This window comes from Planktothricoides raciborskii GIHE-MW2 (assembly GCF_040564635.1).
Classification (GTDB): Bacteria; Cyanobacteriota; Cyanobacteriia; order Cyanobacteriales; family Laspinemataceae; genus Planktothricoides; species Planktothricoides raciborskii.
On sequence record NZ_CP159837.1, the window covers coordinates 3,924,652 to 4,039,994 of the forward strand.

Below are 115,343 nucleotides of genomic sequence, written 5' to 3' on the forward strand. Positions count from 1 at the left end.
TTTCGCCAGGAATTTAAGTTATAAGTTGTTATTGGTTGGTTGTTGTTGGTTGTTGGTTGTTTGTTGTTTGTTGTTGGTTATTAGAGGGAACGGGCATCAGGGTGTAGGGTAAGAGGTGTAGCCCTTCGGCAGGCTCAGGGTAAGAGGTGTGGGGAAGAGTGAATAGTGAAGAGTGAATAGTGAATAGTGAATAGTGAATAGTGAATAGTGAATAGTGATATTTTTTTGTACGGGTGTCCTTGCGAAGCATAATCCGTCAGGCCTTATGGCCATTCGCCCCTACGACTTTTCAATGCATCACTTTTCACTTTCCCCCCGATGGCGGCCGATGGCGGCCGATGGCAGCCCCACACCCTTTCTTTCCCCCGCACCATCCGCTCCCCCGCACCATCCGCTCCCCCGCTCCCCACACCCCAACCAACAACCATCAATCATTTTCCCGCCACCCAGACAGGGGACAAACCCAATCACTTGGTAAAGTAGAAGGCCAACCTTGGGCTAAGGCTTCGGGACAAATAACGTGCAGAGTCATCTGACAATCCAGCATCTCGTATTTAGAAGCTTGTGCTTGCTTGCGACAAATTTTTAATACCGCTTCATTGGTAAACTCAACGGTTTTATAGCATTGAACACAGACTAGATGGTGATGATGTTGCGGGGCAGGGGGGTTGATTTCATAGTGTTTATGTCCTTCGGCCAGTTCCAGTTCTCGCAAAATTCCCATCCGAGCCATTAACTTCAGGGTGCGGTAAATTGTGGCGAGGCTAATTTTCTCTTGTTTGAGTTCCAGTAATTTTTGTAGTTCTTCCGCACTGAGATGTTTACCCTGGGGAAGAGTTTGAAAAATGTTGAGAATTGTCTGTCGCTGTGGCGTCAGTCTAAATCCCTGCTGTTTGAGTTCAGCTTTGAGTGAGTCGTTTGTGTAAAATGCCATTTGCTGTCATGTCACCAAATAATCATATTAGTTATTAGTTATTGGTTATGGGTTATTTGGTAAAAGCGATGCCATGATTCAAATAACCCATAACCAATAACCTGTGCCGCAAGAAATGTCTCAAACTAATCTAATCTTATTGATAAGACTTGTCAATACGTGCCAGGAATATTTAATCAGAAACCGGGCTGCCTGAAGACATAAACCCGGTTTCTTGAAGAAACCGGGTTTTTATTTCCCCCAGTCGCTCCACCCGAATATCTGGGGTAAATATTTGCCAAATATTGATAAATATAGGTTTTAGCCGTTATTTAGCTCAACGCAGATCCCTGAACCAACGGCGCCACACGGCGACACAATTTTGGTAAACCGGCTAGAGAAATCTAGAGAAATTTACATTATTTCTCAATAATTTCTGAGGATTTGCGGGGAAAAGACAAACCACCCCAGAGGCGATCGCCGATCGCTTCTGGGGTGGTGGTTGTGTTCTCATCAAAAGGAAAAACAGCGGCGGATTAGTCCGCTGTCTATACAGACTTATTCGATACTAGCGTATTCAGTAATCTTTGTGGCGGTTAATTCCCCTTTCTCATTAAATCAGGCTTATTGCATCCGAGATTACCATGATTTTTTGATGAACGATAATAGCTGGGCAACCTCAGAGTAGATTATTAGCGCATCAACGGGGAATACCGCTTAAAAAGCAGATTTTTGCTCGGTTAACCCAGAATTTGCTTAAATATGCCACAAAACCCAGTTGAGCCAATTCTAAAAAAAAATTTTTGGCAATAATCTTGAGAATTCTTCGCACTTAGGGTATGCTCAAACACAGGGGAAAAGTTCCGGTTATTCCGCCGGGAAGCTTAAATTTCCCTCAAGCATGATTAAGAATTACTTGCAATACAGGAGCCTGATGAATCCATCAGAACTAGAATCAGAAGTCAGCCATATCCTACATATCCCAAATAGTCCAACGGAAGCATTACAGATTCATCGTGTCTTGCAGCAATTAAAAGCATCTCGTCCAGACTTGGTGCAATGGTTGAGTCATTGCTGGCATACGGAATAATCATTCATCGGTCAATTTCTTTAAGACAATATTCGCTTCACATCTACCAGCTTCTTACAAAAAATACTGAAAAATTGCAATAAATTAATCTAATCCCAATGAGCAAATCACACAAAATCGTCTCCGAGTTTAATCTAGCCGGTCAGTTCTTCGGTTTTATCCTCAAAGATGGTTATCAACCGAAAATGCTGCGACTGAATACCAACAGTGGGGAATATTGGATTAAAGTTCCGAAAGAATTACGCGGGGATCTGGTGCGGGCTGAACTTTATAATCAGTTAAAACCAGGCGATCGCATCCAAGTGAATGGGCAAAGTATTCGATCGATGAAAAACGGCACTATTAAGTTGGTGGCCGATCGCGTGCAATTGCCGACAAATCATTTTTCTCCCATTTATCCCACCAGTCAGCCCAGCGCACCCCCGACTATGCCTTGCACCGTTGCGGCAACCTGTAACCAACAGAGTCCCCAACAGAAAAAATGCAGTATTTTAGTGTGTGGTAAGTCCGATTGCCGCAAACGTGGGGGGGAAGAAATTGCGATCGCTCTTGAGGAACAATTGCAAGAACTGGGACTGGGCGATCGAGTCCAAATTAAAAAAACCGGCTGTATGAGTCGCTGCAAACAAGCGCCCAATGTGGTGGTGATGCCGGATAAAACTCGCTACAGCGGCCTTGATGTGGCAGAAATTCCCGAATTAATTGAAAAACATTTTCCCGTCACGGCGATGACTTAAATAGTAGGGTGGGCAAAATTTGCCCACCCTACGGGAAACCCTTGTATCACAAGAACTTTGCCGCAAAAATCATTCCTTTGGCTGTGTCAGTAAAAATTTTTAATGAGAATTATTGACAATAAGCCAGAAAACCCCTATAGTCATAAGGCTGTAAATTTTTATTGCAAATATTTATCAAGAAGTATTGGCAGCGATCGCCCACCAGGGAAATAACCCCTAACAACCAATTCTTTCACGCGATCGCTTCTGCGAAAATCCTGCTTCTTCTGTTTGATTTCCCATCACGGAAATGAGCCACCACAGAAACAAACTTGGCATTCTATCAACAACCAATAAAAGAGCAACCAATAAAGGAGCCAATTATGAAAATTAATCGCACATATATCGCCCTCGGTGTTTTAGCATTAGCCGCAAGTATTGGCGTGGCTAAACTGGTCTTTGCCCAACCAAAAACCCTGACCATTTATTCGGGGCGAAATGAACGATTAATCGGGCCTTTAGTAGAAAAGGCTAAACAAGATTTAGGGATCAATATCGAGGTTCGCTATGGGGATACTTCCGAATTGGCGATCGCTATTTTAGAAGAAGGAAACAATAGCCCTGCGGATGTCTATTTTGGTCAAGATGCGGGGGCATTAGGGGCATTAGCGAAAGCGGGCAGAACGGAAGCAATTCCCTCTAACTTATTGGAAAAAGTAGATGGAAAATTTCGCGATCAAAATGGACAATGGGTAGGGATTTCTGGACGGGCTCGTGTCCTAGATTACAACACTAATGAAGTTTCCAGCAATGAATTACCCCGTTCAGTTTGGGAACTAACTCAACCGAAATGGCAGGGAAAAGTTGGCTGGGCTCCTACTAACGGTTCCTTTCAATCATTTGTCACCGCCATGCGTCTGACTGCTGGGAATGAAAAAACCTTAGAATGGCTTAAGGCAATGAAAGCCAATGGCACTAAAGTTTATCCCAAAAATACGGCAATTGTTGAAGCTTTAGGCCGGGGTGAAATTCATTTAGGCTTAGTCAATAACTACTATCTCTATCAGTTTAATGCAGATAATCCTAATTTCCCCGTCAAGCATCACTATATGCCGGGAGATGTAGGCTCAATGGTTAACGTTGCTGGGGTTGCTATTGTGAATACCACTGACCAAAAAGCTGATGCCCAAAAATTCGTTGACTATTTGCTGAAGAATGAGTCCCAAAATTACTTTGCCCAAGAAACTAAGGAATATCCTTTAGTTTCGGGAATTGCCGCACCGAAAGGACAAATCTCGATCGCTCAGATTAACCCGCCCAACATTGATTTAAGCAATTTATCGGATTTGGAAGGGACTTTGGAACTTTTGCAACAAGCGGGATTATTGTAAGTTGATAGTTATTGGTTATTAGTTATTTGTTGTTCGGTCTTCTGACCAATATAGCGGTTATTGTCGTTCGGGAAGTACAGAGGTTTTCTGGATTCCCGCCTGCGCGGGAATGACAAATTTTTTTGTACTTCATAACTATGACAGACAATCGCTATAACAAATAACTAACAACCAATAACGAATAACGAATAACAATATCGATGAAAATCCCCAAGACAGTTCTTAGCCCATTTGCCGGTAGTCTTTCCTTTGTCAGTGGAGCCCGTCCACCGTGGTTTCTGGTGGTGGCTGCCGGAATTACCGCGATCGCCATTTCCTGCCCCCTGATTTATCTATTTGTTCGCGCTGGGGGCGCTGGATTGGATCAAGTGTGGCTGATGCTTTCCCGTCCGCGAACTTTGGCAGTCTTACGAGACAGTGCAGGGTTGGCAGGGGTGGTGACGCTATTTTCTGCATTGATTTCCCTGCCTTTAGCCTTTTTAACGGAAAGAACGGATTTACCAGGCCGAAAATTTTGGGCGATCGCCACCACTTTACCCCTAGCGGTTCCCAGTTATGTGGGCAGTTTTGCCATCATTGCCTCTTTTGGCACTAAAGGCAGTTGGTTGCAACTGCTGCTAGAACCGTTTGGGGTGCAAGAGTTGCCCTCAATTTACGGTTGGCCCGGGGCGATTTTGTCCCTGACCTTATTTACTTATCCTTATTTACTAATTAGCATTCGGTCTGGGTTACAAGGCATTGACCCTTCCTTAGAAGAAGCCTCGCGAAATCTGGGACAGAATAGCTGGTCAACGTTTTGGCGGGTTACATTTCCCCAACTGCGCCCTTCCCTGGTGGCTGGGGGCTTGTTAGTGGCTTTATATTCTTTGCGAGATTTTGGCACCCCAAGCTTGATGCAGTTTGACTCGTTCACCCGCGTCATTTTCATTCAATATAAAAGCAGTTTTAACCGCAACTCTGCCGCTGTCTTGGCTTTAGTCTTGGTGGCTTTGGTGTGGTTAATTTTATGGTTGGAATATCGGGCCAGAACTGGGGCGGCTTATTACAGTAGCCACTCAGGGGTGGGTCGTCCCCAGGGTCAATTCCAGCAAGTGTCTTTGGGTCTGTGGAAATGGCCAGCGATCGCCTTTTGTAGCCTAATTACCTTCCTGGGGTTAGTGCTACCCATTGCCATATCTGGGCTCTGGCTGTGGCGCGGACTCAATGCTGGGAATATGCCTCCCAATTTTTTCCCGGCGGCGGGAAACTCTTTGCTGGCGGCAAGTTTGGCGGCGATCGCTGCCACCTTATTTGCCCTACCCGTAGCTATTTTATCGGTACGGTTTCCAGGGGCTTTGGCAACTTTAATTGAACGTTGTACCTATATTGGCTTTGGCTTACCGGGCATCGTCGTCGCCTTATCCCTAGTCTTTCTCGGTGCCAAATATCTACCGGGTTTATATCAAACTTTGCCTATGTTAATCTTTGCTTACTTAATTTTATTTTTACCGCAATCCGTAGGGACGATTCGCAGCAGCTTATTACAAATTAACCCTGGACTCGAAGAGTCAGCCCGGATTTTGGGGCGCAGTCCTTGGCAGACCATTCAAGAAATTACCATTCCCTTGGTCAGTCCGGGAGTTGTCGGGGGTGGGTTATTAGTTTTTCTCACCGCCATTAAAGAACTGCCCGCCACTATGTTATTAGCGCCGATTGGTTTTCGCACCTTAGCCACGGAAATTTGGAATGCCACCGAGGATGTTGCCTTTGCGGATGCTGCCGCCGCATCCTTAAGTTTGCTGATGGTTTCCACTGTTTCTACTTTGGTACTTTTAAAACAGAAAAAATAAATTTGTTGGTTGTTGGTTGTTGTATTAACTATTAAAAAAATGACTGAATCTACGATTCTTTGCCTAAACGGGATTAAGAAACAATTTCCTAACTCAAATACGGCAGCAGTTGCCGATATTTCCCTGGAGGTAAAACGGGGAGAAATTATCTCTTTACTCGGCCCGTCCGGTTGTGGCAAAACTACCCTATTACGACTGATTGCCGGGTTTGAACGTCCCGATGCCGGAGCGATCGCCATTGCGGGGCAAACTGTTGCCAGTGAAGGGGTCTGGGTCAACCCAGAAAATCGTCATTTAGGCATGGTGTTCCAAGAATATGCTTTATTTCCTCATTTAACTGTGGCGGATAATATTGCCTTTGGATTACAGAAGCGTCGGGGGGAAAAATTCTCTCTTAAAGTTTGGCAAAAATCTGTCCCCGATGCCAAAGCTATTCGATCGCGCGTCAAAGAATTACTGGAATTAGTCGGATTACAAGGACTCGATCGCCGTTATCCCCACGAGTTATCGGGAGGACAACGGCAACGGGTGGCTTTAGCGAGGGCATTAGCCCCCAGTCCCGAAATTGTCCTGTTGGATGAACCGTTGAGTAATTTAGATTTGCAAGTGCGTTTATACTTGCGCGAAGAAGTGCGTAAAATTCTGAAAAATACTGGGACGACGGCGATTTTTGTCACCCACGATCGCGAGGAAGCTTTGGTTATTTCTGACCGAGTGGCGGTGCTGCGGTCTGGGGCGATCGAACAAATCGGCACCCCAGAAGAAATTTATCAAGCACCGACTTCTCGGTTTGTGGCTGGATTTGTCACCGAAGCCAATTTTTTAACCGCCCGACGGATTGGTCAAAAGTGGGAAACTGAAGTGGGTTGTTTTGAGATTTTAGACTCAGGTTTAGACTCGGCGATAAATTCACAATTACTCCAAGATGGGGATATGGCTGAGTTGATGATTCGGGAAGAAGATATTATGTTGCACCCGAATGAAAAAGCGCCAGTGGTGATTTGCGATCGGCAATTTTTAGGCAGAGAACACCGCTACTGCTTAATCACCCCTTCCGGTAAAGAAATTCATGCCCGGACAACGGTCAATTCCTTATTGCCCGTCGGTACGCGAGTCTCTGTCGGCGCCGTCACGGAAGCCTTACGGATTTATCCTACGCAAAGATAATCGTAACCAATCAGCAATCACTGTCAAGTTATCAAGGGTGAAAATTACACCGCCATCACAAGCGCTATCCATATCGTGGCGATCGCGATGGCGGTGATTGTTATGTGGTGACTTTTTTTGTCTCATCCCTGAGCTAGTTTATACTTAATGGAGAATGCTTTCCGCCGCCATTGTTGGCTTTTTCCCTATACCAGGGACATGATGGAGCGATCGATCTAATCGGATACCACCAAATCTAAGTTAAATTAGATGGCTCAAGCAACTAGGTAAACAAGTACACAGATTCACGTTAATCAGTAAATTATGATCACCTCCTTGGAATATCCTACGGGTCTGGTTGCGATCAAGTAGCCATTTTATGTTCCTCGTCCACCCGTGGAAGAGCAAGCTTATCAAGAAATTACTAAACCGGGCTGCTTAATTAGAATTAAAGCCCCAAAAGAAATGGGAAAATCTTCCTTAATGTTGCGGATTAACCACAATGCCAAAAGCTTGGGCTACTACCCCGCTACGGTAGACTTGCAAAAAATTGATACCGCTGATTTCCAGAATATAGATCGATTTCTGCGAGTGTTTTGCACGCAAATTAGCTATGCCTTAAATCTTAAACCTAATTTAGATGATTATTGGGATGAAGACCTGGGGAGTAAAGTCAATTGCACTCTTTATTTTCAGTGGTACTTGCTGGAAGCAATTCACCGTCCTTTGGTTTTATGTATTAATGAGTTATCGCTGATTTTTGAATATCCCCAATTAGCTCAAGAGTTTTTGCCTTTGTTGCGATCGCGAAGCGTTGCGGATGCAACATCGTGGTTTGAAGAAGCGAAACAGGTGCAGCCTTGGAGTAAACTGCGCTTATTGGTGGTTTACTCGACAGAAGTGTATGTGCCACTGAGAATTAATCAATCTCCTTTTAATATTGGCTTACCCCTGACTTTACCCGAATTTACCCGTGGACAAGTGCAGCAGTTAGCCCGATTACATGACCTCCCTTGGGACGAGAGAAAAACGGATAAATTAATGGCAATGGTGGGGGGACATCCGCTGTTAATTCGGTTGGCATTGTATAATTTATGTCATAATTCAGAATTTAGTTTAGAGCAACTTTTAGCAACAGCGGCAAGGGATACGGGAATTTATCGGGAACATTTGCGGCGTCATTTAGCAACTTTACAAGCTGATGAGCAAATTGCCACGGTTTTTCTGCAAATTATCACTGGAAATTACTCAGGCAATCACTCAGCCAATCACTCATAAAATGTTAATACGATTCTGATTTATAAATTATAAAGTTTAGGCTTGATCAAATTTGTTCAGGGTGAACTAAGAGTTCGCTGTGATTTATACAGAATCTATTTGGGCAGATTTTTAAATAATAGCAATTTCGTCGATATTTCCACGCAAAATAAAATTTTGTGCGATCGCCTCTTGTAATTAGAAAAAGCCAAACAAGAATTGGAAAAACTCTCCCATATCGATCCTCTAACCCAGGTAGCAAATAGGCGATATTTTCAAGAATACTTAGACCAACAATGGCAAAAAATAGCCGCCACGGGAAAGCCATTGTCGATTATTTTCTGTGACTTAGATAATTTCAAATTATATAATGATTTCTCAGGAAATCAATTGGGAGACAATTGCTTAAAGCAAATTGCTAATATTTTAGTAATATTGCCAAAAAAGATCATTTAGTCGCTCGCTATGGAGGAGATGAGTTTGTCATAATTTTACCGGATACTGACGCCAAAGAAGCAGTAAAAATTGCCAAGATTATCAGAAATAATGTGGAAAAATTAAAAATAATCATTTGGCAAACTACCCCAGCAGAAAATATCCCGCGAACTCAAGTAACCGTCAGTTTAGGGGTAGCCACTACCATTCCTGATGCCAGTAAGTTTGCCGAAATTTTAATTGCCGCAGCGGATCAAGCCCTGTATGACTGTAAGAAGGCTGGACGCAATGGGGTTTCCCTCAGTAAAATTCTCAATTTTGGGGCAGAAATGAATGGGGATATTTATAATGAATAGCCCCATTCATTAATGATTCGTTAATTAATCGTCACTAATCGTCACTAAGAATCTTGGGCACTTTGAAAAAGTCCCCATCTACTTCAGGGGCGATCGCTAGAATTGACTCTCGCTCAGAAAAGGGCTGCAATTCATCCAAACGAGTGACATTTGTCACCTCGATCGCCCTGGTGGTGGGTTTGACTTTACTGGTGTCCAGTTCACTCAATTGTTCAAAATAATCTAAGATACTGCCAAGTTGAGTGGTAAACTCGACCTCTTCCTGTTCTGTGAGTTCTAACCGAGCTAAATGAGCTACTTTATGAACTTGTTCGCGGGAAATCATCGTTTCAAGTTAATCTTGGTTTTAGGTTAATCGTTAATTGTTAACGGGAAATTGTCAGCCGTGGATTTGGGCAAAATAGACAAGGATAAATTTCCGGTGATGTCACTCACCCTAAAAAAAGATATCCATCTTAGAACGTCCGGTAATCTTCAGCCAGTTTTGCGCTTCGATGTAGTTATTGGGAGCCATACGAATCGCTTGTTTCCAGTATTCTGCCGCCTTATCATACATGGCTTCGGATTCTTCTTCGTTTCCCGCAGCTTTCGCTTTTTCTCCTTTGTAGTGATAAATCACCGCAATGTTATTTAAGGCTTGGGGCATCCGAGGATTTAGGTCAATCGCTTTTTGATAGTTTTCCAACGCCAGATCGTGTTCCCCATTGCTGGTGTGAATCAAGGCTATATTGTAAAGAATATAGCTGCGATCGTTATCATCCGGTTCCAGCTTGAGGGCTTCATAGTAATTTTCTAAGGCTTCCGCGTATTCGCCATCTGCTTGGGCGGACATTCCGTCGCGGTAATAGGCGAAAGCTTCTTTAGACTCTCTATTGGTCGGCAGAATCTTTAAAATGATATCCGCCATGACCGTGAAGCTTTTATCGATGAAGTTATCGTTGCGTTGAGTTCTTGGCATTTTATGGCTCTTGGAGTTATGACTAACCGGGGCAAAGGTTATTTTAATCTTTTATTGTAGACCTAGATGCGATCGCCTGAATCAAATATTTGTTATTTGTGGTTTGTTATTTGTGGTTTGTTATTTGTGGTTTGTTATTTGTGGTTTGTTGTTGGTTATTTGTTCACTGTTGAAGTTTCACGGTTCATCCACACCTGAGAAAGCGGGGGCAGGCTGCGGACAAACAACAACCACCAACCAACAGAGCGTCTTGTGCGGGGGAGCGGAGGGGCAGAGGATAGAGAGGCATAGAATTTTCCTCTTTCCTATGCATCCTCTTTCCTATGCATCCTCTTTCCCCCAACCAGCAACAAATAACAAAGAACCAAGAACCAAGAACAAATAACAAATAACAACTCTGTATGTGATAATTTCCTTGTAAGATTATTTTGTGTCTTGGATCACAATTAAGCAAACAAACCATCGCTGGGAGGCAGAGTTGATGCAGCAATTGCTGGCGGCGCATCAAATCCCTAGTCGAATTCTGGATTTGGGAATTGCACCCTGTTTGGGGAGTGGTTCTCCAGCCGCTTTACAAGTGCGGTCAGTGGATCGTTGGACGGCATTGCTTTTACTCAGTCCGTTAGAGGACGAGTTGACTGAATCATCGGAGTAACTGAGTCGGGCAGATGTTTTATTGAGGTGGAAATTTCACTATATCTAACAAGATTCGGGAAAATTGATCTAATCAGGGGCGTGAAGCTTGCGCCCCAAAGCGCTACTCGAATCCCTCCTGAATGAATCACCCCGTTAATCATGGCGACATGGCGGAAATGTAGGCCAACACGGAAAGGGTAAAAGAAAAAAGGATTTATTGTTTTTATGTCTTTATTTGACTGGTTTGCGAATCGAAAAAAAACTGGGTCAATGGCCCAAGAACGCCAAGAACGGGATATTGCCGAAGGACTCTGGACAAAATGTCCAGAGTGTGGGGTTTTAACTTATACCAAAGACCTTCTCAGCAACCAACTGGTATGCATCGAATGCGGACATCATATGCGGGTGGATAGTGATGAACGGATCCGTCAACTGATTGATGCCAAAACTTGGATGCCAATGGATGAGCATCTGGCACCCGTGGATGCCCTGAAGTTTCGCGATCGCAAACCATATAGCGATCGCCTGCGTGAATACCAAGAAAAAACCGGGTTTGCCGACGCGGTACAAACAGGACTGGGTAAAATGGATGGGCTGCCCGTCGCATTAGGGGTGATGGACTTTCAGTTCATGGGGGGCAGCATGGGTTCCGTAGTCGGAGAAAAACTCACTCGTTTAGCGGAAAAAGCCACCCGCGAACGCTTACCCTTGGTAATTATCTGTGCCTCTGGGGGCGCCCGGATGCAAGAAGGAATGCTCAGTCTGATGCAAATGGCGAAAATTTCTGGCGCCCTGGAACGCCATCGCCAAGAGAGATTACTATATATTCCCGTATTAACTCATCCCACCACTGGGGGAGTCACCGCCAGTTTCGCCATGCTAGGGGATTTAATTATCTCTGAACCCAACGCCACCATTGGCTTTGCCGGACGGCGAGTCATCGAACAAACCTTGCGGGAAAAATTACCCGAAGAATTCCAAACAGCGGAAGATTTGCAGTCTCATGGTTTTGTCGATTTAATTGTCCCGCGCACCCAACTCAAGAAAACCTTAGCACAACTCATTTGCCTGCATCAGCCTCAGTCTCCCTTATCTCACCGACTCTCATTGCCGCAAATGGAGTTGAGTAATATGGTTTCTCAGTGAGTTACTACTTTTGCGGTGGTGACACTTGAAGCCTAACCCCAGCAACCTCGCTCCCAGGAATAATTCCCCGGAGCGAATTTTACTTGAATTTTACTTTTTTAGCCTTAATTACCCTCTATCCTCTATTCTCTATCCTACGAACCTCTTCCCCTGAGTCAAGGCCACAGATATTCTTGCTAAAGATATTTTGGGAAAAATCCCGTCCAGTGGCATGATATTGATATTGGATGAGAGCAATCACCAATTGCGGAAACCGATTGTTATGGGTTTTGCTTCCTTATCCCTTGCAAAGATTGCCAAGACTATCAAATCCCTGGGGAGCAAGTCTTGAGTCGGTGCGATCGTGGGAAGCGTCAACATTCGTCACCATAAAATGGGGTTCAGACCCGTCTGGGTTGGCAAGATGCTAAGGCAATTATGTCTCAAACCATCCGCCAGAAGGAAGTGGGTTCTCTTCCCAAAGTTGAGTGACTTCGGTTGGTCAAGGGCATTTTTCGGGGAATCTACCCCCTGAATCTGTTTTCTGCCGATAATCCTTTGGCGGCGAATGTTTCCTTGACCAACTTAAACTTAGCCGCACGATTTATGGTTCACTTTGTTAATCCTGCCAAAAACGTTGATCTTGAGGAAAACTATGGTAAAAAGATGTATCATGGTGGCTGTTGCCACGGTATTTTTCGCTTTTCAAGTGTTTGTCAATAGTGCTTCTGCGGTGCAACTGTCCACAGAAGTGCGGACTTTGCCACTGAATGCCACCGGGGATACGGTTGTGGTGACAGAGAAAGAAGTTGAGAAAGGCAAACGTCTATTTATTAATGTCTGCTCTCAATGCCACCTTGAGGGAGTGACTAAGACAGACTTTAACGTGGGTCTCGATCCTGAATCTTTAGCCCTAGCGACCCCCCCTCGCAATAATATTGAATCGTTGATCGATTATATGAAAAATCCCACCAGCTATGATGGGGAGTATGATATTTCTGAAATCCACCCCAGTATGAAGAGTGCGGATATTTTCGCGGAAATGAGAAATCTGACTGAAGATGATCTCTATGCGATCGCCAGTTTCATGCTTGTAGAACCCAAAGTCAACGTCAAGTGGGGCGGTGGTAAAACCGTGCGTTAATTAGGCAGGTTATTCGGAGATTCCGTAACTGGTCATGGGTAATTATTAATGGCCGATGAGAGATTAAAAATTTTTACCTCTGGGGAAAATGTTTGATTCTTTATGGTGGTTAATAATTACCCAATTCACAGATAAAAACTCATTACAGATTTGAAAGTAATAAAAAATGTGGCGGATATATCAGTCTTTCTTCATGCGTAATTTTCTGATCCTTTTGGTAGCAATTTTAGGGGTAATGATCTGGATTCAGCCCGCCGAGGCTGATCCGATTGAACCTTATCTGCGTCGATACTTGCAAGTCACCGAACCTGTACCCTTAAAATTGAATGAAGCAGGGGAAACTCGCTTATTTTCTCCTGACCAAATTTCCGAAGGAAAAAGTCTGTTTTTACAAAATTGTATGAATTGTCACGTGGGTGGTTCTAATTTACCTGTTCCCTCGGTGACATTATCGATGGAAAACCTCAAAGGGGCAACACCTCCACGGGATAATATCAATGCTTTAGTAGCCTATTTACGCCATCCCACCACTTACGATGGTATGGGGGAAAACTTCTGGTGTCGAGAAGTACCGGACACCTGGCTTTCTACAGAAAAGGTGGAAAATTTATCGGCTTTTCTGCTCCGTTCCGCCGAAAAAGCTCCCGGATGGGGTTCTGACACTTTTGGCCTCTAAATTTCCGGTCAATCTAAGATAAATCTGACCAAATCACAATGATTTTAAGTTGACAAAAATCATCGAGCAATAGATTTTCCTAAAGATTCACCAATATGCTTAATTGGTGAATTTTTTTCTGGAGCTAAAAAATTACCGAAAAAATTAAAATATGAGAAAATTAGGATTAGACTGGATTGGTGTTGATTAATAGTTCGGCTTCGGGTGAAAAGCGCAGACAATTCCGACCATTATGTTTGGCTTGATAAAGGGCTAAGTCAGCTTGGTGCAATAAATCGTGAGCTTTAAACGAATGAGTCTCGCTGGCGATCGCCCCTCCCAGACTAATGGTAATCCCAAGCTGTAAATCCCCAGAGACTTTAAACGGATGATCGGCGATCGCCTTGCGTAAAGATTCTCCATAATCTCTCATCTTTTTGGGGTGAATCCCCTGGGTGACACAAACAATTTCTTCTCCACCGTAACGATATACGGAACTATTAGGACGGACATTCGCCTGTAATCGTTGCGCCAAAATTTTTAACACATTGTCGCCAATTTTGTGGCCATAATTGTCATTCACCTGTTTAAAATAATCCACATCAATCATAAAAATACAGAGATATCGATAGTGAATCTCAGTCCCATCTCGTTTGCCCACTTGCGCTAATAAATGAGGTAAACTTTGATCCAAGGCGCGACGGTTGAGTAACCCGGTCATGGCATCAGTCATGGAGAGAGATTCCAAGAGTTCATTTCTAACTTTTAACTGTTTATTCACCTGACTTAATTCTTCGTTGGTTGCTTTTAATTGCTGGTTTAATCGAGAGATTCTTAATCCAGCACGCACCCGGGCTTTGAGTTCATTGAGATCAATGGGTTTACAGAGAAATTCATCGGCTCCGCTGTCCAGTCCTTTGACGCGATCGCTGACTTGCTCTCGTCCGGTTAGCAAAATAAAAAATGTCGCATATAACTGGGTATTTGCCTTGATTTGTTGACAAACCTCTAACCCATCTAACACCGGCATCATCCAGTCACAAATAATCAAATCAGGACAAAACTCTTCGGCAATCATTAAGCCTTCTTTTCCATTGGTGGCGACTTTGACCTGGTATTGTTCATCCTGCAAATTTTTTTGTAAAATTAATCGAGTGGTTAACTCATCATCAATGAGGAGAATTTTGCCGATTGGCTCGGAAGCTTGCTCCGTTAGCATATCAATATTCAGGATTCAATCCAAAAATTAAAGGTAAAAAATAAAAAGAATATGATCAATGATAGAGTTAATCGCTCAATCAACGATGATTTTTCTAGAAATTTTAATGGTTCTCTATCTTTATAACAAATTGACAGAGAAATAAATGTCTAAAGACTGACCAGGGCGATCGCACTGAGCAACCACGGGGGAATTGCCCCTACCATTTGCGCCATGATTTCCCGTCATCAACCATATTGCCGCCGTTCCTGTGGTTGCTGTGTGTTTTGTTTTATGGTAGCCTATTGCCCGTCAGGAACAGAAAATAATTCGCGATAGATCGCGAAATCGCCTACTTGCCAAAAGTCCGATTCTCAAAATCGTGTCCTGGGCAAGAGATGATTCAGCCTTCCAAGGGATCCCAAAGAGTTGCGCCAGAAACTTGCTGGAGATACCCCGAAGATTTTAATCACGGGTCTAAGTTGTTGTCACCCTGACGATATACAATACGATTTGACAGATTTGTCTGTATTTATGAAGAGGAGAGCCACTTTGAAGAAACTATTATCAATTTTCTTGGTTGCGATCGCCGTCCTGACTGTGGCGTTCGTTCCTCCAGCCCAAGCTGGAGATGCTGCCGCTGGCGCCAAAATCTTTACCGCCAACTGCACTGCTTGCCACATGAATGGTAACAATGTGGTCATGGCCCCCAAAACCCTGAAAAAAGATGCTTTAGAAACTTACGGAATGTATTCCAAAGAAGCCATCATTACCCAGGTGACAAAAGGTAAAGGTGCTATGCCCGCATTTGGTGGTCGTTTGAGCGATGCTGATATTGAAAACGTCGCTACCTACGTCCTCGAACAAGCTGATAAAGGCTGGTAAACTAAAAAACTCGGCGTCGCCATCACTCAAATCCTTTGAGCGGCTACTGCCTCAATGAATAAATCTGGAGAACACCTCTAGACTCTTCACCGAGTCTAGAGGTGTTTTTATGACCGCAAATTGCCGATATTCCCCCTACTACAGGAAAGGAATTCACATTAGCGCCAGCAAGACATCCGAGAATCAAATAGGCTATCGTAAACAAAAAGCTTTCAGTAAAGAGGAAAAACCGCCGTGGTTCCCCTAAGAGATGAAAATCCAACAACTATTACACCGTATATAACCTACGCACTAATTATTATTAATATATTGGTGTTTATCTTAGAAGTGAGTTTACAACAACAGGGTCAGTTAGAAGAATTTTTCCAAGCTTGGGCGGTGGTGCCGGAACAGTTGACCGCCAAACCTCAAGGAGAGTGGATTACTTTATTTTCTTCTCAATTTCTCCACGGAGGCTGGCTACACCTCGGCGGAAATATGCTGTTTTTGTGGATTTTTGGCAATAATGTCGAAGATTGTTTGGGTCATATTAAATATTTGCTGTTTTATTTAGTTTGTGGTGCTTTGGCCGCATTAGCCCACTGGTTTTTTTCTATGGATTCTGCGATTCCTTCTTTGGGTGCTTCAGGGGCGATCGCTGGAGTGATGGGTGCTTATATTATCAGATATCCTAAAGCTAAAATAGTCACCTTAATTCCGTTATATTTTATCTTTACAACCGTCAGAATTCCTGCTTTTTTATTCCTGGGACTTTGGTTTATTCAACAAGCTTTTTATAGCATTGCCAGCTTGCCTCAAACCAGTATTAGCGCCCCAGGAGGTGTGGCTTACTGGGCTCATGCCGGTGGCTTTGTTTTTGGGGCTATCTTAGGCCCTTTGATGGGTTTATTCCGCGATGATAAATAAACTAAGCTGAAAGTGAAATCAGTAATCAAATCGGTGAGCAAATAAGCAATAATTGAGGCTAATCTCTCAATTATTACATAGCTGTAAACGAATGCTGGTGAGAATTGCTTGTATATATTGCATCGACGGATCATCTGGTTCTATTCCCGATCGCCGCCAACGATTTCTTTCAACTAAGAGTCCAGTTCGCAATTCAGCAATGGAGTCCGGCAAGATGCCCGAAATATGGTAATTTTGGGCGCAATATTTACCCAATTGAATACAAGCTTCTACGGACTGCCAATATCGATATCCGTCAAAAGATAAGGCAAAGTAATTAATTTCTGCCCATTCAGCTTCAGCATCAGGAATATCATCTAAAGTCAAAGGTTTTGGGGCGATCGCATTTAAAAAAAGCTGCACCAACTCAACCCAATCTTGAGAAATCCAGGCTAAAAATGGCGAATGTGGGACTCGTTCAAAAATCCAGGCAGTCTCAATTAATCCGATTTCCATCCCAATCTCTGTTTCGCTTCGGGAATTATGAAAAATAATCGGACATTGAGGCGATTGAGTGGCCAAATAATCGACGACATCTCGGCCAGTTCCAGGGTCAAACCGTTGATTTTCGCGAGTCCAAGTGGGGCCAAGATTATAGTCAAGACTGATTAAATCGCATTGGTGTAAATTTTCTGAAAACCAGGCGATCGCCTCTGGTGCATTATCAAAAAATACTGGCAACCAATTGGGACTAAACCGCTGAAGTTGATGGCGCATTTCCTCAATTCGTTGTTTACTGTTATCTAAAATCGCGATTTGGCGAGCATTGCGGCTAAGATTCATCCCTGCTAAATGCTCCGATAACCAAGCCATCAAATCAGTGGCACCAGAAAACCATAAAGATGACCGTGAAGGAAACACTTCATCGAGTTGAAGCTGGGTTAATTTCCAACTTGCTTCACTATCGTCTAAAACAATAATCAATCTATTTTCAAGCAATGTTTTTTTGTGATCAATTATTGGTTCTAGCAAATCAATTGTTTGAGAATTGATCGACTCTGAGGAATGCCTCTTTAATAACCGATTGATCGTCTCTGTCCAATCGGTATCAATCCATTCCGCACTGCCAATTAACGAACCAAGACTGACAAAAGGAATCACCCTTTCTACCTGCCAATTCACCTCAGTTAATGCCATTTCCATACCAATCACAGCCTCAGCATTAGAACTATGAATAATCAGCGGACATTGAGGTGATTTTGTCACCAAATAATCTACGACATCTCGGCCAGTTCCAGGGTCAAATAACTGACCATCGCGTTTCCAACTTGGCCCAAGATCATGGTCAAGACTAATGACAATACATTCAGATAGATGAGTTTCCAGCCATTCAATCATATCTGGGGCATTGTTGAAAAAAATATAAGCCCAATCAGAAAATAATTCGTTGAGGCGATCGCGCATTGCACTGACTCGTCCTGAGTCATCTTCCAAAATGGCAATAATCTTTTTGGTCATCAGAATCAGCCCTTTCCAGTTAGTTTTTAATCTTAACCTATAATTTCCATCAAAAAAATTGACTCAGAGGAGCAAAATCGCTCGAATGCCGCTATTGATGAGGCTGCCAGCTATTTGTTGGTTGGGATATAATCATCAACAAGAATTACCAGAAAGTGGGGAACCGAAAATGTCAGTAGAACTCACTGCCCAGACTTGCCCCGAAACCGTCGTGGAGCCGGACTGGGAACCCCCCATGCCGCCGACGGATTTGATTTTTGATGATGGAGAACCCTTGGAGACTAACCGCCACCGCATTGCCATGAACGTCCTGATTCGGTCATTGCAACAAGCTTGGAGCGATCGCAATGATTTCTATACGGGCGGCAATATGTTTATTTACTACAGCAGCGAACAAGTTAGAAACAAAGATTTTCGCGGCCCTGATTTCTTTGCGGTCTTAGATGTAGATGGCACAAAGGAACGACAGGGTTGGGTGATCTGGTTTGAAGGGGGTCGCTACCCAGATGTAATTGTCGAGTTCATGTCCCCCAGTACCGCGAGAGTAGATAAAGGAATCAAAAAGGATATTTATCAGCAGGTTTTCCGCACCCCTGATTATTTTGTCTTTGACCCGTTTGAGCCAAATTCCTTACAGGGATGGCATTTGCAAGGTTCCCAGGGTTATCAGACCTTGGTGCCAAATGACCGAGGTTGGCTCTGGTGTGAGAGTTTAGGCTTTTGGCTGGGAACTTGGTCGGGTACTATCGACCGAGAGGAGGCCGTTTGGTTACGGTTTTACGATACCGAAGGCAATTTGGTGTTGCTACCGGAAGAGGCAGAACACCTTCATGCTGAGGCAGAACGCCAAAACGCTGAGGCTGAACGCCAAAAGGCTGAGGCAGAACGCCAAAAGGCTGAGGAGGAACGCCAAAAGGCTGAAGCGGAACGCCAACGGGCACAACAAGCTCAACAACTAGCTGAAGCGGAACGCCAAAAGGCGGAACAAGCTCAACAACTAGCTGAAGCGGAACGCCAACGGGCACAACAAGCTCAACAACTAGCTGAAGCGGAACGCCAACGGGCAGAACGTCTCGCCGAACGGTTGCGGGCGATCGGGTTAGATCCCGATAACCTTTAAGGGAATTAGAAACCGGGTTTCCGATCCAAATATGATAGTTAATTTGCCAAAATTCTCGCAGAAACCCGGTTTCTTTTTTGGTTAGAGATAGGGGCGATCGCTTTCCCAAACCGCCGATAAATTGCTTAAAAAAACAGAAACCGGGTTTTTCCAAAAAAACCCGGTTTCTTGTCTGCTCTGCTTGGGCAATTTTTTGTCAGCGATCGCCCGAATTTGAGAATTAAATCAAGAATGCGATCGGTTTGCACATATCCTCAATCCCCTGTCCTCTAACCTATGGCATTGGTGACAAATAAAGTCACGCACAATATCCGCGTTATACACTATTTTTTATTTGTTCATCTAATTCATTCACCGCAGACATCACACCCAATTCACGATCCTTTAAAAGAGTATTTTTGAGTTCATGTATAGATTCAACTAAATCCTCACGCAAACGCGGCTTATTTTGTGCAACTCCATTACGATAATCCCAATAATCCCAGGCAAGTAATCCAAGAGCAACGACAGGATCGATCATACTTGCTATTTTACTAGCAGCCAATGCAGCGATAGCTTCACCACTAGCCATAGCTCCTAATGTAACTACAGCTTTAGTTGTGGCATAACCACCGATAATTTTGAGTGGCAATGATTGCTCTCCTTGTTCATCTGCTAATCTGGCTTTGATTGTCTCTAAATATTGCTGCCAGTCTGCCTCAGCAATTTTATACTTTTTGGGAACATTTTTTAGTTCAGCCGATAGCTTTTCTACATACAACTCAGTGGTATCAATCACGATTGTCTTAAATTTACTTTCGGCAGATTTTGAACTAACAACGCGACGAGCAAATTCTCTTTGAAGATTATCATTTACGCTATTTTTGATTTGTTCGTTAACTCTGGACTGATTGAATCCATTTATAATATTTTGGCCGGCAAATTGAAAAAGAACGTCAAATTCTTGTTTTTTCTGATTAAAGTAACTAAAATACCAGTTCAGAAAATCCGTATCTATGCGGTTAATTAATTCAGTTTCCCATTTATCTAATTCCTGTTTGGCATATTGTTGAGCCTCTTTATAGGCTGTCTGACGAGCTTGATCAAAAACTTTCTTGTCCCCTGACCCCCCAAATGCTACCATATTTTGTGTAATTTCCAAAGAAGGAGGAGGATTTAATTCAGCAGCTAAAGCTTGAGTCATAATCAAGCGTCCCAGTAATGGGATTAACACCAGAAAAATCACCGTAGTCCAAATGATGATACTCGCTATCTTAATCGCTTTGACGACGATGGATGTTTGTTTTAACTCAACCAGACTGAAATCGCGATCGCCCAAAAACTGACTTAATTTTTTATTCAGCTTTTTGGCAACGATCTGCCGTCCTGAAGGAACACCACTGGGCAGATAAATTAAATGGTTATTTTCGTCCAAAAATACGAGGGCTAAAAAAGTGCCTTCGGGATGTTCTTGGCGAACGATCGCTGCTTGTGTTAGATTGGGATTATCGGGGCGATCGCTTTTCAAATAACTCACTACCTTATCAAAGCTGATTTTCTCTAAGATTTCAGGGTTTCCAGGAAGAGATGGTAATGACTTCTTGCACTCCCCAACTATCCGCACCATATCTTCATCGGTAATTGTCTTGGTTTCTTGAAATGTTTTTTTAGCAAACAAGTTAAACAATGGCATAATTGTTCTTGATGATTATACAACTAAACTTCTGTTTTTTTGTGTATTTTTAATAGTTATTTTTAATAATTTTATATATAAAATTATTAGTATAATTAAAATTATGCTCCGATTATGATATAATCAGCATGACAATCGAAGCAAAATTTTAATTTATGGCTAAATACTTAGATTCAAGGGATTAAACTATTCGTCCCAACATCTTTTTTGACCATCAACGTATCGGCAAACCATCTTTTCAACAATTAAATGTTTTTGAATTTGCTCGGACTGTGAATTGGCTGTATATGCCTGACTGATAGAAACATTATCTATTGGGTTAAAAGATGAACTAGCCCATACAGGGACAACATTACTGAAAAACAACACAACCATTAATATTGATGCCGAAAAAAATCTCATCATTTTTTGCATAGTTATTCTCCAATGTAATCAAAAAATTTTTTTCATTATCTAAGATAATTCTGGATTTTACAACCCTCAAAAAGTACGATAAAGTAAGGACTTTTGTAAAGTTTTTTATCAATTTATCTAGGCTCTCCTTGCCAAAGTACGGAAAAGTACGAAAAAGTATGATAAATTAAGAAAAGCTTAAACCAAGACTTCAACCCTAAAGAAATCTATGACTACTGAGGAACTGCTACAGTGGGCAGATGGCATTGTATTTGCGAAAACAGAGAAACACCTCGATTCTGTGCAAACGGCTATCCTAGAAGGGGCTTGGCAAGGGTTAAAATATGAAGACATTGCTAAAAAGTGCCATCGCAGTAAGTCTCATATTAAAAATATTGCTGGGGAATTATGGCAGACTCTATCGGCACTATTGGGAGAAGAGATTCATAAGGCAAATTCTCGCTCTGTTTTAGAACGAAAAGCAGTATCTAGTATTTACAATTATGGTAATTCTTCACAGATTGTTAATAGTAAAATTAATAGAAGTCATATAAATATCTGTGGAGAAAGCAGGCAATATGAAGAAAATCCGAAACAGCGATCGCCCTCCGATCTCTCTTCTTCTCACTCTTCCCCCACCCAAAATTACTCACCCATTATCGACCTAATCGACGCCCCAGACCTCAGCGACTTTTACAACCGCAACACCGAACTAAATACCCTCAAACAGTGGATCTTACAAGACCAGATCCGCTTAATTACCATCTATGGACTCAGTGGCATTGGCAAAAGCGTACTAACCAGGCAACTCATAGAACAAATCAAGCCTGAATTTGACTATATTATTTGGAAAAGTCTCACAGAAACTCCCACCCTTTCCTCTCTAAAAAACCAACTGCAACAATTTTTTGCCCAGTCACAAAATCCCCCATTACCCACAATAATTGATTACTTTCGTAACTCGCGCTGTTTAGTCATCCTGGATGACCTGCAAAATCTTTTTCAAAGCGGGTTCCTTGCTGGTCAATACTTAACCGAACATAAAGACTATGGCCAATTTTGGCAACAAATCGCCAAAAACCATCATCAAAGTTGCGTGATTCTCCTCAGTTGGGAAAAACCCAGAGAACTCGTCACTTTACAAGGCGAAAAACAATCCACCCGCACCTTAAACTTGAAAGGATTATCAGCGGATGCTGAGGAAATTTTGAAAGAACACGGATTAACCGATTCAGAAAAATGGCCAGAATTAATCAACCTCTATCAAGGTCATCCCACCTGGTTAAATATCATCGCCTCAACGATACTAGAACTATTTGATGGTAGCGTTTCTTTATTTTTAGCCGACCAAGAGGAGATATTTATCGGCGACTTATCCCCCATTCTCGAATCTCACTTAGACCGTTTATCGGAGTTAGAAAAAAAAGTCATATCCAGGTTTTCAGAATATGAAGCCGTAGATATTTCTCAACCACCTGGATTACGGGAATTTGCCAAATCAGAATTAACCGAAGCCATGCAATCATTAGGCAGACGGGGCTTAGTAGAAAAAATATCAGAGGGAGGGCGATCGCGGTTGCTTGTAAATCCTGTATTTAAACAGTTGCAACAGAATTCACTTTAATTGAGAAAAAAGATATTTCCAGTCAATTTGGGCAGGTCTTTCCCCCTGATTAATTAACTCAAATACGGTATTTTCTGTTTCTGGGTGACTAAGACATTCGACACAAGCAGTGGCTACATCAATGCGACTGGTTTGCCCTGATAAAATATCGCCTGTGCCGATGACCAATCCCAGTTTTCCCTCGGTAGTGGCCTTTAATAAGGTATTTAAATCATAAGAGGTAAATGGGCCGTCAATGAGTCGGGCTGGCCGAATAATTGTGTAAGGAATTCCTGAGTTGGCGATCGCCTTTTCGCCTTTTTCTTTTGCATCCAAAACTCCGAAACGATTTAAAATACTAAAAGGGGGTTTTTCTTTCCGCAAAATGCCACAAGAAGACACAAAAACAAACCTCCGTAAATCTTTGGCGGCAACCTCTACCAGGTTACTCACTCCCTCTGCATCCACTTTATCCGGGCTATTCTTGGCCTGAGAAATGCAATAATCCCGATTAAAATATATTTTCAGCCATTCTAAGAAACCCGGTAATCGCTGCCCTTGGTTGATACTCTCAAACTCCCATCGACTCGAAGGAAAAGCCGTGGTTCCGGTACAACAAATAATATAGTCAATATTTTCCATTGCCGGGGACAAAGTGGCGCGATCGCGGATATCACCTAAAACAATTTCTACCCGGTGATTTAAGGAATCATTAAACATTTTCTGGGCTGCAACCGCATCTCGCACTAAAACTCGGACGAAAAAGCCTTTTTCTAACAATTTGCCCACCGTAAGCTGTCCCACCCCTCCGGTAGCCCCCACCACTAAAACGCGATTTTTTCCCTGATTTTCTTTGGTGGTCATAAAGTCTCCTGATGATAGCAAAATTCAGGCAGCGATCGCCCTAAACATATGCCGGTCATTTTAACAGATTGTCGCCATCAACCCGGACGCCAAAAGTTATGCTTCAGTGACATGATGCTCGACGATCGTGAAAATTCTATCCAAATCAAATATTCAGAAGCAAAAATTGCCGCCACAAAAAAATTGGGGAAAGTTACACTTTTCCCCAACTCAAATTTAGCGAATCGTCAACTAAAAGCCACCTAAATAAAAAAATGGTAACTGTTATTTCCTTTTAGAAAGCACCCCGATGGTTTTTTAATGGATCCTGCTGGTAGTAGTCAGTGATGACTCAAGTGATTGACATCTAGGTTATTTACCTATGTTCTGATTATGGCAAAGGGATTTACCAAAAGGCAAGAGGGTTATTGCAAAAACCCATTTTTTTTACTCCCATTGGATAAATCAAACCTTTTTTGCAAGAGTTTTGTACGAGATTTTAGCCTATCATGTTTTCTCAAAAATCAGCGTGATCGATCAGCAAATCACTCCAAATATTTTTTCTGAGTCAAAATAAACAAATAACCAGAAAACAAACAATCAGGTTTCTGACAAAAACCTGGTTGTTTGTCTATTTCCATGATGACAAAAAACTTGCTGATGAGGCGATGAAGCGATCGCCGAATAATTTTTGAGAAATAATTTTTCACAAATAAAGCATCAACAGTGAAGAGTAAATTGCCGAATCTCTTCCCTGAATATTGTTTTGAAAAAAAATTGAGAAAAAGATGACCCTGATGGCATAAATTGCTGATGGCTTGGCTTTCTCTAATCAGAGACTATCCCATAACCTGATACTTGATTCAAGTTTAGGAGTCTCGGATTTATGAGGTTAATTAAATTATCCCCATTACCATTGACAAAAAGCAATAGGTCTATTGCAATTACCCACATTTTGACCCAATCAACAGATGATTGCAGGGGAAATGAAAGGTGAATTCTGACCCAATCAACAGATAATTGCAGGGGGAATTTAAGGCGATCGCCCCCCGGAGGTATATCCCCATAACCCTAATTAATAGACAAAAATGCTTTCCCAAGCTAAAAAGCCGATTGGCGCTCTTATCGGGGGGTTGGGGGGATCGATCCGTCCTGTTTGCCAGAATTGTCTAATCATTATCCCCGCTGATTGAGCGATCGCCGAAACTGAAAATCATTAAGCGGTGCGATAGGCAATCACCGCATAAAAAGGATCTCCTCCAGCCATCCCGAAAAACTGAAGAAAACTCGGCACCTCCGATCGCACCGCAATCACTTCAGGAACGCTAAATTTTTTAAATCCTTGTACGGAATTAAAATAGCCTTTCACCAACTCAACCCGATTCGCCTCCGAACCATCTCGCCATGCTTGAATCGCCTTGTGGTAAAACATCCGATTAGAAAAACTCACAATCGCCACCCCACCGGGTTTGAGAATTCGATGAATTTCGTGAAACACCGCTTCTGGGTATTGTAAATACTGCACCGAAACCGCATTCAACACCGCATCAAAACTTTGATCGGGTAAAGGCAGTTGAGGATTTTTATTCAAATCCTGCAAAAAATAATGATCAAAGCGGGTATTTTTTGCCAGTTCAGCCTGATTCAACCCGTGACCTTCTACATGAGAAAAATCCATCTCATCGGGCAAATGGGAAACCCAGCTACTCATCAGATCCAAAATCCGAGTATTCGGTTTTAGACGTTCTCGATATACATTGGTCAGTTGGTCGATAAACCCGTCATCCACATGGGTGACAAATCGGGGATAGGAATAAAACAGCGTATCATCAGACTCGTCTAATTTACAACGTTGAATCGGTGCAAGCAACATGAGTAATCAGTCAAGGTAAAAACAATGAATAATGATTTTCTATTTTATATAGAAATTTACTGGTTGAGTGTTGCTAAGTCCAGTTCAACCAGCACCAGAAGGGATTAGAACAGTCAATGGCGGCGATTTGCCCAAGGAAAATCAAGGGAACAAGATCGCCTTCTTGACCAGGGAATTAACCCTAGAGAGAATACACTTGACCATCCACCAACAAGCGGCTAATTCCTTTTGCCTCCAAATAGGGAGCCGTTTTTTGCAACATCCCCCCATCGGGAACCTTAATCACCCGCTGATTTCGATTAGAAAATCGTCTCGCCACTCGATGATTATCAAAAACCGGCAAAGTTCTTTGCTGGAATTCATTTAAAGAAATTTTTCCCAGTTCACTAAAATCTCCCAAAGGACGAGTAATCAACTCCCCACCTCGGTCTACCACAATATAACAAGGTCTGGGTAACTCAGCATTTTTAATCGGCAGGACTTCGACGACGGTTTGAGAAATTTTCCGAGGCCCACTAATGTATGGTTCATTATCCTCCTCATCATCCTCATCATCATAGTCGTCATCATCCTCATCATCAATATCATCATCATCGAGCAAATCTTCGCCCAGCATTTCATGTAAAGTGCTGGCTTCTGCTTGATAAATCTCGTCTACATCATCATCACGGGAACTTTCGATCTCTGCTTGATCTAACAGACTCAGTTGAGTGCCAGAATCGAATAACCCTTGTGATTCATTCGTCACCGAAGAACGCTTTCTCGGACGGCGGTTGTCTGCGAGAGGTGATACTACCTCTAATTCAGGGGCTGTCGGGACTACACGGCCCGATCGCTTCTCTTGAATTAGGGTTTCATATTCATGCTCAGATAAACTGCTTTTGAGGATGCGGCTAATCGTCGAACTACTCACCCCATAGCGACTAGCCAAGGTTAAAGTAGTTTCTCCCGGCTGTCGATAAAGTTCGATGATATCGCATTTGTCAGAATCAGATAATTTTCGAGAACTCATGCCGCCTCTGTAGTTAAGAGAATCTTGTTGCTATTACCCAATTAATATAATTTGCGCCACGCAGCGCGGGATCTTTCAATATAATACCAAACGGAAAAAGTTAATTATATCAAGATTTTATCTCAAATAGAACATTGACATCTTTATTTATACTTGTCATTTCTCCGAAAGTCGTTTGTCTCTCTACTGTAGGGGCGAATGGCCATATAGTCTTACGACTAATGCTTCGCAATGGAACCCCTACAGACCGTTCCCCGTTCCCTCAAACCAATAACCAATAACTAATAACCAATAACCAATGACATTACGACAAGCTATTAGCTTTGAGCTTTCACCTTTCAGCCGCAGAAATCTGGCTGAGAAGCTGAGAAGCTGACCTCCCGAAAAAAATAATCCGGAGATCAAAATCTCCTGATCGGCAGGAAATCTCACACTCCGGATCGGCAATTCAAGGACAATTCAAAGATCGGATCAACTAGAAGAGGAAGATCCACCTCGTCGGCGTCGGCCTTGACGGGAACGAGTGGAAATGTGATATTCCAAAACCGCACCAATACCAAACAGCACTGGAGAGAAAATCCAAAACACTTCCAAAAGGTTGCCACTTTGATAATTTTCAATCGATCTATCGGCGTATTTAAACCACATATCCGCAATATAAAGGGAAAAAGTCGCTGCGGCGATCATTTGCCAAGATTGGGAAAATTTACCGCCCCAAAAGGCCAAAAGCAGCGCTGTGGCAATAATCAAGAGAAATACATCAGCGACTACATAAAATAGTCCTACATAGTAGGAATATTTGGACAATTCGGTATCAATGGCCAAGATGATCCTTGGGGCAGTGGTGGAAAATTCGGGAATGACCGCTTCAGTTGCAGTCAAAGCACCTTCTGTGGGCATAGAAACCCAAAAGGCGAAAGCAATACCGAGGGCGGCAATTCCCAGTAATACTGCCCACTGCCAAATTTCCAGGTTGACGCGCTTGGAGAGAACTGCCAATACCATGCCCCAACCCAGACAGATATAGGTAATCAGAAAAAATATATCTCCCAAAGTCACATCTGGCTGTAACTGCCAAATTAGTTCCCAGCAGCCAAACAATATATCGCCGATCGCGTATGACAGCAGCCCGATCCCAATTGCCAGCCAAACCGTCCGTCCGCTGACCACCTGTGGAGAACGCCAATTTCTCAAACACAGAATGCCTCCGGCCAAAAATGCGACCACTTCAAAAATCAAAGTACCAATTGAATACCAAAGCGGTCGTTCCTCACCGGGAGGAGTAACACTGAATAGCAGAAAAAACAACAGAGCAAAGACCGCCCAAGCAATGCCGGCGACAATCAAATTTTGGGCTGATAGCAACGGTTGAGAACTGCTTAACTTTTCTGAGCTTGTACGCATAGGACATCCCAAAAGGTTAACTCGCTGTTTGCGGATCGCAAAGACATATGAATGGATATAACTTTGCGGTTCTCGCTTCTTCAGGCGGAATCCAGGATCGGGTTCAGATCAATCCTATTTGTCCTGGGAGTTCCGGATCAATTGTTACAGATTGTGATTTAATCTGTTCCCCAGAGCTTACCTAGGGGATATTGATTCATCCAATCAACAAACTGCTTGCGCTCACTTTGTTGCAAGTCTTCCAAGGCATCAACGGCTCCAGCAGTAAAGCTGTCATTGCCAAAATATTGTTTGCCAAGATTAAAGAGTTCTTGCAACAAGGTAGTTATATGATGCTCCTGCCATGCGGGCATCTTGTCTTCTAAAGGATTCATCTCAAGTAGCTGACTCACCGCCTTGGGAGAATCGACTTGGGGGAATTTCCACTTTTGCATGATTTGAGCAATGTCCTTCTGAAAGGCAGAAGCTTGCCGGTTGCCAAGCAAATCTTCAATATCGAAGTACACCGCTTGCATTAGTAGTAAAGAAGCTTGGGTCAACACGGCGGTAGATGCCGTTCCAGCCCCGCTGGTGTCGTCACCAAGTTGTTCTATTTTTATTTTTCCCCAAACACTGTATCTGTCAGGCTCTTCGAGCAGGACACAAGCTTTCCCACGGTTATCAGTCAGATCCCGCCAGAAAGCTCTTGCCTCTTCCGCTTGAGCCGCACCAAATACGTTAATCAAACGAAAGCTTTGACCTTGATAGTTCAGAATTGGAATCTGCTGACCCGTTTTGGGGTGCTGAACACTAGAGATTTCAACATCCTGCCGTTTCAGAATAAACATGACACTGCCAATTAAATCTTTGTGGCTTGCCTGGGCTACAATAGCCCTTGGGTGTTCCCGCCTTCGCGGGAATGACAAGGTGATTCTCTGGACAGTCGCCTGCGCCTGAGACGTTTAATCAGTGAGAGGCGGTCTGCCGGAGAATGTTGTCTCCGTCGGCTCACCAATGGATTGATGATTTTACGGAGACAGTTGCCTGATTCATAATTTACTGCTTTACTGTACATTTATCACTATCTTGGATCAGACTGTTCTCAGTTCCCTCCTGGAGGCGATCGCTCATATTTTTGATTTCTTAGACCACTATGGACATATTTTGATACCATATATTAATGTGAAAGGTATCGCAAACCTTGTTTGATCTTTTTTTAGATCCAAATTGGCGAAAATCGTGATATACTATACCAGCACGATCGCTTGGGTGCGTAACTCAGATGGATAGAGTAGCGGACTTCTAATCCGTTTGTCACAGGTTCGAATCCTGTCGCACCCGTTCAAAATATCTGGAAACCTTGATAAACCCGCTCATGGGCGATCGCGACTATGACCAGACTATGACCCCTATCGGCGATCGGTTCAATGGCTTGCCCCTAGATAGATCCCTTGATAGAGCGATGCCATGATCAGGGGAAACTATTCCCATATTCCCGTAAATACCCTTGTTTTGCTGTATTATGCTCAAGTGCTAATCAGTGAAATATAGGTTAACGGATAATATTATCAATGAAGTTAACCCTCTACAAGCCTTATGCTGTAAGGAAATAATTTAAAAGCCCGTGACGAGGATTGAACTCGTGACCTCACCCTTACCAAGGGTGTGCTCTACCACTGAGCTACACGGGCGCTGGTACTTTAAACCAGGTTTAGAAATATAAATAAACCCATATTTGGTTTGTGGTGGGCCGGGCTGGATTTGAACCAGCGTAGGCGTAGCCAGCGGATTTACAGTCCGCCCCCATTAACCTCTCGGGCACCGACCCTTTTGAACCCACAGTTATATATCCTAGCACAAAAATTTTGAAATGCAACTGTTTTTACAAAAAATTTTTTTTTGATAGTTCCCGGGCGCTGATTAAATCCCTGGATGATTTCTTCAGAGAGGATGGTTTGATGCCCGCAAAGGCTGATGGTTAAGGCTTGTCGGCTTGATTGCCCTTAGTTCGGGCAGAACGCCCCGATGATGATTTACTCGACTGACCAGATTGGGTGCGATCGCGCAAGGGAAAATCACTTTCATCATAGATTTCCCCCACCAGTTCTTCGAGAATATCTTCTAAGGTCACTAATCCCACGGTGCCACCGTATTCATCCACAACAATGGCAATATGGAATCGTTGTTGGAGCATTTCCTTAAGTAAATCCGCCACCCGCTTAGTTTCTGGAACATAAACCGGAGGATCCATTAATTCCGTCACCGGCAAACTGGTGCCGAATGAAGCGGATGTAGAGGGGCGATCTCCACGATCCGCTTCTCCTTGCCAATTGCCCAAATAGGGTAAAGCTTGCTTCAAATGAACCACCCCGACAATGCGATCTTTCGATTCTTCTTGGACGGGAATCCGAGAATATCCCGTCTCCAGACACAAATCAACCAAATCTTCCACTGTGGCTTGATGGGAAATCGTCCGCATCTCAATCCGAGGTTTCACCACTTCTCTGGCACTGAGGCTATCCAGCATCAGGGCTTTGTTCAAGAGTCGATGTTTATACAAATCTAACTGACCCTTGCCCCCCAGAATTTCGATCATTAACTGTAAATCTTTAACCGACTCCCCTGGTTGTACGGCGTTGCGTTGAACCAAATTAATGATCGTCTGAGTAATTTTTTCCAAAAACTGGACAATTCCAAAGGCCGAGAGGAGTCGGGACAAACCATAAACTGGGGGAACGGCCAGTTTAAACAAGGGAATCACATTATTGATAGCCAGAGACTTGGGCGTAATTTCCCCAAAAATCAACAACAACAAGGTAATTGCAGCCGTGGCGAGTCCCAACCCCGCAGGCCCTACCCAAATCGCAAAAAGGTTGCTCGTGAGAATCGCCGAAAAATTATTGACCAGGTTATTGCCGATTAACAAGGTCGTAATAAACCGACTCCGTTTATGGAGCACCAGAGTAAAGATCCGGTTGGGGTCTCCCTGTTCTTTGATTAAAGCTCTCAGTTTCAGATTATCCAGCGCTGTAATTGCGGTTTCCGATCCAGAGAAAAAAGCCGAACAAGTCACCATCAAAACCAAGACCCCAAGATCAATCCAAATATTGCCCAAGAGGGGGCGGATTTCTGAGGCAGCTAAAAGGTAAAACGAAATCGGGGAAGAAATCACTTTGGCCGGTGAATGAATGTGCAATTATCAATCTTAATCAAATCAGTCCTGAGAAACTGGAAATCTGTGTGTTCAGTTTATCCAAAGTCGTTCAATGGTCAGGTGGGTTCAGGGAAGATGCTCGAACTGCGTTCACGAAGTGTCCCGGAGGGAATCACTGAATTGTGAGCATATCTTAACAAATGACTACACTCTCAAGATCCAGCCACCGACCATCCTCACCATTACCTAAGTGACTATTTCTTGGCCTAAGCTTATCACTAAAATGAGAAAAATTTCTGAGTAAGTAACTTACGTATCAATCAAAACAATTAAGCAAATATCACCGAACAGGACGATGTTGCTGCCAGATAAATCTGGTTAATTCATGGAAATTATTGAAATTATTGAATTTTACAAATCTTGTCGGACAATTAGTGAGACAGATTTTTTGCTGATATGCGCTCACTTTTGCCACTTTTTTATGCCATGCCATAAAAATCACTTAAAGTAGAATTAAATTCAGAAACCGGGTTTCTTAAGCCTGCCCCCGCAGAGGCGAGGGTTAAGTTTTGCTTGGGTGGCAAGAGTTAACCCTTTCAACCCGGTTTCTTGAATGGTCAAAGATGATGGCGATGCCGAATCTAGTCGGAGTAGCCGGGAAGCATTTTAATTAAATGAGTAGGCAGCTTGGACAGCCCAAGCGATTAGGCAGCCAATGCTGCCTAAAATGATTACAGCGGATAGAGCGATCGCCCCTTGGCGATCGGCTCCGTCAAATTTCATAATTCCTCGGTTAAAGTCTGACATGGCGGATTTGCTCCCATAAGGGAAAAAATTTCAGAGATTGTACAGCGCAGACCGGCACAGACAATCGCTGTCTGAGTCTGCGTAGCAATCTATATAATTGATTTTACTTCAGGATTTGGGCAGACTGCTGCATCATCCTTGAGTAAATTTCCCCAGTAACCTTCCCAATCATAGAGTGTAATTTACCAAACAGGCATGAAAATCTTGCTTGTAGTCAAACCAGTCTTGGTGTATTTTGGTTAAGATATATGAATGAAGAGCAAAAAAGCTCCATTTGAGGCAGATATTATTCATAGACAAGCCGACTGCATGGGCAAAAAGCCAATTATTGCCATATCTCACTTAGGATGCGAAAAAAATCGCATCGATACAGAACATATGCTCGGTCTGCTAGTATCCGCTGGCTACGAAGTCGATGCCAACGAAGAACTCGCAGACTATGTAATCGTAAATACCTGTAGTTTTATTGAAGCCGCCCGGGCTGAATCCGTTCGGACCCTGGTGGAACTGGCGGAAGACAATAAAAAGATTGTGATTACCGGCTGCATGGCCCAACACTTCCAAGCAGAATTGCTCGAAGAATTGCCAGAAGCAGTAGCCGTAGTCGGTACAGGCGACTATCATAAGATTGTTGATGTTATTACTCGCGCTGAAGCAGGAGAAAGGGTTAAAGAAGTTTCCGCCGAACCCACTTATCTGGCTGACGAAACGGTTCCCCGTTATCGCACAACTCCTGAACCGTTTGCTTATCTACGGGTAGCAGAAGGGTGTGATTATCGCTGTTCTTTTTGTATCATTCCGCATTTACGCGGCAATCAGCGATCGCGCCCCATAGAATCGATTGTCGCTGAAGCCGAACAACTGGCATCCCAGGGGGTGCAAGAGATTATCCTAATCTCTCAAATCACCACCAACTATGGCCTGGATCTCTACGGGCGTTGCGTACTAGCCGAACTACTCCGAGCCATGGGGAAAGTAGATGTACCTTGGATTCGGATTCACTACGCTTATCCCACGGGCTTAACCCCCCAAGTGATTGCGGCGATCAAAGAAACTCCCAATGTTTTGCCATATTTAGATTTACCACTTCAGCACTCTCATCCAGAGATTTTGCGAATGATGAATCGTCCTTGGCAAGCTGGAGTCAACGATCGCATTCTGGAAAATATTAAAACAGCGCTACCAGAAGCGGTAGTCCGCACCAGTTTTATCGTCGGTTTTCCGGGGGAAACCGAAGAACACTTTGACCATTTGTGGCAATTTGTCCAACGCCATGAATTTGATCATGTCGGGGTCTTCACCTTTTCACCGGAAGAAGGAACCCCAGCGGCTCACTTATCCAACCAAGTTGCTCAAGAAACGATGGAGGAGCGTCGGGATGCGCTGATGCGACTTCAACAACCCATATCTTTGCAGAAAAATCAAGCAGAAGTTGGCAAAATTGTCAATGTTTTGATTGAACAAGAAAATCCCCAAACTGGAGAATTTATTGGTCGTAGTCCCAGATTTGCTCCAGAAGTCGATGGACTGGTTTATGTGCAGGGTCAGGCGAGTATTGGGGAGATCGTCCCGGTACTTGTCACCGGCGCTGATGTCTATGACTTATATGGTGAAGTCGCTTCGGACTAAGACCGGGCGACCATAGCCAACCATTAGCCTAGGCTGAAGGTTGGCAACGTCCAGTGAGTTGCTGAAAACCCAATGAATGAGCCCCTGTACTGGGATGCTCTCATGTTCGATCAGTTCACAACATACATTTTAATTTAATCAATTATTAAACGGTGTTCTGGACTGCAAGCTGGCTCAAAAACCAACAAAAGATGGCAATCTCTGGGCAGTCAATGATGTTAAAGCAAATACTTATTTACTGAAAAGGCTGCAATCAATCAGCCTTGGCTCTGATTCTAATGTTGTTAGGAGATTAAATGACTCTTTCCTTTGAAACTATCGGTATTTCCGAAGCTCGTGTCAATCATTTAGAAAAAATAGGCTTCCAAAACCCAACAGAAATTCAAATTCAAGCTATTCCCCATCTCTTGGCCGGTCGGGATGTGGCAGGAAAAGCTCAAACAGGGACGGGGAAAACGGCGGCGTTTTCTCTACCCATGTTGGAGCGGCTGAGTCCCGAAGGACAGGAAGTTCAAGCACTGATTTTAACTCCGACTCGTGAGTTGGCGGTACAGGTGACTGATGCGATTCGCGATCTGAGTGGAGATCGTCGCATCCGAGTGTTGTCGGTTTACGGAGGTCAAGCTATTGACCGCCAAATCCAACGCTTAAAACGGGGCATTGATATTATCGTCGGCACTCCCGGTCGGATTCTGGATCTACTCGATCGCGGCTGCCTGAAACTGGATCAACTGAAGTATCTAGTTCTGGATGAAGCCGATGAAATGTTGAGCATGGGCTTTATTCAAGATGTAGAACGGATCCTGGAAGCGTCACCCCCAGAACGCCAGACCGCGTTTTTCTCAGCGACAATGGATGACTCGATTCGTCGCCTGATTCAAAAGCACCTGAAGGATCCGGTCACGGTGGTGATTCAGCAGCCAAAAGCGACTCCAAAACGGATCAATCAAGTGGTGTACATGGTGCCCCGTGGCTGGTCGAAAATGCGGGCACTCTACCCAATTTTAGAATTAGAAGACCCGGAATCCGCTTTAATCTTTGTGCGGACACGGCGAGCCGCAGCCGAACTGACCAGTCAACTACAATCGATGGGTTACAGTGCGGATGAATACCACGGTGATTTGAATCAGTCACAACGGGAACGGTTATTAAACCGTTTACGCCAACAGCAGGTCCGTTGGATTGTGGCCACGGATATCGCCGCACGGGGGCTAGATATCGATCACCTGACTCATGTGATTAATTATGATTTACCGGACAATGTGGAAAGCTATATCCACCGCATTGGGCGTACCGGACGGGCAGGTCGCGAAGGCACGGCCATTTCTTTGATTCAGCCATTTGACCGGCGCAAGCTGACCCAAATTGAGCGGCAAGTGGGGCAAAAATTATATATTCGCTCGTTGCCGAGTCGCTCGCAAATTGAAGCACGGCATTTGGAAAAACTGCAAAATCAAGTGCTGGAAACCCTGAAAGGAGAGCGCTTGGCTTCTTTCTTGCCGATTGTTTCTCAGTTGAGCGAGGAGTATGAACCGCACGCGATCGCCGCAGCGGCTTTACAAATGGCTTATGATAAAATTCGCCCGATTTCGGCTCTCAGCGAAAAAGATGATGAGTTAGATGCTGTGGATGAAGAATTTTACAAACAGACATCAACACCTAAGCCTAAATTACGGAAGACTTCTTCATCTTCTTCTAAACAGAAATAGTCTTTATTTCATCGGTTCATCCTGAATTTAGGTAAAAAATTTAGGTAAAAAAATTGCCTGTCCGCATCCATTTTGGGGCGAACGGCAATTTTTTTAATTAATAATGATTAAATTAATTGCCCGTGGCTGAACGTCCTTGTTTGCCCAAACGAACGACTACAAACCAAGTAAAACAAATGGCATAAAACATTAAGCCGACAATTCCTAAAAAGCCCAAAAAACCAGGACTGCTGTTAGCATGGAACATTTCTTTATAGCCCCAAGGAGCATCTAACCAAATGCGACAAGATGGTTCACCTAAAATCATATTTTTAGGCCAAAATCCACAGCGAGTCACGGGAATTTGTAGCAATGCGCCCACGGTCATATAAACGGTCATCGCCCATCGCCAAGCGGTGAAAGAAAGCTTCAAGAGTGAATCGGGCTGCTCTTCAATTTCTTCGTTGAGGTCTACCCAAAACCAAAGAGAAATGGGAATCAAAATCCGAGCGGCGATCGCGGAAATAAAGCTAATCGGTAACGCCGCAATCATTAAATAAACAGTAATCGCTAATAAACTGGAAACTTTCCAATAAATTGTGACTAAATGTTGAATTGCATCGGATTTTACGGTAAATGACCAAATTAGTAATATGAGAGGAATTAGTACGGTAAAAATTACCGCTAATCGGTAGTCCATCCAGACTAGATGTTCCGTTAGGGTCATAATTTTTTAGACAGTAAAATTAGAGATCGATGAGTGGTGACTATCCAGGAATGTGGCAGTTCTCCAGATATTTGACAACCAACATTTCTGAGTCATCAAAGCATAACAATTAAAGCTACAGCTACTGGAAAATCTAAAAATACAAGCAGCTAGAATTTCCGCTCAAGAAATCTAGCTGCTTGTGAGGGTCAGTGATGCCAGGATGATTTAATAAAAAGACTTAAGCCGATTTAGTCATCATACAGCCGACACTCAGCAGCATCGGGATTATCATCACAATATTTTTCAAAGGAATTTTTGGGTTTGACTTGTTTTTGGTGAGATGCTTCAGCTTGCAATTCTTCCACTGCATCCCAAGCTGCTGCACATTCCGCAGAATTCCCTCCATTGACATCACAAACAGCGCGGGCATTTTGAAGTTCTTTTTCGAGTTCCTGTTTGATATCGCTCATAATGTCCTGATTCTCAACAACTTTGGCATTTTAGTCAGGAGAACTGACTAATGATGCTTTGATCCTGATTAATCGCTCCAGAGTGGCTGATTGCCTGACCCTAGAGGCGATCGCTTGTCAGCCCTTTTCCCTGACTTTGAGACGAATGGGAGTCACGGTGACGCTCATTTCATCTCTGGGAACCCAGGGAACGGCTTAGTCAGCCCTAAGATAACTGCTCTTTTTTGGTGATACACCAAACAAAGGATGCCTAAAATTCGCTCTTTTCATCAGGGAATATTGGATCCTCGCGGTTGGCTTTTCTTGTGTACAGTGTATCCGTGAGAGCCACCTTTTACTATATGTTAACTTATGTTACATAGGGATCGTTAAATAGTGATCGATATTTTCTACCAGACTATATATATTCTGTGTAGTTCTACAATAAACCCTAAAAGCAGATCAAGCATTCCTGAAAATAGAGCCAAGAAGAGGATCGAGGATGGAACAGACCCAGGCAAACCGAATGAAGTGGGCAAATGCCTTATCAACCCGTGCGTCTCTGGAAGCCGCACTGAATGAGGTCATAGAACAAGCTGAACAACAATTAGACGGATCGGCGTCTTTGGCTTTGATCTTTATTTCTTCAGCCTTTGCCAGTGAATATTCCCGGGTCATGCCTTTGTTACGGGAAAAACTAAAAAGTCAGCCCAAGGTGATTGGCTGTTCTGGCGCGGGGATTGTGGGGATGTCGCCGGACGGCACAACCCAAGAACTCGAAGGCAAACCGGCGATTAGTTTAACCTTGGCCTATCTGCCTGGAGTCGAGGTGCAAACATTTCATATTTCTGCCGCTGAGTTGCCGGATTTAGATAGTCCTCAGACGGACTGGGTGGATCTCGTAGGAGTCCCTCAAGCCCATCAGCCTCAGTTTGTGCTGTTAGCAGATCCCATGACTGCCAGAATTAATGATCTGTTGCAAGGACTGGATTTTGCTTATTCCGGTTCGGTGAAAATTGGTGGACTCGCCAGTGGTGGAGTTTCCATGAACTCCGTGGCGTTGTTCTGCCACGATCGCATATACCGAGAAGGGACGGTGGGAGTAGCTTTGATCGGTGATATTGTGATTTCGACGATTGTGGCTCAAGGGTGTCGTCCCATTGGTGAACCCTTCCGAGTAGTTTCGGGCGATCGCAATATTGTCACGGAATTAGAATCGACGATCCATACAGGCACCCCCCAGTCACCCCTAGCCGTGCTGCAAGAACTGATCGAAAGTCTTTCCGAAGCAGATCGAGAACTGGCACAGCATTCTTTATTTGTCGGGGTGGTGCGGGATGAGTTTAAACAAGCGTTGGCACCGGGAGATTTTTTGATTAGAAATTTACTTGGAGTCGATCCCCGAAGTGGTGCGATTGCCATTGGCGATCGCGTGCGAACTGGGCAACGGATTCAATTTCATTTACGAGATGCGAAAACTTCCGCCGAAGACTTGGAAATGCTCCTGTTGCGGTATCAAGAACAAAGCTTTAAAACCAATGCCGTCGGGGCTTTAATGTTTTCTTGTTTGGGACGGGGACAATACCTCTATGGTCAGCCTAACTTTGATTCCAAACTATTTCACAAATATCTGTCTAATTTGCCTTTGAGCGGATTTTTCTGTAATGGCGAAATTGGGCCGGTTGGTGGCAGCACTTTTCTCCACGGCTATACCTCAGTGTTTGGCATCTGCCGCCAACCTTGACCGGGATGATCTTAGAGAAACTTCACCCCACCCCAGACAATTGCCCGATCGCCCTTCAACGAGGCGCGTGCAGTTCCAAGGTGATGTTGTTATCTTTAATCATCGGTTGCCCATTTCCGTTTGTGCTGCTGAAACTTTGGAAATATTCACGCACTTTAGGGGGAAATTGGGGAAAATCACACCAAGCATCTCCGCAGGCAATATCTGCCCAAAAGTAACGCAAAAACGGGGCGAATTCTTCGCAGAGTGGTTGGGGCAAACTCAACGGCGGAACCGATAACAGCCGCATCATAAATGGGTAGCTGCGATCAGCCATTAATTGACGTGATTTCGCCGGCAGATCCGGCCAAGCGGGGAGGGACTCCACCCGATGGGAAGCAATCTGTAAAGTCTGTCTTCCCCTGGCATCAGTTCTAAACTCTAAAATTCTATAGGGATGGGGATAACTGACTAAAGACCCCGTAGTCACATCGTACAAACCCTGCTGACAAGCAATATGTTGGGCGTGTAAATGGCCTGTAAATACTAACTGCACCCCATATCTTGCCAGGAGTTGTCGGAGTTCCCCCGCATTATCCAACATATACCGCCGCCCCATCGCATGGTTGGATTGGTCTGGTAAATGTTCCACCACATTATGATGCACCATCACCAAGACGAGTTCTTGGTGTGCATTGGCTCGGATCAAGACATCTTCTAGCCATTGCAATTGTGCTTCGTCCAGTCGCCCTAGTTGATTGCCTTGGGCATCGAATATATTAGAATTTAAGGCAATTAATCGGACTCCAGGGAGCATTTCACAAGTGTAATAGAGGGATTCAGGATTCTCGTAACCAGATTTTTGGTAGTAGTGGCCAAATTCTGTCCAGCCAATCGACTGATGATTTGACTTTAAAACAGGGATATCGTGATTGCCCGGAATCACATAAACCGGAAAAGGCAAACGAACTAACCGAGAAGCTAACCAAGCATGGTTATCTGGCTCCCCGTGATGGGTTAAATCTCCTGTCAGTAAGAGAAAATCAATTTTGGCGTTGGCTTGAGCTAAACGCTCGAATACCAATTCGAGGGCTGGGATGCTAATTTCAATCAGATGAAAAGGACTTTTACTGTTTTCAATGGTATGAGGCAGAGCCACATGAGGATCGCTGACGATCGCAAAACGAAAATTCAGATTCATTTGTAATTGATTAAAAAAGTTATAATTGGATGATATAGCGGACAATAATTGGTGTTTAATGGTTATTTAATGGTTATTTAATGGTTCTTTAATTGTTCTGTTGATTGTGCTTTTGAACGATTGAGAACTTTCTGACTTAAATTGAAAATTAATCGCGTTCTAGAGGACAACGATGAGTCAATTCGATATGTATGAATCCGACAATTTGTCAGAAAATTTGTCAGAAAATTTGTCAGATTTGATCGCGCCCATTTCTAGCAATCGAAGCAGTCAATCCGGTTTACCGCCATCTACCAATGCCAAAACCAGGGAGATTTTGGCCAAGACTGCCAAAAATATTGACTCATCGGCTATGACTCCAGAAGAGTCAACCGAGGACTCATCTTGGGAAACGGTGAATTTTCCTGGTGCTATGAGTGTGGATGACTTGGAATTGGAACAAGAGGAGGTGACACCTGTGGAACCAGAGGCACCTAACTTACTACCTCTAGACTACTATAAATTGACGATCGCCCAGATCATTGAGGCACAAAAGCTTGTCACCAAAGGCGAGGAGCCATCGGCTTCTGGGGAACCAGAATTGTGTGAAGAAATTGAACATCTGGAAAATTTATTATCACAATATCAGCGCTTTGTAGAAGATCAACAATTGAATGCTGAAGCCCAACAAGCACAGCTTGACGAAAAAACTCGCGCATTACAGGCGGCGCAAGCGCAGATTAAGCATTTGACGGAAGAGTTAGCGGTTTGTCAAGAAAAAATTCAGGATCAGCTTTACAGCATCGCTGACTTATCCAAAAAATGGCAACAAAGTCAAGAGCGTTTAGCCCAACTGGAACGAGAATGCGCCACCACTGTGCAACTTTATCACCAACAAGTTCACCTAAACTTACAAGCGGCCAATACTTGCCGGGAGTTACGAGATCGTTTAAATCGGCAACAACGTCAATCTTTACAGTTTAAAGCCGCTTTAGAAAAATCTTTAGAAAATCAACAATCCGCACGGCAAAAAGAACTTGAAGGCGTCACCGTGACTGATTCCAGGGATTATTCTCTGAATCTAGAAGAGGATTTTTCCGGGGAAATTGCCTCAGACCGCACGGAAGAACCGATCGCGGTGTCTCCATGGGGTGTGGTGCCTAAGTCAGTGCCGATTCAACCTTGGTACACAACGTCTTCAAAAACATCGGTGTTTGAGTTGGAGGAAAAACTAGAGCGAATGACGGAAACACCTGAGTTGCCTCCGTCCGCATCTTGCTCCCCTGGATCCGCACCAGCCGCTGATCGGCTTCAGTCGGCGAATTCATTGAGTTTACCAATGGTGAGCCCCCGCCCGGAAACCAAGGAAACCCAAAACCAGATTTTGAACTGGCCGGAAGAAGACAATTTAATTCAAACGATTCGGGATATGGTCAGTCCAGCCGCCAACGGCAGTCTTCCCCCAGGGTCGGTGTCAGAAGGTCACGAGTCTGCTGATTTGCCTATCTCAGCCCAAGGGACTGATCTGGCAAATTCCCATGAGGCCTTAGCAACCACTTTGGCAAGCACTTCAGTGGTTGTCGGATCGACTTACCGGACTGAGTTCCAGCCGAATTCAGGAGATAATTCAGCCAATTCCCATAGTGATTTACCGGAACTTTTAGGATTGGCGGAGCCGATAAAGCCGATGAATCCGATGAATTCTCCAGGGGGGGAACCGACCCAAAATTGGCCAGCGCCTGTGGTTTATCCAGAACGTTCAGCCAAGAAACGGCGATCTCTCGCAGCGGTGGAATTGCCCCGCTTTCCCACAAAATAAGTGCTTGGGTTGCAGCAAAGCGGGGTGTAGGGGGAAGGGTGTAGGGTGTAGGGTGTAGGGTGTAGGGTGTAGGGGGAAGGGTGTAGGGTGTAGGGGAAGAGGATGCATAGGATGCATAGGATGCATAGGATGCATAGGATGCATAGGAAAATTCTCTATTCTCTTTTCTCTATTCTCTTTTCTCTCTTCCCCCCACACCCCACACCCCACACCTCTTACCCTGAGCCTGCCGAAGGGCTACACCCTACACCCCACACCCCGTTCCCTTGTCTCAAGATTGCGGTCGTCCCACTCCATAAGTTAAGGCATAGCTTTGAGCTAGAAGCCAAAACCAAAGACCGGGAAATCGCGGTTCTAGCCATTGTTGCGACCAGCGGGTGAAGCTAGGCAACCAGACAAATATCCAGCTTAAAAGAGAAAATAAGGTGAAATTAAAATAACTGCCCAGCCAACGAATCAGGTCTTTTGTGCCCGCCATTTGCCAAATCCACCAGAGTAAAGCGGGGTTAAGGGTGGCGGCTTTGAGGGCTAGTCGGTTAAAGGTGAGCCAACCTACCCGATCTTTGATAAAAGAATCGGCGATCGCCCCTGGTTCAGTGGCCAAAAGACCAAAGAATGTATTGAGCATTGAGTTGATCCGTTCCGGTGGCAAGAACTGACCTGTGGGCACCATCATGCCTTTGGAAAACATCCAGGTGACTGCAACATTACTTTGATAAGCCCGGATTTGGTTTAAATAGTTGGCTGTGAGCAGATCGTGTTTCAGGGCAACATCTAATAAGCGAGTTAAGCGACCTAGGTTACGCACTAGAGAACCAAAGCCCGTAAAAACTAAGGGTGATTGTAAAGATGCCGCATCCCCTAGGGCAATCAGGCGATCGAAGGCAATGGTGCGATCGCTGGCTTTGTTACTAAAATGTCCGGGAATATAACCAAAGGTGGCTTTTTTCCACACTAAGTCATCCATGTTGCAGCGGCGATACTCTGGCAAAATCGTGAAAAAGTCCTCATACATTTCCAGTAATGAGCCTGGATTTTCTGGATTCACCTGATGGTAATGAAATAAATAAAAAGTTAGTTCTCCGTCAGCCCCAGGGAATAATTCCCAAATTAACTGTCGTCCGCGAGAAATATCTCCGTGACTGTTGAGCACATCCCCATATTGCGTATCCCAAACTTCGGGGGCCAAGCCACTGGAAATCACCCCCCCAACGGTGGGACATACGCTGTCAAAAGCGCGATCGCCATTCAGTTGCCATGCGATCGGGGAGGCAGTACCCATCGCATCCACCATTAAGCGACCTCTGGCTTGTTTCGCTGTCTGGGTGGGCAAATGTTGACAAAAGACTGTCGCCGCCTCTGATGAAATCTCAGCGCGGACAAACTCGGTCTGATCCCAAATTTCTCCCCCTGCTGCCTGTAGTTTTTCTCCACATAGCCGCAAGAATTTTTCCGCATCGATCGCGATATTCAGCACCGTGGGGGTATGCAGCACTTGGGCCTTGCACTGCGGCGGATTGTTACTATCGAAAAATTTATGGAACCCATCAATATATTCACAAGCAATGATGCTTTCAAATTCACTGGGAGTGAATAATTCCAGGGAAATCAAACTTTGAAACTCAGCCCGGGAAATGTTCCATTCTCGATTCATCCGACCAAAGGGCATCCTTTCAATTAACAGCACTTGATAGCCCAGTTTGGCCATAACTGCGGCGTGAACCACCCCCAAGGCCCCGCCTAGATAAATTAAGTCATAAGTGGTTGACCGATCGCCGGTCGGGGTACTCTCGGTGACGGGGAAAATTACTTGTTTCGGTTGTTTGGGGTTGCGAACCGATTCTCGCCAACGCTTTTCCCACCAATAGACTCGGTTGAGGTCATACTCTCCGTTGGGAATTTTTTGAAAGTATTTGACGGTCTGTGGGTAATCCTTGGCTAATGCCTCAAAAATTGATTCTTTAGATAAATCAATGTTGGGCGGTTCGGGATATTGGTAGGGGAACTGCTTTCTGATCTCGGCGGTCAGGGCGTAGATCATTTTCTGTTCATCCCGAATGGGTTTTTCTGCCCAGCGAAAAACTTTCAGATAAGTGGTGCGTTGGACAGACCAGATAAATATAGATAGTTCTGTAGATAGTTCGGCGCCTTTTTCCCCCGCAGGTTCTGAAAACTGAACGCGAATGCCATCGGGGGTGATGAGTTTGCTGCCGGCGATCGGCTTAAACTCTTGTTGTAACCAGGTACAAACCGCCTCGGTGTTGGGGGTGGGGACTTCTAAGTAAAGAATTTCTTTCATTTAAATGCTCTGTGGTTGATGATTGTTTGCGGGTGAGAAATTTTTGGCCGCGATTACCGGGCTGCGGTTGACAAATTGACAAACTGGTGTATAATCCCTATACTGAATTAAAAAATTTAACAAAATTTAACAAAAATCTCAGCTTCTTCATACTTGTATATCCTCTCAACTAGCCATGAATTATCCCATTCCGACGAGTATTCAAGAAATAGTCAATCTGCGGCAAAAACCTGTGAGTGAAGAGGTGATGCTCTGCGCGATCGCTGGAACCATTAAAATATCTCGCGAAGATGGCAAATCTTTAGAGGATATCACCGCTGAAGTCTTGGCGGAAGACAATTTTCTGGATCTGAGTATGAGACGCTGGCTGAGTCAAGCGGTGACTACGGTTTGGCATTTTCTGGAATCTGATGCTGCGGACAGTAGCGATCGCCATCGCGGTCACTAAAAATATCTCTGGCCACTGGTGACTTGGTTTATTGCTGATTGGTTAACTGTTATTTTTCACATCTGGGAAAAACCTGTGGGAAAAAATAAAAAAATAAAAAAATAAAAAATTTCTGTGCCAATCTGCAAAACTTGTGCTATAGTGGAAAACGTGCAGAATTAAAGCGGATGCGGGCATAGTTTAGTGGTAAAACTACAGCCTTCCAAGCTGTTAATGCGGGTTCGATTCCCGCTGCCCGCTTAATTTATTAATTAAACCCTTATAGGCTATGGCTTATAAGGGTTTTTAATTTTAGGGACATTTATTGATTTGCTCAATTTTCACTCATTAGGCTTTGCGATTTCCTCCGGGTGGATCCGTTTGAGCGATCGCGCTGCTGTTGTATGTGCATTGTTTATGAATTTCAGTCAAGGGATCTGTCTGGAAATTTTGATATTTTGTCAGGTACAAGGCTTAAAATCTGTGGTTTGCCCCCCATTTTGGGGCTGGTTTACTCTAGTTCAAGGTTACAATTGAGCCTAGTCGGCGATCGGCAGATTCGACTTTTGCATAATGACTGGAATTCAGCGAAAATTTTCCGGCGATTAAAGTAAATTAAAAGCCCAAAAATTTAGTTTAGACTAAATTTTTCAGGGGATGAATTTAATTGAAAAGTTACGGAAACAAGAAAAATTGTCGGTTTTATGATCAGGTAAAACTTTAATGGTGTAACTTTGGTCTAACTTTATTGATGAGTAGGGTTTTGCCGCATATATGAAAATACTTGAATACACCTCTACAAAATTAACCATCCAGCAAAATGATCCGGATAGACGTTGGATCATTGGGATGATTTTTATCCTGATTGGCTTGGTGGCGATCGCCGGGCCAGAACAATTGACCACTTTCAAGTGCGATCGCTTAAATATGAATCAAGGCAGTTGTGAATTAGTTCATTATAGTTTAATCACATCTGATGTCAAAACATTTTCTCTAGAAAATATTCAAGAAGCAAAACTTGAAACAAACTCCAACTCTCAGGAGCAAGCTTCGCGATTGATTTTAGTAACAAAAACCGAAAAAATTCCAATTATATCTGAGTATGGCTCAAATTTTGAAAATCAAAAAAATGCCATGCAACAAATAAATTACTTTTTGAGTACATCCACACAAGCTAGTTTAGAAATTGTTGAAGATTCGCGGATTTTTAGTTATTTTTTTGGCAGCTTATTTATCATTGCCGGATTAATCGGATCGGGACTAATGAATCAACAATGTACCTGTAACTTTGATAAAACCGTTGGTGCGGTCACTTTGACCAGAAAAGGATTCTTGTGGAAGCGTTCTCAAAAAAGAACGACGAGTGAAATTCTCGGATTACAAGTTGAAACCAACAAGAAACAATCTGATAAAAAGAAATATCGCCTGACCTTAGTCTTGACATCTGGGCAAAAGCTGAATTTAGGGCAACAATATGACCTAAGTCGATCGGAAACCCAGAAGCTTATTGATTGTATTACGACATTTTTAAATGTTGGGGTGACAAATATGTGGTAAGAGATATGTGGTAATAAATATAGCAATAATTCCCGCATATAGGGAGGAGAGAGGAGAGAGGAGAGAGAATATAGTAATTTCAATTAAAATTGATACAACCATCTAGTGGCGCAATGCTTGCGCCCCTACAGCAAATCAACAAATCAACATATATTCTAGAGGCGCAATACTTGCGCCCCTGATGTTTTATCGAAATCACAATTGAAATGACTATATCTTTACTCTTTCCTATTTACTCTTTCCTATTTACTCTTTCCTATTTACTCTTTCCTCTTTCCTTTTTGACAAAATAGTGACATTATAGTGATACCACAGACACCGATTTAACAGCCCGGTATCGGGTTACAAATTCTTATCTCTAACCACTAACCACTTAGCATCAATTTATGAAAGTGATATTCTTCGGCACTCCTCAATTTGCGGTACACACCTTGGAAAAATTACTCGCTCACCCCAATATGGAAGTTTTGGGAGTGGTGACGCAACCGGATAAACGTCGAGGACGTGGGAATGAATTAATTCCTTCTCCGGTAAAAAAAATTGCTTTGGCGCATAATTTACCCGTGTGGCAACCGGCAAGAGTGAAAAAACACACCAAAACCCTGACTCAATTAAAAGCAGCGAATGCTGATGTATTCGTGGTAGTTGCTTACGGGCAAATTTTATCCTCAGAAATTCTGGAAATGCCTCGTTTGGGTTGCGTTAATGTACATGGTTCGATTTTGCCCAAATACCGAGGTGCCGCACCGATTCAATGGTGTTTGTGTGCCGGTGAAACGGAAACAGGAATTACTACGATGCAAATGGATTCAGGGATGGATAGCGGCCCAATGTTGCTAAAAGCTTATACTTCTATTGGACTTGTGGATCATGCCTACCAAATCGGGGAAAAGTTGGCTATTCAGGGGGCAGAATTATTAATCGAAACCTTGTTAAAACTCGATCGCGGTGAAGTTTCGCCTATTCCTCAGTCTGAGGAGGAAGCAACCTACGCACCATTAATCCAAAAATCTGACTATTTGCTGGATTGGTCAAATTCCGCTAAAGCATTGCACGATCGCATCCGAGGACTTTACCCCAATTGTGTGGCTACTTTTCGGGGCAAAGCTTTAAAAATTATGGCCACGGTTCCCCTGGGGGATGCCTATTGGTCCGCATTGCCGCCTGAATATAGTGGGATATATAGCGCGATCGCAAATAATTGGTCAACTTTATCGACTCTCACCGGCAGTCCCGGAGAAGTGCTGACCGTGATTAAAAATATTGGGCCAATTGTCCAAACCGGCGATGGGTTGCTGTTGTTAAAAGAAGTCCAGCTTACCGGGAAACGAGTACAGTCTGGCTGGGACTTTGCCAATGGGACACGGTTAAAACCAGGAGAAGCGATCGAAAACGGATAAACAGTTATTAGTTGTTTGTTTTTGGTTGTTTGTTGTTTGCTGTTTGTTGGGGAAAGGGGAACAGTTATCAGGAGCCACTGCGATCTTGGGGTCTCCCCAAGTCTAGCAAGTGGCGTGGAACGGAGAAAGTTAAAAGTTAAGAGTTAAAAGTTAAGAGTTAAAAGTTAAAAGTGAAAAGTGAAAAGTTAAAAGTTAAAAAAATATCACTATTCACTATTTACTCTCTCCTGTGCTCCTGTGCTCCTGTGCTCCTCGGTCGGTGAGCGAAGCCTGTCCTGAGCGCAGCCGAAGGGCCGAACCGCTGCTCCTCTGCTCCCTGTTTGTTGGTTGTTGGTTGTTTGTTGTTGGCGATAAATAACGAATAACAAATAACCAACAACCAACAACGAATAACATTAAGTTTTTGTTGCCCTGGGGTGAGGCATGAATCTGCGGATTTTTCTTAATATTTAATTAACAATTATATTAATAAATTAATGTTAAGATTATAAGTATAAAGTAAAGAATTAATCAGTTTTTTCTGTTTGAGATAAATGGCTGGAATTCTGGGGAAATAATTGTCGCGTCCCAGAGCAAACCGGCTTAAGTATTCAGTAGGCGTAGGGTGCGTTAGCAAAGCGTAATGCACCGTTTGATAGAACCAGCCTGCATTCTGAAAAAAGCATTGACATTAGCCGCACGGAGGCGACGAAAAATGTTTTTGAAACAAAAATTAACCGGCGATCTGATTGAGATCATACGAATCGAAGATTTATATGATCCCTGCTTGAGTGAAGTCATGGGGCGTTCTCACTTAGGTGAAGAAATGCAAGATCCGGCAATTTATGAAAAGGAACAATTAATCTTCCCTTCTGGAGAAATGCTTCCTCGGTGCTGGAAAGATCCGGATTATGGAATGGTTAAACCCCCTATACCCACCCAAGCAATTTTGGTTCGATGAGTTTTAAATTGAAATGAGCGAGGACTTTAACCAGAGAGGAACAGTGCGCGATCGCTGTTCCTCTCTGGTTTTTGCCTCGATCGCCAGTTTCACTCAATTCTGGATTTCTTGTGGTTTGTGGGCAATTGGTTTGTGGCAGTGGTTCCATGAGCGATCGCCTATATCATCATGTAACCGACGATGCCAAAAGCTGAAGTTTTCCTAAAACCTGCCTTAGATTGATGCGAGTTGAGTATTTTTTGGTTAGGATAGTAATATCAACAGGGTGAATTACACCAAAAACCTAGTCAGAGCGAAGCATATAGCCTGCGGCATGGCTGCGCTTACCGCGCAGAAACCTTCCGGTTTAAACAACAATACATCTACGGGAATGCTTCGCCCGTACAGCTAAGTCTTAATGTTGATTTTTTAATAAATTTTGATAAATTTTAATTTTTGTAAATTTCTGATTCATGTCGTTTCAGGATGAATTCTGAATTGGCGCATCAATCGGTAAAATTTTAATTTTTTTTTATTTTTGGGGATTTCTGAAAAGAATTTTCCCGATTTAGCGAGCGAATTGCTGAATCCAGGTGACAGCCTTGGATTCTTATTTTCAACAATTCGCTTATTTTTGGCAATTTTTTTGATGGCTGAACTTATGGTTTTTAATTGGTTTTTGCAGATTTCTCAACTCAAGGTTTTTCCAATGGAGCAATTATTATGGATGCTAATCGAAAAATTCAACAAATTCTCGATCTCGACATAAATAAAAGTAGAATAGATCGCATCGAAGCGGTGTATCGTCGAAAAGATTTAAATCATTTAGAGCGACGGCAACAGCAACGAGCTATTAGTAATGCGATGATTTCTGTGGCTTTACTGTATGGCAAAAAACGATTTAGCCGAGGGGCGATTATTTTTACCCTGAACGATCGCAACCTAAGATGGACTCCTTACGCTAAGTTTTCTGATGTATTGCGGGGGCTGCGGGTGGTCTGTCTGAGTGGTCCACCGGATGCGAAAGTTCTCACCGCTTACTGGCACAAACATACAAAACAGAAGGTGAGAAAATAGATAAGACGATTTCATTTTTCGGCAATTCCCTGGGAAAGTCAAAATCCGCTTCTCGATTGATTGCCCAAAGATTGATTTTGGTTCGGTTGTTTCATTTACCTCAAATAGACTTATGCACTTGGTATGATCAAAAGTGAAGCTGGCAAAGCTTCACTTTTTGCGTTTTAAGGGATGCTAAACCCTTAATCCATAAACCTGAATGATTGCCAAAGCAAAGAAACCGGGTTTCTGTGGTGAATATGTAGGGGCGAATGGCCATTCATTCGCCCGTAGGAACCGAGAAAAGAAACCCGGTTTCTGAAAGGGCGATCGCTTTTTCCGAGGGTATTTTGCTCCGCGTTTTCCCAAGAGATAATTTTTAGAGATAATTTTTTTGGGATTTTTGGCATAACATCGCCGCTTTTACTTAAAATTAAGGTAATCAATCAGCGCTACAGTAGGAAGTTAACGCAATGCAGTTTATTGATTTAGCCGAACTCCAAGTCATTGGTGGCAAGGGAGGCGATGGAATTGTGGCTTTTCGCCGAGAAAAATATGTGCCTGCGGGAGGACCGTCCGGTGGAAATGGGGGAAAAGGCGGTTCGGTGATTTTTGTGGGGGATGAAAATCTGCAAACTTTGCTGGATTTTAAGTATAACCGAATTATTAAGGCGGAAAATGGGGAACGGGGTGGCCCGAATAATTGCACTGGGGCTAATGGAGGCGATCGCATTGTCAAAGTGCCTGTAGGAACAATGGTCTATGATTCGACTACGGAAGAAATTATTGGGGATATTGTCGAGACAGGGCAAACTTTAATTGTCGCCCAAGGGGGTAAGGGCGGTTTGGGGAATAAGTATTTTCTGAGTAACCGAAACCGCGCCCCAGAATATGCCCTAGAAGGGTTAGATGGAGAAGAAAAATTTCTCCGTCTAGAATTAAAGTTATTAGCAGAAGTGGGAATTATTGGGTTGCCGAATGCGGGGAAATCTACCTTAATTTCGGCGGTATCTTCTGCCCGTCCCAAAATTGCCGATTATCCTTTTACTACGTTAGTGCCAAATTTAGGCGTAGTCCGCAAACCGAACGGGGATGGGACCGTGTTTGCGGATATTCCCGGTCTGATTTCAGGGGCGCATTTAGGCATCGGATTAGGCCATGAATTTTTGCGTCATGTTGAACGGACTCGCTTGTTATTGCATCTGATTGATATTACCAGTGATGACCCGATCGCTGACTATTCTAAAATTCAAAATGAGTTAGCGGCTTATGGTCGAGGATTAAGCGATCGCCCCCAAATTGTTGCCCTAAATAAAATTGATGCCAGCGATCGCTCTGATGAAGAGATTGCTGGCATGATTTCCGAGTTAAAATCTCTGGCAAAAACCCCGGTTTTCCAAATTTCTGCCGTTACCCGTTTGGGATTAGATCCATTATTACAAGAAGTTTGGCAAATCCTGGATCGAATGTTAGTCACGGTTGACGGTTAATTGTTGTTTGTTGTTTGTTGTTTGTTGTTTGTTGGGTAGGGATTCTTTGGTGGTTGGTTGTTGAACGAACAAATTGACAACAAATAACAATCAACAATGAACAAACAACAATTAACAAACAACAATGAACAAACAACAATGAACAAACAACAATGAACAAACAACAATTAACCATCAACCAACAACAATCAACAATCAACAATTATCAATTAAGTCAAAAGTGAACCTTCAATGTTATGGGGATAATGGCTATGTTCCCACCAATTTAGAAGCAGATAAAGAGGAATCCAAGTTAAGGAAAATAAGACGAGGAATGGGGAGTGGAGGAGAAAACCTAAGACCAACCAAAAAGTTAAGTCACTGATGACTTGGGATTGATAAATACTTTCATGGTTGCCTAAGATCGTCATGGGGATGGTTTTTTCTATCAGCGAACGCCACCAATAGTAAATGGATAACAATGCGATCGCGGTAGCAATGGCGGCGGAAACCCACCAACTCCAGGGGAATACTTGGGGAATTGACAGAGGAATTGGGTAAAGAAAATAGACTATATAGTTAATTCCCACTAGAGTCATTAGCAGTTCTGCCCAGGTTTGGTATCGGATCGAGTTTAAGCTTTGACTCTGATTATTTTGGCTGTCTAAGTTTTCTGGGTTGGCACTTTTGACATAAAAATATAAACCCAGAACGGTAGCGACCATTAAAATGATGACGTTAATCCAAGCAATCATCATGCCCTCCTTGATTTCTTATTTCAGGATTTTGTAGATATTTTCATAACGAATAACAACGAATAACATAGATCCGGCGCAGGGCGGATTTATCTCGACAAAAACGGTTGCATTTTCTGGTTTGTTCCAGGCTAATTTTTTTCTGGCCAACCATGCCCAGACATTTGTAATTACTTAATGGATAATGGATAATGCTAGGGATGCAGCAGATTATTTCCTGATTGCCTGTTTCCGGATGTAAATGACGAACGTGAATCGTTAAAACTTAATCTAGACTTAATTTAATTACAGCATAATTTTAATCAAGTTCAACTTTTTTGCATCATTTCTTAACAAAGTTGCTCACATTTAGCCGAATTCCCGCTTATTTTCGTTAGATTACATTAGAGAAGAGAATTTTTTATCTGGTTATTGCTTCAGAGGAGGAGGAGTCATGGCAAAAATGCCCGAAAAACTTAACAAAGTTAACAAAAAACTTCACAAAATGTTGCAGAAGGCTTTATGGGAGAGGGAGGAGAGAGGGGAGAGAGGGGAAAATTTCTCCGATGGCGGCCCCCCTGCTCCCCTGCCGATGGCGGCCCCCCCTGCCCCCCCTGCCGATGGCGGGCATCCCTGCCGATGGCGGACCCCCCAGAACCAGCGGCGGTTAAAACTACTTTTGGCTTATTTTGCCTGGCCAATTTTGGTGGCGGGCGGGGTGCGATCGCTGCCTTATTTAGTGCCGATCCGGGCGGCTGATATTGCCCAAACGGAAGCAGCGATTATTTTTAGCGATCGCCACGGTCAACCCTTGGGGACAATCCTGACTCGCAGCCAAGAACATACGGCGATCGTGCCGTTGGATCGGGTTTCCCCCGTATTTATCCAGGGGACAATTGCCGCTGAGGATAAACGCTATTATCAACATGGGGCATTGGACTATCTGGCGATCGCCCGTGCCATCCTGGAAGCCATCCAAGCTAAAGAAATCGTCAGTGGGGCATCTACTATTACGATGCAGTTAGCGCGAATGCTGCATCCCAACCCGCGCACCTTACCCTATAAATTTCAGGAAATCTGGATTTCTTGGCGACTGACTGCGGGAATGACCAAAGACGAAATCCTCGCCGCCTATATTAACCGCCTGCCTATGGGCGGTAACATCTACGGGGTAGAAGCCGCAGCCCGCAATTATTTCGGCATTCCGGCGGCTGACCTGAACCTTGCCCAAGCCAGCATTTTGGCCGCTTTGCCCAACGACCCCACAGACCTCAATCCTTATTATCAGTGGGAACCTCTGAAACGGCGGCAAAAATATGTGCTCGATCGCATGGTGGCGGATGGATATATTACGGCGGTTGAAGGCGATCGCGCCTATCGAGAACAAGTTCAGCTACAACCGCCGAATCAAGGTATTGTCGCCGCCCCGCATTTTCTGTTTTGGTTAGCCAACCAAGTCCCGGAAGATGTTTCCCAAGTCCGCACCACCATCGATCTACCCCTGCAAAAGTTTGTGGAAGCCCAAGTCAAAGAAGTGGTCGGGGCGCTGAGTTCCTATAACGTCAATCACGGGGCGGCGATCGTTCTGGACAACAAAACTGGGGAAATCTTAGCTTATGTCGGTTCTCCCGATTATTTTTCTGACGATTATCTGGGGCGAAACGATGGAGTCCAGGCGCTACGACAACCGGGTTCGGCCCTGAAACCCTTTCTCTATCAACTCGCTTTAGAAAAAAAAGTCATTCGTCCCAATACCATTTTGGCCGATGTTCCCACTTATTACCCCATTCCCGGAGCTAAAGTTTACTCCCCGGTTGACTATAGCGAAACTTTTAAAGGCCCCGTCCGGGTGCGGGTGGCTTTGGGTAACTCCTTAAATATTCCCGCAGTGCGAGTGTTGGAAAAAGTCGGGGTCGCTACCTTTTTGGAACGCTTGCGTCAACTGGGTTTTACCCATTTGGACAAACCCCCCGAACATTATGGCCTGGGTTTAGCCCTGGGTAGCGGTGAAGTTAGTCTCTGGGAGTTGGCTCACGCTTATTTGACGTTTGCCAAACAGGGAACAGGACAGAGGAGCGGGGGAGCGGGGGAGCGGGGGAGCGGGGGGAGAGAGGGAAGAGAGGGGATTTTCTTCGATGGCGGCTTCGATGGCGGCTTCGATGGCGGCTTCCCCCACACCCCTGCCCAGATCCGTTCCCCGGAAACCGTTGCGTTAATTACCGATATCCTCAGCGATCGCCACGCGAGGGCTGCGGCATTTGGGGTGGACTCGGTGCTGAGTTTACCGTTTCCCGCAGCGGTGAAAACTGGCACTTCGTCGGATTTTCGGGATACTTGGACCGTGGGCTATACCACCGATTACACCGTGGCGACTTGGGTGGGCAATTTTAGCGGCGATCGCATGAGAAAAGTCTCTGGGGTGACGGGGGCAGCGCCATTATGGAATCGAATTATGCTGCATTTGCACCAATCGGCTTCTAAAAAGGGGCAAGAACCGGGAAAATTTGCCCCACCGCCCCTGATGGTACAACGGCCTATTTGTGCGATTACGGGTTTAAAACCGACGAAAGATTGTCCTTCGGTGGTGCTGGAATATTTTGCGATCGCCGATCTTTCTCGCTATGAAAAAGAAAACACCTTTGAATTATCCCCTGAATATAATGAATGGCTATCCCGACAAAATCAACCCCGATTAACCAAAGATGATTTAAAAATAGTCTTTCCCCAAAATGATGACTACTTTCTCATCGATCCAGCGGATGCCAACCCCAAATTGGAATTTAAATTAGCAGCAAATCCGACCGAACCTGTGGAATGGTGGCTGATTAGTAAAACTGGCAAAAGAACGTTAATTAAAAGTAAACATCGTCAGGCCATCTCTCAGGCAATATTTTGGCCGTTAGAGATTGGGGAATGGACTCTAGAGGTGAAAAGTGGGGAAAAAAGCGATCGGGTTAGTTTCCAAGTGGTCTTAGACGAATATCGAGAAACTCCCAGAGGCTTTTCTTTAGTTAAAGATGAGTAGTTGATTAAAGAAACCCGGTTTCTCCCAGAAACCGGGTTTCTCAGTTTTATTTCTGGTAGTATTTATAATCTTAAGGATATTATTAGAGATATTTGGGACTGTGAGCAAGTCTTTCTGGGGGCTGGGTTTTGTTTTTTCTTTGCGGCAAACAAAATTTAATAAAATTTCTAGAAATAAATGACCAAAAAACCTTTAAAGTAAAATAATCAAGTAAAATCAAAAAATGACCGTAAAAATATGAGTAACCACAGACAGTCAGACCAATTGACTCCCAGCTTTATTTCCCCTGTATTGCCGCCGAATTTTATGGCAGAAAATCCCCCAGCGGATGCTAAGATTAGACTGGGGATGATGGCTTCTGGAAGTGGCACTAATGTGGAGGCTATTGCAGAGGCGATCGCCTCTGGAAAATTGAATGCAGAAATTGCGGTGTTAATTTACAATAACCCTGGAGCGAAAGTCGTAGAACGAGCCAAACGCTATGGAATTCCGGCGATTTTACTCAACCACCGCGAGTATAAGAGTCGTCAAGATTTGGACGCTAAAATTGTGGAAACTTTCCGAGAATATAATGTGGAAATGGTGGTGATGGCCGGTTGGATGCGAATTATTACGGAAGTTTTATTAAACGCTTTTCCTGACAGAGTAATTAATATTCACCCCAGTTTATTACCGAGTTTTCGCGGGGCGCATGGGGTAGAAGATGCCCTAAAAGCAGGAGTGAAAATTACCGGCTGTACGGTACATATTGCGCGGGTGGAAGTAGACAATGGCCCGATTTTAATCCAGGCGGCTGTACCAATTTTGCCAGATGATACTCCAGAAACTTTACATGGGCGGATTCAGGTACAAGAGCACCAAATTTTTCCTATGGCGATCGCGATCGCGGCGGCTCAAATTAGATAATTACTAGCAACCGGGTTTCTCAGTGAAGAAACCCGGTTTCTAAAACCCAACAGGGAACAGGAAACAGGGAACAGGGAACAGGGAACAGGGAACAGGGAACAGGGAACAGGGAACAGGGAACAGGGAACAGGGAATAGTGAACAGGGAATAGTGAAAAGTGAAAAGAAGTATCACTATTCACTTTTCACTTGTACGGACGAATGGCCAGAAAGCCCCTACGACTTTTCACTTTTAACTTTTAACTTTTAACTTTTCACTGTCCCCGTTCCCCGATAACTGTTCCCCGTTCCCCAACCAACAACCAACAACAAACAACAGGGAACAGGGAACAGGGAACAGGCAACAGGGAACAGGCAACAGGGAACAGGGAACAGGCAACAGGGAACAGGCAACAGGCAACAGGGAACAGGCAACAGGGAACAGGCAACAGGCAACAGGACTGATGGCAATATTCCCCATTCCCTTGACCCGGTACTTGACCCGGTACTGATAACCGTTGCCTTTTTAATAAATCTTGACTTTTTCAATCCCTTCGCCAAAATTCAAGCCGCTCTAGTATCTATCCTGCCGATTTCAGCGATTTGGGAAAACTTGTCATCAATTAAAAATTCCTCGCCTTTTTTGCCGAATGAATTTAATATCCGCCGCGTGTATTTTCGCGCCCTGAAGACGGTTTTCAAGTCCAGCATACTGTCTCCACTTAGGCTCTCCATTTTGTTGCACAACAGCCGCGAGAAGGTCACCATAAACAGGGAGAAATTGCCGAAATTCCCGACTTGCGTCTCCTTGACGTTCATAAAGTCTTCCAGCCCCCAGTATTGTTTGGCGTCCCTGAAGTCAAACTCGATTTGGAACTGCAACGAGTAGTATTCGATCGGGGTCTCGCTAGCTAGGGACAAGTCGTCGCTGAACAGCAGCACCTTGGCCCTCCCTCCGCCCGGTCTTCAGGTTAGTCTTCACAACAACGACGACATTCATTCAGTAATGCGGGGAAGTTCCCATGCCACGCTTGCGCTTGGTATTTGCGCGGTCTGCCCTTGCTCCCATATCGGCATAGGGAAAGTGGAGCGTCGAGTCGTGGCGCAACTTGGAGATCAGGTGCAACCCCGTTTGTTTAACTGCACGGCCTTCGGCGCACTTCCCTGAACTTATTCGCACACCAGTTGCTCGGCGATCAAAGGGTAGGACTTGCGGGTTTCGACCTCAAGCAATGACAGGTTCAGAAAGCACAGGCCGGGGAGCGGCTTGTTGTAAATCGAAGAAAAAAAACGCCCAGCCCATACGTTTCCTTGCCGGTCAACAGCCAAACCCCCCTTTCTCCCCATCCAATGCTGCTTGATGAGTTGCCAGCGCGATTCATTCTACTTTCTCAGGGGCGGCCATGCTAATTTTTCGCCAAAAAAACGCTTTACCGTCCGATAGATCCCACCCCTTTAGGCCGAGCGGGACAAGCCTAGCTAGCATGGTGACGCGACCCGTCATCGCCAGCACGGCCTCGGCGATGACGGTGAGTTGGTTCAGGATGCGCGGCGTCAAGTGTTGACTCAGTGTGCTTAGGGCTGCTATGATTTCATTGATGGTCAGATTGAGATTGGATACTGGACGTTTTGATTGACTCCATATCCTACCTTTTCTGGCCACCCACCCTTCCCCCGAACCGCAAAAATCACCCTTGCCAATTGGCGAAGTATTGTAAAATCCAATTTATGTAATAATGACAATAATATATATTCAGCTTACAAAAATACAAAAATCATGGATGAGAACTTAATAATTGATGTTGGCGTTCACACAGGAGAGGACACAGAATTTTATTTAAAAAAAGGCTTTCGAGTGGTGGGGATAGAAGCCAACCCAGAAATTTATCAACTCACAAAAAACAAACTACAATCATACATCGCCAATGGTCAACTACAACTTCTCAACATTGCCATAGCTCCCCAAGATGGTGAAATCACCTTCTATTCTAACCTAGAAAAAAGTATTTGGGGAACAATCTCCCCAGACTTTGTTCATCGTGGCGAAATTCTCGGCACTAAATCAGTAGCTATTAAAGTTAAAGGAACTAGATTTGAAAATATTCTACAAGAATTTGGCATTCCTTACTATTTAAAAATTGATATTGAAGGTGCAGATATATTGTGTATAAAGGCATTAAGGAAGTTTGATAATAGGCCAAAATTCATATCCATAGAATCAGCAAAACTTTCTTGGAATGATTTACTAGAAGAATTTAAGATATTTGAAGAACTAGGTTATCAGAAATTTAAAGTTATTAACCAAGCAAAAATATCCCAACAAACTTGTCCCTATCCAGCAAAAGAAGGAAAATACGTCGAGCATGAATTTCAGTATGGTTGTAGCGGTTCATTTGGAGAAGAAACACCAGGTAATTGGTTGTCAAAAACAGCAGCCATAAATATCTACAAACGCATTTTTTGGTTTTATAAAATATTGGGTATTCAGGGAATTATTTATAAATATCCCTGGGGTAAAATGCTCATAGAAGGACTCAACCTTAAAGAGCCATGGTATGATACTCATGCCAGTTTGTAAAAGTAGATTAGGCTTCTAGCCTGATTCCTACAAGATTTCTATCGCCTTACCATATCATCAGGTCTATTTTCCAGTGCTAATTCATCAAATACCAATACCCTGATGATAATACCCTGATGATTTTTTATCTCAGTCTTAAAAAAGCAAGAATGCTAATTTTTTTAGCAAACTGTTCAGAAAACATGGTATTTTTATTGCAGTATTCTTGATATTCCTGAAAACAATGCCCAGTATCCAATTTGACCCAAAACCAGAAATTTCTGTCATTCTTACCACATATAACCGCTCAGATTATTTAAAGACTTGTATTAATAGTGTTATTGAGCAAACCTTTCAGGATTGGGAATTGGTTATAGTTGATGATGGTAGCCAAGATAACACTACAGAAGTAGTTAACTCCTATCTCCTGGAATACCGGAATATCCGTTATCTTAAACACCAAAATCGTCAAGTTGGTTATGCGAGAAATGCGGGAATACAAGCGTCATTTGGCAAATACATTACATTCATTGACAGTGATGATACTTATAAACCTCATCATTTAGAATCACGTTGGGAATTTATGCAAACCCATCCAGAAATTGATTTAATTGAAGGTGGATTTGAAATAGAAAAAGAGTTTTTTGTGAGTGATTATTTTCAATCTGGTAAAACAATTAGTATTAAAGAATGTGTTTTATGTCCCACATTTTTCGGCAAAAGATATGTATTCTTTGAATTATCAGGATTTAATAATCTTGCTTATTCAGAAGATACAGATTTTTGGGAACGGGCGGAGAAAGTTTTTAAAACTCAACACATCAAGGAACCAGAAACGTATATTTATACTAGAGCAGAAACTAGCCTATCTAAAACTTTTATAGAACAAGTACGTATAGTTAATTACTTGTAAAAATCGCCATATTTTTCATAGCAAATTTTAAAAATAATCAAATTAAAATATCACAGGAATATGATATGAACCCAACAAATCAGAAAGAAAAATTTAGCAACAACAATATTTATCAACAAACAGCAGAATGTCTAAAAATATCACACTTGACTTTTCTTGATTTAAGTGGCTATCAAATTGATTTAACTTTTGATTCTACTAAATTTTATACTCATCCACAGGATATTAGTTTTTGGATTTTACCAAAATTATCTGGTGATGACAAAACAAAACACAAAACTAGAGGTTTGGAATTACCTGGAGGGAAAATTAATCAAGAAGAAAAACCTCTACAAGCTGTATTGCGAGAAACTTGGGAATAAACAGGAGGAATTATTAATTATGTGCAACAAATAGGAGAATATATTATCAGAGAATACCAGGGTAAAGATAGAATTAAGGCTATTTATTATGGCATAATCTCTAAGTTTACTAAGTTACCAGAAGGTTTTGAAACTGATGGTTTTGAGTTATTACCTTTACCAGTAAATACCCAACAACCTGGATTTAGTCCTACGTGATGATGTATTTGATTTAACGATTAATTATTTAGAGTTACTCAATCTTCATCTCTTTGCAAATAACTAAACAAACTGCAATATTTTATTTATTGCGATCTGATTTTGATTTTGATTATGTGATAATTTAGGAGGTTATTTCTTGGAAAAAAATATTGCTCTAATTACTGGAAGTGCTACAGGTTTAGGGAAAAGAACAGCAATAGAACTAGCTAAACAAGGTATTAATATTGTTGTTAACTTTATTACTAGCTTAGAAAGTGCTAATGAATTAAAAAAATTCATTGAAAATAATTATCCTGTGGAAGTAATTGTTGTCCCAGGAGATGTGAGTTACTATAGTGAATGTGAAAAAATAGTCAAAACTGCCCAGGATAAAATTGGAAAAATTAATATTCTGGTGAATAATGCAGGTACTTATGTTTTTGAGCGCAAGGATATGATAGATTATGATTTACAGGAATGGGAAAAAGTCATTCAAGTAAATTTAAATAGTGTGTTCTATCTGAGTAAATTAATTATTCCCACAATGCGAGAAAATCGCTGGGGAAGAATTATTAATATTGGTTTTGATAGAGCAGAAAATTCTCCTGGTTGGAAATATCGTTCCGCTTTTGCTGCTGCAAAAACAGGATTAGTTTCTTTAACAAAAACACTTTCTATAGAAGAGGCTGAACATGGTATAACTGTAAATATGATTTGTCCTGGTGATATATCTGCTAATTTTAAGGAAGCAAATATTGATGATGTGCGAGAAATCAAAGATGATTATACACCTATTGGCCGTCCTGGAACAGGAGAAGATATTGCCCGGATGATTGCTTTTTTATGCGATCGATATTCAGATTTTATTACTGGTAGTATTATCCAAGTTACAGGGGGTAAGGATGTCCTCAATAAGTATAAATATCAGACATAATTACTAACATCATTACTAGGATTTCATGCGGTATTATCTATTGTTAAACCTATCAACAATACTATGGAAAATTTTTGGAGACGCTATTGTTTGGCGTCCCTGAAGTCAAACTCGATTTGGCACCGCAACGAGTAGTATTCGATCGGGGTCTCGCTAGCTAGGGACAAGTCGTCGCTGAACAGCAGCACCTTGGCCCTCCCTCCGCCCGGTCTTCAGGTTAGTCTTCACGACAACGACGACATTCATTCAGTAACGCGGGGAAGTTCCGATGCCACGCTGGCGCCTGGTAGACGCGGGTTTGAATGTCCTTTTCAACCGCATCCGATTTCAGGTTTGCATCGGTCAACGTCTCCAGGGTCAGCCTCTCGTCGTATTTGCGCGGTCTGCCCTTGCTCCCATATCGGCATAGGGAAAGTGGAGCTTGGAGTCGTGGCGCAACTTGGAGATTAGCTGCAACCCTTGCCAATTGGCGAAGGTATTGTTTTTTCCATCAACTTAACTTAGAACCCCGGTTTCTACTTTTCCACAGAGAACTAGAAATCCAATTGGCGCTGGCATGAGCTACAATGGGGACTAATAAATTGCCACTCAATAAAGCGCAGGCACCTAAAACAGCGCCGACAAAGATAGCCCACAACATATAGGGCCATTGTTCTCGACCGCTGAGATGTAAAACGCCAAAAAATACACTAGAAAACATCAGCCCGATCGCATTTAAGCCAAATGCTGGTAACATAATGCCCCGAAATAATAATTCTTCACTCATTCCGGGCAGTAATCCCAGCCAAATTAAATCTGGCCAAACTAAAGGTTTGAGGATTAATTCTAAATAGGTGTCTGCACTGCGGCGATATGCGGGCCATAGTCGATAGACGATTGCGCTGGCTAAAGTAATTGCCAACCCCACACCTAGGCCGATCGGTAAGGCGATCGGGTTCCAGGTTAAGGGGATTTGTTGCACTGAGCTTAAATAGAGCCACAGTTTAGCGATCGCCAGTAAAACCAGCGCGGTTACAGCGATCGCCACCAAAACCTGGGGTCGGGTGAGGGGTTCTATTCCTAAATCTTTGGGTTCTTGTTCTGACACAAATCTTTATTTTTATATTTGCAAAATAGAGACAATTATCTGATTCTTCGGTCTGGAGGGGTCAACTTGACCCAGAAACCGGGTTTCTTTAATGAATCCTGGCTTTTTTCCATCAACTTAGCGGAGAAACCCGGTTTCTACCACTCAAGACAACGGAGGGAAGAAATCTGCGGGCGTAGGGCTGAGGCACTAATTCCGGCCCGATGAGCTACTAATACCCCTAATGCTTCTAAATAAGAGTTGACTGTTACAGCGTTAATGCCCACTGCTTCTGGTGTTACTTGCATCAGGGTGCTATTTTCCCCAACGGCAATGATTTGCACCGATGGATATTGGCTGAAACTTAAAACCGCACCGCCACCGGCAGCGGTTGCCGGAATCACCACCGCATCTACTTGGTCTGCCCAAATATCTGCCCCCTTCGGAAGGAGAGAGGAGAGAGAAGAGAGAAAAGAGGAACTCTGCCCCTCTGCCCCTCTGCCCCTTCCGGGAGTGGAGGTAATGAATTGAGGCGATCGACTTAACCCCGCTAAGACACAAGGTAAGAAAGTATAACCTAACTCTTCCGCCGCCGCACGGGGGGATATTTGCGGATCTAGAGGCAGGGGTGACAGGGCTGGGGCGTGAGCGCAAGGGATGTGAAAGTGACGCACGATCAGATGACTGATCACCGCTTCCGCACCGGCAATGGGGTCAATGCCGGAACCTTGCCGATACTGTTGCAGTGCCGGGGAATCATGATCGTCGGGAAACCTGGCTACCACGGCGATCGCAGAGGCCCCTGCTTTGGTGATTAAAGCCGCTGCCGCCCGCAATAAGCTGTCTGGATTGCCAATCGTCCCCCAACTTGCCCCCCCAGGAACCGTGCGTAGTTCCACATTTAAGGGGCGATCGGTGACTACATAATCGGTGAGATCGAGTCCCAAGGTGGCTTTGGTGGCATCTGCCGCTTGCAACTGCCGCCAACGCAGATCCGATTCAATGGCCGCATCCAAAATCAGGCCGATCCGATTTTTGTGTACGGGTCGTAATCCCCAATTCATCGCCGCAAATTGATCCAGTCCGTACCCTTCTACATAGAAGCTATTGGCCATTGGCCAGTATAACTGCGCCCCATTCAGGACATTGGGATGGGTAATCAGGCGATCGGCTACTTGGGCGATCGCCCGTGCCACGGGCAAAGCATCTCCTGCATAGCCACCAATTGCCGCCCCGACTCCCGTCGGTACAATTAAAACAACTGTGTAAGGACGCTGAATCATAGTTATTCGTTATTGGTTAATAGTTATTCGTTATTGGTTATTCGTTATTGGTTGGTCGTTATTGGTTGGTCGTTATTGGTTGGTCGTTATTGGTTGGTCGTTATTGGTTGGTCGTTATTGGTTGGTCGTTATTGGTTGGTCGTTATTGGTTGGTCGTTATTGGTTGGTCGTTATTGGTTGGTCGTTGCTGGTTAACTGTCAACGAAAAACCGGGCAACTGGCAACCATCAATCATCAACCATTAACCATTAACCATCAACCATTAACCATCAACCATTAACTATTAACCATTAACCATTAACTATTAACTATTAACCATTAACTATTAACCATTAACCATCAACCGTCACTACTGCTTCTACCTGAACTTTTTGTTGTTCTTTGTCCACGGAAGTGACAGCCCAACGCAAGGGTTTGCCTCGTTTTTCCAGTTCTGCTTCAATTTCTTGTTGTAATTTTACGGGAGACTCTTGAAGGTCAATTTCTGCGGTAATAAAATGTGTGGTCATGGGATTTTTTGTTTCTGGTTTCTGGTAAAATTCAAGTGAGCAATTTTCTGCGCTCGTGACGATGGGAGATTTGATCTGAGAAAAGATTGGGGAAATTACTCCCGCCCAAATTGGCGATCGTAAACTTCGTCTTCTTTCTCGGTTTCAATCTTCAGATCCGATCGCGGATAGGCGACGCAAAGTAACACATAGCCTTCTTTTTGCAGTTCTGGACTCAAGCCCATGCCCTCGGACTGTTCTACAGAGCCTTCACCGATAATCTTGCCCGCACAAGTGGTGCAAACCCCGGCATTACATGAATTAGGCAAGTGGAGTCCTGATGCCTCAGCCACTTCTATAATTTTTTGATCTTCTGCCACTGTTAAAGTGTGGGTTTCACCTTGATGGTGAATTTCAACGGTATAAGTTTTAGCCATACTCCTCGCGCTTGCTGAAGCTAACGATAAATTTATAACTTGCTCATTTTACCTTTTATGAGACAGGACTTATGCATTACCGCGACAAGTCAGGAGAAATTGATCAATTGCCTTGACTGAAATGAAATAGAGGCGATCTAGGGGCGATCGCCCCTAGATCGCCCTAAATTCTGTAGCTTGGCTTCCGTAAGCAATCCATCGGGGAATCCCGGTGACAGTCAAAAGACTAAGACTAAAGACTAAGACTATAGATAAATCGCCCTCACCGAAAAACTTGCCCACCTGGGGGCGCATACCGGCAACCGGACTAGAAATTGCGGCGATTTTCTGCCGTTTCAACTGAATTTGACTAAAATTTGACTAATCGGCGATCGCGGGATTTCAAATCGGATATTTAAAATTAATCCGCCAATATCACCCGATCTTCGCCAAATTCATCGTCAAGGTCAATTTCATCAGGACTGAATTCTAAGGCATCTAGGCGATCGCTTTCCTGCATAATAATCCCATCAATCAAACTATCCATCGGAATTGAAGTAATTTCTAAATCATCCTCACTTTCTAAAATTAAACCCGTCCCCGCTTCTCCTTTTAAAGCACTTAAAAGTTGAGCAATAATTCGGCCATTAGTATCGCGATTTTCTGGCTTTAATGTCCACAAAATATTATTAGGATTACACTCACCGGACTCAGCGGCACAAATTACCGGCATTCCATGCACCACTCCTTCACTTAATGGGGGTACGGTCGGTTGAGTGCTTTGCCGCAAAAAATGCTGATTAAACCTCGTTGTCACAGCGCGGCAACGGTCTGAAGCGGTCAAATTTCCGCCAAACTCTTGGGCGCCTTCTTCAGTCCATTGAATTAGTTGGCGTTCTCCAGCCCGATGCCAAGAAACCCTGCTACTGCTGCGGCTGCGGGTTCCTTTATATAATGCCAGAATGGTTTGGTTGCCGCTGTTGCATTCAAACCGATATCTCACGTCCCGACGGCGACTGCGACCAGTTTCTTGCGGTTGATTCTGGCTGGGATTGCTCTCACTGTTTGGAGTAGTTTCTTGGGCTAAAAACGTGCGTGATGGCAGTGTAGTTTTGGCATTAGAGATAAAGTTTATTTGGGTAATTTGAACCGCAATCATTCCTCCAATTATAAATAAAAAGATTTGTTTTAAATTCATAGTTAACATCCCCTGACTTTCCAGTCGATCTATTCTTATTTTATCTTTTTCCTTTAAGGTGTATATACTTATCACCCCAGGATGTAACAAATCTTTAAGAAAAAATCCCGGTGGCGATCGCGCCCAGGGGTATCGGTTGCCTCGCATTGCCGGTGGGCTTTTGTTTTGGGCATATATTTAGCTTCAGATATTAAATATGATTAGTAAAAAAAGAGAATAGGAAATCATCTGGTAAACGGAAATTTCTCTCTCCTACGAATTCCCCTGCTTGCCCTGCTTGCCCTGCTTGCCCTGCTTGCCCCGCTTGCCCCGCTTGCCCCGCTTCCCCCGTTTCCCCCGCTTCCCCCGCTTCCCCTATTATGGCGCTTCGCGCGGGGAGCAGGGCTAGAAAGGAAGTTTGAACAACCCTTTGTGTATTTCCAGGTTTATTTATTGATTAAATTTGTCAACATACCTGCGCGAATATAACCCATAATAACAATATACGTAGCTTCCTCTAAACCCATGCAAATAATTGTTGAAGGCTGGCGCTTTATTCCTCATTCTTATGCGATCGCGAATCATTTTCAACTTTTGGAAATGTTGAAACGACCGGAGTTGAAAATTTTTCATCGAGATATGCCCTTCCTACAGGATAGCTGGAAACCTGTAAAAGGATTATTAGACCCTGCCGCAGAAAGAATCTTAAATTCACTGCCCAATCCCCCAGAAAACTTTGAGGCAGATGTTACTTTTCGGATCTACTGTCCGTTTAACCTCGCATCCGCAAAAACCCCAAGGACTGTAATGTTTGGCTGCACCGAATGGGGTATGGTGCCTCCGAGTATTCTCAAGGGAATGAAAGTAGCATCTTTCTCACAAGCTCATGCTAATTCTAATACGACGATTGTTACTTCTTCTCATTGGTCAAGAGATGGTTTTATCTATAGTGGGGCTGACCCAGACCGGGTAGTGGTTGTACCCCTGGGGGTCGAGCCAAATATTTATAAACCATTACCTTTAGAAGAACGCCGTCAACTCAGAAAAAAATTAGGGTGGGATGACTATTTTATTTTCTTTAATAGTGGGGTGATGTGGAATAAACGCCAAGGAATTGATGGATTATTAAAAGCATTTGCTCAAGTGGTAAATGGCCATCCAGAAGCTAGATTAGTGTTAAAAGGGCGCGATTATATTTTTCCTTCCCGTCAGGAACTGTTTCAGGCAAAAAATGTTTTAACCGCAAGGGAATTTGAACAAATAAAGCCGCGAGTGATGTATCAGGGGGAAAATCTTTCTTCTAAGCAAATGGCAGAACTTTATCAGGCTGCTGATGTCTATGTTTCTCCTTATTTAGCGGAAGGTTTTAATTTGCCGGTTTTGGAAGCTGCCGCTTGTGGCTTGCCGGTGATTTGTACCCAAGGTGGGTCAACGGATGATTTCACTCATCCTGATTTTAATTGGGGTATTTCCAGTCAGGTAAAGTCGGTGAACATGGAAGAAAATACAGTATTTTATCTAGAGCCAAATATCGATCACTTAATTACATTAATGACGGAAATTATTGATCGCAATGCAGAATGCGATCGCGCCAGAAAAGCTGGGCCAAAATGGGTACATAGTCGCTTCACTTGGCAAGACACTATTGATAAATTATTGCCAGTGTTAACGGATGAAATTTCACCGCATCCCCTCTGCCCCTCTGCCTCACCCGCCACACCCCAATATAAAAAGTATAAAATATTAGTAGAAGGATGGAGAAATATTCCCCATTCTTATGCAATGGTCAACCAGTTTCAACTTTTAGAAATGTGCGATCGCCCAGAAGTAGAAATATTCCACCGGGATATTCCTTACTTACGTTCCCACTGGCAACCTGTTGCCGAATTATTTGAACCTGTTGCCGCCCAAAAAATACAGCAAATTCCTCCACCGCCCCCAGAAACCGTGGACGCGATTTTGCGGATAGCCATTCCCTATAATTTAAAACCGGGCAACGCCAAAAAAACCTGTGTATTTTGTACCACGGAAGCAGGCATTGTCACCAAATCCATGTTATCAGGAATTTGTGCTAATTCTATCACAGAAGCATTAGAAAATTCTGATGTAACAATTATTACCCCATCTCATTGGTCAAGACAAGGTTTTTTACGCAGTGGAGTTGAGGCAAACCGAGTTGTAGTCGTTCCCCACGGGGTAGATAATAATTTGTATAAACCACTACCAGAAGATCAACGAAAGGCTTTACGGCAGCAATTAAGCATTGCGGATAAATTTGTGTTTTTGAATATCGGTATTTTATCGGACAATAAAGGCATTAGACTCTTGTTAAAAGCCTTTGCCACAGTGGTTGACAAGTATCCTCAAGCAAGGCTAGTCTTAAAAGGGGCAGATAGCTTATTTGCATCTAGGCAATTTTTTACTGACTCTGCCAAAGCTGTACTCACCGAAGCTGAAGCGGCAAAAGTTGAATCTCGGTTGGCTTATATTGACAAAACTCTCTCGATTTCCGAAATGATTCGACTCTATCAAGCGGCGGATATTTATCTTTCTCCTTATTTAGCGGAAGGCTTTAATTTGCCAGTTTTGGAGGCCGCTGCTTGTGGTTTGCCAGTCTTATGTACTCAGGGAGGCCCGACCGATGATTTTACTCGGCCTGAATTTGCATTAGGAATTAGCAGTCACCTTCAACCAATCAACGTTGGTGAGGAAACCGTATTTTTACTGGTGCCAAATTTAGATCATTTAATTGAACAAATGGCATGGGCGATCGCGCATCCAGAATTTAGAATTAATGCCCGTAAATTTGCGGAGAAATTTATTGGAGAACATTTCACCTGGAACCGGGTAGTCGATCGACTACTAAATGTATTAACTGGGGATTAATTGGGGATTAACTGGGTATCTGATAAAATAGAAAACACACCTCTTGCTTTCATACCGGGATGGTGGATCCCCCGAACCTCCCTTAAAAAGGGGGGCTTTTATCGATTTTCGCTGATGATTACAGGGATGACCAAAGAACCATGAACCTACCAAACTCCCGTATCGCTTCCTTAAAGTTAGAAGCCATTACCGATCCTTATCCTCTGACCGTAACACCAGATACCCTCCTGATACAGTTGGTGAATCTGATGCACCAGCAACGCGCCGAAGCCAGTGAGGTACTGGCTGCCACTGGAGTCCCGGAAGCCCGAGCCAGTTGCGTTCTGGTGCGAGAGGGAACCAAGGTTATTGGTCTATTTACGGAGCGGGATCTGGTTAAGTTAGCGGTTCAAGGGGTCAATCTGGAAGCGGTGACTATTGCAGAAGTAATGACCCAGCAACCCATTACCTTGAAAAAATCCGACTATCGCGATATTTTCAGCATTTTGAGCCAATTTCAAAGGCATCGAATTCGCCATTTACCGATTGTGAACGATTCTGGGGATTTGCTGGGCTTAACTTCAACCACTTTGATCTGCCAACGACTACGCCAGATAGAACTGCTTAAGTTGCGACGAGTGGGAGAGGTGATGAACCGAGAAGTGATCCAAGCCCCGCCAACCGCTTCGTTGTTGGAGTTAGCCCAGACAATGGTGCAGCATCAGGTAAGCTCTGTGGTGATTTCCCAGCCTTTGCCCGGTTCGGAAAGCCTGAAGGTTCCCTTGGGCATTATTACCGAGCGAGATGTTGTTCAGTTTCATAAGCTCAAGCTAGATTTTGCCACGACTCCAGCGGAAATGGTAATTAGTACGCCGTTGCAGACGGTAAGTGCAGATGCTAGTTTGTTTGATGCGAACCAAGTGCTACAGCAAAAACCGATTCGCCGGTTGGTGGTTACGGGTTCTCAGGGGGAGTTGTTAGGTATTGTGACGCAAACGACGATTTTGCGACTGCTAGAACCGGCTGAGTTGACGGAAATTTTAGCTGTGTTGCAATTTCAAGAAAACGATGGTTCAGTTGCCAAAACTCAAACTCTTGTCAAGCATCAAACAGCCGTCTCGCGGGATACTGTCCAGAAAAGCCCTGGGCAAAGACGAGAACTCACATCGGTGCTATTACTGGAAGACGATATCACTTATAGGATGATCGTTAAGCGCCAATTGCAGCGATCGCTCCTCGTTGCGGATGCAATATCGCCCCAGGGGCGGATAGAACTGACCATTGCCGGAACCCTGGGTGAAGCCCTGGGCTGTCTGGAGCAAAATACCTTTGACGCTATCTTGCTGGATCTGAACTTGCCGGACAGTCGCGGGGTTAACACTTTGCAGGCGATCCAACAGTCGGCACCGAATACCGCTATTGTGGTTTTGACCAGTACGGACAATGAAGAATTGGCCTTGGAACTAATCCATCTGGGCGCCCAGGATTACCTGGTTAAGCAACAAGTCAACGATCATTTGCTGATTCGCAGTATTACATACTCTATTAGCCGGAAACAGATCGAGATCGAGCTCCAGGGGAAGAATTTAGAGTTAGCTGCCGCCAATGAAGCCCTGGAACGGAACACCGCTAAACTTGCCCAGAAAAATCAAGCACTGGAAGAGGAAATCACGCAGCGTCAACAAGTTGAAGAAGCTTTGCAACAACTGGCGGTAGATTTGGAACACCGAGTAGCGGAACGCACGGTTAAGCTGGTTTCCAGCAATCAACGGCTGAAACGAGAAATTGAAGAACGCCTCTCAGCAGAAGCCCGGTTAGAGTCCGCTGCTGAATATCAACGGCTGCTAAATCAAACCGCTTTGCAAATTCGCCAATCTTTGAATGTAGATGAAATCCTCAACACTACCGTGGAACAAGTGCGCCACTTGCTCAACTGCGATCGCGTGCTGGTCTATCAGTTTGATGCGGATTTAAATGGCACCATTGTTGCCGAGTCCGTGGCCACTGGTTGGCTGGTGAGTCTGGGGATGAATATTGAAGATACTTTTTTTAAGTCTGGGGGGAAACAGCATAATCAACAAGGGATCAAGACTGCCTTGGATGATATTGATCGGTCAAACCTAAGCAGTTGCCATTACGAGTTATTGACTCGATTTCAGGTGAAAGCCTATCTGGGGGTGCCGATTTTGTTGCCGACGCGATCGCCCCAACCCCTCTTATCCGAGGCAGATCAAGGCACGATTTCGCCAAATCCCCTGTGGGGCTTATTGATTGCCCATCAATGTTCTGCTCCCCGTCACTGGCAGACTGATGAGTTGGAACTGCTGGATGAGTTGGCGGTGCAGTTGGCGATCGCCATTCAACAGGCAGAACTTTACCAGCAAGCCCAAATGGAACTACAACAGCGCCGTCAAGTGGAGGATGCCCTGCGGCAACTGAATCAAAACTTAGAACAACAGGTTTTACAGCGCACCACGGAGTTAAGAGAAACTAACCGCAACCTGTTGGCAGAAGTTGCCCAACGGCAACAAGCCCAAGCGAAACTGGAGCAGCAATATATTAAATCCAGCTTATTTGGGGAAATTACCCAAAAAATTCGCCAATCCCTGCGTTTAGAAGAAATTCTCCAAACTACTGTTGAAGAAATCCAAAAAATTCTTCAGTGCGATCGGGTCCTGATTTACCAAGTATTTGACAGTGGGGTTGGGCGGGTGGTCGCGGAAACCGTGAAACCGCCGTATCCCAAGCTCCTGGACATAGAATTTCCTGAAGAAACCTTTCCCCGGGAATGCCAGGACAGATATCGTGATGGAACCATCGTCGCCATCACGGATGTTTACCAAGCTTATGGGGAACACTGGCCTTGTCTGCGGGAATTCTTGCAATCTTGGCAAATCCAAGCCAAATTAGTCGTGCCAATCTATCAACCCCAGAATGTTCAGGAACTCTGGGGGTTTATCATCGCCCACCATTGTCGCGCCCCTCACCTGTGGACGGATTTTGAAAAAGAGCTTACCGGACAACTGGCCTTGTCTGTTGCCGTTGCGGTCTATCAGGGGAATTTGATGGCTTCTCAACAAAATACCCTGCAAGCTTTAGCTGATAGCCAAGAGCAATTGCAAGACTTGTTTGATAGTACCAATGACCTGATTCAAAGCGTGGCCCTGAGCAACGGTCACTTCATCTATGTGAATCAAGCATGGCTGGAAACCTTGGGATATACCCTGGAAAAAATTCCCCAGCTTTTTTATCTAGACGTGATCGCCCCGGAATATCACGACCAGTGCCGAGAGATGTGGGATGCCTTAAGCAGTGGTCAACGGGATCGCTATAATGCGGTAGAACTTTCCTTTATTAGCAAAGACGGTCGCACGGTGATCTTGGAAGGAGATATCACCTGTCGTTATCGGGAGGGTAAGCCCGCCGCCGCCCAAGCGATTTTCCGGGATGTCACCGAACGGCGCAAAACCCAAGGCCAATTGCACCAAGCGCTTCAGGAATTAGCCTACCAGAAGCAGGCTTTAGATGAAATGGCGATTGTCACCATGACCGATCCCCAGGGGATCATTACTTATGTCAATGACAAATTCTGTGAAATTTCTCAGTACGAGCGATCAGAGGCGATCGGGCAAACCCACCGGATTGTCAATTCTGGCTATCATCCCCCCAGTTTCTTTCAGGAAATGTGGTCAACGATTACCCGTGGGCAAATTTGGCGCGGCGAAGTCAAAAATCGCTCCAAAGATGGCGGGTTTTACTGGATGGATACCACCATCGTCCCCTTTTTGAACGAAGCGGGCAAGCCGTTACAACATCTGGCCATTCGGATTGATATCACCGATCGCAAAGCCGCCGAAGAAGGTCTGCGGCAACAGTTAGCGGCCATCGAAGCCGCCATTGATGGCATTGGCATTCTGCATAACAATCGGTATGTCTTTCTCAACCAAGCCTATGCCCAATTGTTTGGCTTCCCTAGTACAGCGGATTTACTCGGCCAAACCTGGCATATCCTTTACGATCCTGATGAATTCGATCGCATTGAACGGGAAGTTTTCCCCATTTTAACCCAGCAGAAACATTGGCAGGGAGAAGTGATCGGTAAACGAGTCGATGGCAGCACCTTTCCCCAGGAACTTTCCTTAACTCTGAACGATGATGGCGACTTAATTTGTGTTTGCCGAGATATCAGCGATCGCAAAAAAGCCGAACAACAACTTCGCAAAGCCCTCGCCAAAGCCGAAGAAGTCAACGAACTCAAATCGCGGTTTATCACCATGACTTCCCACGAATTCCGCACCCCCTTAACCACAATTTTAGGAGCCGCCGAAATCCTCAAATACTACGGTCATAAATGGGACGAAGATAAAAAAATGAAATATCTCGATCGCATTTACAGCACCGTCAAACACATGACTGGACTCTTAGATGATGTCCTATTATTAGGGCGAATGGAATCCGGCAGACTAGAACTAAGCCCAGCGCCAATCAACATATGGGAATTTTGTCAATCCTTAGTCGAAGAATTAAAACTAGGCATCGGCAAACAACATCAAATTACTCTAAGTTGCGGCATAAATTGTGAACCAGCCAGTGCTACTTATAACTTAGACGAAAAACTTCTGCGGCATATTCTGATTAACTTGCTCACCAATGCCATCAAATACTCTCCCGAAGGCAGTACCGTAAATTTCCAGGTATCAACCAAACAAAAAGACCAGGTGAAATTGCAAATTCAAGACCAAGGAATTGGCATTCCCCTAGAAGACCAAAAGCATTTATTTGAATCATTCCACCGCGCCCAAAATGTCGGCAACATTCCAGGCACCGGCTTAGGTCTATCTATTGTCAAAAAATCCGTAGATTTACACCAGGGAGAAATCGTCTGTCACAGTCAAATGGACAAAGGCAGTACCTTTATTGTCACTTTGCCATCAATTTACACTTATTAGTTTATTTGGCTTGGCATTATTTGGCATTTTCAACACAAAATCAAATAAATATTCCTAATTAATAGATAGCGATCGAGGTAGTTTATGTATGGCTAAATTGAAAATAATCAAAAAATTATTCAAAAAATATTTTTTTGATAGTAAGTAGGGATGTTAAATACTATAATATAGTAAGTAGGAATATAGTAGCAACCATCATCCAATCTATCAAAACCATTATTTTCCTAACAAAACATCATGCTAGAAAATCAAAAAATATTAATTATTGAAGATGACTTTATGATTCGGGAAGTCATCACCACCATGTTAGAATGTGAACAATTTGAAGTAATCGAAGCCGAAGAAGGCTATGATGGAATCACCTTAGCCAAACAATGTCTCCCGGATTTAATACTCTGTGACATTATGATGCCCAACCTCAGTGGCTATGATGTGTTAAAACGGCTAGGGGAAACCGAAAAAACAGCCACCATCCCATTTATTTTCATTTCGGCTAAAGCCCAGAAAAATGATGTCCGCTTCGGTATGGAACTCGGCGCCGATGATTATATCAGCAAACCTTTTACCAGGGATGAATTAGTATCCGCTGTAAAAACTCGGCTGAAAAAACAAGCATACCGACAACATTACTACGATCAAAGAATCGATCAAATAGAGGATAAACTGCATGAATTAGAAGAGAGATTAAATAAATTATTTTATGCTGATTCAGAACAGATTTTTACTCCCACCCAGGGGTGGCAAGGCCGGTTTGAACAAGTGATAATGACCGCTGACAAAATTATCACCATGACTGGCGAAATAACTCAAGCTTTAGAACGAGAAGAATTTCAGCTATACTATCAACCTCAAGTTGATATCCGCACTGGACAAATTATCGGATTAGAAGCATTGCTACGGTGGCAGCATCATAAAAAAGGCATGATTTATCCTGTTGAATTTATTCCCATAGCGGAAGCAAAAGGCTTAATTATACCCCTGGGGGACTGGGTACTCAAAACCGTATGTAAAGACGCCAAAAAATGGCATAACATGGGTTACTCTTTACGGCGAGTTGCCGCGAATATCTCAGCCAAACAATTGCAGCAATCAGATTTTGGTTCTAGACTACTAGAAATTATCGGGGATACCGGGTTGTCTCCTCAATATTTAGAACTAGAACTTACTGAAAGTATGGTTGTTCAAAACATAGAACTGGCAACCCAGATTTTTAAGCAAATTAAAAATATGGGTGTGCAAATTGGTATTGATGACTTTGGCACAGGATATTCATCGTTAAGCTATTTGAACAACTTTGATTTTGATACATTAAAAATAGATCGCTCTTTTTTGCACCAACTGGACAAGCATCCTAAAAAACAGGCGATGGTTCAGTTAATGATTGAACTGGGGCATACGTTAAATCTAAAAGTATTGGCAGAAGGAGTAGAAACCGAAGCCGAACTCAGTATTCTCAAAGAACTGCACTGTGATGAATTCCAAGGCTACCTGTTCAGTCCGCCTTTACCTGTATCAGAAATAGAGGCTTTACTTCAGGAGTACCAGAAACCGGGTTTCTGAGACAAACCCGGTTTCTTAAGGGTTTGCACGCCAGTTGCTCTACTTGGGGTTTCCCGAAGACCGCACAGGCTCCTGAATGAGGATTCATTCCTCAGAAAAATCTCAGCCTGGGTTAGATTTTTGGGTTAACCGTCTCAGACCAAACCATGTAAGATGACTATGAGCCAAAATATGAGCCAAAATATGAGCCAAAATATGAGCCAAAATATGAGCCAAAATATGAGCCAAACAAGCAAAATCTTGGTAATTGAAGATGAAGACCATATCCGAGAAATCATTGTAGAAATCCTCGATGCCGAGGATTTCGCAATAATAGAAGCCAACAATGGTCAAGTGGGGGTGAAACTGGCAGTAGCAGAACTGCCAGATTTAATTATTTGCGATGTGATGATGCCAGCATTGGATGGCTACGGGACGATCACCCGCTTAAGAAATGACCCAGTTACTCAACATATTCCGGTGATCTTTCTCACCGCCAAAGCCACCAAAGGAGATATGCGCCAAGGGATGAATTTGGGGGCGGATGATTATCTGACCAAACCCTTTACTCGCGATGAACTAATGGATGCGGTTAATGCTCGTTTAGCGCGAGTTGCCCAGCAAAATCAAAAACTGGCGGAAGTCTCGCAAAAACTGGAACAATTAGAACAGTTTGATAGTCTGACTGGCTTACCAAATCAGTTAGTTTTAGGGGATTATTTCCAGCAGGCACTCCAGCAAGGCCAAGTCGATAATAACAGCCCGCATAGCAGCCAACAAACCCTAATCCCATTTCTGCTTTTAGGTCTAGATCGCTTTACTCAGATTAATGATACGATTGGCTATGAAAATGGGGATTTAATCTTAAAAACTCTAGCTCAAAGATTGACAGATTTTATCCAGACCTTTGAAGCGGTGGGAGTCGTGCGTTTGCCCGGAGATGAATTTGCCCTAATCCTTGCTCCGGTCAGCCACGAGGATCAAGCATTGGTTCTGGCGGAAAACCTTTTAAAAATAATCGCCCAGCCATACAACGTGAACCATAAAATGATTCCGGTTACTGGTACGATTGGTATTTCCTTTTATCCCGAATCCAGCACTCTGGAGACCCTACGGCAACAAGCGAGTATGGCCATGAGTCAAGCAAAGAAAGAAGGGGGCAACCGTTGTAAAATTTATGTTCGGCCTTTGTTTGGGGTAGATACCCCTAAGGATTTGCAAATGGCGGGATATTTTCAAACCGCATGGCAGCGTAAAATGCTCAAAGTGTTTTACCAGCCCCGAATTAATATTAGAACGAGAAAAATTGTCGGAGCCGAGGCGGTAGTATATTGGCAGGATCCAACGGGAACTGTGGTTTCTCCAAGAAATATTGCGACCCTGGCAGATAAAACTGGACTGAGACAGGCGATCGCTGAATGGGTACTATCTGTCGCTTGCGAGCAAGCCAAACAGTGGCAACAATCTCGGAAAAAACTGCGAATGGCGGTGAATTTGCCCTTACAATTGTTCATGTCCCCGTCTTTGTTGGATACGATCGCCCAGCGGATCGAAGCCGTTTCATTAGACCCAAGCTATTTGGAATTAGAAATCTCGGCTGACATCATTACTCATGCCACTAATTTAAATCAGGTTGCCTCGAAATTATTAGGGCTGCAACGGATGGGAATTCAAACCACCATTACCGATTTTGGTTTAATCCATAGTTCGGGTCCTTTTGCCGATCTGGGATTATTAGCCTTAGATAATTTAAAGTTAGATAGTGGTTTGGTGCGTAATTTGCCGCAAAACGAACCGGCGATCTCTGCCTTGCTGCAAATTGCTCGCGGCATGAAATTAAAGCCGATCGCCAATGGCGTAGAAACCGAAGCTCAAATTAAAACCTTAAATAAACATAAATGTGATGAAATTCAACAAAACATTTCTTTGGCTCCCGCCGAATTATTAAAATTCTTTTGACTTACTGTCCTGACACTTTGCTATTGGTTATTAGTTCTTGTTGACTTACCCGAAAATCCTTTCTCCGGCAGCAGCATACTTTCTCTTTTACAAGACCAATAACCAATAATCAACAACTTTTACTTGGCAAACAATAGGCAAACAATAGCCAAACAATAAGCCAATATTAGACAAACAATAAGCCAATATAGCAATCCTACTCAATCAATGGAGAAATAAGCCCTCACCCCCAACCGACGGCTGCCCATGGGAGAGGGGAATCTGAAAAATTCACAAATCCTGCACGGATAGCTATATTAGACAAACAATAAGCCAATAGAACACTTGGCGATCTTATGAGGTACAATCAAGAGCAAGTGAAAAACAGATAATCGTGAAAGCTTATGAAATCCTATTCCGTTGACCTCCGATCAAAAATAGTAGAAGCGCACTTGAGCCAAAAAATATCCATCAGAAAACTAGCCCAAATATTTGCTGTTAGTAAAACTTTTGTGCAAAAAATAGTTAAGCAACAACGAACCGAAAGAAATGTGTTTCCCAAAAACCGGGGTAAACATCGATTCAGTCAGTTGATTTCCTCTGAATAAACAGTCCGATCCTTAATCGCTGAATATCTCCAGGCGACTTTGGCATAATTCTGTGAATTATGAGGACAAAAAACCGGCAAATGGGTGAGTGAGACCGCCGGAATGTCGTTACTTTAAAAAGCGCGGAATCACTCGTAAAAAAAACAAGTTACAGTAGTCAAGCTGAAACAGAAAGATTACAAAAATTAAGACTATTGGCAGCAAATTAAATATATTGAGGCTAAAAAATAGTATTTATAGATGAAAGCGGGATTATGCTAGGGTTAGATAGAACTCATCCCGGTAATCAATCGGGACAAGAGTCCGAAAAATTAAGCTCTTTTATCGAGGGTCAAAAGTCACGATTGTCGGATATATTACGCTGGAAAAATTCTTGGCTTTTATGAGAATATATAACTCAATGGATGGGTCGGTATTTGCTGTATGAAGATTTCAAAGTTTTTAATCCTTCAATTGTGGCGGGTATCCGTAGTCGTGATGGATAATTTATCCGCCCATAAAATGACCTTAATTGAACCGATGATTTCCAGGGTCTGTGCAAGAGTCATTTATTTATCTCCCTACTCTCCACATTTTAATCCCATTGAAATGTGGTGGTTACAACTTAAATCTTTTTTACGGAGCTTTACTCCCAAAAATCCAGCAATGATTGATCGACTCATATCAATTGCCCTAAATTTGATTAATCCTCAGCATTTAAATGGTTAACTCATTGTTGCTATTGTACTTCATAACATCGCCAAAAGCTGTATTAGATAAACAATAAATAATTATGACTAAAATTTTAGCGATTGAAGATGACAATCACGTCAGAGAAATTATTTGGGAAATTCTGGAAGCTGAAGACTTTCATGTCATCGAAGCTGAAAATGGCTTAATCGGCTTAGAAATGGCCATCCAAGAACAGCCAGACTTAGTTATCTGCGACGTAATGATGCCCGGAATGGATGGGTTGACCGTGTTGAAAAATTTAAGAGAAAACCCAGTCACCCAAACAGTTCCCTTTATCTTTCTCACCGCTAAAGTCACCAAATATGACATGAGGGAAGGCATGGATTTAGGTGCAGATGATTATCTCACCAAACCTTTTACTCGCGATGAGTTATTGGGATCCGTCAGTAGTAGACTGAAAAAATCTGCTGCCGCGCAACAACATTCTGAAGAAAAGTTAAATGAATTGCGGAATAATCTCACCCGAACATTACCCCATGAACTGCTGACGCCATTAAATGGAATTCTGGGTTTTACAAGTTTTCTGATTGACGAATATCAAGAAATGGAACCCACAGAAATTCGCCAAGTGCTGCAAGATGTTAAGTATTCTGGTGAACGACTATATCAGTTAATTCAAAATTTTTTACTGTATGCCCAACTAGAACTGGTGGGCAAAGACCCTGACAGATTAAAAGTATTTTTGCAGGGAGAAACCCTTTCCTCCCACCTAACAATTAATGCCGTCAGTTACGAGAAAGCAGTGTGGTTCAATCGAGTGGATGATTTACATTTAAAATTGGTAGATACTGAATTGTCTATCGATGAGCATTGGTTTAGTAAAATTGTCAGTGAACTGGTAGAAAATGCGTTTAAGTTTTCTGAAGCCGGACAACCCGTCAAGATTTCGAGTTTTCTAGAAGATGGACAATTTATCTTATCAGTGTGCGATCGCGGTCGGGGGATGACCCCAGAGCAAATTTCCGCCGTAGGAGCTTATGTTCAATTTGAACGAAAACTTTATGAGCAGCAAGGATCCGGCTTAGGACTAGCAATTAGCCAGCGACTGACTCAATTAAATCAAGGACAGTTGAAAATTGAGAGTATTCCTGGGGAAGAAACCACCGTCACAGTAAGCTTCCCTTTGAGGTCTTGAACGAGCATATGGACAAGAAACCAGGTTTATGACCCCAGGGACAAGAAACCTGGTTTCTATGAGATTTGTTGGTTGGTGGCAGAATTTTGCGTCAATTAACCGGTTTCTAACCTCTCCCGGTTTATGACCCCAAAGACAAGAAACCGGGTTTCTATGAGATTTGTTGGTTGGTGGCAGAATTTTGCGTCAATTAACCGGTTTCTAACCTCTCCCGGTTTCTCGCCTCTGAGTATTGAGATTACTTCACCGTTTCTAAGCCTCTGGTTTGGTTAGTTAAACGGCTGATAAATAACTGTAAAACAGTGCGCTTGCCAATCTTAATCTTAGCTTGTACCGCCATCCCCGAATGTAGACGAACTTGTAACCCATTATCGAGAATAAACTTATCACTATCCAGTTCAATCGTGGCGGGAAAGGCATAAAAATTCTGACCTTTTTGGGGATCTGGTTCCAACACATCTGAGCCAATGCTGGTTAAAATGCCATTGACTGTACCAAATTCTGTAGCGGGAAATGCTTCGACCATTACTTCAACAGGAACGCCTTTTTTCCCTTCCGTTTGATTTTTCCGTAAAGCATCTAAGACTAAAGCAATATCCTGGTTTTGAATCAGTACAGAGGCTTCTAATTTAGCATCACGAACTAATTTTAACAGGGGTTCAGTTTCTCTCACCACAAAACCCGGAGCATTCGGTTGTAAATCAAACACTTCACCGGCTACGGGAGCGCGTAATTCTTGATATTGCAATTCCAATTGCGCCCGGGCTAATTGACCGTCAATTTGGGAAATCCGTTTTTGATTTTCCAGGAGCGATTTGCTAAATTGCGAGTCAATATCAGAGATGCGTTTTTGATTGTCAGCGATTTTAGTTCTAATATCTTTTTGAGACACAAATTGGGTATTTTCCAACTGTTGTTCAGACCTTCCGATCGCCGCATCAAGTCGCTGCACCTCATTTTGCAGCCGAGTCAGTTCTGCTTCCCTAGTCACCACCTCTTCCCGACGCCTGTCCAGTTCCGCTTGTCTGGCCAAAATTTCATTTTGCCGGTTGAGTACCTCAGTTTCCAGGGCAGAAATTTCATTTTGCCGATTTAACAGTTCGGCTTCTAGGGCAGAAATTTCATTTTGCCGATTTAACAGTTCGGCTTCTAGGGCAGAAATTTCATTTTGACGGGAGAGCAGTTCCGCTTCCCGGTTGGAAACTTGGGCTTCCTGGTTTAAAACTTCTTGCTCCTGCCGTTGTTTTTGCAATTCCGACAAAGCTCCTTGATCGACTAAAGGCTCAATCCGGGAAAGAATATCCTCATTTAGCGCCAATGCTTGTTCGGCTGTTTCCAACTGGGCTTTGGCGGTAGGAATTTGGCGGCGAGCGGTTTCGACTCGCGCTTGGGCGGTGGGAATTTGACGACGAGCGATTTCGATTCGCGCTTGGGCGGTAGGAATTTGGCGACGAGCGGTTTCTAACCGAGATTGCACCGTAGGCAATTGTCGCTTTGCAGTTTCTAAACTCGCTTGGGCGGTAGTTTCTTGTTCCCTGGCAATGTTTAACTGATTTCTCACGCTGGGGATTTGTTGTTGCGTTTGACTCAGTTGAGCTTGGAGTTCTTGAACTTGGAACCCCGCCGCCGCCACACGAGTATCATATTCTGAACGGCTGGCTCTTAACAGTTGTTCTTGGTTGGCATCAAAAGCCCCACTCCCCCCTAAACTGGCAACGCCATTCGCCGATGCTTCCAAGAACTGATTTTCTGAGATCAAATCCGATCGCAGCTTCACCAGTGCTTGCAACTCGGCACTAGCGCCAGGCACCGGGTTGCCATTCATAGCCGCCTGGTAAAACTGATTTTCTCGCATCAGAGACTCTCGTAACTGCCGCAAGGACTCAACATCCGCTTCCGGGGCTGTCGGGTCAAAGGTAATCAACAAATCCCCTTGTTTGACTAAATCTCCACCTTTAACATGAATCTCGCGGACTACCCCCCCAGTCGGGGCTTTTACTTCCACACCGCCGCCTGCGGGTTCCAGTTTTCCGGCACTAGCAACTGACTGGTCGATTTCCGCCCAGGCAGCCCAAGCCACGCCAAAAACTGTCATGCCCATAATTGTCCAGACAAAAATACTCGACCAAAACGGGCGACGTTCTAAGATTACAGGTTGATCGAAAATTGGGGTAGATTTTATTGTGTCATTGGTCATAGGTCAATTTTTTGTTATTTGTTATTCGTTATTTGTTATTCGTTATTTGTTATTAGAGCGAACGAATAACCAATAACAAATAACCAGGGATTACATTTGTGATTCTTGCTGTTGATAGAGACAGTAGTAGAAGCCTTTGAGAGCCATTAATTCATCATGTTTGCCCTGTTCAACCACAGACCCCTGATCCATCATTAGGATAACATCTGCTTCTTTAACGGTTTGCAGGCGGTGGGTGATGAAAAAGACTGTCCGACCTTTGAAGGCTTTTCTTAAGTTGTCACAAACTTCTCTTTCGGAGCGATAATCCAGGGCACTGGTGGCTTCGTCCAAAATCAGCAGGTGAGGATTTTGCAATATTGTGCGGGCGATCGCAATCCGTTGTCGTTGACCCCCAGACAAAGATGAACCCCGTTCACCGACAATGGTGTTATAACCATTAGGCAAACTCATAATAAAATCGTGAGCCACCGCAGTTTTTGCCGCTGCCACCACTTCATCGGTGGTGGCATCGGGATTAGTTAGGGCAATATTGTCCTGTACCGAGCCATTAAACAGCAAAGTATCTTGAAGGACGACCCCAATTTGCCGCCGCAGAGAATACAACTCTACCTTAGCAATATCGTAACTATCAATAAAAATCCGTCCACTGGCCGGTTCATAAAGACGCTGCACCAGCTTCATCAAGGTACTTTTGCCGGAACCACTCTGACCGACAATTCCCACAAACTGACCCGCTTCAAAGTCCAGATTCACGTTGACCAAGTTTAATGGGCCATTTTTGGTAAAACGGAAAGAAATATCCTCAAATCTCACCGCCCCATGAATTTCTGGCAGAGGGATATTGTGGCGATCGGCTTCATCGGCTTCTGGGTGGGCTTCTAGAATATCTCGCAGTCGTTCCACGGACATGGCGGTTTCTTGGAAAGTCTGCCACACCTGGACAAATCGCAACAAAGATCCAGTCACGTTAGAGGCAATAATGCGGAAAGCGATCAACTCACCCAAGGTCATGTCGTTATTTAACACCAAGGTTGCCCCCACCCACAGCAGCAACAAACTAGAAAGCTTGTTCAAAAAGCCACTAATAGAACCAGCAGTGGTTTGGGTTTTCACCGTATCAAATCCCGCACTCACATACCGAGCATAGCGCTCGTACCAACTCCAGCGAGAACTTAACTCAATGGTTTGGGCTTTCACGGTTTGAATCCCTGATAGCACCTCCACCAAATAGGACTGAGCATCGGCATAACGCTCGGCGCGATAGCGCAATAAACGCTGCACCAGGGGAGAAACCAGCAGGATTAAGACGGTAAATAATGGCACCGTCACCAGAGCAACGGCGGTCATTAATAAGCTATAGGAAAGCATTACGGCGATATAAATCACCGAGAATACCGCATCGAGTACCACGGTTAAAGCGGTGCCGGTCATAAATTGGCGAATTCTTTCCAGTTCTCCCACCCGACCGGCGAGTTCGCCGACTCGTCGTTTGTCGAAATAATCTAACGGCAGTCGCAATAAATGATCGATGACCTGAGAACTGAGACTTAGGTCAATGCGGTTGGTGGTATCGACAAATAAGTAGGTGCGTAATCCGGTCAGCAAGCCTTCAAACAACGCCACCCCGACCATTAACACCCCCAAGACATTCAGGGTGTCTAAACTTCTTTGACCGATGACCTTATCAATAATGACCTGGGTCAGCAGTGGGTTAGCCAAACCCATCAACTGCACGAAAAATGAGGCCAAAAAGACTTGGAATAAGGTGCCTTTGTATTTGGCTAATTCTGGTAAAAACCACCAGAAGTTGAATTTTTCTTTGTTTTCCGTATCCAGTTTTTGCAATAGCAATACTTGGATTTGGCCGTTTTCAGCGTCACATTCTTCGGCAAATTTTTCGGGTTTTTTGCGGACGATGCCTTTTTCGGGAATGGCCATCACCAGTTCCCGCTGATTAATGTCAAATAACAGGGCAAAGCTATCTTTCCAGCGAATCATCGCTGGGGCTTTGAGTCTGCCGATTAAGTTGGGCGGAATGCCTACCAGTTGCGGATTCAAGCCCATGCTGGCGGCAACACCTCCACAAGCTTGCAGGGTTAAACGTCCGGTGGTGGCCAGTTGATCTTTGAGGACGCGGCGTAATAAATCTTTACGGATGCGGAGGCCGGATTGTTTGGCCAGCATTTCAAAGCAAGCTAAGGGCGCGTCAATTTTGCCACTGCCCCGGACAAAGGGATATTTCGGGCGCGGGGCGTTGGGGTCAAATTCCGGTTCCGGGGGTCGGTCTGGAGCGTAAGGAATTTCTACAGGGCGATCTACAGGAGCAAAAGCCCCTCCCGCTTGGTCTGTCACCTCTGAGTCGGTAATTTCCGCCACCTCTGGGGTTAAGGATTGGGAAATCAGCGCAAATGGCACGCCAATCAACCGAACCCCACCATTACTGGGGAGTTTTTTTTGCTGAGTGCGATCGCATAACAGTAGCTTACCGGCGTTAAAGTCTCCCAGGTTGCCTTGACTGACGAACCACAGGTATTCTGGATCGAGTTTGGCTAGATCCACATTGCCGTTGGGGAAATTCACTGCTGTGGCTTCTGGAGTCAGTTTGAGGGTTAAATCTTTTAAATTCGTGAGACTATCCGCTCGTCGCTGTAATTCCAGCGCCAGCAGTTCAAAGACTTCGGTTTCTGATATGTGGGTTTGAAAATAGTCCCTCACCGTTGAGTGAGATTTGACAAAATCTAAAAACTCATCTGCTGGTAGGGTGATGGCGATCGTGTCCGTAGAAGCGATGATGGTATCTGAGGCCACGCCGCGAATTAAGGAAACCCAGCCCAGGATTTCTCCTGAACTCACCAAACGCAAGCTGACCAGGGATTGTTTTCGTTGGTCGTAGGCTAACTGTCTTGCTTTGCCCTCGTAGATAATCACTATTTGAGTGGGCATTTTTTCCCGTTCAAAGACTGGTTGACCAGGGCGATAGCGTAATAGCTGGCATTTGGAAGCTAGGGTATTTAATTGATTCTGGTTGAGTCGCTCAAACGGCGTCGTTTGCGCTAGGAAGTCAGGAATTTGGGATTGTGAAATGGTTGTGGTCATGATCCGGAAGTAGCTGAGGGCTGGACAGACTGCAAGGAGATGACTTTTTGCACCTCTTCTTTGAGCCATGTTTCAAATAATTCATCGATTAACCGCCGACGCATGGCGTCGTCGAGTTGCGCTGGCATAAATTTTTCTAATCTAATAATTACAAACCATTCGGCGAGAACTTGCGGAGGCCAGAGTTGACCCGGTTGACTAATGGATAAGAGTTTACCAATCCGAGGATGAGGTTGACTGACCGGAACAGGGCCAAGTAATCCTCCGGTACGACTTTCCGGCCCTTTTGAGTATTCCCGAGCAAGGTCGGCAAATTTGGCTTCCCCTTCTTGAATCCGAAAATACAGTTCGTAGGCTAGTCCTTGGTCTTGAACCCGGATTAAGGAGTAGATTACTTGGTCAAGGAACATTTTCCGTTCCATAAAATAGGATTCAACTTTTGATGACCAAGTGGTTTGCTTAAATTTTTCTACTCGCACCGGATGGGTGGCTAAATCTTCCATTTCTGCGGGAGTTAGCCCTTGACTTTTTAGCCAAGCTTGTCTGGCTTCCGGTGATGTGAGTTTTTGCTGGACGGCCAGGTCTTCGATCGCCCTTATGCGTTCTTCTTCCGTCAGGGGGATATCGGCGATCGCTGTATCTAGCACTATGCCACGCAAAAATTGCGGCATCAATTGATACCGCTTTAACAACATGGGGATTTGCTCCCCCTGAATCACTCGATTGCCAACTTGGAACAGGTCAGTCATATCACTCCTATAATAACCTCACCAATGGTATTTGGTTTTGGCAGGTAGTCACTCCATATCCGTTAGACAGCTTGTCACTATCTTGAGATTTTATAACTTACGATATAAGTGAGACCATCTCTACTAGACTGAAAACCCAAAAACCGGGTTGCTTCAATAAATATTTGCTTTCTTACTTCAAGTTAACCCAGAAAACCGATTTCTGAAAACCCAGAAACCGGGTTGTGAAATCAATCTTTGCTTTCTTGCTTCAAGTTAACCCAGAAACCCGGTTTCTATTGCAAACGTCTGGAAAAATGAACTTTCAGAGGTTTGCCCGGTGAGCGATTCGAGTAGCAATTCGGAGCTTCGCTTCACGGGCTGATTAATTGGCTACAGACCCATAAGTGTTGCCTCTTTGCTCCGTCGTGTACATCAGTAGCGAAGAGGGTGCGAAATCGCGATCGGCGGCGGCTTCAGGATTTCATAAAACAACCCGGTTAATTAAATCAACCGGGTTTTTGCCTTTAATTAATCGACTTTTATCAGGAATTTTTCTAGATAAAAAACCCCTGTTTTAATACTTTTTGATCTGGGCTTAATGGCTTTCTAACCAAGCGGATAAATCATCCAGACTGCTAAAATCTAATAACGCCTCGCTTAAATCTTCCAACACCGATAGGGGTAGGTTGGAAATGCGATTTGTCATCGCATCCGATAAATTTCCCAAACGACGCCGCAATTGACGCCGAACTAGATTAGCCGCTTCCTGTTGTTGTCCCTCTTGGCGACCTTCTTGGCGACCTTCTTGGCGACCTTCTTGGCGACCTTGAACCAGTCCTTGAAGAATTCCTTCTTCTTTGGCTTCGCGATAAACTTGGGTTTCTTCTAATCGCAGTCCGAGCATGGCTTCTACCTCCCGCCGACTTAATTTAGTGAATTTATAGACCATGATGGTCGCGATCGTATCTATGATGTCGCGACTTGTTTCTGCTGAGGCAACTTCGGTTTTTACTCGTTCTAACAAATATCTGGCTTCAACGGGTGCTTGTTCTTCTTTTAAGATCGTCAACACCATTAAAGCAATTCCTAACGGTGATTGTCGAATATCACCGAGTTCATTTAGGAGCCAGTGCGGTCTTGGGGTTTCCCCAAGTAGAGCAACTGGCGTGTAAACTCGATGCACTTGGTGCGAGTTGAGCAGTGCTTGATAGGGCTGAATATCACTCTGTTCAATACTGCGTGATGGATAAATCACTACCGCTTGCCAGTTGGAGTAGCGATCGCGATTTCGATAGAAATACAGAAACGCTTCCCCGAATAGACGCTCGTATAACCGTTCATCTTTCTGAAATTGTACCTCGCAAAAATAAATCATGCCCGGATTGCCATCCGGGGGCAGAAATACCCCATCAATTTCAAATTTTGGTTCTTTGACCGCTACGGAGTCAAAGCGGTAGGCACTGGCATTTTCCGGGGGATTTGCCAGGAGGTCAAATAACAGGCTGGGGGCTTGTTGGAATATTTTGTAAAATATGGAGTCTCGCCGCATGGAATTTTTTTCGCGGATGGAGCAATTTTTATTTTACTACACCGGGGCGATCGCTATTTTCTAGCGGCTGTTCTTCCCCTTCTGTCAAATTATAGATAAGGTGGAAAGCAAATAGAGTAAGTTTAGGAGTAGAAATGGTTGTTCATAAGTTGTCCATGAATTCCTCTACAAAAAATTGCCCACACCCAATTAGGGTGGGGCGATACAAACTAGGAATTAGATTCGTTGGTTTGTCCGGCAATTTGGCGAACTGTTTCTATGGGTAAATCTAAAATATGGGCGATCGACTCTACGCTAATTCCTGCCGAAATCATATTGGGAACCGCTTCGAGTTTGCCTTCGAGTTTGCCTTCGAGTTTGCCTTCGATTTTACCTTCGCTAAAGACCTCTTGATAGAATCTGGTTTGTTTTAAGTCACTTAATCCAAGCATGGCTGCAATTTCCTCCCGACTTTTTTGCGGTAACTTGTACACAATAATTGTCTCGATTAAATTGATGAAGTCTCGGCGCATATCTGCCGATGTGATTTGAGATTGGCTGCCAGATATTAACTGTTTGGCGCGATTGGCGGCTTTATTTTCTGTCGGTTCGATGACCAGTTTCAAGATTTGAATTCCCAAGGATTCGTCTGAGTCATCTAACTCATCGAGATAAATCCGCGAAACCCGACTTAATTCTAGCATTTCCGCAAACTGAAAGTCTTGTTCGCGTTCGATTCGGCGGTTGGGATGAATCACCACCACTCGCCAAGGATAGGGAGGTTGATTCTGTCTTAAATATAGAAACAGTTCTCCAAAAACGCGATAATATAAACTATCATCCGGTTGAAATTGAACTTCTACTAGGTAAAAAGGTTGGTTGGACTGTTCCTGTTTGGGCAGAAAAACCCCATCAATCCGAAAAGCCAGTTGTTTGAGTTCGACGGAAGTAAATTGATAAGCCGTTGCTTCACTAGCAGGGCGGTTGATCAGTTCAAAGAAACTGGCGGGGAACTGTTGAAATATTTGGTAAAAGATGCTGTCGGTTTTCATCGGTTTGTCGGCGGTGCAGTTGGGGTTTTGGCTGGGAAACTTTCCTGAATGACAGTGCCTCTATTTTACTAAAAGTCTTCCTGAGATATCTTTGTTCGGTTTTACCGAGGTGCAGATTTTCCGTCCATACCTGTAATTTTTCTTTGGTACTGTTTGGCAACCTGTTTAGGAAAATCTATATATAGTGTTTATTTTTTTGTGACACTATATATAAAGTATTTTCTCAGTAAAAGCCTTATTTTGTTCTCTATTGAGAATATTTTTTGCCCTCGTTAGGGTCGGATGAGGAAATTTTGCGATCGCACTTGACAAACCCTGAAAAGTGTGCTATAGTAATTAAGGCAACTCAATAGAGAAACGCAAGCACTAAGCTTGGGTTCTCGTCTCATGAGCAGCACCCTTGAACCTTGAATCATTAATAAAGTTCTTGGCCTGGTCTAGCATCAATTTCAGCCAGACCTTCAGATAAGAGGTATGAAAATTTGTTGCGGTGAATGGTTTTATTCCAGTCATTCATTTCAACTGCTTTTCATGTCTCTTATCTGAGAGTCTGTCTGAAGTTGATACTAGATCCCGTTAAGAACTCTATGATGATTCAGGGAACGAGGGTCCTGCAAGGTTTGAGACGGCAACCGATTCAACAGTTCCAGAATGGATCTGGATTTTTGCTGTTTGCATATAAAGCTATCTTTTGAGACTGCCTCAATTTATTACTTATTGAAATAACAAATGTTAAATCATGTAGCTATCTACTGGGATTTGCAGAATGTCCGCCTTAAATCCCAAGGTAAATCCAGAGATCAAGTAGCTATCTACTGGGATTGGCAGAATGTTCACTTTAAATCCCAAGGTAAATTCAGAGATAAAGTTATAGCTTTAGTGGAATTTGCTAAAAAACTTGGGTCAGTGAAGGTTATGAATGTCTACGCACATTGGCGTAAAGAAACTCCTCTAGTCGAGGACACTTTCGACGATTTGGATTTTAAATGTCGTAACGTTCCTGCTAGTAAAGCTAAAAAAAATAATGCTGACAAAAAATTAATAAAGGATTGCCAGGAAGATATTAGCAGTAATCCACACATATCAACGGTTATTTTGCTTTCAAAAGATGGTGATTTCGTTCCATTAGTGCGGGAGCTAAAAGCGGCTGGTAAAAAAGTAATTCTGATATCTGATTCAGACAAAACTACAAACCAAAAGCTCAAAAACATGGTCGATGAATTTTACACTTTAAGTAAAAGTGAAGCCGGGTTTAGCCCTTTAAACGTGGCAGCCTAAAGTATGCCATGAGCAAAAACGTAGTAGTTTTCCAGCACTTTTCTATTGCCTGAATCACAAATACTGGGTTAGGGCGAAGCATGACCGGATTAAATTTATGGTTTTCAGAAACCGGGTTTATTGTAGGGGCGATTCGCGAAATTGTAGGGGCGATTCGCGAATCGCCCCTACTCGGTATGAAGCATAGATTGTTGCAGAAACCCGGTTTCTCCTGCGGTCATGCTTCGCCCCTACAGATTTGTTTTTTTCTGTAAAAAACGCTGTAACATTGAGCGATTATGGGCGATGTTACAGCGGTTATTTGTGGTAAAATACCTAATAAATGATATAATTTACATGGGAAACAAGTCAGGAGAACTATTCAAATGCATGAATTGTTAAATTTTAAAGATGAAAAGCTCTTGCGACAGGCTTTGACTCATCGTTCTTATACTAATGAAAGTTTTGGGGAACTACATAATGAACGCCTAGAGTTTTTAGGGGATGCTCTATTAACCTTTATTAGTGGCGAGTATCTCTACTGTCGTTATCCGGAAATGGCAGAAGATGAAATGACTCGACGGCGATCGGCATTAGTTGATGAAAAACAACTCGCTAAGTTTGCGATGGAAGTAGGGTTAGACTTTAGAATGCGTCTCGGAAGAGGCATGATTCAAAATGGGGGATTTCAAAGTCCTAATTTATTGAGTAGCACTTTTGAGGCAGTGGTTGGAGCCTATTATTTAGATCACGATCGCAAGATGGAGGTACTTCGTCCAATTATCGAAGAGTTATTTGATTCTGTACCTGCCACCACTGTTGAAATCCGTTCTAACATCGATTCCAAAAATAGATTTCAAGAGTGGGTACAAACAACCTTTGGATCTGTACTGCCCAAATATGTCACCGAACGAATTGGCGGACCCGATCATGCCCCCGAATACCTGTCTACAGTTTTTGTCAATGATAAATCCTATGGAAAAGGCAAAGCTTGTGGCAAGAAAGAAGCGGAAAAAAAAGCCGCTGAAAATGCTCTATCTGAGCTTAAAAAACAAGGGTTGATTTAATAGTCAACTTGAGGGTTTGAGAAACCGGGTTTCTTTCCTTAATTAATATCGGTATTGTTGTCTTGTCTCAGAAACCCGGTTTCTTGAATTTGGGGTAGGGGCGCGATCGCTGTTCATAAACCGGGTTTTTTTCCTTGATTAATATCAGTATTATTCCATTGTCTCAGAAACCCGGTTTATTGGCTCCGAGATAAAAATAATTTTGCTAACAATTTCCCCATAGCTGCTGCATAAACCCGACTATCCAAAAATGGAGGTAATTGACAGAATTTATCCTGTAGATGCTGTTTTAAACCCTGTCGTTTTACCCGATCTTTAGCCAATGCAATGGCTAACTGAATATAAGACGCTTCACTGTTAGTAATTAATTCAGGATGTCCCATTTCTTGTAATATTGCCGCCCCACGGCGCGATCGCAAAATATCTCCTTCTCGCACCACCACCGGCAAACCCACTTGTAACGGTGCTAATAATGATAAAGCCCCGGTATAAGGATAGGCATCCAGATAAATATCTGCTAACTGCAAACAAGCATTAACATCCGCTTGACTGGGCAAATTGCCATACAAAAAAACTCGATCTGAATCAAGGCCATATTGCTCAAAAACCTGTGCCATTTGTTTAGCAAAAGAGCGCTTGGGATATGCTTTCGCCCAATTTGCCCCAAAAGGATATAAGACTAAAATAGAATTCGGTACTGCCTGGAGAATCTTTGCCCAAGTTTCTCTTAATTCGGGAATAATTTTATAAAAATTAGCGCCGGAAATAAAAACGACGCTTTCTGAATTTACTCCCCAGTCGCTACGCTGAAATTTTAACTGTGGTTCCGGTAACGTTAAAGGATATTTAAAGCAGAAACCTGAACCGGGCAAATTGACTAATTTTTCGGTATAATATTGCTGGGATGCGGGCAATGGTGCGGTTAAGTTTCCGGCTATATAATAGTCTATATGCCGCATCCCCGTGGTAATTAAAGAAACGCTATTAATTACCTGGATTTTAGCCAGTCGATGTATGGCTAAAAGTTCAATGCTTTTATTGCGTCCGGTGGCATTACTGCCAATCAATAAAATATCGAGGTGATCGCGCCGAATTGTGTTCACTGCTGCTGCCAAACCTTCCGGTAAATGCACCAATCGATTAACTGGACTAGCGCAATAACTTTCTATAGGGTCAACTGACTTTTCAACTGCATATAATATGACATCAAATTCCTCCTGGTTCAGAAATTCAAAAATAGGCAAATTAGCCAAAGTTTCTGAGTTGTAACCAAAGTTGCTTTGCAGAATTCCTAAGCGAATTTTTCCAGAATGGGGGGCATTGTCAAACCGATAATCAACTTGATGGCTGGTTGTAATCAGCGCAAATTCAATTATTTCAGTTTGTTTAATCACTAAATCACGAAAGTTCTTTTCGGCAAAAGATAAAGGTATTCGATAGGCAATATTCGACAGTTTAATTGCTATATCTTTCCATTGAATTTCACGATTTACTGAAAATGCGGTGAATATTTTATAATGAATCTGATTAATTAAGTCTTGAATATACTGGGAATATTTTTCAATATCGCCAATTTGGGTAAAATATCTGGGAGCAGCAAAGATAAATTCTAGGAAATACTCAAAAAACCAGTCAGGAATTTCCGCCCATTGTTCTATTTGAATTACCCAGGAAAATTGGTAACTCCGACGGTACAGCATTGCTGCTAGAAAATACTGAAGATTAGAGGGATTTATTCCTGTGGCAAATTTGGGCGTAATTTGATCCAATATTTTTTGTTCTGTTGGACTTAAGGGTTCATCTTGGGTTGCCAGTTTGAGGACATTTTTATGGTCAGTTCCCACCCCTCCCAAGTAAGTCATTTTTATCTGGTCAATGGTGGTTAAACTCAGCCAGCGATCGCATATTTGTTGCCGAATTGTGTGCAAATCACCTGACTCAAAAGCGGCAACCTTGACATCCCGAAAAATTGGCTCACTATGCCACGGATCAAAGGTAATTAACTTTTGACTAGGTAAGTGGGGACGCACAAATAGTTTACTCCTTTGATTCAGCATACAAGCGGCAAAGGAAAAGGTACTATTAGAAATAGCCACGAGATCGCCTTGACTCAGAATATAAAAATCAACATAAAAATCGGCATTAAAATCAGCTTCGGGTAATTCTATAGGTAAATCTTTAGCCGTAACGGGATGATATGCCGAAAAATGATGCAAAACCGTTTCCGGTTCATCGGTAGCAATATATAATATGGGATTTTCTAAACTTGGCCATAGCTCATTTAACCAGTCTACATACCATGCAAATGGCGGAATAAAAAAATAAGAGAATCCATAGTCTTTGAGGCGAATATGCAAGCATACAACAGTTTTTTGACTTAAACCTAATTTGTGCCAAGCTTGCTGGATTTTTTGCTCAATTTCGGCTCGCGGTTTAAATAAATCACAAAAATAATCTTTATATTGGGCATAATAACTGGTATGATATTGAAAGTATCCCCAAATATCGATATTTTGTAAGGGCGGATTAGCTGTGATAATTTCACTTTCAGCAATTTCTTGGCTAGATTCCCGGATTTGCGGTAAAATTTGGCTAATTTCTGGATCCTGATGGCCAAAGAGATATTCTCCGATTGGCCATCGGGGAATTTGCACCTGTAAGTCATGTTCTTTGGCGTAAATTTTCAGAAAAGCATATTGGAAAATTTGATTGCCAAATCTGCCATTTGTGCCAAAGGTGGACATTGTAATTAGATGTTTTGTCATGTTTTTTTAAATTAACAAAAATTACTGCACAATATATATATATAATACTTGAAAATATAAAATTTAAATCAACAATTTTTCCTCTTTCCTCTTTCCTCTTTCCTCTTTCCTCTTTCCTATGCATCCTCTTTCCTCTTTCCTCTTTCCTATGCATCCTCTTTCCTCTTTCCTCTCTCCTCTCTTCCTAATTAGCAATGACAAATAGTTATGAAAATTATCGTTGCGATCGCCCATTTTTTTAATCCTCAAGGTCAAGGAGATTATGGCTGCCTAAAAGCCGGGGCAGAATCTCGGATTTCCGCATTAAGGGAACAAATCACCTCTTTTCATCAATTATTTGGTAAATTTCAGGAGTCTACCGACTATGGGGAACAACGAATTTTACCGGCAAATCGATGTGAAACTCGTGAAGTCACGATGGTGATTTGCACCACCCAAGATTACCATGTTTTACCTCAATTGTCTCTGGGGGCAAAACTTTGGCATCATTATGGGACAAATGTTCAACCGATGCTGTTGGGTTTTGAATGTCAAAGGATTCTCAGAGAAAGTTTAGGGGCTTATGATTATTATTGTTTTATGGAGGATGATTTAATCTTACATGACCCGGATTTTTTTACAAAACTGAAATGGTTTAATCAACAAGTCGGCGATCGCCATCTTCTGCAACCCAACCGCTATGAAATTTCTGTCAACGACTACATTAAAAAAACCTACATCGATCCCGAATTAGCGGAAAAGCTGACCGCCCGGTTCCAGAATATTCGCGAACAACCCCAATTAACGGGTACAGTGATGGGCAACCCCGTTACTTTTCGCAGAACGGGCAACCCTCATGCCGGTTGCTATTTTTTGAATGCTCAACAAATGGCTTATTGGGCGCAACAACCCTATTTTGCCGATCGCGATACCAGCTTTATTGGCCCGTTGGAAAGTGCCGCCACTTTAGGAATTATGCGAACCTTTAAAATTTACAAGCCTGCTCCCCAAAATGCTAATTTCCTAGAAATTCAACATTTTGGCAACCTCTGGAGTCAAAAAATTCTCAATTTAATCCCTAGAACAAATTCTTGATATAGCAATCCTAAAGTGATAGGAAAAGCCCCTACAAAAATATTATACCAATTTCAAAAATTATTGCTACGATTTTAAAGTTAATTTGGGCGCAAGCATTGCGCCCCTACAGATAAATCACCAGAAGCTTGTAGGGGCGCAATGCTTGCGCCCCAAATGATTGCATATTTAATTAGAAATGGTCTTACGATGGGAAAAGGTAATACATTCGTTGGCGCGATCGCGAAGCGGCGCGGTTTACTATCGCCCAAAAAAAGGTTTCTGCTATGGATTTTAAATCTCTCGATCAACTATTAAAGAATGTGGCGGGTCTACCGATCGCCCAAAAAATCAAAGAACATCAACAATTACTTCAAGCTTGGGAGCAAGCGGTTGGCCCGGCGATCGCCAAAGTCACTCGTCCGATCGCCATTGACCGAGACATTTTATCTATTGCCACCGCTTCTGCCGTCTTAGCCCAAGACCTCACCTTTAAACGGCGACAAATTTTAGTCAAATTAAATCCCCACCTTCCCACTCCGGTTCGGGATATTCGCTTTTCGGCCCAAAAGTGGACTGAAACACAAACCAGTAATGGGCGATCGCCTCTCACTGAACCGCAAACTTTATTACAGCAACATCCCAGTCGGATCCATCCCCCCACGGAGCAAATCATCTCCGCTCAAAATACCCCAACTGCAACCCCCCAGCAAGCCTTTCAAGCCTGGGCAAATCGGATCCAGAACCAATCAAAAAATTGGCCCCTTTGTCCCCAATGCCAATGTCCCACCCCACCGGGAGAAATCGAACATTGGACAGTCTGTGGCATTTGTGCGGTCAAACAAATGAAGCCATAATTTACAGCAATTTTCTCCGCGAGTAAACCACATATATCTAGGGGCGAACCATGACCGCAGTGTAAGGGCGAAGCATTCCGGCAGATAAATTATTGCTGAAAATATGAAATGGACTGCCGGAATGCTTCGCCCCTACGGTCAAGATCGCGCCATACCGTGGTTCAGTAAGAAAGAAAAACGCTGTAAATATAGAGTGACTTAAAAATCTGCACCCCACAAGTTATCCGAAGTCATCACGAGTTTAGAAACAGATCAAAAAACTCCCGACCAACGGATCCAAACTGAGACAAAAAAATCAGCATTACTATTTTATCCAGTTGAATTTTCTAGTTTTCTTAGTGGATCCCCAATCATTTCAATTTCCGGGGGAGCGTAATTTTTGGCTCCCTTAATTACATCATTAATCAGAGGTCGAAAGTCTGATAAAATCCCAGGTTTCACTTGATCCCCATTGGCTTTACCCCCAAATTCATTGATATTATCTCACCAAAGGATAAGCTTTAAACAATTTATGTGTAAATTTATTACCGAAATATAAAGAAAAACTTAAGCTTTGTTTAAGAGTGGGGATCGCTAAAAACTACATGGCATAATAGATTTTAATCTGTTATATGCTCTCCAGCATTGGTTCACAATTAGTTAAGAAAGTTTTGGAAGATAACCCTTATGCCCAAATCGAATTGCTTGGCATCTACCTGTGAATCTTGTCGCTATTGTCGGTACTTCACTCCAGAGGGTCGTCGGGGTGGGTATTGTGAGCAACTAGGTGTACCAGTCCAAAGCAAATGGAAAGCTTGTATGTTAGCTTTGCCCCCATTTGCACCTTCTTGGGAAACTTTGGAACAAAGTATTGCTTGGCAACCAAAACCATTCATGGTTGAAGAAGAACTCACCTTGGCAAAAACTTGGCATTCTGGTGAGTTTAAGCATATAGATTCCCCTCGTCCATCATATCGCCGCCAATCAGAGTTTCAGGAAATCTCCGTATAATCGGCTGAATCACCGGCTGAGAGTTGACGAATAAAAAAAACATAAGTTAATCAAACGCAAGATTATGTAGAATTATGTGTTGATTCATTAGTAAATTATTCTGTCAATTTTAAGATTTCTAAAGCTGATAAAACTTAACATTTTTTTCTGAGATGAATTAAAACCAATTTTTAGCGAAAATCGCACCGAGTTAAATCACTCGGTGCGGTTTCTGTCGCCGAAAATTTGCGGGAGCATTAAGGCATCAAGGGATTAGGGCAACCAGGGAAAAGACCGAAAATCCGGGGGGCGTTTTTCCAGGAATGCTTGTTTTCCTTCTCGACCTTCTTCGGTCATGTAATAAAGTAAGGTGGCATTGCCCGCTAATTCTTGGAGTCCCGCTTGACCGTCGCAGTCCGCATTAAAAGCCGCTTTCAGACAACGAATGGCGATCGGGCTTTTTTGCAGAATTTCCGTAGCCCACTGAATGCCTTCCGCTTCTAGCCGATCTATGGGTACTACACAGTTGACCAAACCCATTTGTAGCGCTTGGTCAGCATCATATTGACGACACAAAAACCAGATTTCCCGGGCTTTTTTCTGACCGACGATGCGGGCTAAATAACTCGAACCAAATCCGCCATCAAAGCTGCCAACTTTTGGCCCGGTCTGACCAAAAATGGCATTATCGGCAGCAATGGTTAAATCACAAATCAGATGCAGCACATGACCGCCGCCGATCGCATAACCCGCGACCAAAGCAATCACAACTTTGGGCATGGAACGAATTAGCCGTTGTAAATCCAGCACATTCAACCGGGGAACTCCGGCATCATCGATATAACCGGCTTCTCCCCGGACACTTTGATCGCCCCCGGAACAAAAAGCATATTTGCCATCGGTATGCGGCCCGGCCCCGGTAAACAGAACCACGCCGATTTGGGAGTCTTCGCGGGCATCGCAAAAAGCATCGTATAACTCAAAGACGGTTTTCGGGCGAAAAGCATTCCGTTTTTCGGGACGATTAATCGTGATTTTAGCCATGCCGTCAAACTTGTGATAGAGGATGTCTTCATAAGTTTTGACGGTTTGCCATTGGACTGTTTGCATGGTGAATGGGATGGTTAATGGTTAGTTTTCTTGAGCGAACCTGGTTTTTATCTTCCCATTCCCGGTAATCGGGCGACGCAAAAATTTAATAGACAATTCTGGCAAAATTCTGATGCATCCCCCCTTGGATCGGGGGGTTGGGGGGATCTCTACGGTATGAAAGCTATTCGTAGGGTGTTGTTCCGAGTGGTAACGCACCAATACCTCATATATAGAGTCGTTGCTTAAGTCCTATAAGTATAATTATTGACTCATGGGCGGTTAAGGTAGGCGGAAAACCAGCAGTCAAGAGGTAAAACCATGAAATCGCCCCAAAATTAATAATTCTTCACAACAATCTATATTTCACCAGGAGTAGCTAATCATAGCCAAGGATCCGTTGATGTCAGATCGGATTTCACATCAACCAGACTCTATGACCCAATAGCTAGGCAAAGTCATTTTGACTTTGGGTATCAGTCTATAGTCAGCAGGGGTGAGTAATTGGGCTGAATCGGATCCATTGTATTTTGGCTCTGGGGTCTCTTGGCTTTATTTTGTTTATTGTTACTATTTTTTATATTGTTTTATGTAAAAAATTATTTTTTAGGATAAATAGCTAAATTCCTGGATTCATAGCAAGGTTAATCCGCCTTGATTTTCCAGAAATTTCATCGCGGCGATTTAAGCCCCAAGTTAGTCCAGGGAGGGCTTTACTTCCATGAGGCGATCGCACCATAATGCCAACAACAGGGCAATCAAAAACCACCGTGGACCACAGGCTCATCACCAGAACCCAGAGAAACCACGGTTTACAGATAAAAAATCTCAAAAATACGCAAAAATCAGGAGAATAACAAAGTGAAACTCGCAGTTTACGGAAAAGGTGGCATCGGCAAATCTACAACAAGCTGTAATATCTCCGTCGCCCTCGCCAAACGGGGTAAAAAAGTGCTGCAAATTGGCTGTGACCCGAAACATGACAGCACCTTCACCCTCACGGGATATCTCATTCCCACCATTATTGACACCCTTCAAGAAAAAGACTTTCACTATGAAGACATCTGGCCGGAAGATGTGATCTATAAAGGTTATGGGGGCGTAGACTGCGTAGAAGCTGGTGGCCCGCCCGCTGGTGCCGGTTGCGGTGGCTATGTGGTCGGGGAAACCGTCAAACTGCTCAAAGAACTCAACGCCTTTGATGAATATGATGTGATCTTATTTGATGTCCTCGGTGACGTGGTATGTGGTGGCTTTGCTGCACCTCTCAACTATGCAGACTACTGCTTAATCGTCACGGACAATGGCTTTGACGCTTTGTTTGCCGCTAACCGCATTGCCGCTTCCGTGCGGGAAAAAGCCCGGACTCACCCCCTGCGACTGGCTGGACTGATTGGCAACCGCACTTCTAAGCGTGATTTAATTGACAAATATGTGGAATCTGTCCCCATGCCTGTGTTGGAAATTTTGCCTCTGATTGAAGATATCCGCGTGTCGCGAGTCAAAGGCAAGACCTTGTTTGAAATGGCAGACGCGGACCCATCCTTAGATTATGTTTGTGACTATTACCTGAATATTGCCGATCAAATCTTGGCGCTGCCAGAGGGTGTGGTGCCTAATGATTCTCCCGATCGCGAATTATTCTCTTTATTGTCAGATTTTTACCTCAACCCCACCAAAGGGGCGATCGCGGCAGAGGAAGAACTAGACTTGATGATGGTCTAGAAATCACCACGATTCATTCTCAGATTTCAAGTGGTTGACTGAGAAAGCAGTTATGATTCAGTACAAGACTTTGTTAGGTCTTGAAAGAATAAATTTAGATGTGATTTCAGCAACCCTTGGGAGAAGTATATGGCTTTTTTTGAAGATTTCACTCTCGTCTTAAAACAAAAGTGGTTGCAGTATTACCAAGATAATAAGCATTGGCTGGTACTGCATATGAAGGTGGCAGCGGTGAAAACCCCCGATGGGGGAATGCGACCTCCTGCCTACTTCATTCTGGGAGTGATGAGTACATTAGAACCGAAGTTAGCGCAGTTGATGCTACCTTTTTCCCAGCTAAATCCTGATGCCGAGAGACTGATTGAGGTTTTAGGTCTCAACTTTAACCCAGACAGTAGTGATGCAATTGCCGCAACCGATAAGGCATCGGATCATGGATTAGCGTCAACCCCAACGGAAAAACCAAAACCAGAACCAAAACCAGAACCTGCCGCAGTTGCGCCAACACCCACCCCTAAAACTCCGCCAACTCCCCTCGCTGTCCAGGAAGTGCTAGAAGAGTCTGCCCCTGTAGTCATCATGGCCGAATCCGAACCGGACGCAACTTTTGACACCGAAGATGCAGCAGTGGCGACCGCAGCGGCAGTTTTTGGTGCGGAAGCCCTCGATGACGAGGAAGAAGATTCCCTGAAACAAGACGTTTGGGGGGAGGAATCCGAGTCCCTCACCGAGGAAAGCACCACTAATGAATTAGAGGGATTTTCTGAATCCGCCGATGATGACCTCGGTGGCATGGGACTCGATGCCTTGGAAGATGAATCCGCCGATGATGACCTCGGTGGCATGGGACTCGATGCCTTGGAGGAAGAATCCGCCGATGATGACCTCGGTGGCATGGGACTCGATGCCTTGGAAGATGAATCCAGCGATGATGAACTCGGTGGCATGGGACTCGAAGGTCTGGGGGATGCTTCTGGAGAGGATGATGACCTGGGCGGCATGGATCTCGAAGGTCTAGGAGATGCTTCTGGAGAGGATGATGACCTGGGCGGCATGGATCTCGAAGGTCTGGAAGCTGATTCCAGCGATGATGACCTGGGGGATCTCGATCTCGGTGGTCTGGAAGCTGATTCCAGCGATGATGACCTGGGGGATCTCGATCTCGGTGGTCTGGATGATGACGCCGATGATGACCTGGGGGATCTTGATCTCGGTGGTCTGGATCATGATGCCGACAATGATGGTCTTGGGGATCTCGATCTAGATGATTTAGGTGGGGATATGGACTCAGATGATGATGCTTCGGATCTTTTGAAGGGTTTGTAATTAATTTTCCGCAGCAAAATTTAAATAAAGGAGAATTGTTTCATGGCTGTTGCTCAACCTGAAGCACTGAACTTTGAGTGTGAAACTGGAAATTACCATACGTTTTGTCCGATTAGTTGCGTGGCGTGGCTTTACCAAAAAATTGAAGATAGTTTCTTTTTGGTGATTGGCACGAAAACTTGTGGTTATTTCCTGCAAAATGCAATGGGCGTGATGATCTTCGCGGAGCCCCGCTATGCGATGGCTGAGTTGGAAGAAGGTGATATTTCCGCTCAGTTGAATGATTATAATGAGCTCAAGCGCCTGTGTTTGCAGATTAAGCGCGATCGCAACCCCAGTGTGATTGTTTGGATCGGCACCTGCACCACAGAAATCATCAAAATGGACTTAGAAGGTCTAGCGCCAAAACTAGAAGCGGAAATTGGCATTCCCATTGTCACTGCTCGTGCCAATGGTTTAGACTACGCTTTCACTCAAGGGGAAGATACCGTCCTCGCGGCAATGGTGAATCGTTGCCCCAGCAAAGTGGTCGAAGCGGAGAAACACGAACGCAACGCGATTCAAAAACTTCTCAGCTTTGGTCGCAAAACGGAAGTGGAAACAACTCACGAGTCTGAGTATGTGGATCACCCGCCATTGGTGCTGTTTGGCTCCCTGCCTGACCCCGTGGTGACTCAGTTAAGCTTGGAGTTGAAGAAACAAGGGATTAAGGTTTCAGGTTGGCTGCCAGCGAAACGATACAGTGAACTGCCAGTCATTGAAGAAGGCTATTATGTGGCGGGGGTAAACCCATTCCTCAGCCGCACCGCCACAAACCTGATGCGGCGCCGCAAGTGCAAGCTGATTGGGGCGCCGTTCCCCATTGGACCCGATGGCACCCGCGCTTGGATTGAGAAAATCTGCTCGGTGTTGGGAGTGGAACCGAAAGGGCTGGCAGAACGGGAAGCCCAAATTTGGGCAAATCTGGAAGATTATATTCAACTGATTCGGGGCAAGTCGGTCTTTTTTATGGGTGACAACTTGCTAGAAGTGTCCTTGGCTCGCTTTTTAATTCGCTGCGGGATGACTTGCCCGGAAATCGGTATTCCCTATATGGATAAGCGCTATCAAGCGGCTGAGTTGCAGTTGCTAGAACAAACTTGTCACGAAATGGGCGTCCCAACTCCGAAGATTGTGGAAAAACCGGATAATTACAATCAGGTTCAGCGGATTTATGAGTTAAAACCGGATTTGGTGATTACCGGGATGGCCCATGCTAATCCTCTGGAAGCTCGCGGGATTAATACGAAGTGGTCGGTAGAGTTTACTTTTGCTCAAATTCACGGATTTACTAATGCTCGTGACATTTTAGAGTTAGTCACTCGTCCCCTACGTCGGAATAATTCTCTGAAGGATTTGGGCTGGGATAAGTTGGTGAAAGAAGAAGCCAAAGTTTAATTTTTTCGTTGGTTAATTAGAGGCGATCGCGCCTAGGAAATAGCTCGCCAATGCGGGCTATTTTTTTTACAATTTGTCAAAACCGCTTTCACCGGAATCCCCAGCAATTTGTCAAAACCGCTTTCACGGGAATCTATTTTTAAACCTGTCATTCCCGCGAAGGCGGGAATCCACCGACAAACATTAAATCACCAAACTGTCAAAACCGCTTTCACGGGAATCTATTTTTAAACCTGTCATTCCCGCGCAGGCGAGAATCCACCGACAAACATTGAATCCCCACCAATTTGTTACTCCCGCTTTCACGGGAATCTATTTTTAAACCTGTCATTCCCGCGCGGGAGTCCACACCAATTTGTCATTCCCGCCTTCGCGGGAATCCACTTTCACACATTGAAAATCCATGAAAAACTATTTTATCTACATCCTAGCCAGTAAATACAATGGAACCTTATATATAGGAGTCACCAATGATTTACTCAAACGAGTGTACGAACATAAAAATAATTTCGTGGATGGATTCACGAAACAATATGGAGTTCATCGATTAGTCTATTACGAAGTGTTTAATAGTATCGAATCGGCAATAAATCGTGAAAAACAGATTAAGAAGTGGCGCCGGGAATGGAAGATTAATTTAATTGAAAAGGATAATCCCAAGTGGGATGATTTGTATGATTCTCTGTTTTGATATAGCGGAACTCTTGAAGGCATAGACAGTGTATGGATTCCCGCCTTCGCGGGAATGACAGTGGGGGGCGCGGGAATGACAGTGGGGGGACGCGGGAATGACAGTGGGGGGACGCGGGAATCACCGTGTATGGATTCCCGCCTTCGCGGGAATGACAGTGGGGGGACGCGGGAATGACAGTGGGGGGGGCGCGGGAATGACAGTGGGGGGGCGCGGGAATGACTGTGTATGGATTCCCGCCTTCGCGGGAATGACAGTGGGGGGGCGCGGGAATGACAGTGGGGGGGCGCGGGAATGACTGTGTATGGATTCCCGCCTTCGCGGGAATGACAGTGGGGGGGGCGCGGGAATGACAGTGGGGGGGGGCGCGGGAATGACAGTGGGGGGGCGCGGGAATGACTGTGTATGGATTCCCGCCTTCGCGGGAATGACAGTGGGGGGACGCGGGAATGACAGTGGGGGGGCGCGGAAATGACAGTGGGGGGGCGCGGGAATGACTGTGTATGGATTCCCGCCTTCGCGGGAATGACAGTGGGGGGGCGCAGGAATGACAGTGGGGGGCGCGGGAATGACAGTGGGGGGACGCGGGAATCACCGTGTATGGATTCCCGCCTTCGCGGGAATGACAGTGGGGGGGCGCGGGAATGACAGTGGGGGGACGCGGGAATGACAGTGGGGGTTATTGCTAGAAAACACCGGCTGCATTTGTGTTATATTTGTCAGTAGCATTTGAGGATCAACTCAACTGGAGTCAGAGAAAAAATATGCCAGCAGAACAATATCCTTTTGCCCAAGAATTAATTACAGATGTTTCCGGTCAAATTCGTAAAGTTATCTTGGATTTTAATGACTATAAGCGACTGCTAGAAGTGATTGAAGACGAAGGACTTTATCGAGCCATGATGGAAGTCAAAAATGAAACTTCCTTGGACTTGGAATCCGCCCTAGCTGAACTTGAGAAAGAATGAAAACCGAGTATAAGCCGAGCTTTTTAAAAGACCTGAAGGCTCTGAAAAGTACGCCTAGCTTTGAAACAATAAAAGCGTTAGCATTTACAGAAATCCCTAATTTACAAAAATTTGAAGAGATTGGTAATTTAAAAAGGCTAAAAGGGGATGACAATGCTTATCGAATTCGCATCGGCGACTATCGCCTGGGAATTTTCTTTGATGGCGAAACAGTTATCTTCGCTCGCGTTCTACATCGTAAAGATATCTATCGCTATTTTCCCTAGCTATACGCGACATAGGCGATATAGGCGATCGCGCCTAGGAAATAGCTCGCCCGTGGCTATTTTTTGGTCTTGATATTCTGGACTATGATTGACTATATTGGTCAGAATATTTTATAATCTAACCAATGTTTGTTATCGGATAGATATATTTCGTGTTTTCACAATCAAAGAAGCTCGATAAACTAATCAATCAAGGGATTGACTACTACAAGCAAAGTCAGTATGAAGCCGCCCTTGAGTGTTTTAATCAAGCGATCGCGTTAAATCCTAATTGTGCCAGAGCCTATCATTACCGGGGTTGGTTGCATCTAGCCAACAATAATCCTGGTGAACTTCTGAATGACTTACAGACTGTATGTAGATTATTAAACGATAAATATTATGAGCGATTAGTCAATAAGATTGAAAAAATAATCCCACAATTGTTTTATCGAGAAGACTCCCTTTCATGGATTTACTGTGAAGAAGATGACTCTTGGTACGAAAGTTACAGCGATATTCCTGGAGGAGATATTTATATCGGGATCATCGGTGACATAGAAGCAGAATTAATGGAGCAGCGATCGCAAGAATTCTATTGGCTTAGAAATTGGCTCTTTGCTAGAATAGAAGAAATAAATAATCTTCAGTTAAAGCGCAATAAAAATGCCAAGTTTAATCAAGAAAAATTAATCAGATATCAGTTGCCTTTGTGTAATTCACACTCAGAAATTGCTGCCGCGATCGGATTAAGCGTTAATGGTTTGCGGTATCTCGCTTTTTCTCGTAATAAATTGCACTACACTAGATTCAATATCCCTAAGAAAACTGGAGGAAAGCGGGAAATATCAGCACCGCTGCCGCTGCTGAAAAAGGCGCAAAATTGGATTCTACATAATATTCTAGAAAAGCTAGAAATTCACCCCGCTGCTCATGGCTTTTGTCGCCAAAAATCTATTGTCACCAATGCTCTACCTCATGTAGGCAAAGATGTCATCATTAATATCGATTTGAAAGACTTTTTTCCATCAATTTCTTATCCACAAGTCAAAGGGCTGTTTAAATCATTAGGATATTCGGAAACCGCTGCGGTAGTTTTCGGTTTGATTTGTACTGAACCCAGAGTACAAAAACTAGAAATAGACGGAGAAAGCTGCTTAGTTAATCTCAAGGAAAGACGCCTTACCCAAGGGGCGCCAAGTAGCCCAGCGATTAGTAATCTGCTGTGTAAAAAGCTCGATCACCGACTTAGTAATATGGCAAAAAAAATGGGTTTTATGTACACTCGTTATGCAGACGATCTAACTTTTTCTGGTTCTATAGATAGTCGGGAGAATATTGGTCGGCTATTCAAAGTAACCAATTTGATTGTTCAAGAAGAAGGCTTGGCAATCAATCCAGATAAAACGAAAGTTCGCTGGAAAAATCGACAGCAAGATGTGACAGGATTGGTGGTTAATCACAAAATTAATATTTCTAGGAAAACGCTGAAAAAATTTCGGGCGACACTATATCATATTGAGCAAGATGGCTTCAGAGGTAAGCATTGGGGACAGACTAATACCAATGACTTAATGGCATCGATCGAGGGTTTTGCTAATTTTGTATGTATGGTCAATCCAGAAAAAGGGGCTAAATTCAAGCAGCAGGTGCAACGGATCAAAGATACCTATAAAAAAACCGATCAAAAAGCCCATCAAGCCAACCATGAAAGCCCAAAAACATCGGCACAGATTTATGATGTAGTATTTCTGATCTTTTCCGCATTATTTTGGCTCGGCTGGACTTACAAGAAAAAACTTGAATATCTGCGCCAAACTTATGGAAATACTGCAATCAAACAACTGAGGCCAAACCAGCAATGGGAATTTTTAAATTACCTTTTAGAAGCGATCGTGTCTCAGGAAATTAAGACTCATTTATCTTTAGCTGATTTACAAAGCAAGGAAATTCATAACTTTAAGCAAGTTTTATGCTGTTTAGACTATTACAAGGGACGAAAATGTAAATCTTACGCCATACCCAGTTTTATCATAAATAATACTCCGATCTGGGAAGATAAAATGGCTGATTATTTAGATTTTTTATGTAGGATATATAGAGAATATCTACGATTAGGCTGGACTGACAACCAAAGAGAGAATTCCGCAGCAAAAACCTATTTGCAAGAAATCTATCATGTGCTATCGCCTTTGGCTCTGACCCTAAAACAATTGCAAGACTTTCTCGAATATCTAAAACTTCAGCCCACACCAGAAGTGTGTTCTAATTCCCAGCCTGATTCTTATGAATATGATTTTTCTGATTCTTATGAATATGATTTTTCTGATTCTTATGAATATGATTTTTCTGATTCTTATGAATATGATTTTTCCGATTCTTGTGAGTATGAGCCTCCTTATTAGGGAAAATTCCGAGCGGTTGGGCGCTAAATCTGTTATAATCGAACCGTCACGCGCCAATGTCAACAAGTCAAAAGCCTTGCAAGATGTGGGAGGGTAGATATATCCTCTCCGAGGACGGTGGATCGCCGTTCCTACATTTAAGCTAGTCCAAAATCGCCCGATGCCTATCGGCTGGCTGGCGAAGTAAGCATGAATGTCCTCTGATTAAAGAGATAAAGTCGAAGGCACAATCTTGAGGGCGCGTGACACCCCATTAAAAATGATGATCGAGAAAAGAATCAGTTTCATCGAAAGACTATCAGGGCTGATGCCGAGCAATTTCCTGCAAGTCTTTGTCAATCACAATTATAGCTGTTCATGTAAGTTTTTTTAAAGCTTTTTAAAGCCACGGGTTTAAACCTGTGGCGACCATATTATGAAAAAACCATGTAGCGATCGCGCCCTTGTTGTTTGGCGCGGTATAAAGCCACATCCGCTTGTTTTACCAATTCCTCTGGGAGATCATTGTGATGCAAATCCCCATACTGACGGTGACAATATCCCTGATATCGGAAGCTTGATGGGGAATTGAGAGCGATATTGCATCCGCAACGAGGAGCGATATTGCTCCGCAACGCGAAAGCTGCGATATTGCTCCGCAACGCGATCGCGATCGCACCTGAGACTGAATGCGTTGGGCGATCGCCACTGACTCAGGTTGCTGAGTATTGGGCAAAACGACGACAAAAGCACCATTTGCGGTAAAAGCGGTTTTATTTTTTAATGAACCACAAATTTTCGCAGAGGGGAAGCCTGACTTAACATATGGGCGCAATGCTTGCTTGCGCCCGGACAAAATATTTTCAGCAATAAATTTTCAGCCATAATTTATCTGCCGGAAATATCGTAAACCTACACCCTATAAAGGCTGCTGATGCTCTCTGGTCTTGGTCTATATAAAACCGCTGTAAACCAGACTGAATTTATTTCATTCTATTGACTACATTAAATAATGCGGAGTAATCTTCCTCCCCCAGGTTTTCAGTCATGGCAATTTCTAAAATTTCTTTTACTCCGGCTAAACTACTCACATTTAAACCTAAAGCTTGGGCTTCTTTAAGGATTAAATTAGTGTCTTTTAATAGATGTTTGGTGGGAAAATTAGGATTAGCAAAGTTCCGGTCAATCATCCGCTGTAATTTTTTGTCAAAGGTCGGTGCATATAAGGCACTTTCCCGGAGAATTTCCATAAAAACTTCTATATTGACCCCTTGTTTTTGGATTAATCCTAAACTTAAGGCAAATCCAGTGGTTAAATTAGCAATCAGTTGATTTAGTGCCAGTTTTAAGGTCATTGCCGCACCTACAGGGCCGATTAATTTAGGTTCTGGACTAAAGTTTTTTAGCAGCATTAACCATTTTTGAAATTGCGCTTCTGTGCTGCCAACCATGACAATGAGTTGACCTGTTTTTGCTTCGGGGATACTGCCAAGTACCGGGGCTTCCATATATTCACCTCCGAGATGGGTTACTTCAGAGGCGATCGCCTGACTTTCGCTGGGGGCAATGGTACTCATGGAAATGATTATCCGTCCCGATAATTGGCTACGAGTCGATTCAGAAAATAACATTTCCCGGATGGCATTGGCATCGGTTAACATTAAGAATATACAATCGCAATAATTCAAAACTTCTTGAGGCGAAGCGGCTATTTTTGCGCCTTTTTCTGCCAATGGTTGCACTTTTTCGGCAGTGCGATTATAGACCATTACTGATAAGTCTGCCTCTAATAGTTTATTGGCCATTGGTAATCCCATTAAGCCCGTACCGATAAATCCAATATTCATTATATGCTCCATATATGCTCCATAATTTGTTGTTGGCAACGGATAGATGAATTATGGCATAAAATGGATGGATTTTTGGGGATTTTTTGGGCGATCGCTCCACGGGTATGATGTTTATTGCAACTCGGTTTTTTAAACTACGGAATAAACAACCGACCGGCTCCCATGTAATCTTGAATATCCAGCACAATCTCCACCAGTTTTTCTACACAAGAGTCTCGATAATCATATTCTGATACTCGCGACCGATCGCCAATGGTGATAATAGGGAATGAAGTGGAGGTATTTTCTTCGCGCATAACTCTTTCCAAAGAGTCTTGCCCCTTGGCATTGCGGTTAGCTGTTAGCAAAATCATTCGATTCGCTTGAGCAAATTGCCAAACAGCACGGTCATTGCTATTTGCGGGTAGTCCAACATCTGCAAAAGTTATTAGCCGAATAGAAACGAGGTCTAACCACCCTCTAGAAGCAAGAATTCCAGCAAAGAGAATCGCTTCCTGATTCAAATTGTAATCAACTAGAATAATCATTGATTTTTTGCTTCCCGGCGTCTTCTTTGTTCTATAATCTTAAGTCGAGCCGCTTCGTGACCAGGACGGGGAGGCATTGCGGCAATGCGAGCAAAATGTTCGCGGTTACGTTCTTCCCAATATATTCTCGTCTCTTCTGCTTGACGCAAAATTTCTTGATACTCTGCTTCTACCGCTGAGTTATGAGTTTGAATATAAAAAAGAGCCCCATCGATTTGCTCGTCCGTTAGCATGAAGGCATCGCGAATGTACTTGCGTGGATACTCCGCTTTGAGATAATCCATTATGTCATAGATAGTGATGCGAGTACCCGCGATGGTTAGTCCCCGTTCGGTACGGATAATTATCTCTTGTTCTTGGTGATTAATCGTCATCAGCACTTTCTCCTGTAGTCTTATCCAAGATTTTCGACCCGATCGTATCGATGATAACTCAAGTAGCCCCTGGGAGGAACATAAAGCCATTAGAAGTAATTGTCTGCTGTGCGATCGCCTGGAGGGAAGCATTACGCCCCTACTGGCGATTATTTTTGATTATTTTTGATTATTTTTTGTTGGGATAAGCGATCGCCCACGTCGATCGCTTATGCCAAATTACCAGAATATTGGCTGGTTAAATATTGTTGAATTACCGGCTGAACTGTAAACACGGTTTCCTGGTCTTGGGTAATTTTTTCAATCAGCGATCGCCTCGACAAAGATTTAATCGCATTCAATATTTCTGAGAGAGATAATTCTAATTCTTGGACTAAAGCGGAAGTGGTTACAGAATCCTCGGCTGTCACTAGATAAAGCATCACTTTTTTCTCCACCTTTGATAAGCGATCGATCTGCTGCTTTAATTTCTGTTTAAAAGCATCATCCAAAAACAGCGCTTCATATTTTAAAAATTCAGAAACTCCACCGGAAAATAAATCAGCGATCGTGGTCGCCACCATTTTCAACCAAAAGGGATGACCTCGGTATTGGTGAATCAGGTCAGGCCATGTTTCATCATCCCCTAACTCTTTTTCTCGGAAAAATTCCCCAGCGGATGATGCGGACAAGCCCTTTAATTGATAACAGCGAACCGGCGCATTTTCTCCTTCTAATTGACCAATTTCTGCCGGAGGTTCCCAACTCAGTAGCAGCAAACAACTCTGATGAGAAAATTCGCCGATTCTGCGGAAAAAGTCCCCATAATCTTCATAGCCCGGTTGGTAATGACCGGCCAATTGACCCCTACTGAGAATCATTTGCCCATCATCCAAAATCAGCAAACAACGATACTCTTGCAGCGATTGCATCAGTAAAGATAATTGGTCTTCTGTATCTGCGGGTGACTCGCTTTCTGATTGATTAGAAAGCGATTTCAGCAAATTAGTCAAAAGCCCTTTTAAGGGAGGAGAAGACCGCAGACTTTGCCAGATAATATAGTCAAACTTATCTTGAATTTGGGTGACACATTGCACCGCCAAGGTAGTTTTACCAATTCCGCTTAACCCCACCAAAGCTACCAGTCTTGTGGATTCTTTTACGATCCATTGTTCCAGGGTATTCAGTTCCTCTGTGCGTCCGTAAAAACTGGCAAATCGCCAAAACCTGGTTTCTTCAAGAAACCGGGTTTTTGTCTCCCACAAACCGGATGTTTTATCTTCTTCTGAGTTGGCTGCGCGATCGCCCCTTTTTGAAGGGTGGGTTAAGGGGCGATCGGCTTTATCGCTTTTAGACTTCCGTTCTCGTCCCTTCTTTTCTCGCTTTTCTCGACCTGAACCATAATGCACCGTATCTCCACAAACGCTGAATTTCTCAATCCGAATAGAATCTTTATTGAAGTGTAAGAAGTTAGAGAAATTTAATCGATCAACTGTAGCGCGAAAATTAAACTTATTAACCTCTTGCCCTAATGCCTGGGACAATACTTTCCATAACTCTGAGGCCACATCTTTCACATGACCCTCACTACAGTGGAATTCCTCAGCAATTTTCGAGTATTTTTTCCCCTTGCAAGCACCGCGTAAAATATCCTGCTGTAGATTATCCAGATGTTTGCCCGTTTGCGTAAAAACCAGTTCGTCTGCCAATGTCAAGATTTCGTGAACATCCATAAGTCGGGGAGATGCAGGAATTTTGATTATTTTAGCCGACTTTACCCGACTTTTTCCGACTTTAACTGACTTTTTTTGCCAAACCAGCTTTCGGTGGGTTATTCCTGTCCAGGACTTGCGCCAATCTTGTGATTCAAAGCTATCGGTAGGGTGTTGTTCCGAGACGGTGACACACCAATACCCCATATATAGAGTCGTTGCGTAAGTCCTAATAGGGTTTTGTAGGGGCGCAATGCTTGCGCCCCCAACCTACAGCGGTTTTCCGATTACTGAACCACGGTAGGGCGAAGCATTCCGGTAGGGGCGAAGCATTCCGGTAAGGGCGAAGCATTCCGGTAGGGGCGAAGCATTCCGGTAGGGGCGAAGCATTCCGGCAGATAATTGATTGCTTAGAATATTGTAGGGGCGAATGGCCATTCGCCCCTACTGCCGGAATGCTTCGCCCCTACAATGCCGGAATGCTTCGCCCCTACAATGCCGGAATGCTTCGCCCCTACAAAATTCCCTCGTTCCCATGCAGAGCATGGGAATGCCCAACCAGAGGCTCTGCCTCGCGAGAGTTGCCGACTTAATCCGACTTAATCCGACTTTTTGACAGTTAATTTTGCCATTTATTAAAAATAAAGTCCCTACTAAACAAGACTTTTTCCGACTGGACATTAATACTTAATTGATAAATAATTTTATAAGATCATAGCAAGCAACCGAATTTTTTTGATCGGCTCAACGGCGATATATTCACCTGAATACATCGCAGCCCATCCATTTTGTCATCTCATCGCTTTACACCAGGGAATCTTTATATAGCAACACTCATTGCTCATAGATTACTCGTTTCCATATCGCTTTTATGCTCTGCATTTCCATACTCAGGACTTACGCATAAACGCTATTGGTAGGGTGTTGTTCCGAGCGGTAACGCACCACAACCCCATATATAGAGTCGCTGCGTAAGTCCTAATACTCTGCATAGAAACAAGAACGTAAACCTCTATTTCCTTAGAGAGGAATTGACCTATGGCTGTTAACTTATTTGACGCCAACTTCTACCGCTCAGTTAACCCAGACTTGGCCGGTTTAAATGATGCTCAAGCCTACCAACATCTGATTAGTTTTGGCCTGAACGAAGGGCGGACATTTTCATTGTATGTAGACTTAAACACTTACCGAGTCAGCAACACCGACTTAGCTGCTGCCGGGTTAATCACCAATCAGCAACTCTACGACCATCTCTCAATTTCGGGGGCAGCAGAAGGACGGAATTTTTCCCCAGTATTTAATGCCAATGTCTATCGGGCATTGAATCCCGACTTGCAAGCGGCTGGTTTAAATAACGAGCAATTGTTAGACCATTTTCGCGCTTTTGGCATCAACGAAGGTCGCCAAGCTTCTAACTCTTTTAGTGTCGGTTTCTACTTGGCAGCTAACCCTGACTTGCAAGCTGCTGGTTTCAACAATCAACAAGCATTGCAACATTATGTATTCTTGGGCATAGCTGAAGGACGCATTGCTGCACCGAGTGTAGGAAGTACATTATCAGCAGCACCGTCTTTTCTCTCTACCAATAGTGGGCAAGTTGGAACTATTGACCGATTAACAGGAGTATTTACAGAACTAGCAGTTGGTCCGTCTTTCACAGATATAGCCCGGTCGAATGATGGTCAGCTTTTTGGCATAACATTCGACGAATTGTACAGTATTAACCCCAACACAGGCTTGTCTTCCAAGATTGGAAGCTTTGGAGTGAGCGGGGATTTTAACGCTTTAGGATTCTCTGGAGACAATCGATTGTTTGCAGCAGCTAGAGACCAGTCGAGCATATATACTATAGACCCTCTAACTGGCACTGCATCTCCAGTGTCATCTATAGTTAACTTAGATTTTAAAAGTAGTGGCGACTTAGCCTTTGACTCGAACAGTAACCAGTTCTTCGCCGTATCAGAGGAGCTAGGAACTGAAGTTTTATTCTCGATCGGACTAGATGGAACGGCCACAAGGATCGGTGGCATTGGTTTTAGTGGAGTATTTGGCTTAGACTTTGATCATGGAACCCTTTTCGGATATACCCCGGATCAACAACAAATCGTCATTAATACAGTGACGGGAGCCGGCACTTTCAGCCAGGACGTTACTGGGGTTAATGGGGTCATTTGGGGTGCTGCGTAAAACTTCAGTAGTAGTTGAGATATTTGGGTAGGGTGCGTTAGCGGGCGATAAAAATTAGCGAAAGTCAAGTGAATTATATTCCCGCGTAACGCACCGATTATTATGGTGAAAATGGTGCGTCTAGGCGGACATATAAATTAACCGTGGGAAATCAAAGATTATCTCCGCCTAACACACCCTACCAAACTAGAGAATGTCCCTCATTCCTCTGTGTATCTCTGTGTCTCTGTGGTGAAATAATAGTAACGCACCGATTATTATAGTTAAAATTGTGCGTCTAGGCGGACATATAAATTAACCGTGGAGAATCAAAGATTATCGCCGCCTAACACACCCTACCAAAATTCGCCCAAAAAATAACCCATGTAGGGGCAAAGCATCCGCGCCAAAATCTTGAAAATCCACTAAAATTTATCTACGCGGATGCTTCGCCCATTGCCAATTTTACAAAATTAGGCGCAATTCCTATGAATAAAAAAAAAGTCTTTACCCAATTGCCAGCGGTTTTTATTTTAACCCTTGGTTCGCTAATTCTCAGCCCAACAATCGCGAACTCTCAACCCCAAGAAACCATCGATCGCTGGGCGGATAATTTTTTCTACAGTGTTAATCCTCAACTATCTCGACGAAAAATTCGGGCTGATGAAACCCTATATATCCGAGAATGGAATGCCATTGCTAGAGTGGTTCCAGATATTTTAGTTTATGAGAATAGTACCTGTGGCGGAGACAAGCCAACTTTTGAGTGGCTGCTAGAAAATTATGATGGTCAATCGCGCAATGGACTGAACTTAGTCAGCGAGGATCTTAACAAAATTGCCGATGCCATATTTTATGTGCGTAATCCTGAATTGGGAGGTCGCAGAATTCAATCAGGAGAAACAGGGTTAGCCAATGAATGGATGAGAATTAGAACCGCAGTAAGTCGGTTACATCCTTGTGATTAATCAGCTTTTGTTGGGTGCGTTAGCGGGTGATAAAACCTAGGGAAAATCCAGTAAATTATATTCCCGCGTAACGCACCGATTTTTATAGTTAAAATTGTGCTTTACTGCGGACAAATCAATTAAATTTGATCTTTTCTTTGTGTATCTCTGTGTTTCTGTGGTAAAATAAATCTTCAGTTAAAATGGTGCGTCTAGGCGGACAGATAAATTAACCCTGGGGAATCAAAGATTATCGCCGCCTAACACACCCTACCTTAAATCTATTATGCCTGAGAATTGCTATAATAAAATCACCCAACAGCAATTGAGGGGAAAATTACCATGATGTCACCCAAATTACTAGAAATCGATCGCACCATTAGAAATTTGTCTTTGGCAGAACAACAGTGGCTTTTGGATCGGTTAACCAAGCAAGTACAAGAACGCACCCAAAGCAGGGGCAAATTTTCCGATTTGGAAGCCATTAAGCAACAACTAGAAGATATGGCTAACGATCCAGATATCCAAAGAGAAATTGCCGAGATAAATCAAGAATTTGCGATCGCTGAAATGGATGGACTAGAGAATGTCCCTCATTCCTCTGTGTATCTCTGTGTCTCTGTGGTGAAATAAATCTTCAGTTAAAATGGTGCGTCTAGGCGGACAGATAAATTAACTCTGGGGAATCAAAGATTATCGCCGCCTAACGCACCCTACAACCTACACCGTTAAAAATCAATGGTCATCGGCGCACGGGGGAAAGGAATTACATCCCGAATATTTTGCATCCCGGTCATAAATTGCACCAAGCGCTCAAATCCTAAACCAAAACCAGCGTGTTCTACAGTTCCATAACGGCGTAAATCTAAATACCACCAATAGTCATCTAATGCTAGTCCTTGCTTTTGAATCCGGGACTCTAAAACATCCAGCCGTTCTTCTCTTTGGGAACCGCCGATAATTTCGCCAATTTTCGGGGCTAAAATATCCATCGCCGCTACGGTTTTATTGTCATCATTTAACCGCATATAAAACGCTTTGATTCCTACGGGATAATCTGTGACTATCACCGGCTTTTTAAACAGTTCTTCCGCTAAATAGCGCTCGTGTTCCGATTGTAAATCTAAACCCCATTTTACCGGAAATTCAAAAGTTTTCGAGGCTTTTTCTAGGAGAGAAACTGCTTCGGTGTAGGTAATCCGTTCAAATTGGTTATTGATAATATTATCAGCGGTGGCTAATACGGTATTATCAATGCGTTGATTGAAAAATTCCAGATCGTCCGGGCAAGTTTCTAGGACGAATTTGAAAATATATTTTAAGAACGCTTCGGCTAAATCCATGTCCCCTTTCAGGTTACAAAAAGCCATTTCCGGTTCCACCATCCAAAATTCCGCTAGGTGGCGAGAAGTGTTGGAATTTTCCGCCCGAAAAGTTGGCCCAAAGGTGTAGACATTGCTAAAAGCCATCGCCATGACTTCCGCTTCTAACTGTCCGCTGACCGTGAGAAATGCCGGTTTGCCAAAGAAGTCTTGACTATAGTCAATGTCTTGGGATTTGGTGCGCGGGGGTTCTTTGAGGTTAAAGTTGGTCACGGCAAACATTTCCCCCGCCCCTTCGCAGTCACTTGCGGTGAGGATGGGAGTATGAACCCAAAGAAAACCCCGTTCTTGGAAGAATTGATGAATGGCGTTAGCGGCAGCGTTGCGGACTCGGAACACGGCCCCAAAGGTGTTGGTGCGCGATCGCAGATGGCTAATCGTCCGCAAGAACTCAAAAGAGTGCCGTTTCTTTTGCAAGGGATAAGTTTCTGGATCCGACTCTCCCAACAGTTCACAAGTTGACGCTTTCAGTTCAATGCGCTGTCCTTTTGCGGGGGATGCCACTAATACCCCGGTTAATTCTACCGAAGCCCCAGTATTTAAGCCCTTGACTACTTCCTGGTAGTTGGACATCTCAGGACTGAGGACAACTTGCAAATTGCCCATAGAGGAACCGTCGTTAATCTCTAAAAAGGCAAAATCTTTTAATTCTCGTTTGGTGCGAACCCACCCTTGAACTGTCAAAGCGTCATCAGGTTCGCCACTGCGTAAAATTTCAGCAATCCGTTTAGTCATTTTTTTTCGCGGTATTTGAGAGGTTATCAATAAAAATCCGGTCAACCAGCACAAGATTTTAAGATCCAGCCTATAATAAGGCCCAACCCGCCAAACCGGATCGCTTGCCAAAAAGGTTCTTTTAAACTGGATAAGCTAAAAAGTTGACTTTCTAAATTGAGTTCAATGGTGTCAAGTTGTTCCTGGATATGTCGCAGTTCGTCGCGGAGGGGTTGACGACGCGATCGCTCATAACTGGGAGTACGGCGTAATTCTTTTTTTAACTCTGCGGCACGTTCCCTGAGTTGCGCTTGCAGGGCTTGATTTTGCTCGATTTCGCTGTAGCGTTGCTTTAAATCACTGAGAGATTTTTCGACTTCTTGCAAGGCTGTGGCAAAATCCAAGTCATCATCAGACTGTTGATTGCTTTCTGGGGTGGGGGTGGGTTCGTTGGGGTTGGGAGTAGGCGATGTCATCCGAAAACCTAAAATATCTGTAGAGTGAAAATATTGCTGTATTAACTGCTGGATTTATTTTATGGCCACAATGCCCAACAATCCCTTATTTGCCATTTCTGCGAATTTACAAAGTCCCACCTCTGCCAAATTGCAGGATGTCAGTACCTTAGAATTGGCTCAAGCTTTGGCGGAACGCTTGAGTATTACCGATCTGAATTGGCATAAAAGCAAATCTAACCGCAATGCCCGATCGCTGGAACAAACTGCGGTTGCTCTAGTCTTTTTGTTAAAAAATAATCCCGAAGAAGCCCTGGCGCATTTACAACAAGCAACAGGGTGGTTAGATCGGTCAATTTCGGCGCCCCCTTGTCCCACTCATGGCGATCGCCGTCAGTCCAAATGAGTCAATAGAAACCAACTTTTATTAATTTAAAAGATGATTCCTTGGTTGACTGATGAAGATTAGATAATTAACCACTATTATGTAAGCATTCAGTGGGTAGCCAAAGGGCGATCGGCAAGGCGGAAAACCTATTAATCGCTGAAAAATTAGCGCTGCTCTCTGAACGCTTACCGCCATCATCAATAATTCACGGTTTACCGTGAGGGAGCAAAGCTTAACGCAATATTGGGCTACGAGAATAGTGATTCACAACCTTACATAGACTTAATTCTCTCAGGTTATTAT

At 43.7% G+C, this 115,343-nt stretch carries 103 protein-coding genes, 4 tRNA genes and 2 pseudogenes (2 of these 109 only partly in view); 62 read left to right on the top strand and 47 right to left on the bottom strand.

The genetic code is table 11. The annotated features are described in order from the left end of the window. On the top strand, positions 1-24 hold the end of the coding sequence (gene metX, locus ABWT76_RS16620; protein WP_054469212.1) for a homoserine O-acetyltransferase. 1,041 nt of this gene lie to the left of the window's left edge; only the last 24 of its 1,065 coding nucleotides appear in the window; the start codon falls outside the window, past its left edge; the stop codon is at positions 22-24. A gap of 403 nt (positions 25-427) precedes the next feature. Here metX and ABWT76_RS16625 read toward each other — a convergent pair whose 3' ends face one another. Further along, positions 428-934, bottom strand: coding sequence for a Fur family transcriptional regulator (locus ABWT76_RS16625; RefSeq protein WP_054469211.1), 507 nt, complete (start codon positions 932-934; stop codon positions 428-430). Positions 935-1,847: 913 nt separating this feature from the next. Here ABWT76_RS16625 and ABWT76_RS16630 point away from each other — a divergent pair. From ABWT76_RS16630 to ABWT76_RS16660, 7 genes and pseudogenes are all read left to right on the top strand, one after another. Next, complete coding sequence (locus tag ABWT76_RS16630) at positions 1,848-2,003, top strand: hypothetical protein (RefSeq protein WP_156331981.1); 156 nt, start codon at positions 1,848-1,850, stop codon at positions 2,001-2,003. Positions 2,004-2,101: 98 nt separating this feature from the next. Next, positions 2,102-2,740 (top strand): (2Fe-2S) ferredoxin domain-containing protein, encoded by a 639-nt coding sequence (locus tag ABWT76_RS16635; RefSeq protein ID WP_054469210.1) that lies wholly within the window; start codon positions 2,102-2,104, stop codon positions 2,738-2,740. A 362-nt stretch (positions 2,741-3,102) separates the two neighbouring features. Continuing rightward, positions 3,103-4,110, top strand: a complete 1,008-nt coding sequence (locus ABWT76_RS16640; protein ID WP_054469209.1) for an iron ABC transporter substrate-binding protein — start codon at positions 3,103-3,105, stop codon at positions 4,108-4,110. Positions 4,111-4,310: 200 nt separating this feature from the next. Then, positions 4,311-5,939: an iron ABC transporter permease gene (locus tag ABWT76_RS16645; protein WP_082349017.1), complete on the top strand. Its 1,629-nt coding sequence runs from the start codon at positions 4,311-4,313 to the stop codon at positions 5,937-5,939. Positions 5,940-5,978: 39 nt separating this feature from the next. Next, positions 5,979-7,106 carry an ABC transporter ATP-binding protein gene (locus ABWT76_RS16650; protein ID WP_190880591.1) on the top strand — a complete coding sequence of 376 codons (1,128 nt, stop codon included), beginning with the start codon at positions 5,979-5,981 and terminating at the stop codon, positions 7,104-7,106. A 363-nt stretch (positions 7,107-7,469) separates the two neighbouring features. Further along, positions 7,470-8,363 (top strand): annotated as a pseudogene (locus tag ABWT76_RS16655) (AAA-like domain-containing protein); the annotation flags it as partial. Positions 8,364-8,560: 197 nt separating this feature from the next. Continuing rightward, positions 8,561-9,130 (top strand): annotated as a pseudogene (locus ABWT76_RS16660) (diguanylate cyclase domain-containing protein); the annotation flags it as partial. Positions 9,131-9,167: 37 nt separating this feature from the next. On the opposite strand, the gene gatC reads toward ABWT76_RS16660, so the two are convergent. Next, positions 9,168-9,458, bottom strand: coding sequence for an Asp-tRNA(Asn)/Glu-tRNA(Gln) amidotransferase subunit GatC (gene gatC, locus ABWT76_RS16665; RefSeq protein WP_354634656.1), 291 nt, complete (start codon positions 9,456-9,458; stop codon positions 9,168-9,170). 111 nt (positions 9,459-9,569) lie between these two features. Continuing rightward, positions 9,570-10,091 (bottom strand): photosystem I assembly protein Ycf3, encoded by a 522-nt coding sequence (locus ABWT76_RS16670; protein ID WP_054469203.1) that lies wholly within the window; start codon positions 10,089-10,091, stop codon positions 9,570-9,572. A 430-nt stretch (positions 10,092-10,521) separates the two neighbouring features. Between ABWT76_RS16670 and ABWT76_RS16675 the strand changes: the two genes are divergently transcribed. The 4 genes from ABWT76_RS16675 to psbV2 all read left to right on the top strand — a co-directional run bounded on the left by ABWT76_RS16675 (position 10,522) and on the right by psbV2 (position 13,672). After that, positions 10,522-10,746: a hypothetical protein gene (locus ABWT76_RS16675; RefSeq protein ID WP_054469202.1), complete on the top strand. Its 225-nt coding sequence runs from the start codon at positions 10,522-10,524 to the stop codon at positions 10,744-10,746. A 206-nt stretch (positions 10,747-10,952) separates the two neighbouring features. Continuing rightward, positions 10,953-11,873: an acetyl-CoA carboxylase, carboxyltransferase subunit beta gene (gene accD / locus ABWT76_RS16680; protein ID WP_054469201.1), complete on the top strand. Its 921-nt coding sequence runs from the start codon at positions 10,953-10,955 to the stop codon at positions 11,871-11,873. Between the two features lie 634 nt (positions 11,874-12,507). Next, the gene (gene psbV / locus ABWT76_RS16685) at positions 12,508-12,996 is read left to right on the top strand and encodes a photosystem II cytochrome c-550 (RefSeq protein ID WP_054469200.1); all 489 of its coding nucleotides are present in this window, start codon (positions 12,508-12,510) and stop codon (positions 12,994-12,996) included. 193 nt (positions 12,997-13,189) lie between these two features. Further along, positions 13,190-13,672, top strand: coding sequence for a photosystem II cytochrome PsbV2 (gene psbV2, locus ABWT76_RS16690; RefSeq protein WP_156331986.1), 483 nt, complete (start codon positions 13,190-13,192; stop codon positions 13,670-13,672). Positions 13,673-13,838: 166 nt separating this feature from the next. On the opposite strand, the gene ABWT76_RS16695 is transcribed toward psbV2, so the two are convergent. Further along, positions 13,839-14,870 carry a diguanylate cyclase gene (locus tag ABWT76_RS16695; RefSeq protein ID WP_054469198.1) on the bottom strand — a complete coding sequence of 344 codons (1,032 nt, stop codon included), beginning with the start codon at positions 14,868-14,870 and terminating at the stop codon, positions 13,839-13,841. Between the two features lie 531 nt (positions 14,871-15,401). On the opposite strand from ABWT76_RS16695, the gene petJ reads away from it, so the two are divergent. Continuing rightward, on the top strand, positions 15,402-15,734 hold the full coding sequence (petJ, locus tag ABWT76_RS16700) for a cytochrome c6 PetJ (protein ID WP_054469197.1): 333 nt from the start codon (positions 15,402-15,404) through the stop codon (positions 15,732-15,734). A 234-nt stretch (positions 15,735-15,968) separates the two neighbouring features. Next, positions 15,969-16,640 (top strand): rhomboid family intramembrane serine protease, encoded by a 672-nt coding sequence (locus tag ABWT76_RS16705; protein WP_054469196.1) that lies wholly within the window; start codon positions 15,969-15,971, stop codon positions 16,638-16,640. A 66-nt stretch (positions 16,641-16,706) separates the two neighbouring features. On the opposite strand, the gene ABWT76_RS16710 is transcribed toward ABWT76_RS16705, so the two are convergent. Beyond that, complete coding sequence (locus tag ABWT76_RS16710; protein WP_190880587.1) at positions 16,707-18,137, bottom strand: cyclic-phosphate processing receiver domain-containing protein; 1,431 nt, start codon at positions 18,135-18,137, stop codon at positions 16,707-16,709. A gap of 169 nt (positions 18,138-18,306) precedes the next feature. Between ABWT76_RS16710 and ABWT76_RS16715 the strand changes: the two genes are divergently transcribed. After that, a complete protein-coding gene (locus ABWT76_RS16715) occupies positions 18,307-19,257 on the top strand; it encodes a Uma2 family endonuclease (RefSeq protein WP_054469231.1) in 951 nt (316 codons plus the stop codon). 316 nt (positions 19,258-19,573) lie between these two features. Here the strand turns inward: ABWT76_RS16715 and ABWT76_RS16720 are convergent, their stop codons facing one another. Both ABWT76_RS16720 and ABWT76_RS16725 read right to left on the bottom strand, forming a co-directional pair. Beyond that, a complete protein-coding gene (locus ABWT76_RS16720; protein WP_054469195.1) occupies positions 19,574-20,929 on the bottom strand; it encodes a hypothetical protein in 1,356 nt (451 codons plus the stop codon). A gap of 186 nt (positions 20,930-21,115) precedes the next feature. After that, positions 21,116-21,343 (bottom strand): hypothetical protein, encoded by a 228-nt coding sequence (locus tag ABWT76_RS16725; protein ID WP_054469194.1) that lies wholly within the window; start codon positions 21,341-21,343, stop codon positions 21,116-21,118. A 208-nt stretch (positions 21,344-21,551) separates the two neighbouring features. On the opposite strand from ABWT76_RS16725, the gene ABWT76_RS16730 reads away from it, so the two are divergent. Next, entirely contained in the window at positions 21,552-22,946 is a 1,395-nt protein-coding gene (locus ABWT76_RS16730; RefSeq protein ID WP_190883010.1) for an ATP-binding protein, read from the top strand. Here the strand turns inward: ABWT76_RS16730 and ABWT76_RS16735 are convergent. Continuing rightward, positions 22,938-23,789, bottom strand: coding sequence for an SDR family oxidoreductase (locus ABWT76_RS16735; protein WP_054466943.1), 852 nt, complete (start codon positions 23,787-23,789; stop codon positions 22,938-22,940). The two genes, ABWT76_RS16730 and ABWT76_RS16735, sit on opposite strands and share 9 nt — an antisense overlap. Positions 23,790-23,837: 48 nt before the next feature. Between ABWT76_RS16735 and ABWT76_RS16740 the strand changes: the two genes are divergently transcribed. Continuing rightward, on the top strand, positions 23,838-24,035 hold the full coding sequence (locus ABWT76_RS16740; protein WP_054466942.1) for a hypothetical protein: 198 nt from the start codon (positions 23,838-23,840) through the stop codon (positions 24,033-24,035). A 949-nt stretch (positions 24,036-24,984) separates the two neighbouring features. On the opposite strand, the gene ABWT76_RS16745 is transcribed toward ABWT76_RS16740, so the two are convergent. The 4 genes from ABWT76_RS16745 to ABWT76_RS16760 all read right to left on the bottom strand — a co-directional run bounded on the left by ABWT76_RS16745 (position 24,985) and on the right by ABWT76_RS16760 (position 28,884). Then, positions 24,985-25,641, bottom strand: coding sequence for a class I SAM-dependent methyltransferase (locus tag ABWT76_RS16745; RefSeq protein ID WP_054466941.1), 657 nt, complete (start codon positions 25,639-25,641; stop codon positions 24,985-24,987). Positions 25,642-25,822: 181 nt separating this feature from the next. Further along, on the bottom strand, positions 25,823-26,653 hold the full coding sequence (locus ABWT76_RS16750; RefSeq protein ID WP_054466940.1) for a hypothetical protein: 831 nt from the start codon (positions 26,651-26,653) through the stop codon (positions 25,823-25,825). A 471-nt stretch (positions 26,654-27,124) separates the two neighbouring features. After that, positions 27,125-28,057 carry a hypothetical protein gene (locus tag ABWT76_RS16755; protein ID WP_054466939.1) on the bottom strand — a complete coding sequence of 311 codons (933 nt, stop codon included), beginning with the start codon at positions 28,055-28,057 and terminating at the stop codon, positions 27,125-27,127. 158 nt (positions 28,058-28,215) lie between these two features. Next, positions 28,216-28,884, bottom strand: a complete 669-nt coding sequence (locus ABWT76_RS16760; protein ID WP_054466938.1) for an Npun_F0813 family protein — start codon at positions 28,882-28,884, stop codon at positions 28,216-28,218. A gap of 419 nt (positions 28,885-29,303) precedes the next feature. On the opposite strand from ABWT76_RS16760, the gene ABWT76_RS16765 reads away from it, so the two are divergent. Continuing rightward, positions 29,304-29,377, top strand: a tRNA-Arg gene (locus tag ABWT76_RS16765). A gap of 278 nt (positions 29,378-29,655) precedes the next feature. On the opposite strand, the gene ABWT76_RS16770 is transcribed toward ABWT76_RS16765, so the two are convergent. The 4 genes from ABWT76_RS16770 to ABWT76_RS16785 form a co-directional block, all read right to left on the bottom strand. Continuing rightward, a tRNA-Thr gene (locus tag ABWT76_RS16770) sits at positions 29,656-29,727 on the bottom strand. Positions 29,728-29,779: 52 nt separating this feature from the next. Further along, positions 29,780-29,864 (bottom strand) — tRNA-Tyr (locus ABWT76_RS16775). Between the two features lie 150 nt (positions 29,865-30,014). Beyond that, positions 30,015-31,208, bottom strand: a complete 1,194-nt coding sequence (locus tag ABWT76_RS16780; RefSeq protein ID WP_054466953.1) for a hemolysin family protein — start codon at positions 31,206-31,208, stop codon at positions 30,015-30,017. Between the two features lie 648 nt (positions 31,209-31,856). After that, on the bottom strand, positions 31,857-31,997 hold the full coding sequence (locus ABWT76_RS16785) for a hypothetical protein (protein ID WP_054466937.1): 141 nt from the start codon (positions 31,995-31,997) through the stop codon (positions 31,857-31,859). A gap of 309 nt (positions 31,998-32,306) precedes the next feature. Here ABWT76_RS16785 and rimO point away from each other — a divergent pair, with 309 nt between their 5' ends. After that, complete coding sequence (gene rimO, locus ABWT76_RS16790; protein ID WP_190879262.1) at positions 32,307-33,626, top strand: 30S ribosomal protein S12 methylthiotransferase RimO; 1,320 nt, start codon at positions 32,307-32,309, stop codon at positions 33,624-33,626. A gap of 296 nt (positions 33,627-33,922) precedes the next feature. Continuing rightward, positions 33,923-35,335 (top strand): DEAD/DEAH box helicase, encoded by a 1,413-nt coding sequence (locus ABWT76_RS16795; RefSeq protein ID WP_054466936.1) that lies wholly within the window; start codon positions 33,923-33,925, stop codon positions 35,333-35,335. Positions 35,336-35,447: 112 nt separating this feature from the next. Here the strand turns inward: ABWT76_RS16795 and ABWT76_RS16800 are convergent, their stop codons facing one another. Then, positions 35,448-36,041 carry a DUF3177 family protein gene (locus ABWT76_RS16800; protein ID WP_231636809.1) on the bottom strand — a complete coding sequence of 198 codons (594 nt, stop codon included), beginning with the start codon at positions 36,039-36,041 and terminating at the stop codon, positions 35,448-35,450. 230 nt (positions 36,042-36,271) lie between these two features. Then, on the bottom strand, positions 36,272-36,493 hold the full coding sequence (locus tag ABWT76_RS16805) for a Calvin cycle protein CP12 (RefSeq protein WP_054466935.1): 222 nt from the start codon (positions 36,491-36,493) through the stop codon (positions 36,272-36,274). A 505-nt stretch (positions 36,494-36,998) separates the two neighbouring features. Between ABWT76_RS16805 and ABWT76_RS16810 the strand changes: the two genes are divergently transcribed. Then, positions 36,999-38,216 carry an FIST N-terminal domain-containing protein gene (locus ABWT76_RS16810; protein ID WP_082348890.1) on the top strand — a complete coding sequence of 406 codons (1,218 nt, stop codon included), beginning with the start codon at positions 36,999-37,001 and terminating at the stop codon, positions 38,214-38,216. A 55-nt stretch (positions 38,217-38,271) separates the two neighbouring features. Here the strand turns inward: ABWT76_RS16810 and ABWT76_RS16815 are convergent, their stop codons facing one another. Further along, entirely contained in the window at positions 38,272-39,396 is a 1,125-nt protein-coding gene (locus ABWT76_RS16815) for a metallophosphoesterase (RefSeq protein WP_054466933.1), read from the bottom strand. A gap of 172 nt (positions 39,397-39,568) precedes the next feature. Between ABWT76_RS16815 and ABWT76_RS16820 the strand changes: the two genes are divergently transcribed. Beyond that, complete coding sequence (locus ABWT76_RS16820; protein WP_156331815.1) at positions 39,569-41,194, top strand: hypothetical protein; 1,626 nt, start codon at positions 39,569-39,571, stop codon at positions 41,192-41,194. A gap of 271 nt (positions 41,195-41,465) precedes the next feature. Here ABWT76_RS16820 and ABWT76_RS16825 read toward each other — a convergent pair whose 3' ends face one another. Further along, positions 41,466-43,493 (bottom strand): flavin-dependent dehydrogenase, encoded by a 2,028-nt coding sequence (locus ABWT76_RS16825; RefSeq protein ID WP_354634657.1) that lies wholly within the window; start codon positions 43,491-43,493, stop codon positions 41,466-41,468. 175 nt (positions 43,494-43,668) lie between these two features. On the opposite strand from ABWT76_RS16825, the gene ABWT76_RS16830 reads away from it, so the two are divergent. The 7 genes from ABWT76_RS16830 (at position 43,669) to ABWT76_RS16860 (ending at position 48,873) form a co-directional block, all read left to right on the top strand. Further along, positions 43,669-43,941, top strand: coding sequence for a hypothetical protein (locus tag ABWT76_RS16830; protein ID WP_054466930.1), 273 nt, complete (start codon positions 43,669-43,671; stop codon positions 43,939-43,941). A 169-nt stretch (positions 43,942-44,110) separates the two neighbouring features. Beyond that, positions 44,111-44,181, top strand: a tRNA-Gly gene (locus ABWT76_RS16835). Between the two features lie 513 nt (positions 44,182-44,694). Next, a complete protein-coding gene (locus tag ABWT76_RS16840) occupies positions 44,695-45,477 on the top strand; it encodes a hypothetical protein (RefSeq protein WP_354634658.1) in 783 nt (260 codons plus the stop codon). Between the two features lie 386 nt (positions 45,478-45,863). After that, positions 45,864-46,877, top strand: coding sequence for a methionyl-tRNA formyltransferase (gene fmt / locus ABWT76_RS16845; protein ID WP_190879231.1), 1,014 nt, complete (start codon positions 45,864-45,866; stop codon positions 46,875-46,877). A 694-nt stretch (positions 46,878-47,571) separates the two neighbouring features. Next, entirely contained in the window at positions 47,572-47,817 is a 246-nt protein-coding gene (locus ABWT76_RS16850; protein ID WP_054466950.1) for a hypothetical protein, read from the top strand. A gap of 13 nt (positions 47,818-47,830) precedes the next feature. Then, positions 47,831-48,022: a hypothetical protein gene (locus ABWT76_RS16855; protein WP_156331814.1), complete on the top strand. Its 192-nt coding sequence runs from the start codon at positions 47,831-47,833 to the stop codon at positions 48,020-48,022. A gap of 497 nt (positions 48,023-48,519) precedes the next feature. After that, a complete protein-coding gene (locus ABWT76_RS16860; protein WP_054466927.1) occupies positions 48,520-48,873 on the top strand; it encodes a hypothetical protein in 354 nt (117 codons plus the stop codon). A 182-nt stretch (positions 48,874-49,055) separates the two neighbouring features. Here ABWT76_RS16860 and ABWT76_RS16865 read toward each other — a convergent pair whose 3' ends face one another. Beyond that, complete coding sequence (locus ABWT76_RS16865; RefSeq protein ID WP_156331813.1) at positions 49,056-49,262, bottom strand: hypothetical protein; 207 nt, start codon at positions 49,260-49,262, stop codon at positions 49,056-49,058. Positions 49,263-49,325: 63 nt separating this feature from the next. Here ABWT76_RS16865 and obgE point away from each other — a divergent pair, with 63 nt between their 5' ends. After that, positions 49,326-50,342: a GTPase ObgE gene (gene obgE / locus ABWT76_RS16870; protein ID WP_354634659.1), complete on the top strand. Its 1,017-nt coding sequence runs from the start codon at positions 49,326-49,328 to the stop codon at positions 50,340-50,342. Between the two features lie 209 nt (positions 50,343-50,551). Here obgE and ABWT76_RS16875 read toward each other — a convergent pair whose 3' ends face one another. Next, positions 50,552-51,079 (bottom strand): hypothetical protein, encoded by a 528-nt coding sequence (locus ABWT76_RS16875; protein ID WP_054466925.1) that lies wholly within the window; start codon positions 51,077-51,079, stop codon positions 50,552-50,554. A gap of 568 nt (positions 51,080-51,647) precedes the next feature. Between ABWT76_RS16875 and pbpC the strand changes: the two genes are divergently transcribed. The 3 genes from pbpC to purN all read left to right on the top strand — a co-directional run bounded on the left by pbpC (position 51,648) and on the right by purN (position 54,986). Further along, positions 51,648-54,080: a penicillin-binding protein 1C gene (pbpC, locus tag ABWT76_RS16880; protein ID WP_054466949.1), complete on the top strand. Its 2,433-nt coding sequence runs from the start codon at positions 51,648-51,650 to the stop codon at positions 54,078-54,080. After that, positions 54,081-54,239 carry a hypothetical protein gene (locus tag ABWT76_RS16885; protein WP_156331812.1) on the top strand — a complete coding sequence of 53 codons (159 nt, stop codon included), beginning with the start codon at positions 54,081-54,083 and terminating at the stop codon, positions 54,237-54,239. Between the two features lie 78 nt (positions 54,240-54,317). Further along, on the top strand, positions 54,318-54,986 hold the full coding sequence (gene purN, locus ABWT76_RS16890; protein ID WP_054466924.1) for a phosphoribosylglycinamide formyltransferase: 669 nt from the start codon (positions 54,318-54,320) through the stop codon (positions 54,984-54,986). Between the two features lie 542 nt (positions 54,987-55,528). Here purN and ABWT76_RS30705 read toward each other — a convergent pair. Together ABWT76_RS30705 and ABWT76_RS16900 are read right to left on the bottom strand one after the other, a co-directional pair. Then, on the bottom strand, positions 55,529-55,906 hold the full coding sequence (locus tag ABWT76_RS30705) for a hypothetical protein (protein WP_054466923.1): 378 nt from the start codon (positions 55,904-55,906) through the stop codon (positions 55,529-55,531). Between the two features lie 436 nt (positions 55,907-56,342). Further along, positions 56,343-56,627: a hypothetical protein gene (locus ABWT76_RS16900; protein ID WP_054466922.1), complete on the bottom strand. Its 285-nt coding sequence runs from the start codon at positions 56,625-56,627 to the stop codon at positions 56,343-56,345. A gap of 114 nt (positions 56,628-56,741) precedes the next feature. Here ABWT76_RS16900 and ABWT76_RS16905 point away from each other — a divergent pair, with 114 nt between their 5' ends. The 4 genes from ABWT76_RS16905 (at position 56,742) to ABWT76_RS16920 (ending at position 59,910) form a co-directional block, all read left to right on the top strand. Then, positions 56,742-57,542 carry an FkbM family methyltransferase gene (locus ABWT76_RS16905; RefSeq protein ID WP_054466921.1) on the top strand — a complete coding sequence of 267 codons (801 nt, stop codon included), beginning with the start codon at positions 56,742-56,744 and terminating at the stop codon, positions 57,540-57,542. A gap of 223 nt (positions 57,543-57,765) precedes the next feature. After that, positions 57,766-58,434 (top strand): glycosyltransferase family 2 protein, encoded by a 669-nt coding sequence (locus tag ABWT76_RS16910; RefSeq protein ID WP_054466920.1) that lies wholly within the window; start codon positions 57,766-57,768, stop codon positions 58,432-58,434. A gap of 65 nt (positions 58,435-58,499) precedes the next feature. Then, on the top strand, positions 58,500-58,796 hold the full coding sequence (locus ABWT76_RS16915) for an NUDIX domain-containing protein (RefSeq protein ID WP_054466919.1): 297 nt from the start codon (positions 58,500-58,502) through the stop codon (positions 58,794-58,796). Between the two features lie 337 nt (positions 58,797-59,133). Further along, on the top strand, positions 59,134-59,910 hold the full coding sequence (locus ABWT76_RS16920; protein WP_054466918.1) for an SDR family oxidoreductase: 777 nt from the start codon (positions 59,134-59,136) through the stop codon (positions 59,908-59,910). Positions 59,911-60,400: 490 nt separating this feature from the next. Here ABWT76_RS16920 and ABWT76_RS16925 read toward each other — a convergent pair whose 3' ends face one another. Both ABWT76_RS16925 and ABWT76_RS16930 read right to left on the bottom strand, forming a co-directional pair. Next, complete coding sequence (locus ABWT76_RS16925; RefSeq protein WP_054466917.1) at positions 60,401-60,997, bottom strand: CPBP family intramembrane glutamic endopeptidase; 597 nt, start codon at positions 60,995-60,997, stop codon at positions 60,401-60,403. Positions 60,998-61,134: 137 nt separating this feature from the next. Then, the gene (locus tag ABWT76_RS16930) at positions 61,135-62,259 is read right to left on the bottom strand and encodes a DUF3326 domain-containing protein (protein ID WP_054466916.1); all 1,125 of its coding nucleotides are present in this window, start codon (positions 62,257-62,259) and stop codon (positions 61,135-61,137) included. Positions 62,260-62,320: 61 nt separating this feature from the next. Between ABWT76_RS16930 and ABWT76_RS16935 the strand changes: the two genes are divergently transcribed. Beyond that, positions 62,321-62,539, top strand: coding sequence for a hypothetical protein (locus tag ABWT76_RS16935; protein WP_231636807.1), 219 nt, complete (start codon positions 62,321-62,323; stop codon positions 62,537-62,539). A gap of 52 nt (positions 62,540-62,591) precedes the next feature. On the opposite strand, the gene ABWT76_RS16940 is transcribed toward ABWT76_RS16935, so the two are convergent. The 4 genes from ABWT76_RS16940 to ABWT76_RS16955 form a co-directional block, all read right to left on the bottom strand. Continuing rightward, the gene (locus tag ABWT76_RS16940) at positions 62,592-62,768 is read right to left on the bottom strand and encodes a hypothetical protein (RefSeq protein ID WP_190879235.1); all 177 of its coding nucleotides are present in this window, start codon (positions 62,766-62,768) and stop codon (positions 62,592-62,594) included. Positions 62,769-62,863: 95 nt separating this feature from the next. After that, positions 62,864-63,184 carry a 2Fe-2S iron-sulfur cluster-binding protein gene (locus ABWT76_RS16945; protein ID WP_054466915.1) on the bottom strand — a complete coding sequence of 107 codons (321 nt, stop codon included), beginning with the start codon at positions 63,182-63,184 and terminating at the stop codon, positions 62,864-62,866. Between the two features lie 153 nt (positions 63,185-63,337). Next, positions 63,338-63,523: a hypothetical protein gene (locus ABWT76_RS16950; RefSeq protein ID WP_054466914.1), complete on the bottom strand. Its 186-nt coding sequence runs from the start codon at positions 63,521-63,523 to the stop codon at positions 63,338-63,340. A 61-nt stretch (positions 63,524-63,584) separates the two neighbouring features. Further along, positions 63,585-64,361 carry a COP23 domain-containing protein gene (locus ABWT76_RS16955; RefSeq protein ID WP_054466913.1) on the bottom strand — a complete coding sequence of 259 codons (777 nt, stop codon included), beginning with the start codon at positions 64,359-64,361 and terminating at the stop codon, positions 63,585-63,587. Positions 64,362-64,865: 504 nt separating this feature from the next. Between ABWT76_RS16955 and ABWT76_RS16960 the strand changes: the two genes are divergently transcribed. The 6 genes from ABWT76_RS16960 to ABWT76_RS16985 all read left to right on the top strand — a co-directional run bounded on the left by ABWT76_RS16960 (position 64,866) and on the right by ABWT76_RS16985 (position 78,106). Then, positions 64,866-67,226, top strand: a complete 2,361-nt coding sequence (locus ABWT76_RS16960) for a glycosyltransferase (RefSeq protein WP_072160783.1) — start codon at positions 64,866-64,868, stop codon at positions 67,224-67,226. A gap of 140 nt (positions 67,227-67,366) precedes the next feature. Then, on the top strand, positions 67,367-72,154 hold the full coding sequence (locus tag ABWT76_RS16965; protein ID WP_354634661.1) for a PAS domain S-box protein: 4,788 nt from the start codon (positions 67,367-67,369) through the stop codon (positions 72,152-72,154). 237 nt (positions 72,155-72,391) lie between these two features. Next, on the top strand, positions 72,392-73,714 hold the full coding sequence (locus ABWT76_RS16970) for an EAL domain-containing response regulator (protein ID WP_054466911.1): 1,323 nt from the start codon (positions 72,392-72,394) through the stop codon (positions 73,712-73,714). A 159-nt stretch (positions 73,715-73,873) separates the two neighbouring features. Beyond that, positions 73,874-75,652, top strand: a complete 1,779-nt coding sequence (locus tag ABWT76_RS16975) for a bifunctional diguanylate cyclase/phosphodiesterase (protein WP_231636806.1) — start codon at positions 73,874-73,876, stop codon at positions 75,650-75,652. Positions 75,653-76,758: 1,106 nt separating this feature from the next. Next, a complete protein-coding gene (locus tag ABWT76_RS16980; protein ID WP_354636422.1) occupies positions 76,759-76,947 on the top strand; it encodes a hypothetical protein in 189 nt (62 codons plus the stop codon). A gap of 64 nt (positions 76,948-77,011) precedes the next feature. Further along, a complete protein-coding gene (locus tag ABWT76_RS16985) occupies positions 77,012-78,106 on the top strand; it encodes a response regulator (RefSeq protein ID WP_054466909.1) in 1,095 nt (364 codons plus the stop codon). A 238-nt stretch (positions 78,107-78,344) separates the two neighbouring features. Here the strand turns inward: ABWT76_RS16985 and ABWT76_RS16990 are convergent, their stop codons facing one another. From ABWT76_RS16990 to ABWT76_RS17010, 5 genes are all read right to left on the bottom strand, one after another. Beyond that, positions 78,345-80,303, bottom strand: coding sequence for an HlyD family efflux transporter periplasmic adaptor subunit (locus ABWT76_RS16990; RefSeq protein WP_054466908.1), 1,959 nt, complete (start codon positions 80,301-80,303; stop codon positions 78,345-78,347). Between the two features lie 90 nt (positions 80,304-80,393). After that, positions 80,394-83,402, bottom strand: a complete 3,009-nt coding sequence (locus ABWT76_RS16995; RefSeq protein WP_199317403.1) for a type I secretion system permease/ATPase — start codon at positions 83,400-83,402, stop codon at positions 80,394-80,396. After that, positions 83,399-84,151: a peptidylprolyl isomerase gene (locus ABWT76_RS17000; protein WP_054466907.1), complete on the bottom strand. Its 753-nt coding sequence runs from the start codon at positions 84,149-84,151 to the stop codon at positions 83,399-83,401. Before ABWT76_RS17000 ends, ABWT76_RS16995 begins: the two co-directional genes overlap by 4 nt. 577 nt (positions 84,152-84,728) lie before the next feature. Continuing rightward, the gene (locus ABWT76_RS17005) at positions 84,729-85,682 is read right to left on the bottom strand and encodes an Rpn family recombination-promoting nuclease/putative transposase (protein ID WP_190879239.1); all 954 of its coding nucleotides are present in this window, start codon (positions 85,680-85,682) and stop codon (positions 84,729-84,731) included. A 209-nt stretch (positions 85,683-85,891) separates the two neighbouring features. Next, on the bottom strand, positions 85,892-86,713 hold the full coding sequence (locus ABWT76_RS17010; RefSeq protein WP_354634662.1) for an Rpn family recombination-promoting nuclease/putative transposase: 822 nt from the start codon (positions 86,711-86,713) through the stop codon (positions 85,892-85,894). 729 nt (positions 86,714-87,442) lie between these two features. Here ABWT76_RS17010 and ABWT76_RS17015 point away from each other — a divergent pair. The 3 genes from ABWT76_RS17015 (at position 87,443) to rnc (ending at position 89,037) form a co-directional block, all read left to right on the top strand. Beyond that, complete coding sequence (locus tag ABWT76_RS17015) at positions 87,443-87,991, top strand: NYN domain-containing protein (protein ID WP_054466904.1); 549 nt, start codon at positions 87,443-87,445, stop codon at positions 87,989-87,991. An 80-nt stretch (positions 87,992-88,071) separates the two neighbouring features. After that, a complete protein-coding gene (locus tag ABWT76_RS17020; protein WP_156331809.1) occupies positions 88,072-88,245 on the top strand; it encodes a hypothetical protein in 174 nt (57 codons plus the stop codon). Positions 88,246-88,356: 111 nt separating this feature from the next. Beyond that, positions 88,357-89,037: a ribonuclease III gene (rnc, locus tag ABWT76_RS17025; RefSeq protein ID WP_054466903.1), complete on the top strand. Its 681-nt coding sequence runs from the start codon at positions 88,357-88,359 to the stop codon at positions 89,035-89,037. A gap of 176 nt (positions 89,038-89,213) precedes the next feature. Here the strand turns inward: rnc and ABWT76_RS17030 are convergent, their stop codons facing one another. After that, a complete protein-coding gene (locus ABWT76_RS17030; protein ID WP_082348886.1) occupies positions 89,214-91,802 on the bottom strand; it encodes a hypothetical protein in 2,589 nt (862 codons plus the stop codon). Positions 91,803-92,009: 207 nt separating this feature from the next. Between ABWT76_RS17030 and ABWT76_RS17035 the strand changes: the two genes are divergently transcribed. The 3 genes from ABWT76_RS17035 to ABWT76_RS17045 all read left to right on the top strand — a co-directional run bounded on the left by ABWT76_RS17035 (position 92,010) and on the right by ABWT76_RS17045 (position 94,702). Further along, complete coding sequence (locus ABWT76_RS17035; protein WP_354634663.1) at positions 92,010-92,876, top strand: calcium-binding protein; 867 nt, start codon at positions 92,010-92,012, stop codon at positions 92,874-92,876. 266 nt (positions 92,877-93,142) lie between these two features. Further along, on the top strand, positions 93,143-93,712 hold the full coding sequence (locus tag ABWT76_RS17040; RefSeq protein WP_354634664.1) for a DciA family protein: 570 nt from the start codon (positions 93,143-93,145) through the stop codon (positions 93,710-93,712). Positions 93,713-94,378: 666 nt separating this feature from the next. Further along, positions 94,379-94,702, top strand: a complete 324-nt coding sequence (locus ABWT76_RS17045) for a hypothetical protein (protein ID WP_354634665.1) — start codon at positions 94,379-94,381, stop codon at positions 94,700-94,702. 252 nt (positions 94,703-94,954) lie between these two features. Here ABWT76_RS17045 and menB read toward each other — a convergent pair whose 3' ends face one another. Both menB and ABWT76_RS17055 read right to left on the bottom strand, forming a co-directional pair. After that, positions 94,955-95,791 (bottom strand): 1,4-dihydroxy-2-naphthoyl-CoA synthase, encoded by an 837-nt coding sequence (gene menB / locus ABWT76_RS17050; protein ID WP_354634666.1) that lies wholly within the window; start codon positions 95,789-95,791, stop codon positions 94,955-94,957. 598 nt (positions 95,792-96,389) lie between these two features. Beyond that, positions 96,390-96,557 (bottom strand): hypothetical protein, encoded by a 168-nt coding sequence (locus ABWT76_RS17055; protein ID WP_354634667.1) that lies wholly within the window; start codon positions 96,555-96,557, stop codon positions 96,390-96,392. A 74-nt stretch (positions 96,558-96,631) separates the two neighbouring features. Here ABWT76_RS17055 and bchL point away from each other — a divergent pair, with 74 nt between their 5' ends. From bchL to ABWT76_RS17090, 7 genes are all read left to right on the top strand, one after another. Further along, entirely contained in the window at positions 96,632-97,495 is an 864-nt protein-coding gene (bchL, locus tag ABWT76_RS17060; protein ID WP_054466895.1) for a ferredoxin:protochlorophyllide reductase (ATP-dependent) iron-sulfur ATP-binding protein, read from the top strand. A 129-nt stretch (positions 97,496-97,624) separates the two neighbouring features. Beyond that, entirely contained in the window at positions 97,625-98,821 is a 1,197-nt protein-coding gene (locus ABWT76_RS17065; RefSeq protein WP_190879242.1) for a DUF5331 domain-containing protein, read from the top strand. A 42-nt stretch (positions 98,822-98,863) separates the two neighbouring features. Beyond that, a complete protein-coding gene (locus ABWT76_RS17070) occupies positions 98,864-100,258 on the top strand; it encodes a ferredoxin:protochlorophyllide reductase (ATP-dependent) subunit N (protein ID WP_054466894.1) in 1,395 nt (464 codons plus the stop codon). 403 nt (positions 100,259-100,661) lie between these two features. After that, the gene (locus ABWT76_RS17075; RefSeq protein ID WP_054466893.1) at positions 100,662-100,949 is read left to right on the top strand and encodes a GIY-YIG nuclease family protein; all 288 of its coding nucleotides are present in this window, start codon (positions 100,662-100,664) and stop codon (positions 100,947-100,949) included. Between the two features lie 764 nt (positions 100,950-101,713). Next, positions 101,714-101,917 (top strand): hypothetical protein, encoded by a 204-nt coding sequence (locus tag ABWT76_RS17080; RefSeq protein WP_054466892.1) that lies wholly within the window; start codon positions 101,714-101,716, stop codon positions 101,915-101,917. Further along, entirely contained in the window at positions 101,914-102,183 is a 270-nt protein-coding gene (locus ABWT76_RS17085) for a type II toxin-antitoxin system RelE/ParE family toxin (RefSeq protein WP_054466891.1), read from the top strand. Before ABWT76_RS17080 ends, ABWT76_RS17085 begins: the two co-directional genes overlap by 4 nt. A gap of 152 nt (positions 102,184-102,335) precedes the next feature. Further along, positions 102,336-104,567 (top strand): reverse transcriptase domain-containing protein, encoded by a 2,232-nt coding sequence (locus ABWT76_RS17090; protein WP_190879244.1) that lies wholly within the window; start codon positions 102,336-102,338, stop codon positions 104,565-104,567. Between the two features lie 481 nt (positions 104,568-105,048). Here the strand turns inward: ABWT76_RS17090 and ABWT76_RS17095 are convergent, their stop codons facing one another. The 6 genes from ABWT76_RS17095 to ABWT76_RS17120 form a co-directional block, all read right to left on the bottom strand. Then, entirely contained in the window at positions 105,049-105,402 is a 354-nt protein-coding gene (locus ABWT76_RS17095; RefSeq protein WP_156331807.1) for a hypothetical protein, read from the bottom strand. A gap of 127 nt (positions 105,403-105,529) precedes the next feature. Continuing rightward, positions 105,530-106,393, bottom strand: a complete 864-nt coding sequence (locus ABWT76_RS17100; RefSeq protein ID WP_054466889.1) for an NAD(P)-dependent oxidoreductase — start codon at positions 106,391-106,393, stop codon at positions 105,530-105,532. Positions 106,394-106,530: 137 nt separating this feature from the next. Next, complete coding sequence (locus ABWT76_RS17105) at positions 106,531-106,923, bottom strand: hypothetical protein (protein ID WP_054466888.1); 393 nt, start codon at positions 106,921-106,923, stop codon at positions 106,531-106,533. Further along, positions 106,920-107,297: a DUF433 domain-containing protein gene (locus ABWT76_RS17110; protein WP_054466887.1), complete on the bottom strand. Its 378-nt coding sequence runs from the start codon at positions 107,295-107,297 to the stop codon at positions 106,920-106,922. Before ABWT76_RS17110 ends, ABWT76_RS17105 begins: the two co-directional genes overlap by 4 nt. A 209-nt stretch (positions 107,298-107,506) precedes the next feature. Further along, positions 107,507-109,195 carry an NB-ARC domain-containing protein gene (locus ABWT76_RS17115; protein WP_354634668.1) on the bottom strand — a complete coding sequence of 563 codons (1,689 nt, stop codon included), beginning with the start codon at positions 109,193-109,195 and terminating at the stop codon, positions 107,507-107,509. 63 nt (positions 109,196-109,258) lie between these two features. Next, a complete protein-coding gene (locus ABWT76_RS17120) occupies positions 109,259-109,426 on the bottom strand; it encodes a hypothetical protein (RefSeq protein ID WP_156331806.1) in 168 nt (55 codons plus the stop codon). Here ABWT76_RS17120 and ABWT76_RS17125 point away from each other — a divergent pair. The 4 genes from ABWT76_RS17125 to ABWT76_RS17140 all read left to right on the top strand — a co-directional run bounded on the left by ABWT76_RS17125 (position 109,419) and on the right by ABWT76_RS17140 (position 112,734). After that, positions 109,419-109,604: a hypothetical protein gene (locus tag ABWT76_RS17125; RefSeq protein ID WP_156331805.1), complete on the top strand. Its 186-nt coding sequence runs from the start codon at positions 109,419-109,421 to the stop codon at positions 109,602-109,604. The two genes, ABWT76_RS17120 and ABWT76_RS17125, sit on opposite strands and share 8 nt — an antisense overlap. Positions 109,605-110,026: 422 nt before the next feature. Next, a complete protein-coding gene (locus ABWT76_RS17130; RefSeq protein WP_354634669.1) occupies positions 110,027-111,175 on the top strand; it encodes a hypothetical protein in 1,149 nt (382 codons plus the stop codon). Positions 111,176-111,642: 467 nt separating this feature from the next. Beyond that, a complete protein-coding gene (locus ABWT76_RS17135) occupies positions 111,643-112,122 on the top strand; it encodes a hypothetical protein (RefSeq protein ID WP_054466884.1) in 480 nt (159 codons plus the stop codon). Positions 112,123-112,443: 321 nt separating this feature from the next. Continuing rightward, entirely contained in the window at positions 112,444-112,734 is a 291-nt protein-coding gene (locus ABWT76_RS17140) for a hypothetical protein (protein WP_054466883.1), read from the top strand. Between the two features lie 95 nt (positions 112,735-112,829). Here the strand turns inward: ABWT76_RS17140 and asnS are convergent, their stop codons facing one another. Together asnS and ABWT76_RS17150 are read right to left on the bottom strand one after the other, a co-directional pair. Beyond that, positions 112,830-114,218 carry an asparagine--tRNA ligase gene (gene asnS, locus ABWT76_RS17145; RefSeq protein ID WP_054466882.1) on the bottom strand — a complete coding sequence of 463 codons (1,389 nt, stop codon included), beginning with the start codon at positions 114,216-114,218 and terminating at the stop codon, positions 112,830-112,832. Positions 114,219-114,259: 41 nt separating this feature from the next. Next, on the bottom strand, positions 114,260-114,673 hold the full coding sequence (locus tag ABWT76_RS17150; protein ID WP_054466881.1) for a hypothetical protein: 414 nt from the start codon (positions 114,671-114,673) through the stop codon (positions 114,260-114,262). A 70-nt stretch (positions 114,674-114,743) separates the two neighbouring features. On the opposite strand from ABWT76_RS17150, the gene ABWT76_RS17155 reads away from it, so the two are divergent. Beyond that, a complete protein-coding gene (locus ABWT76_RS17155) occupies positions 114,744-115,058 on the top strand; it encodes a DUF6439 family protein (protein ID WP_190879269.1) in 315 nt (104 codons plus the stop codon). A 214-nt stretch (positions 115,059-115,272) separates the two neighbouring features. Here the strand turns inward: ABWT76_RS17155 and ABWT76_RS17160 are convergent, their stop codons facing one another. Then, positions 115,273-115,343, bottom strand: partial view of an ATP-binding protein gene (locus ABWT76_RS17160; protein WP_190879254.1) — the 3' end only. Its footprint extends 382 nt past the window's final position; the window shows 71 of its 453 coding nt (coding positions 383-453); its start codon lies off the right edge, out of view — the gene reads right to left on this strand; it ends in the stop codon at positions 115,273-115,275.

Excerpts from the sequence above, each read along its gene's own strand:
- ABWT76_RS16625 (WP_054469211.1), bottom strand. The coding sequence starts at position 934 with ATGGCATTTTACACAAACGACTCACTCAAAGCTGAACTCAAACAGCAG.
- ABWT76_RS16630 (WP_156331981.1), top strand. The coding sequence starts at position 1,848 with ATGAATCCATCAGAACTAGAATCAGAAGTCAGCCATATCCTACATATC.
- ABWT76_RS16635 (WP_054469210.1), top strand. The coding sequence starts at position 2,102 with ATGAGCAAATCACACAAAATCGTCTCCGAGTTTAATCTAGCCGGTCAG.
- ABWT76_RS16640 (WP_054469209.1), top strand. The coding sequence starts at position 3,103 with ATGAAAATTAATCGCACATATATCGCCCTCGGTGTTTTAGCATTAGCC.
- ABWT76_RS16645 (WP_082349017.1), top strand. The coding sequence starts at position 4,311 with ATGAAAATCCCCAAGACAGTTCTTAGCCCATTTGCCGGTAGTCTTTCC.
- ABWT76_RS16650 (WP_190880591.1), top strand. The coding sequence starts at position 5,979 with ATGACTGAATCTACGATTCTTTGCCTAAACGGGATTAAGAAACAATTT.
- gatC (WP_354634656.1), bottom strand. The coding sequence starts at position 9,458 with ATGATTTCCCGCGAACAAGTTCATAAAGTAGCTCATTTAGCTCGGTTA.
- ABWT76_RS16670 (WP_054469203.1), bottom strand. The coding sequence starts at position 10,091 with ATGCCAAGAACTCAACGCAACGATAACTTCATCGATAAAAGCTTCACG.
- accD (WP_054469201.1), top strand. The coding sequence starts at position 10,953 with ATGTCTTTATTTGACTGGTTTGCGAATCGAAAAAAAACTGGGTCAATG.
- psbV (WP_054469200.1), top strand. The coding sequence starts at position 12,508 with ATGGTAAAAAGATGTATCATGGTGGCTGTTGCCACGGTATTTTTCGCT.
- psbV2 (WP_156331986.1), top strand. The coding sequence starts at position 13,190 with ATGCGTAATTTTCTGATCCTTTTGGTAGCAATTTTAGGGGTAATGATC.
- ABWT76_RS16695 (WP_054469198.1), bottom strand. The coding sequence starts at position 14,870 with ATGCTAACGGAGCAAGCTTCCGAGCCAATCGGCAAAATTCTCCTCATT.
- ABWT76_RS16710 (WP_190880587.1), bottom strand. The coding sequence starts at position 18,137 with ATGACCAAAAAGATTATTGCCATTTTGGAAGATGACTCAGGACGAGTC.
- ABWT76_RS16715 (WP_054469231.1), top strand. The coding sequence starts at position 18,307 with ATGTCAGTAGAACTCACTGCCCAGACTTGCCCCGAAACCGTCGTGGAG.
- ABWT76_RS16720 (WP_054469195.1), bottom strand. The coding sequence starts at position 20,929 with ATGCCATTGTTTAACTTGTTTGCTAAAAAAACATTTCAAGAAACCAAG.
- ABWT76_RS16725 (WP_054469194.1), bottom strand. The coding sequence starts at position 21,343 with ATGCAAAAAATGATGAGATTTTTTTCGGCATCAATATTAATGGTTGTG.
- ABWT76_RS16730 (WP_190883010.1), top strand. The coding sequence starts at position 21,552 with ATGACTACTGAGGAACTGCTACAGTGGGCAGATGGCATTGTATTTGCG.
- ABWT76_RS16735 (WP_054466943.1), bottom strand. The coding sequence starts at position 23,789 with ATGACCACCAAAGAAAATCAGGGAAAAAATCGCGTTTTAGTGGTGGGG.
- ABWT76_RS16740 (WP_054466942.1), top strand. The coding sequence starts at position 23,838 with ATGCCGGTCATTTTAACAGATTGTCGCCATCAACCCGGACGCCAAAAG.
- ABWT76_RS16745 (WP_054466941.1), bottom strand. The coding sequence starts at position 25,641 with ATGTTGCTTGCACCGATTCAACGTTGTAAATTAGACGAGTCTGATGAT.
- ABWT76_RS16750 (WP_054466940.1), bottom strand. The coding sequence starts at position 26,653 with ATGAGTTCTCGAAAATTATCTGATTCTGACAAATGCGATATCATCGAA.
- ABWT76_RS16755 (WP_054466939.1), bottom strand. The coding sequence starts at position 28,057 with ATGCGTACAAGCTCAGAAAAGTTAAGCAGTTCTCAACCGTTGCTATCA.
- ABWT76_RS16760 (WP_054466938.1), bottom strand. The coding sequence starts at position 28,884 with ATGTTTATTCTGAAACGGCAGGATGTTGAAATCTCTAGTGTTCAGCAC.
- ABWT76_RS16785 (WP_054466937.1), bottom strand. The coding sequence starts at position 31,997 with ATGTCAGACTTTAACCGAGGAATTATGAAATTTGACGGAGCCGATCGC.
- rimO (WP_190879262.1), top strand. The coding sequence starts at position 32,307 with ATGGGCAAAAAGCCAATTATTGCCATATCTCACTTAGGATGCGAAAAA.
- ABWT76_RS16795 (WP_054466936.1), top strand. The coding sequence starts at position 33,923 with ATGACTCTTTCCTTTGAAACTATCGGTATTTCCGAAGCTCGTGTCAAT.
- ABWT76_RS16800 (WP_231636809.1), bottom strand. The coding sequence starts at position 36,041 with ATGACCCTAACGGAACATCTAGTCTGGATGGACTACCGATTAGCGGTA.
- ABWT76_RS16805 (WP_054466935.1), bottom strand. The coding sequence starts at position 36,493 with ATGAGCGATATCAAACAGGAACTCGAAAAAGAACTTCAAAATGCCCGC.
- ABWT76_RS16810 (WP_082348890.1), top strand. The coding sequence starts at position 36,999 with ATGAAGTGGGCAAATGCCTTATCAACCCGTGCGTCTCTGGAAGCCGCA.
- ABWT76_RS16815 (WP_054466933.1), bottom strand. The coding sequence starts at position 39,396 with ATGAATCTGAATTTTCGTTTTGCGATCGTCAGCGATCCTCATGTGGCT.
- ABWT76_RS16820 (WP_156331815.1), top strand. The coding sequence starts at position 39,569 with ATGAGTCAATTCGATATGTATGAATCCGACAATTTGTCAGAAAATTTG.
- ABWT76_RS16825 (WP_354634657.1), bottom strand. The coding sequence starts at position 43,493 with ATGAAAGAAATTCTTTACTTAGAAGTCCCCACCCCCAACACCGAGGCG.
- ABWT76_RS16830 (WP_054466930.1), top strand. The coding sequence starts at position 43,669 with ATGAATTATCCCATTCCGACGAGTATTCAAGAAATAGTCAATCTGCGG.
- ABWT76_RS16840 (WP_354634658.1), top strand. The coding sequence starts at position 44,695 with ATGAAAATACTTGAATACACCTCTACAAAATTAACCATCCAGCAAAAT.
- fmt (WP_190879231.1), top strand. The coding sequence starts at position 45,864 with ATGAAAGTGATATTCTTCGGCACTCCTCAATTTGCGGTACACACCTTG.
- ABWT76_RS16850 (WP_054466950.1), top strand. The coding sequence starts at position 47,572 with ATGTTTTTGAAACAAAAATTAACCGGCGATCTGATTGAGATCATACGA.
- ABWT76_RS16855 (WP_156331814.1), top strand. The coding sequence starts at position 47,831 with ATGAGCGAGGACTTTAACCAGAGAGGAACAGTGCGCGATCGCTGTTCC.
- ABWT76_RS16860 (WP_054466927.1), top strand. The coding sequence starts at position 48,520 with ATGGATGCTAATCGAAAAATTCAACAAATTCTCGATCTCGACATAAAT.
- ABWT76_RS16865 (WP_156331813.1), bottom strand. The coding sequence starts at position 49,262 with ATGCCAAAAATCCCAAAAAAATTATCTCTAAAAATTATCTCTTGGGAA.
- obgE (WP_354634659.1), top strand. The coding sequence starts at position 49,326 with ATGCAGTTTATTGATTTAGCCGAACTCCAAGTCATTGGTGGCAAGGGA.
- ABWT76_RS16875 (WP_054466925.1), bottom strand. The coding sequence starts at position 51,079 with ATGATGATTGCTTGGATTAACGTCATCATTTTAATGGTCGCTACCGTT.
- pbpC (WP_054466949.1), top strand. The coding sequence starts at position 51,648 with ATGGCGGCCCCCCCTGCCCCCCCTGCCGATGGCGGGCATCCCTGCCGA.
- purN (WP_054466924.1), top strand. The coding sequence starts at position 54,318 with ATGAGTAACCACAGACAGTCAGACCAATTGACTCCCAGCTTTATTTCC.
- ABWT76_RS16905 (WP_054466921.1), top strand. The coding sequence starts at position 56,742 with ATGGATGAGAACTTAATAATTGATGTTGGCGTTCACACAGGAGAGGAC.
- ABWT76_RS16910 (WP_054466920.1), top strand. The coding sequence starts at position 57,766 with ATGCCCAGTATCCAATTTGACCCAAAACCAGAAATTTCTGTCATTCTT.
- ABWT76_RS16915 (WP_054466919.1), top strand. The coding sequence starts at position 58,500 with ATGAACCCAACAAATCAGAAAGAAAAATTTAGCAACAACAATATTTAT.
- ABWT76_RS16930 (WP_054466916.1), bottom strand. The coding sequence starts at position 62,259 with ATGATTCAGCGTCCTTACACAGTTGTTTTAATTGTACCGACGGGAGTC.
- ABWT76_RS16940 (WP_190879235.1), bottom strand. The coding sequence starts at position 62,768 with ATGACCACACATTTTATTACCGCAGAAATTGACCTTCAAGAGTCTCCC.
- ABWT76_RS16945 (WP_054466915.1), bottom strand. The coding sequence starts at position 63,184 with ATGGCTAAAACTTATACCGTTGAAATTCACCATCAAGGTGAAACCCAC.
- ABWT76_RS16955 (WP_054466913.1), bottom strand. The coding sequence starts at position 64,361 with ATGAATTTAAAACAAATCTTTTTATTTATAATTGGAGGAATGATTGCG.
- ABWT76_RS16960 (WP_072160783.1), top strand. The coding sequence starts at position 64,866 with ATGCAAATAATTGTTGAAGGCTGGCGCTTTATTCCTCATTCTTATGCG.
- ABWT76_RS16965 (WP_354634661.1), top strand. The coding sequence starts at position 67,367 with ATGAACCTACCAAACTCCCGTATCGCTTCCTTAAAGTTAGAAGCCATT.
- ABWT76_RS16970 (WP_054466911.1), top strand. The coding sequence starts at position 72,392 with ATGCTAGAAAATCAAAAAATATTAATTATTGAAGATGACTTTATGATT.
- ABWT76_RS16975 (WP_231636806.1), top strand. The coding sequence starts at position 73,874 with ATGAGCCAAAATATGAGCCAAAATATGAGCCAAAATATGAGCCAAAAT.
- ABWT76_RS16980 (WP_354636422.1), top strand. The coding sequence starts at position 76,759 with ATGATTTCCAGGGTCTGTGCAAGAGTCATTTATTTATCTCCCTACTCT.
- ABWT76_RS16985 (WP_054466909.1), top strand. The coding sequence starts at position 77,012 with ATGACTAAAATTTTAGCGATTGAAGATGACAATCACGTCAGAGAAATT.
- ABWT76_RS16990 (WP_054466908.1), bottom strand. The coding sequence starts at position 80,303 with ATGACCAATGACACAATAAAATCTACCCCAATTTTCGATCAACCTGTA.
- ABWT76_RS16995 (WP_199317403.1), bottom strand. The coding sequence starts at position 83,402 with ATGACCACAACCATTTCACAATCCCAAATTCCTGACTTCCTAGCGCAA.
- ABWT76_RS17000 (WP_054466907.1), bottom strand. The coding sequence starts at position 84,151 with ATGACTGACCTGTTCCAAGTTGGCAATCGAGTGATTCAGGGGGAGCAA.
- ABWT76_RS17005 (WP_190879239.1), bottom strand. The coding sequence starts at position 85,682 with ATGCGGCGAGACTCCATATTTTACAAAATATTCCAACAAGCCCCCAGC.
- ABWT76_RS17010 (WP_354634662.1), bottom strand. The coding sequence starts at position 86,713 with ATGAAAACCGACAGCATCTTTTACCAAATATTTCAACAGTTCCCCGCC.
- ABWT76_RS17015 (WP_054466904.1), top strand. The coding sequence starts at position 87,443 with ATGTTAAATCATGTAGCTATCTACTGGGATTTGCAGAATGTCCGCCTT.
- ABWT76_RS17020 (WP_156331809.1), top strand. The coding sequence starts at position 88,072 with ATGACCGGATTAAATTTATGGTTTTCAGAAACCGGGTTTATTGTAGGG.
- rnc (WP_054466903.1), top strand. The coding sequence starts at position 88,357 with ATGCATGAATTGTTAAATTTTAAAGATGAAAAGCTCTTGCGACAGGCT.
- ABWT76_RS17030 (WP_082348886.1), bottom strand. The coding sequence starts at position 91,802 with ATGACAAAACATCTAATTACAATGTCCACCTTTGGCACAAATGGCAGA.
- ABWT76_RS17035 (WP_354634663.1), top strand. The coding sequence starts at position 92,010 with ATGAAAATTATCGTTGCGATCGCCCATTTTTTTAATCCTCAAGGTCAA.
- ABWT76_RS17040 (WP_354634664.1), top strand. The coding sequence starts at position 93,143 with ATGGATTTTAAATCTCTCGATCAACTATTAAAGAATGTGGCGGGTCTA.
- ABWT76_RS17045 (WP_354634665.1), top strand. The coding sequence starts at position 94,379 with ATGCCCAAATCGAATTGCTTGGCATCTACCTGTGAATCTTGTCGCTAT.
- menB (WP_354634666.1), bottom strand. The coding sequence starts at position 95,791 with ATGCAAACAGTCCAATGGCAAACCGTCAAAACTTATGAAGACATCCTC.
- ABWT76_RS17055 (WP_354634667.1), bottom strand. The coding sequence starts at position 96,557 with ATGAGCCTGTGGTCCACGGTGGTTTTTGATTGCCCTGTTGTTGGCATT.
- ABWT76_RS17065 (WP_190879242.1), top strand. The coding sequence starts at position 97,625 with ATGGCTTTTTTTGAAGATTTCACTCTCGTCTTAAAACAAAAGTGGTTG.
- ABWT76_RS17070 (WP_054466894.1), top strand. The coding sequence starts at position 98,864 with ATGGCTGTTGCTCAACCTGAAGCACTGAACTTTGAGTGTGAAACTGGA.
- ABWT76_RS17075 (WP_054466893.1), top strand. The coding sequence starts at position 100,662 with ATGAAAAACTATTTTATCTACATCCTAGCCAGTAAATACAATGGAACC.
- ABWT76_RS17080 (WP_054466892.1), top strand. The coding sequence starts at position 101,714 with ATGCCAGCAGAACAATATCCTTTTGCCCAAGAATTAATTACAGATGTT.
- ABWT76_RS17085 (WP_054466891.1), top strand. The coding sequence starts at position 101,914 with ATGAAAACCGAGTATAAGCCGAGCTTTTTAAAAGACCTGAAGGCTCTG.
- ABWT76_RS17100 (WP_054466889.1), bottom strand. The coding sequence starts at position 106,393 with ATGAATATTGGATTTATCGGTACGGGCTTAATGGGATTACCAATGGCC.
- ABWT76_RS17105 (WP_054466888.1), bottom strand. The coding sequence starts at position 106,923 with ATGATTATTCTAGTTGATTACAATTTGAATCAGGAAGCGATTCTCTTT.
- ABWT76_RS17110 (WP_054466887.1), bottom strand. The coding sequence starts at position 107,297 with ATGACGATTAATCACCAAGAACAAGAGATAATTATCCGTACCGAACGG.
- ABWT76_RS17115 (WP_354634668.1), bottom strand. The coding sequence starts at position 109,195 with ATGGGGTATTGGTGTGTCACCGTCTCGGAACAACACCCTACCGATAGC.
- ABWT76_RS17125 (WP_156331805.1), top strand. The coding sequence starts at position 109,419 with ATGGCCATTCGCCCCTACTGCCGGAATGCTTCGCCCCTACAATGCCGG.
- ABWT76_RS17120 (WP_156331806.1), bottom strand. The coding sequence starts at position 109,426 with ATGGCCATTCGCCCCTACAATATTCTAAGCAATCAATTATCTGCCGGA.
- ABWT76_RS17130 (WP_354634669.1), top strand. The coding sequence starts at position 110,027 with ATGGCTGTTAACTTATTTGACGCCAACTTCTACCGCTCAGTTAACCCA.
- ABWT76_RS17135 (WP_054466884.1), top strand. The coding sequence starts at position 111,643 with ATGAATAAAAAAAAAGTCTTTACCCAATTGCCAGCGGTTTTTATTTTA.
- ABWT76_RS17140 (WP_054466883.1), top strand. The coding sequence starts at position 112,444 with ATGATGTCACCCAAATTACTAGAAATCGATCGCACCATTAGAAATTTG.
- asnS (WP_054466882.1), bottom strand. The coding sequence starts at position 114,218 with ATGACTAAACGGATTGCTGAAATTTTACGCAGTGGCGAACCTGATGAC.
- ABWT76_RS17150 (WP_054466881.1), bottom strand. The coding sequence starts at position 114,673 with ATGACATCGCCTACTCCCAACCCCAACGAACCCACCCCCACCCCAGAA.
- ABWT76_RS17155 (WP_190879269.1), top strand. The coding sequence starts at position 114,744 with ATGCCCAACAATCCCTTATTTGCCATTTCTGCGAATTTACAAAGTCCC.